This is a genomic window from Pseudomonas oryzihabitans, assembly GCF_001518815.1.
Lineage (GTDB): Bacteria > Pseudomonadota > Gammaproteobacteria > Pseudomonadales > Pseudomonadaceae > Chryseomonas > Chryseomonas oryzihabitans_E.
Genome location: NZ_CP013987.1, coordinates 114371 through 225905 on the forward strand (window position 1 = coordinate 114371; position 111535 = coordinate 225905).

Consider the following 111535-nt stretch of genomic DNA (forward strand, 5'->3'; position numbering starts at 1 on the left):
CGGCCCAGAGTCAGGAACTGGCCGACGTTGGCCACCAGGTCGATGTTGGGATAGAAGCTGGCCCGGGCCACGTCGACGCCCTTGGCCGCGGCCGCGATCTGCCAGCGACGCGCCACCACATCGGGCCGCTTGCCGACCAGTTCCAGCGGCAGGCGGCTGGGCAGCCGCGGGGCCGCGCCCAGGGTCAGCCGCGGTCGTTGCAGGCGGGCGCCAGCACCCGGGCCCTTGCCGGCCAGGGCGGCCAGTTGGTTGCGATCCAGTGCCAGGGTCTCGTCCAGGGCTTCCAGCTGGCGCTCGGTCTCGGGCAGCAGGGCGCGCGCCTGGCTGACCTCGAACTGGGTGCCGAGACCGCCGTCCAGTTGCCGCTGGGCCAGGTCGGCCAGCTGCCGCTGCTGCTCCAGGGTGGCGGCGAGGATGTCGCGCTGGTCATGGTGCAGAGCGAAGCCGATATAGCTGCGGACGATGTTGCCGGTCAGCTCCAGCTCGGCGGCGCGCACCTCGGCGGCGGCCTGGTGGGCCTGGTCCAGGGCCTGGGCGCTGGCGTCGCGCTCGCGACCCCAGAAGTCCAGCGCATAGCTCAGGCCCAGCTCGGTATTGTTGTTCCAGGTGGTGCGATCGGACAGCTCGCCCGGGCCATAGAAGCCGTCGGTGGGCCAGCTGTAGCGCTTGAAGGCACCCTTGGCCTCCACCTGCAGTGCTTCGCGGGATTCGGCCAGGCCCGCCAGGGATTCGGCGCGGCGCACCCGGGCGGCGGCCGTGGCCAGGCGCGGGTTGTCCGCCAGGGCGCCGGTGATCCAGGCATTCAGCTGGGGATCGCCATAGGCGCGCCACCACTGGCGCTCGGGCCAGGCGGCCTGCCCGGCGGCGGCGCGGATGGCGGCGTCGGTGGCCAGTGCCTGGTCGTCGAGACGCTGCGCCTGGGGGGCATTGTGACCGGTACCGATACAGCCGGCCAGCAGGGTCGCGAGGGCGACCACCGTGAGCGCAGGCCAGACTCTGCAAGAGGAAGGCGACACGTGGGGATCCATTTGCAACAGGGCCATACCCGCGCGGGGCGTCGAGAAGCGCAGCGAGGGTGGCGAGATGAGCTGGAACTGAAGAGGACGCCAGCGAACGGGACGGTCGATGGACGTTACCATTAGGCTGCTAACGATTCTATAAAATTCCAGGGGAGCCGATTAGCGCGCCAACTGGCGAATCTTTGTTTCACATACTGAAATAATATGGAGAATGGCGCTTTTCCAGACTGTCGAGGCGGCATGGACACCCTGCACAACATGCGCGTTTTCGTCGCCGTGGTGGAAAGCGGCAGCTTCACCGGTGCGGCCCAGACGTTGCAGACCACCACCGCCCATGTCTCCCGGGCGGTGGCCCATCTCGAAACCCATCTGCGCACCCGGCTGCTGCACCGCACCACCCGGCGCATCGCCCTGACCGAGGCCGGTCAGCGCTACCTGGCGCGCTGTGAGCAGATCCTCGCCTATGTCGAGGAAGCCGAAGCCGAGGCCGGGCATGCCCAGGCACGCCCGGAAGGGCGGTTGCGGGTGCACAGCATGACCGGCATCGGTCAGCACTACGTGATCCGCGCCATCGCCGGCTATCGCGCCCTGCACCCCGAGGTACGCTTCGACCTGACCATGGCCAACCGTATCCCCGATCTGCTGGAGGAGGGCTTCGACCTGGCCATCGTGGTAGCCGTGGAGCTGCCCGACTCCGGTTTCGTCTCCCAGCAGATCGGCCAGACCTACAGCATCCTCTGCGCCTCGCCTGCCTATCTGCAGGAGCACGGCCAGCCGCAGACCCCGGCGGAGCTGGCCGATCACGCCTGCCTGAGATTCATCAGTCCCGTGGTCTCCTTCGACCGCTGGCACTTCGAGGGTCCCAACGGTCCGGAAACCTTTCGCATCGGCGAGACGCCCTTCCAGGTCAATGTCGGCGACGCCATGACCGAGGCTCTGCGCCAGGGCCTGGGCATCGGCGTGCTGCCGCTCTACTCGGCGGTGGACGGCCTGCGCGACGGCAGCCTGGTACGGGTGCTGCCGGCCTATCGCCTGCAGCGGCTCAACGCCTATGCCCTCTATGCTTCGCGGCAGTACCTGGACGCCAAGATCAGAACCTGGGTCGCCTATCTGCGCGAGGAGATCCCCGGGGCGCTGGAAGCGGACGAAGCCTTCGTACGCGCCGCCAGTAAAGTCGTCGGCCCAGCGCATTGAGATCGGCAGGGTGCTTGGACTAAGCTCGGGAAGACCGCGCCCCATGCGCGGTCATAGTTAGTAGGCTATTGAAATATCGCCCGGTATCGCGGTCCTGAGGGCGACAGGACGGCTTCCTCCCGGCACGCTTGCGTGTCGCCGAGGTCCATGTCCCGAGTCGGTGGCGACGCCGACGGACCGCCGTGCAGGACGGCCGGATCATGCAGGCGGTCAGGGACCGCCGTCAGCGCCACGGGAGTCCAATGAGCGCCACAGCAGGACCCACTTTGAGATTCGCCGACCAGCCGCTCAAGGGCATCGCCCTGATCTGCCTTGCCGTCTGGCTGTTCGCCTCCCACGACGCCCTCTCCAAATACCTCTCCGGCTTCTATCCGGTGGTCATGGTGGTCTGGGCCCGCTATCTGTCCCACACCCTGCTGATGATGGGGATCTTCATCCCGCGCTCGGGCCTGGCGGTGATTCGCACCAAACGCCCGGGATTGCAGGTGCTCAGAGCCCTGTGCCTGATCGGCTGCAGCCTGTTCTTCACCACCGGGCTGCGCTACCTGCCGATGGCCGAAGCCACGGCGGTCAACTTTCTCGCCCCGCTGATGGTGACGGCGCTGTCGGTACCGCTGCTCAAGGAGAGTGTCACCCGCAGCCAGTGGGCGGCGGTGCTGGCGGGCTTCGTCGGGGTGCTGATCATCGTGCGGCCGGGCGGCCAGCTGTTCACCCCGGCGGTGCTGCTGCCGGTCTGCTCGGCGGTGTGCTTCGGCCTCTACCAGCTGCTGACGCGGCTGCTCAGCGGCATCGACAGCCCCACCACCAGCAACTTCCTCACCGGCATCATCAACACTCTGGTGCTGAGCAGCGTGGTGCCCTTCTTCTGGGAGATCCCCACCCTGACCCACGGCTTCATGCTGGCCTTGCTCGGCCTCTTCGGCATGTCGGGCCATCTGCTGCTGACCCAGGCCTTCCGCTATGCGCCGCCAGCGCTGCTGGCACCCTTCAGCTATGGCCAGATCGTCACCGCCGGCATTATCGGCTACCTCGTCTTCGGCCATGTGCCGGACAGCGGCGCGCTGATCGGCATCCTGATCATCTGCGCCAGCGGCCTGGCGGTGGCCTGGCAGCAGAGCCGCAAGGCGTCCAAAGCCAAGAAGGCTCGGGCGGTGCCGGCAGCGCAACCCGAGGCGCTGCCAGAGGTGGTGGCCGATGCCGCCGCGGGCACCCCGGCTCAGCGCAGCCCGTAGTCGGCGATGATCCCGACGAGGATCGCCAGCCCGGCCCAGTGGTTGTGCAGGAAGGCCTTGAAGCACACCAGGGGGTCGCGGTCGCGGGTGACGTGGAATTCCCAGGCGAAGCAGCCGGCCGCCACCACCAGGCCCAGGTAGAAGGGCAGGCCCAGGCCGAAGCGGCCACCGGCCAACGCCAGGCAGAGCAGGGTCAGGCCCTGCAGGGTGGCGATGATCACCCGGTCGGCGTCGCCGAACAGGATGGCGGTGGACTTCACCCCGATCTTGAGATCGTCCTCGCGGTCGGCCATGGCGTAGTAGGTGTCGTAGCCCACCGTCCAGATCACGTTGGCGACGAACAGCAGCCAGGCCGCGGCCGGCAGCTCGCCGGTCTCGGCGGTGAAGGCCATGAGCATGCCCCAGGAAAAGGCCGCACCCAGCACCGCCTGCGGGTAGTAGGTGTATCTCTTCATGAAGGGATAGAGCGCGGCCACGCCGAGGGCGCCGAAAGATAGCCAGACGGTGGTGGCGTTGGTGCAGAGCACCAGGCCGAAGCTGATCAGCACCAGCACGGCAAAGAACAGCAGGGCCTCCTTGGGCGAGATGCGTCCGGTGGCCAGGGGGCGATTCTTGGTGCGGGCGACGTGGCCGTCGAAGTTGCGGTCGGCGAAGTCGTTGATCACGCAGCCGGCCGATCTCATCAGCACCACGCCGAGCACGAAGATCACCAGGTTCTTCAGGCTCGGCACGCCCTCGGCGGCGATCCACAGCGCCCAGAGGGTGGGCCAGAGCAACAGATAGATGCCGATGGGTCGGTCCAGCCGGGTGAGCTGGACGAAGTCGCGGATGCGCTCGCTACGAGGGCGCGTGGCGATGACCCGGGCACTGGGCTCGGGGCCGCGGGGCGCGGCAGGACGGCGATCGAGGGGGCGGGAAGCGTTCTTTTTCATCGGGCGGCTGCTTGGCAAAGGGCCCGGCGATTATAAGGGCCCTGTCGTGTCGCCGCTGCCGTCCTGACGGATCAGCGCCTGTTCGTGTTCGGCATGGGGCCAGAAGGCCGGCAGGAAGACTTCGCCCACCAGGATGGCCAGCAACCCGCGGCTGAACACCGAACGACGCGCCCAGCAGGCCGTGGACGCCGCGCCGTCGGGCAGCCAGGCCAGCGGATAACGGCAGGCTTCCAGGGGGCCGCGGACAAAGGCCGGTGCCTGGAACAGCCAGTGGCCGAGCGGTCGATCACCGAGCGCCGCCAGGTCGAAATCGGCGGCTTCCAGGGCCTTGCGCGCCGCCACGCTGCGGGCAAAGACCCAGGCTTCGCCATCGCCGCGCAGCCAGACCTCACGCACCCAGCCAGGGCTGCTGGGCGGGACGTCCAGCGCCTGGCACTCGTCCGGACGCAATGGTTGCCAGCCCTGGGTGATCACCTCGACGGCGAAGCGTCCGCCCGCGAGGGCGGTGAGTCGCTCGGTGAGGGAGCCGCGGTCGGCGTAAAGCCAGCCGAGAGGCGCCTCCCGGTAATCCGGCGCCTGGCTGGCCGCCGTCTGGGTCAGCCAGCGCGGTGAGCCGTCACAGTCCCCAGACATTGCCCAGGGTGCTCAGCAGGGAGGGCTGGGTGCCTTGCTTGCCGAGATAACCCAGGATCACCTGGGCGAACTGGCTGGTCATGCCGCTGTTCATGCCCAGGGCATTGAAGGTCTTGTCGACGTCCTGGCGGCTGTCGACATTGCCCAGCAGGCTGCCCAGCGGACTCTCCTTGGCATCCTTTCCACCACCGCCGAGCAGACTGCCCAGGCCACCGAGTTGCGCCAGGCCACCGGTGGCATTGGCGCCGGCCAGCTGGTCCAGCCCTGGCACGGCCTTGGCCAACTGGCGGTAGTCGGTGCCGACCAGCTGGTTCTTGGCCAGGCCCAGCAGGGCACCGGTGCCGCCCACCGCCTGTTGCGGGGTGACGTTGAGCTGGCTGGTCAGCGCCTGCAGCAGGCCCTGCGCCTGGGGCGTGGCGGCCGCCGCGGCGGTGGCCTTGGCGTTGCTGTTGCCGTTGGCGCCGTTGTAGGCGTTGACGGCGTCGTTGAGGTTGAAGGCGAACACCGGGCTGGCGGCGAGCACCAGCGGCAGGGCGAGAACGGACAGACGCATGGGCAGACTCCAGCGATTTGCGTGAAAGGTCAGAGGATAACCCGCTGGCGATGACCACAGACTGAACGGCGTCCCTGCGCGGACCCGACGCTGCGGTTATCATCGCCGTTTTGCCGGGAGAACACCGATGCTCAACGGGTTGTGGCTGGGCTTCTTCATCGTCGCCGGGATCAGTGCCTTCGGCCAGTGGCTGGTGGCCGGCAACGCCGGGGTCTTCGCCGCCATGGTGGAGAGCCTGTTCGCCATGGCCAAGCTGTCGGTGGAGGTCATGGTGCTGCTGTTCGGCACCCTGACCCTCTGGCTCGGCATTCTGCGCATCGCCGAAAAGGCCGGGCTGGTGGATGCCCTGTCACGGCTGCTCGGTCCGCTGTTCGCCCGGCTGATGCCCGAGGTGCCGCGCGGCCATCCGGCACTGGGACTGATCACCCTCAACTTCGCCGCCAACGGCCTGGGCCTGGACAACGCCGCCACCCCCATCGGCCTCAAGGCCATGCGGGCCCTGCAGGAGCTCAACCCCAGCAGCACCACGGCGAGCAATGCACAGATCCTCTTCCTGGTACTCAACGCCTCTTCGCTGACGTTGTTGCCGGTAACGGTGTTCATGTACCGCGCCCAGCAGGGCGCCACCGATCCGACCCTGGTGTTCCTGCCGATCCTGCTGGCCCACACCTGCGCCAATCTGGTCGGGCTGTTCTCGGTGGCCTTCATGCAGCGGCTGAAACTCTGGGACCCGGTGGTGCTGGCCTGGATCGGCGGGGGCGCCCTGGCCTTTGGGGCCTTCGTCGCCTTTCTCTTCACCCTGACCGCCACGGCGCTGTCCGGGCTGTCGTCGCTGCTCGGCAACCTGACCCTGTTCGGCATCATCCTGGCATTCATGATCCTTGGCGCCCTGCGCAAGGTGCCGGTCTACGAAGCCTTCGTCGAAGGTGCCAAGGAGGGTTTCGACGTCGCCAAGTCGCTGTTGCCCTACCTGGTGGCCATGCTCTGCGCGGTGGGCGTGCTGCGTGCCTCCGGCGCCCTGGAATTCATCCTCGAAGGCGTTCGCCATGCGGTGACCTTCTTTGGCTGGGATACCCGATTCGTCGAGGCCCTGCCCACCGCCCTGGTCAAGCCCTTCTCCGGCAGCGCCGCCCGCGCCCTGCTGATCGAGACCATGCAGACCCACGGTGTGGACAGCTTTCCGGCCCTGGTGGCGGCCACCATCCAGGGCAGTACCGAGACCACCTTCTATGTGCTGGCGGTGTACTTTGGCGCGGTGGGCATCCAGCGCGCGCGCCATGCGGTGGGCTGCGCCTTGCTGGCGGAATTCACCGGGGTCACGGCGTCGATCCTGATCTGCTACTGGTTCTTCGGCTGAACCTTGGGTTCCAGGTCGAGCATCCAGTCGTTCTGCACCATGCGTCTTTGACGACGGGAGGTGAGCTGCTGGGTCTGCCAGTCCTCGGCGATCAGGGCGCAGTAGTTGCCGTCGTGCTGCCCGAGGCGAAAGCGCCGGCGCACCCCGATCGGATCGTGATCCGAGCCATAGAAGGCCACCGCACGAATCTCCAGGCCCTCGAACACCCAGCCCTCGGGTGGTCGGTGGCTGTCCATGGTCAGGCCGTTGTGCTCGGCGGCGCGGCGGATCAGGCCCTGGAAGGTGCCGATGTGGGTAAAGTCACCGGTATTGAGCGGCCCCTGGTGGGTCGCCTCGCCCAGCACCAGTTCGGGATCGAAGTCATCCTGACCACTCTCGCGGATGTCGGTGACATCGGTGTAGAGCGTCTCGCGATTGGTCTTGAGGATCACCGTGAGCTGGTTGATGAACACCGGCTCGGCGCTCATGTTCGACAGCAGGCACAGGGCGCCCACGCCCTTGCCGGCGCCCCGGTTGATGATCAGCCGCGGCTGGCGCTGGCGCTTGTAGTTGTTGAGCAGCAATTGGGCATAGAGCACCCAGACGCCCAGGGTGCAGCACTGGGCGAAGAGCGTGAGGACTTGGGAGTTGTCTTTCAACCACTGGAACATAGGGGCACTTCGCTGGAAAGAATGACTATCGGAAAGACCGTTCGGGTTCCAGGTTCCACCGCTTCGCTGACCAATGGGTCGCGCTGAGAACATCGCCACAGCTCGGGCGTCCAAGCCTGAGAGGTCATCATGCCAAGGAAAATCGCCATGCTGCGTCTATCGCTACTCTGCTGTACCGCCCTGTTGAGCACGGCTGCGCTGGCCGAACCCCTCTCCTGCGACCAGCTCAAGGCCGAGATCGAGGTCAAGATCCAGTCCGCCGGGGTGACCGCCTATACCCTCGAAGCGGTACCCAATGCCGAGGTGACCGATCCCAATATGGTGGTGGGCAGCTGCGCCAACGGCACCCACAAGATCCTCTACCAGCGCAACGACTGAACCTCGGGCAGGGCGACAGACCGTTCATCCGCTGGATGCTTGTACAGTTCTCTCTGGCTTAGTACTGTTTGCGCATACAGTATTTAGCCAAGAGGGTAATGCCATGTCGCCGTTCGCTCGGATTCGCCAAGCTCTATCCCTTGTCCAGCCTGCACCGCGCTGGATGGAACGCGAGGATTTCCTGCGCCTGAGTCGCCAGCTGCGCGAGCAGAAAGGGCGCCCTGCACCGGTCCGTGCCCCGAGCCGGGATCAGGACGACTGGCTCAGCGTGCCTGCCTAGGGACTTGCAGCCTGGTCGAGCACGCGTCTTTGCTGGTAGCGGTCGGTTAGAAGGGCGAGCAGATGCCTCGCTCCGAGGTCACCAGCTCACGCTGAGCTTCGTAGAGCGTGATCTCGCCCCGGCCGAAGGTGTGCTCGGCCTCCAGTCGATAGCGCCGGCCAGCCTGGAAGTCGCCGTAGTCCAGTTCCAGATAGCACTGGATCTGCAAGGGCTCGTTCCAGCCAAAGCGCGGACCGAAGCCGCCCCCGCCATAGAGTTCGTAGCGATAGCTCACCTTGAGGCTGTGGCTGCCGGGGGTGAGCTGGAAGTAGCGGCCGTCGTCGAGACGTCGACCGTCCTGGGATTCGGCCAGCAGCGAGGCGCCTACCGCGGGTTCGCGCAGCACCAGATCGACCCACGCCTGGTTGGGGTCGACGGGAGGCAGCGGTGTGGTGCAGCCACCGAGCAGCAGCAGAAGAGCCAGCAGGCGCAGACGCATGGACGGCGACTCGCGACAGGGAGATCAGCCGAGTCTACACGTCGCCGCAACGACTGGCATTGCTGCGCGCCACTTCCTGGTTGCGCTCGTCATAGAGGCGCGCCCAGGGCCGCCAGCCGGTCTGGCCGGCCTCCAGGCGATAGCGCTCGCCCGCGCTGAAGGCCTTGTAGTTGAGGGTCACCAGGCAGGTGCGTGCCAGCGGATCGGCCACCTGCGCGCCGATGTTGGTGGGCTGCACCTCGAACTGGTAGCGTACCTGCAGATCGTGGCTCCCTGGCCAGACCTGGAAGTAGCGTTTGTCTTCGAGTTCCTTGCGGTCGGCACGCAGGGCTTCCAGCTTGGCCTTGCCGTCGCTGTCCAGATCGATCCAGGCCTGTGCCGGATCCGGTTTGGGCAGCGGCCATAGGGAACAGCCACTCAGGAACAGCACAGGCAACAGCAGGCACAGTCTACGCATGACGGCTACAACTCCGGGCAGGGAAGGGCGCGCCACCCAGTCAGGCACCCTGCCTGCGCAACGCGCGGGCCGCTGGCTGGCGCTGCTGTCCCTGGCGATCGGACTGGGCGGTTGTACCTCGGTCGGGTACTACGGTCAGATGGTACAGGGCCAGTGGGTGCTGATCCGTGATCGCGAGCCCATTGCGACGGTCGTCGTCGATCCCGCGCGCCCCGCCGCCCTGCGCGAACGCCTTGCCGCTGCCGCGGCCGCGCGGCGCTTCGCCAGTGCCGAACTGGCCTTGCCGGACAACGCCAGCTATCGCAGTTTCGTCGAACTCAAGCGCCCCTTCGTGCTGTGGAACGTCTTCGCCACCGCCGAGTTTTCCACCCGGCCCACCACCCACTGCTTTCCCATCGCCGGTTGCGTGGCCTATCGCGGCTACTACCAGGAGGCCGCAGCCCGGGCAGCGGCGCAGGCGTTGCAACGGCAGGGCCAGGACACCTACGTCGGCGGCGTACCGGCCTATTCGACGCTGGGCTGGTTCAGTGATCCGCTGCTGAGCAGCATGCTGCGCTGGGACGATGACCAGGTGGCCGCGACCATCTTCCACGAGCTGGCCCACCAGCGCTTTTACCTGCCGGGCGATACTGCCTTCAATGAATCCTACGCCACCTTCGTCGAAGGGGAAGGGCTGCGGCAATGGCGCGCCAGTCGTGGCCTGCCGCCGCCGGACGCTGGGCGCGAGGCCCGCTACCAGCAATTTCGCGCCCTGCTGCTGACCACCCGCGAAGACCTGGCGCGGCTCTATACCCAGCCGCTGACGCCCACGGCCAAGCGCACCGCCAAGGCCCGGCGTTTCGCCCAGTTGCGCGCTGACTATCAGCGCCTGCGCGCCACCCCGGCCTGGCGTGACGAGCGTCGCTTCGATGGCTGGATGAGCCAGCCGCTCAACAATGCGCGGCTGGTGCCCTATGGGCTGTACGAACAATGGGTGCCGGCCTTCGCGGCGCTCTATGCACAGCACCCGGGCAATTGGCCGGCCTTCTTCCACCGGGTACGGCTATTGGGCGAGCGCCCGGCGGCCGAACGCGAGCAGGCGCTCAAGGCGCTGCTCGGCCAGGCGGCAACACCGCAGCCCTAGCGCGGCGCTCGCCAGTTGGACCAGGCAGCGACCAGGCCCAGCCCGGCCGCCAGGGCCAGTCCCAGGCGCGGGGCCAGCCCGGCATCCAGATGCAGCAGCAGCGCCAGGGCCGCGGCGCCCAGTGCCATGCCGGTCTGGCGCGCGGTCGCCTGGACGCCGCCGGTGGCGCCGTTGCGACCGAGCGGGGCAGCGGTCAGCATGATCCTGTTGTTGGGCACCTGGAAAAAGCCGAAGCCGATGCCACCGACGATCAGGCAGGGAACCAGCAGCGTGGTGGACTGCTCCAGCGGCATCACCGCGGCAGCCGCCAAGCCCAGGGCGATCCCCAGGCCGCCGAGCATGCACAGTCGCTGGGGGGGATAGCGATCGGCCAGGCGCCCGGCCACCTGTGCCGACACGGCCACGGTGAGCGGCCAGGCCAGCATCAGCAGGGCAATCTGCAGGGGTACCAGGCCCAGCTGGTGCTGCAGGTAGAAGGGCAGGGCGAGAAAGCAGAGCATCTGCGCGGCGAAGGAGCAGACCGAGGCCAGCACCGAGTGACGCATGGCGGGCAGCCCCAGCAGATCGACGGGCAGCAATGGCGCCGCCAGCCCGCGTTCGCGACGCACCAGCAGCACCAGACTGGCCGCGGCCAGCAGCAGCAGGACCACCCCCTGCAGGGGCGCGCCGCCAAGACGCTCCAGGCCGCCGATGCCGGCGCAGAACAGCAGGGCGTTGAGCAGCACGCTGACGGGATCGAGACGGCGTTGCGCGCGGGGGCTGTCGGGCAGGTTGCGCACCAGCAGGCCGACCAGGATAGCCAGGGGTACGTTGATCGCGAACAGCCAGGGCCAGCCGCCCAGCGCCAGGATGGCCGCGCCCAGGCTGGGCGCGGCTGCCGAACCCAGGGCCACGCAGAGGGCGTTGATGGCGATGCCGCGACCCAGGCGCGCGCGCGGATAGGACAGCCGCACGATGCCGGCACTGACGCACATGATGGCGGCGGCGCCCACGCCCTGCAGCGCTCGGGCGGCGACCAGGCTGGCAAGATCCGGGGCCAGGGCGCAGCCCAGGGAGGCCAGGCCGAAGATGCCGACGCCGGTGGCGAACACCGGACGCAAGCCTAGCCGCTCGGCCACCGCGGACAACGGAAACAGCAGGGCGACCAGGCTCAGCTGGTAGGCGCTGACGATCCACACCGCCGCAGCGGCGGACACATCCAGGGCCTCGGCGATGCTGGGCAGGGCCAGGTTGGCGATGCCACTGTCCAGCACCGTCATGCTGATGGCCAGGAGCAGGGCGGCAACAGCACGGTAGCGGCGCGGGCGCGGCAGTCCGTCGGCGACGGAGGCGGTGGCGCTCAATCGTCGACCTTCACGTGTTGGTCACTCTCGCCAAGCTTCCAATAGCCGGCCGCCTTCACCCAGTCCCGTGGCAGACCCTTGGCCAGCAGCACCTGGCGTGCGGCGCGTGCCTGCGCAGCCTCACCGGCGATCCAGGCATAGCCTTCGCCCGCGGGCAGCTTCAGGGCTTCCAGCGCCTGCACCAGGGCGTCTGCCTGGGCCTCTCGGTAGACCCAGCGGACCTCGGCAGCGGCGGCGGTGGGCAGGGCGATTTCCAGGCCGGGGCGGGCCACTTCGGCGATGACCTGCACCTTCACCCCTGCGGCCAGTTGTTCGAGGCGCCGGGCGATGGCGGGGAGGGCGGTCTCGTCACCGGCCAGCAGGTACCAGTCGAAATCTTCCGGTGGCACCAGGGCACCCTTGGGCCCGCCGATGATCAGCTCGGCACCGGGCTGCGCCTGGCGCGCCCAGGTGGTCAGTACACCCGCTTCGTGCAGGAAGAAATCGATGGCCAGTTCGCCGCGGGTGGCATCGTAGTAGCGAGGGGTGTAGTGCCGCCCAGCGAGTTGCTCGGGGCTGGCAGCGCGAATGGGGGTGGCATCGATTGGCACGAAGAGCTTCACGTGTTCGTCGAAGGCGGCGCTCTGGAAGTCGGCCAGGTCGCTACCACCGAAGGTCAGGCGCAACAGATCGCCGCCGAGCGCTTCGCGACGGACGACGGTCGCCCAGCGGCGTTTGAGCTCGAAACGCACGCGCTGGAAAAGGTGGCGGGCACTGGCATCGCCCTCTTGGCTGTGAAAAGATGTCGCCATTGCGGAGGTACCATTAATTGAGGTTCCTCACTATATTCGAGGTAAGAATCGTTCATGTCAACTGCCGCCGCCATCGCCGAAGCCTTGCTGGATCTGAAACGGCAGATGCGCCAACAACTGGATGAGACGCTCAAGGCGTCCGGTCTTTCCTTCGCCCGCTACAAGGTGCTGATGGTGCTGGAGCGACTGGGCCCCTGTCGTCCGGGCGAGGTCGCCGAACAGCTGCGCCATGCGCCGCGCACCCTGACCGATGCCTTCGACGCTCTGGAGCGCGACGGCCTGGTGCGCCGCGAACCCCATCCCCAGGATAGGCGCGCCTTGCTGGTCCACTTGACCGAGCAGGGTCGTCAGGCGCTGGCTCATGCCCAGGTGCCCCGTACCCAGGCGCTGGAAGCGGTCTTTGCACCGTTGGACGCGGAGGAGCAGGCGCAACTGCTGGCCTATCTGGAGCGAGTCCGCAGCCGTAGTTGAGCAGCGGGAGAACTCCGTGCGGGTTGGTACGCTCGAAAGAGTGAGCCTACCGAGGAGAGCCTTTCATGAGCGACCAGCGTTCCGATGCCCATCTGGGCAAGACCCCGCCAAACGAACCCGCGCTCGATGAGGCGGGACGTCCGGTGGATGTGGTGAAAAAGGATATGGAGCAGTCGGAAGCGACGCCGACCGATGGCATCGACAAGGTCATCACGCCGACCGATATCAAGACCAAGGAGCAGGAAGCCGAAGAGCTCAAGCGCAAGACCGCCGAGGTCGAACGCAAGCTGGACCGTTGATGCTCCACGTGAAACCTCGGGTTCCCGAGGTTTCACCTTCCTTTCGTTACCTTGGTGGCCATAGCCGGAGTGATGCCGCGCTCTAGCAGCGTTGTACTAACTGCTTGGCGGGCGCGTCGCTAGTCTTGGCGCCGTCTATTTCCCTGCCGCAAAGGAGCTTCCATGGACCAGGCCGCTTTCACCATCCAACTTGCCAAGGAAGGGTTTCAGCCGCCGGTACTGGTCATGCGCGAAGCCCATGGCACTCTGGACGCCCATGCTCATCCTTTCGACGCCAAGGCGCTGGTCATCGAAGGCGAATTGCGTATTCGGACGGCGGCCGGCGAACGTCATTATGGCGTGGGCGAGATCTTCCAGCTGGCCGCCCATAAGCCGCACTCGGAAGTCTTCGGTGCCCAGGGTGTACGCTATCTGGCGGGGCGACGACCGGTCTAGCGGCCTGGGTTAGCCTTCGCTGTCGTTCTTCTCGATGTCCTTGCGCTGGCGATTGAGGATCACGCAGCCGTAGACCCCACCACCCAGCAGCAACAGGGCGAGGATGGAAAAGATGGCCATGAAAATGGAGTCGTTCATCGAAATCTCCGAAAGCAGGGTCGGAGCAGTCTAGCGACTAGCGGAAATTCTTGCGAATCGCCTCTAGGACGCGATGTTGCCGATGCCGGAGCGGCACCGGCAGGCATCTGAACCCTTAGCCTTCGAGCGTGGCGTTCAGGTTGATCTTGGCACCCTTGAGCACCTTGGACACCGGGCAGCCTTCCTTCGCCTGGTTGGCGATGGTGGTGAACTGCTCCTGGGTGGCACCGGGGATCTTGGCCTTCATGGTCAGATCGATGGTGGTGATCTCGAAGCCATCACCGACCTTGTCCAGGGTGACATCGGCCTTGGTCTCGATCCGCTCGGGAGTCAGACCGTTCTGGCCCAGCAGCATGGAGAAGGCCATGGAGAAGCAGCCGGCATGGGCCGCGCCGATCAATTCTTCGGGGTTGGTGCCTGGCGTGCCTTCGAAACGGGTGTTGAAGCCGTAGGCATTGTCCTTGAGCGCGCCGCTCTCGGTGGAGATATGGCCCTTGCCATCCTTCAAACCGCCTTGCCAGACCGCGGAAGCATATTTCTTCATGGAGCGTCTCCGGTTGTTGGTACGAATCCATCTAGAACAACTCGGCAGCCGGTAAGTTCGTTGCAGTCGTTGCAGTCGATGCGGGCGTTTCGCGGTCAACCTCTTTCGACCATCCCTGGAGGCCCCCCATGAACTATCGCACTCTCGGCCGTACCGGTCTGAAAATCTCGCCCCTTTGCCTGGGCTGCATGACCTATGGCGTGCCCGAGCGGGGCAATCATCCCTGGACCCTGCCGGAAGACCAGAGCCAGCCGCTGCTGAAGAAGGCGCTGGATCTGGGCATCAACTTCTTCGATACCGCCAACAGTTACTCGGACGGCACCAGCGAAGAGATCGTCGGCCGCTTCCTCAAAGCCAACGCCGTGCGCGAGGAGATCGTGCTGGCGACCAAGGTGTACTTCCCGCTGCGGGATAGGCCCAACGTCGGCGGCCTGTCGCGCAAGGCCATCTTCGCCGCCATCGACGCCAGTCTGCAGCGCCTGGGCACCGACTACGTCGATCTCTACCAGATCCATCGCTGGGACTATCACACGCCCATCGAGGAGACCCTGGAAGCCCTGCACGACGTGGTCAAGGCCGGCAAAGCGCTGCACATCGGCGCCAGCAGCATGTACGCCTGGCAATTCGCCAAGGCACTGCACACCGCCGAACGCCATGGCTGGACGCGCTTCGCCACCATGCAGAATCACCTCAACCTGCTCAATCGCGAGGAGGAGCGGGAGATGCTGCCGCTGTGCCGCGATGCCGGCATTGGCGTGATCCCCTGGAGTCCGCTGGCCCGTGGCCGCCTGACCCGTGACTGGGACGCCAGCACGGCGCGCACCGAAAGCGATGCCTTCGGCAAGACGCTCTATACCGCCAGCGAGGAATCCGACCGGCAGATCGTGGCTACCGTGGCCCGCATCGCCGAGGCCCGCGGCGTACCGCGCGCCCAGGTGGCGCTGGCCTGGCTGCTGCAGAAGCCGGGCATCGACGCGCCCATCGTCGGCGCGTCCAAGCCGCAGCATCTGGAGGATGCGGTGGCGGCGCTGGAATTGCGCCTGAGCGAAGAAGAGATCGCCGCCCTGGAAGCGCCCTACGTCCCGCATCCGGTGGTGGGTTTCAGCTGAGGAGCCGTGTTGCCCTCACCCCGGCCCTCTCCCGAGGGGAGAGGGGGAAGAGCGGGATGGAGTGCTGGCTGAGGTCCAATCCCCCGGACCCTGCGCATCCCCTTTCGCCCCTCACTCCTGGGGCTAGGACCAAGTGCGAAGACTGTTCTGCTCCCCTCTCCCTCAGGGAGAGGGGCCGGGGATGAGGGCGTCCGGACTCAGGCGTACTGATCGGCGATCTGCCGTTCGGCACTGGCCAGGGCAGCACTCTTGGCTTCGTCGCCATAGGCCAGGCCTTCGGCGCGAACGATCTGGACGTCAGTGATGCCCAGGAAGCCCAGCAGCAATTTCAGATAGTCCTCATGGGCGATGCCAGTGGGCTTGCCGGCATGGATGCCGCCCGCCGTAGCGACGATGATCGCCTTCTTGTCGCCACACAGGCCTTCCGGACCGGCTTCGCTGTAGCGGAAGGTGGTGCCGGCCACGGTGATGCGGTCGATCCAGGCCTTGAGCTGGGTCGGAATGGTGAAGTTGTACATGGGGGCACCCAACACCAGCACGTCGGCAGCGAGGAATTCCTGCAGGGCGCGAGCATTGCGCTCGGCTTCGTCACGCTGTTCGGCGGTGCGCTGCTCGGCCGGGGTGGTGCCAGCGGCCAGACTGGCACCGGAGAAGTGCCCCAGGGAGTCGTGGGCGAGGTCATGGTAGGTGACCTCCAGACCCGGCGTGGCGGCCTTGAGGGCGACGACGACCTTGGCGCTCAGGGCGCGGGAAGCGGAGTGATCGCCGAGGATGCTGGAGTCGATGTGCAGGAGTTTCATGGCGGTGGTCCTGTAGGGTCTTGGAAGATGGGCCCAGACTACCGATAAGACGATCTCCTGATTAGACGGCTAAAATGCGATGCATCGTCCCATGGATAGGACAATCGCCCATGCAAGACCTCAATGACCTCGCCTACTTTGCCAAGGTGGTGGAGGCCGGTAGCTTCGCCGCGGCCGGCCGCCTGCTGGGCATTCCCAAATCGCGGCTGTCGCGGCGCATCGCCGAGCTGGAGACGCGCCTGGGCGCACGCCTGCTGCAGCGCACCACCCGCACCCTGACGCTCACCACCCTGGGTGAGCGCTATCTGGTGCACTGCCAGGCGCTGCTGCGCGAGGCGGAAAGCGCCGCCGAGACCGCCGCCAGCCTGTCCAGCGAACCGCGGGGGCCGCTGCGGGTATCCTGCCCGGTGGCCCTGGCCCAGCAGTATCTTCCCGAGGTGGTGACGCGGTTTCTTACCCGCTATCCCCAGGTGCAGCTGGACATGTTGCTGGTCAACCGGCGGGTGGACATCATCAACGAAGGGGTGGACGTCGCCATGCGCGTGCGGGACGTGGACGACGAAGAACCAGGCCTGGTGGTGCGGCGGCTGCGCCAGGCCTCGGTGGTGCTGGTGGCGACCCCCGAGTTGCTCGCCGGGCGTCGGCTGGATACACCGGAGGCCTTGCTGGGCCTGCCCTTGCTGGGCGCCCTGGAGGTGGATCGCAAGGTACATCTGCGTCTCGCAGGACCTCAGGGCGAACGTCGCGAACTGATTTTGGAAGCGCGCCTGGGCATCGATGACTTCGGCGTGCGCAAGGCCGCCGCCCTGGCGGGTCTCGGCTATACCCTCCTGCCACTGATCTATTGTCAGGCCGAGCTGGCCGAGGGCCGCCTGCAACGCCTGCTGCCGGACTGGTCGATCCCCGGTGGCCATCTCCAGGCCGCCTATGCGCACCGCCGTGGCCAACTGCCGGCGGTGCGCGCCTGGCTGGAGCACCTGGAAGAGAACTTCCGCGATCAGGGCAGTGCGCCGGTCTAGACCACCGTCGCCCAGGCCGAGACGAGCAACAGCGCCGCCATCCCCAGGTTGAAACCACGCCAGGCGCGCTGCGATCTCAGGCTGCGCGCCGCGACCCGGCCGAGCAGCGCCCAGAGGCCCAGGCAGGGCACGGACACCAGCAGGAACACCAAGGCCAGGACCAGCACCTGCCGCCAGAGGTCGGCGCCGGGCTCGGCATAGACCGTGACCACCGCCAGCGCCATGCTCCAGCTCTTGGGGTTGAGCACCTGCAGGCCGGCGGTGCCGCCGAAGCCCAGGCGGGCGCTGTCATCCGTGACCGCGGGCGCGCCGGCACGGGCCAGTTGCCAGGCCAGCCAGCTCAGCCAGAGCACGCCGGCCCAGGCCAGGCCGCGCTGCCAGTCGGGATGCCGGGCCAGGGTCTGGCCGAGACCGAAACCCACCACCAGGACCAGGGCCACCGCGCCCAGACTGCCGCCCAGCACCAGCGGCAGACTGGCCCGGGCGCCGTGGCGGGCGCTGTGGCCGAGGATGAGCACATTGGTCGGCCCGGGGGTGATGGAGGCGACCAGGGCGAACAGCAGGAAGGGCAGCAGGGACATGGGAGACTCCCGGTTTGGAGGGAGCCCCAGGGTCGCAAGCCTGCCGCTAGCGGTCTGGAAGATTCGAGCAGCGCGCGCGATAGGCCGCCGGGGTCAGGCCATAGGCGCGGCGAAACCAGCGGCCCAGATGACTCTGGTCGGCGAAGCCCAGGGCGGCGGCGGTCTCTGCCGGCGACAGGCCGTCGGCCAGCAGGCGGCGTGCCCGCGACAACCGCAGCTGCACCAGATAGGCGTGCGGTGCCAGGCCAAAGGCCGCCTTGAAGGCGCGGCTCAGGCGGAATCTGTCCACGCCACAGGCCTGGGCCAGTTCTTCCAGGCCAATGTCCTCGTGGTGATGGGCATGCAGGAAGTCCCGGGCGCGCAGAGCGACCTGGGGCAGGCGCGGATCGCCCGCCTGGGGCGCTCGCCATTGCAGTTGCGGCAAGAGGCGCAGCAGCAGGGCGTCCAGGGCGCTCTGGCGAACGATGCGCAGCTCTGGCCGACTCAAGACGTCATGGGCCCAGGCCACCGCGCGGTGCAGTTCGGCCTGGTCCACCAGGGTCCGGGCGAAGCCCGGTTCGCCCAGCGGCCGGGCCTCACCGTGCAGGCCCTGCAGCTCGCGCGCCAGCCACTGGGGATCGAGGTAGAGCATGGAATAGGTGAAGCCCTCGGCTTCCGGCGCCTGGCCGTCGTGCAACTCGCCAGGCTCCAGCAGAAAGACCTGCCCCGGGGTGCTCAGGTGGCGCTGGCCACGGCAGTGGAATTGCTGCAGGCCCTGCTCGGTGTAGCCCACCAGATAGGCGTCGTGCCAGTGCGGGTCATAGGCATGGCCCTCGAAATGGGCGCGCAGGGTCTCGATGCCGGTGTCGGCGTCCTGTTGCAGCTGGATCCAGTGATCGTCGGCCATGGCGAGAAAAGGGGATCTGCGGGCTTTCCAGTCTAGCTACGGACCCGGCGCCGGTCTGGAAGATTCGTGCAACTTCAGCGACCCAGACGCGCGGGCAGCTCCCGTGCCAGATGGCGGATCAGCTCGGAGAGGCGGCGCGGCACATGGCGCTGTTGGCGGTGGACCGCATAGATGGCCGCCGCTAGCGCCTCGTGATCGGTCAGCAGCGGCACCAGGGCGCCGCTGGCGAGCAGCTCGGCCACGTCCCATTCCGATCTCAGGATCAGTCCATGGCCCTCCAGCGCCAGGCGCACCACCACCTCGCCATCGTTGCTGCTGAGGCTGCCGCGCACCTTCTGGGCGAAGTGCTGGCCGGCCTTGGTGAAGCGCCAGACGGCATAGTCGCCCGCGTCCTGGCGCAAGACCAGGCAATTGTGCCGCGCCAGGTCCGCCACGCTCTCCGGCACGCCGGCACGTGCCAGGTAGGCGGGGGCGGCGCAGAGCAGGCGGCGGTTGTCCAGCAGGCGGTGGGCGATGACCCGGGCGTCCGGTGGCTCGCCGACACGGATATCCAGGTCGAAGGGACCCTCCAGCAGGTTCACCGGATGGCTGGAAAGATGCAGATTGAGCTCCAGCCCGGGATGGCGGCGGGCGAAGTCCGACAGCAGCGGTGCCAGGTGGCGGCGGCCGAAGCCGAAGGTGGCATTGAGATTGAGCACCCCGCTCAGGGGCGCGTCGGGCCGGCCGACGGCGGCCTCCAGGTCTTCCAGCTGGGTCAGCAGCGGACGGGCGCCTTCCAGGTAGCGCAGGCCCTCCGGCGTCAGGTCCAGCCGCCGGGTAGTCCGGCGGATCAGTTGCACGCCCAGGCGGCGCTCCAGCGCAGTGAGTCGTTTGCTGACCGCCGCCAGGGATAGCCCCAGCTCCCGGGCAGCGGCGGTCAGGCTGGGGTGGCCGGCCAGGCGGACAAAGAAGGCGAGGTCATCAGCGGACAAGATTCTTGATCCCAGGTTAAGAATGGCTTTCCCTGAGACGGGATTGTACGCCTCCGGCGCGAGACTACACTGGGTCCATCCCACCCAGACTGCCGGAGAAAAGCCATGCAAGCGTCCAAGCCCTACAAGATCGCGGTCATCGCCGGTGACGGCATCGGCAAGGAAGTCATGCCCGAAGGCATCCGCGTGCTGGACGCCGCTGCCCAGCGCTTTGGCATCGCCTTGCAGTGGGATCACTTCGACTTCGCCAGCGCCGAGTACTACCAGGCCCACGGCAAGATGCTGCCGGACGACTGGTTCGAGACGCTCAAGGACTACGATGCCCTCTATTTCGGCGCCGTCGGCTGGCCGGACGTGGTGCCCGACCACATCTCCCTCTGGGGCTCGCTGCTGCAGTTCCGTCGCCGCTTCGACCAGTACGTCAACCTGCGCCCCTGCCGCCTGATGCCCGGCGTCAAGGCGCCCCTGGCCAATCGCCAGCCGGGCGACATCGACTTCTATGTGGTGCGCGAGAACACCGAGGGCGAGTACTCCAGCGTCGGCGGCATCATGTTCGAAGGCACCGAGCGCGAGGTGGTGATCCAGGAAACGGTCATGACCCGCCACGGCACCGACCGCATCCTCAAGTTCGCCTTCGACCTGGCCCAGCAGCGGCCACGCAAGAAACTGACCTCGGCCACCAAGTCCAATGGCATCGCCATCACCATGCCCTGGTGGGACAAGCGCGTGGAGGAGATGGGCAAGGCCTATCCGGACGTGGCGGTGGACAAGTTCCACATCGACATCCTCACCGCCAACTTCGTCCTGCACCCGGACTGGTTCGACGTGGTGGTCGCCAGCAACCTGTTCGGCGACATCCTTTCCGACCTGGGCCCGGCCTGCACCGGCACCATTGGCATCGCCCCCTCGGCCAACATCAATCCGGAACGTAATTTCCCCAGCCTGTTCGAGCCGGTGCACGGCTCGGCGCCGGACATCGCCGGCCGGGGCATCGCCAATCCCATCGGCCAGATCTGGTGTGGCGCCATGATGCTCGAACACCTGGGCCATGCCGACGCCGGCGCTGCGGTGGTCGCGGCCATCGAAGCGGTACTGCGCCAGGGGCCTGAGCAGGCGCCCCTGACCCGCGATCTTGGCGGCCAGGGCACCACCGAGAGCCTGGGGCAGGCCATCGCCGCGGCCCTGGCCTGAGATGGACGGCCTCTTTCCGGGATTCGAGCCGCGGCGGCTGGACGTCGATGGCGTCGAGCTCAATTGCCGCGTCGGCGGCCAGGGCCCGGCGCTGCTCCTGCTCCACGGCCATCCCCAGACCCATGTGATGTGGCATAAGGTGGCGCCGCGGCTAGCCGAGCGTTTCACCCTGGTGGTCGCCGATCTGCGCGGCTATGGCGACAGCGCCAAGCCCGACGCGGGCACGGAGGCCTACAGCAAGCGCACCCTGGCGAGGGACAACGTCGAGCTGATGCGCCTGCTGGGCCACCAGCGTTTCGCGGTGCTGGCCCACGACCGTGGCGCCCGCGTCGCCCATCGCCTGGCGCTGGATCACCCAGAGGCGGTGGAGCGGCTCATGCTGCTGGACATCGCCCCGACCCTGGCCATGTATCGGCAAACCGACGAGGCCTTCGCCCGCGCCTATTGGCACTGGTTCTTCCTGATTCGTCCGGCGCCGTTGCCAGAGCGGCTGATCGAAGCCGATCCGGAAGGCTATCTCAAGGGCGTGATGGGCACGCGCAGCGCGGGCCTGGCGCCCTTTCCACCCGAGGTGCTGGCCGAATACCTGCGCTGCCTGAGCCTGCCTGGCACAGCTCGCGGCATTTGCGAGGATTACCGCGCCAGCGCCGGTATCAACCTGGCGCACGACCAGGCCGATCTGGACGCCGGTCGTCGACTGGAGCTGCCGCTGCGGGTGCTCTGGGGCGCCGAAGGCACTGTCGGGCGCTGCTTCGATCCGTTGGCCGAATGGCGTCAGGTGGCCACTCAGGTCAGTGGTCGCGCCCTGCCAGGCGGTCATTACCTGGCGGAAGAAGTGCCGGACCTGGTGCTGGAAGAGGCCCTGTCCTTTCTGGGTTGAATCGGCTGCCGCAAAGGAGTGTTGCGTCTTCTGTTGGTAACAAAGTGTGACGCCATCGAAGTGGAATCGGTCTATTCGTGAAATTTTCGTGAAAAGAGACCTCGATGAACGCTTCACTCTTCACCGCCACCTGGCAGTGGCACCGACTGGCGCTCTGCCAGGGACTCGCCCTGGGCCTGCTGGTGCTCTGGCTCATTCCCGCCGTTCGGACCCAGTTGCTGGCGTTCGATGCCGGGCTGTTCCATGCCCTCAACGCGCCCCTGGCGCATTCCACTGCCTGGCTCTATCTCTGGACCTTCTTCAGCCTGCGACCGGTGGATGCCTTGGTCGGGCTGGTGCTGCTGGCCTTGCTGGTTCGCGGCGGCTGGGCCTATCCGGCCCATCAGGTACGACCGGCGCTGGCGACCTTCATCGGCCTGCTGGTGATCCTGCTGATCGTGCGAACCCTGCTGACCAAGGGCATCGAAGCCTGGGGCTTGCAGCATTCCAGCCCGTCCGACGTGCTCTCGGGCGCCTATCTGCTCAGCGATCGCTTTCCCGGGCTGGAGCATGGTTGGGAATTGAAGGACAGGTCCGGCGCCAGCTTTCCTGGCGACCATGCCTCGGTGCTGCTGCTCTGGGCGCTGTTCATGGCGCACTTCACCCGCGGCGGACGCCGCCTGGTGGTGGCCGCGCTGGCGGTGCTGTTCATGCTGCCGCGCCTTGTGGCCGGCGCCCACTGGGGTTCGGATGACTACATCGGCGGCCTGGCGCTGGCCCTGGGCGTCATCAGCCTGGGCCTGCATACCCCGCTTGCGGCGGGGCTCGCCCATAGGGGTGAACGTCTGCTGACGCCACCCCTGCGTGGACTGGGGCGGCTACCGGTGCTGGGCCGCCTGAGTCTGCTGCGACCCTAGCATCCGCTAGGCGCGCGTCGGGGCCAGGGCCGGCAGCAATTGCTGGTCGATGGCCTGGCGCACCGCCGGCAGCAGCGCCGCGCTGCCGGACAGCAATTCCTGGATCAGCTGGCGCAGGGCCTGGGCACGCTCCTGGTTGAGCCCGGTCACGGCCTGGCGACAGGCTTCGTCCGCCGATGCCGCGGGCGTCACGTTGAAACCCAGCGCACGCAGGCGGTCGCGGAAGTCGTCCTGGTCGATCAAGTCGGCGATCATCATGGCACTGCCCTCTCAGGTGGAATGCCTGGATTCTCCCATTGGCGTCGCAGACGGCAAGCCGGTCTGGCGTCGCCGCATAGCTCGATGTCGTTTTTGGAAAGCGCTTCGCCGGCCAGCCAGGCAATGTAGGTTTATTACGACGCCCTGCCTGGACAATCTGCCGCAGGGTCAAAACCGACGTTCGCCGTTAGAATGCGCCCTATCCACGATATTTTGCGGTTGTTCGCTTCCAGAGCGAGCAATCCACGGTTACACACTGAGGCCCATCAGGGCGTTTGAACCTCTTCCGTCTCCAGCGGTTGAGGTTTTTTTTTGTCTTTTGACAGGTTGGCCGCGGGTACCAAGCCCAGTTCGCCGCCGAGAAAGCGCTCCAGGGCACAGCGCAGGGCTTCGGCGCGCCGGCCGTGGGCGCGCAGTGCACCGTGCAGCAGGCCGGCGCCCTCCCACAGCCGACAGGAGTTACCCGCCGCGCGCAGGGCGGCAGCATAGGCGCGGCCGTGGTCAGCCAGAGGATCGCGCCGCGCCACGGCGACCAGGGCGGGTGCCAGCCCGCTGAAAGCGTCAGCCTGCAGCGGCAAGGCGAGGGGATCCCGGCGATCTTCCGGGCGGGGCAGATAGGCATCCAGACAAGCCCGCCAGTCGGTCGCGCTCAGCAGCGGTGCCTGGGCCTGATGGCGCTCGCTGGGCAGCACCCTATCCGTCAGCGCGGGATAGATCAGTGCCTGGGTCCGAGGCTGGGCACGACCTTGTTGGCGCAGCGCCAGGCACAGGGCCGCGGCGAGATTGCCGCCGGCACTGTCACCGGCCACCGCCAGCCGGCGCTCGTCCAACCCCAGTGCCGGGGCCTCACGTTGCAGCCAGTCCCAGGCCTGCTGGGCATCGTCCAGGGCCGCAGGGTAGGGATGCTCCGGTGCTAGCCGATAGTCCACCAACAGCACGGTGAGGCCCAGCCGCCGCGCTAGCCGTGCCGCGAGAAAGCCGTGGGAATCCAGGTCGCCGAGCATCCAGCCGCCGCCGTGCAGATAGAGCAGGGCGGGGTGGTGGGCGCGGGCGTTCAGTGGCGCCACCAGCCGCAGCGGTAACCCATAGGCACGGTGATCGCTGATCGCCAGCCCCTGGTAGTCCGCTGGCGCCAGGGCCGCGCAGAGCCGGGCATAGGCCTGGCGCTGGGCAGTGATGTCCGGATCCTGGGTGGCGAAGGCCTGGCTGGCCGCGACGAAGGCGGCCATGTCCGTGGACATCGGCGGTGTTCTCATCGCCGGGACGGGGGCAGGCCGATGACCCGCCCGACGTGCTCCGGCCAGGGCTCCTCCCGCTGCGCCGCCAGCCGGGTCGCCAGCCAGTCGTGCACCCGTGGCGCGAAGGGCGCGGAGCGGGGACCGTCCAGGTGGACGTGCAGGAGCAGCTGCTCGGAGGCGGCCAGCAGCTCGGCCTGCCCCTGGTGATGGAGGCCGAAGTGCAGGTGCAGGCGCTTGGCGTCCAGGGCCAGGAACCTCACCCGTACCTCCAATTGGGCGTCCGCCTTCACCTCGTGGAGGAAGTTCAGGTGGCATTCCAGCGTGAACAGCGAGTGTCCGCTGGCCGCGCGACCGGCGGTGTCCAGGCCCATGGCGTCCATCAGGGCGTCGCTGGCATGGCTGAAGATCAGCAGGTAGTAGGCGTCGCGCAGGTGGCCGTTGTAGTCGACCCACTCGGAGGCGACCGAAGTACGGTGGATGATCATGACAGCTCCTAATCCAAGATGCCGTGGCGCGCCTTGCACCCGGCGATGGCCGCCTGCACCGCCAGCAGGCAGTCGTCGCGATAGCGCTCCAGCGCCGCCAGTTCCAGGTCGCCCTGCTGGGCCTGGGTGCCCTCGACCACGGCGTCGATCAGGTCGTCGGTCAGCTCCGGGGCTTCCAGGTAGGTCCAGGGCAGCTTCAGCGCCGGGCCGAATTGCTGCATGAAGTGGCGCATGCCCGCCGGCCCGCCGGCCAGGGTGTAGGTAAGGAAGGTGCCCATGAACGACCAGCGCAGGCCGGCGCCGTAGCGGATGGCGTCGTCGATCTCGCCGGTGGTGGCGACCCCGTCGTTGACCAGGTGCAGGGCCTCGCGCCACAGGGCTTCGAGCAGGCGGTCGGCAATGAAGCCAGGCACCTCCTTGCGCACCCGCAGCGGCCGCATACCCAGCTCGCGATAGAAGGCCTCGGCGCGCGCCAGGTTGGCCGTTGAGGTCTGGCTGCCGCCCACCACCTCCACCAGCGGCAGCAGATAGACCGGATTGAACGGGTGGCCCACCAGGCAGCGCTCGGGGTGCAGGGCTTCGGCATAGAAATCGCTGGGCAGCAGCCCCGAGGTGCTGGAGCAGATCAGGGCGTCGGGTCGCGCCCCACGGCTGACCCGGGCATGCAGTTCGCGCTTGAGCTCCAGGCGTTCGGGGGCGCTTTCCTGGATGACGTCGGCGCTGGCGACCGCGGCGTCCAGATCGGTATGGAACGTCAGGCGGTCCAGGCTGGCACCGGGCGCCAGGCCCTGGGCCTCCAGCGCCGGCCAGGCATTGGCCAGGCGGGTGCGCAGGGCGGCTTCGGCGCCGGGCGCCGGATCCCAGGCGCGCACGTCCAGGCCGTGGGCCAGGGCCCGGGCGATCCAGCCGGCGCCGATCACGCCGGTCCCAAGGGCGGCGAAGACGGCGCTCATCGGGCACCTCCCAGCTGCATCTTCGTCCGGCCCTCGGCGGGGCTCAGGGCGCGCCCGCCCAGGCGTTCGATGATCTGGATGACCCGCTCCACCAGGCTGCCGTTGGTGGCGTGGACGCCCCGGTCCAGCCAGAGATTGTCTTCCAGGCCGACGCGCACGTTGCCGCCCAGCAGCATGGCCTGGGCGGCCATGGGCATCTGCATCCGGCCGATGCCGAAACCTGCCCAGCAGGCGCCCGGCGGCAGGTTGTCGACCATGGCCTTCATGGTGGTGGTGTCGGCCGGGGCGCCCCAGGGAATGCCCAGACACAGCTGGAACAGCGGATCCTGCAGCAGGCCTTCCTTGAGCAGCTGCTTGGCGAACCAGAGGTGGCCGGTGTCGAAGATCTCCAGTTCCGCCTTCACTCCCAGTTCGGTGATGCGCCTGGCCCCCGCGCGCAGCTGCGCGGGGGTGGAGACATAGATGAAGTCGCCGTCGCCGAAGTTGAGGGTGCCGCAATCCAGGGTGCAGATGTCCGGGCGCAACTCTTCAATGTGCAGCAGGCGGGTGAGGGGGCCGACCAGATCCGAGCCGGGGCCGAAGTCGGTGGGCGTCTCGCCTGGCCCTATCTCCAGGTCACCGCCCATGCCGGCGGTGAGGTTGATGACGATCTCGGCGTCCGCCTCGCGGATGCGCTCGACCACCTCGCGATAGAGGGCCACGTCGCGGCTCGGCTTGCCGGTGGCCGGATCGCGCACATGGGCATGCACCACGGTGGCGCCAGCGCGGGCCGCTTCCAGGGCGGCTGCGGCGATCTCTGCCGGGGTGACGGGAACATGGGGATTGCGGCCTACGGTATCACCGGCGCCGGTCAGGGCGCAGGTGACGATGACATCGGTGTTCATGGGGTCTGTCCTTGGGCGATCAGAGCTTGATGGCGGCGGGCTGGCCAGCCCGGGTGGTCACGCCCTGGAGGAAGGCGTCGAGGCGTTGCGGGTTGTTCTTGAGCCAGGCACGCGCAGCGTCCTTGGGTGCGGTGCGCTCCAGGATGGGGGCCATCACGGCGCTGACCTCGGCGCTGTCCATATGCAGGTTGGCGAGCAGGCGCTGGACATTGGGGCAGCGCTGCGGATAGTCGGCGGTGGTCACCACCGAGACCGTGGCCTGGCCTTCGTTGGGGCCGAAGACATCCTCGCTGCCGGTCAGGTAGCGCATCTTGATCTGCAGATTCATGGGGTGCGGCTTCCAGCCGAAGAACACGATCCATTCCTTGCGCTTCTCGGCCCGGCGCACGGCGGTGAGCATGCCCGCCTCGCTGGACTCCACCAGCTGGAAGTCCTTGAGGCCGAAGCGGTCGGTCTTGATCATCTCGGCGGTGCCGCGATTGGCGCCGCTACCCGGCTCGATGCCGTAGATCTTGCCGCCGAGCTTGTCCTTGAAGCGGGCGATGTCGGCAAAGGTCTTCAGGCCGGCCTGGTAGACGTACTCGGGCACCGCGAAGGTGGACTGGGCATCGGCCAGCAGCGGCGGGGCCAACACCTTGACCTGGCCCTTGTCGACGAAGGGCTGCACCACCGGCTGCATGGTGGGCTGCCAGTAGCCGAGGAAGACATCCAGGTTCTTGTCGCCCATGGCCGCCATGATGATCTGTTGCGAGGCGGTGGTCGGCTTGACCCCGTAGCCGAGGCCTTCGAGCATGACCTCGGCCAGGGCGCTGGTAGCGACCACGTCGGTCCAGCCGACGACGCCCAGGCGCACGGTCTGGCAGCTGTCGGGATCGGCGGCGCGAGCGCTGCCTAGGGTGGCGGCGAGGAGGCCGCAGGCGAGGAGGGTGGCACGAAAGGTCTTGTTAGGCATGGCGAACTCCCTGGGTCGGCGGGCCGAGGATGACTGCCGGTGCCTTCTACCCTAGGCGCCTTGCCGGAGCGGCATGCGCAGCCCGACGACCGGAATTTGCACCCTGGCGACCTTCTTGCTTGCCAAAGCGGATCGTTACCGAGGACGCCCCACCCATGCCGCAGTCCTTTGCCTTTCTCCTGCTGCCCGGCTTTTCCGCCCTGGGCTTCATCGCCACCCTGGAACCCCTGCGAGTGGCCAATCGATTCCGTCCGGGCAGCTATGACTGGCGCATCCTCGGACGTGACGGGGCAGCGGTGACTGCCAGCAACGGCATGTCGGTCAATGTCGACGGCGGCCTGGACGCGCTGGCGCCGGGTACCACCCTGTTCGTGGTGGCCGGTTTCGAGCCCCTGGCCCATTACGACGATGGCCTCGCCGTCTGGCTACGCCAGGTCGCCCGCCACGGCCATCCCCTGGGCGGCATCGACACCGGCGCCCTGGTGCTGGCCCGCGCCGGCCTGCTCGATGGCCATAGGGTCACCCTGCACTGGGAGGCGGTGGCGGCCTTTCGCGAAGCCTGGCCGCAACTGGCGGTGACCGGCGAGCTGTTCGAGATCGACCGCGGCCGCATCACCTGCGCCGGCGGCACGGCCAGTCTCGATCTGCTGCTGGAGCTGATCGGCCGCAGCCACGGCAGCGAGCTGGCGGTGCAGGTCTCCGAGCAATTCGTGCTGGGCCGCATCCGCCCGCCGCGGGAGCACCAGCGGCTCCAGGTGGCCCAGCGTTATGGCATCGCCAACTCCAAGCTGATCCGCGTGGTGGAGCGCATGGAGCGCCACACCGAGACGCCCCTGGGTACCCTGGAGCTGGCCGCCGGCATCCAGGTGACCCGCCGCCAGCTGGAGCGGCTGTTCCGGCTCTATCTGCAGACGACGCCCTCCACCTTCTATCTGCAGCTGCGCCTGGACCGGGCGCGCCAGCTCCTGCAGCAGGGCGAGGCCAGCGTGCTGGACGTGGCTCTGGCCTGCGGCTTCGAGTCCGCCTCCTATTTCTCCCGCTGCTACCGGCAGCGCTTCGGCCTGAGTCCGCGGGAGGATCGGCCCCGCCGCGAGGGCCGGCTGTCGGCGGACGAGCTCGCCATGGTCGCTGACCGCTAGCGCGCGCCCAGGCCTGACGCTTCTGGTGATACCCCTGTCGTTTTTGCATCCGGTCGGCCGGAACCCCGGGGCTATGCTGGCCTCGAATCGCCGGCACCCGTTCCGGCGCGAGACCTACGCCGGAGCCCGTCATGAATGCCACCGAACTCCACGCCGACAGCATCGTCATCGACGGGCTGATCATCGCCAAGTGGAACCGCGAACTCTTCGAAGACATGCGCAAGGGTGGCCTGACCGCCGCCAACTGCACCGTCTCGGTATGGGAGGGCTTCCAGGCGACGGTCAACAACATCGCCGCCAGCCAGAAGCTGATCCGTGAGTGCAGCGACCTGGTGGTCCAGGTGCGCACCACCGCCGAGATCCGCCAGGCCAAGGCCCAGGGCAAGACCGGCATCCTGTTCGGCTTCCAGAATGCCCATGCCTTCGAAGACCAGATCGGCTACGTCGAGATCTTCAAGCAGCTCGGCGTGGGCATCGTGCAGATGTGCTACAACACCCAGAACCTGGTGGGCACCGGCTGCTACGAGCGTGACGGCGGCCTGTCCGGCTTCGGCCGCGAGATCGTCGCCGAGATGAACCGCGTCGGCATCATGTGCGACCTCTCCCACGTCGGCTCCAAGACCAGCGAGGAAGTCATCCTCGAATCCAAGAAGCCGGTCTGCTACTCCCACTGCCTGCCCTCCGGCCTCAAGGAGCATCCGCGCAACAAGTCGGACGAAGAACTGAAGTTCATCGCCGATCACGGCGGCTTCGTCGGCGTGACCATGTTCGCTCCCTTCCTGGCCAAGGGCATCGACTCGACCATCGACGACTACGCCGAAGCCATCGAGTACGTGATGAACCTGGTCGGCGAAGACTCCATCGGCATCGGCACCGACTTCACCCAGGGCCACGGCCATGACTTCTTCGAGTGGCTGACCCACGACAAGGGTTACGCCCGCCGCCTGACCAACTTCGGCAAGATCGTGAACCCGCTGGGCATCCGCACCGTGGGCGAATTCCCCAACCTGACCGAGACCCTGCTCAAGCGCGGCATGCCCGAGCGCACCGTGCGCAAGGTCATGGGCGAGAACTGGATGCGCATCCTCGGCGACGTCTGGGGCGAGTGATCCCGACGAACCCTTTCCACCCCTTTGTGATCGTCGGGCTTCGCTAGCGCTTAACCCGACCTACGACCCTCTGTTCTGGAGTATCCGCATGGCCAGCCACGCCCCCGAAATGCCCATCCAGGTCGACGACGAAACCGGCGTCTGGACCACCGACGCCCTGCCGATGCTGTACGTACCTCGGCACTTCTTCGTCAACAACCACATGGGCATCGAAGAAGTCCTGGGCGCCGACAAGTATGCCGAGATCCTCTACAAGGCCGGCTACAAGTCGGCCTGGCACTGGTGCGAAAAGGAAGCCGAATGCCATGGCATCAACGGCGCCGCGGTATTCGAGCACTACATGAAGCGCCTGTCGCAGCGCGGCTGGGGCCTGTTCGAGACCCAGAAGCTCGACCTGGAAACCGGCTACGCCGAGGTCAAGCTCAAGCATTCCGCCTTCGTCTACGTCTACGGCAAGGTCAATCGCAAGGTGGACTACATGTTCACCGGCTGGTTCTCCGGTGCCATCGACCAGATCCTGGCCGCCAAGGGCAGTGCCATCCGCACCGTCACCGTGCAGGAATACAGCGGCTCCGAAGAAGGCCACGACGACGGCCTGTTCGTCACCCGTCCGAAGTAACGTCACTCCAGCGGGTGGGGGGCGGCCCGGTCGCCACCACCCCCGCGACACCCAAGAGCAAGAGCGCGGCTCAAGACCGCGCACCAGCCGATCGAGGAGAAGGTCATGGCCTTCGAAGCAATGTTCCAGCCGATCCAGATCGGCAAGCTCACCATCCGTAACCGCGTGCTCTCCACGGCTCACGCCGAGGTCTACGCCACCGACGGCGGCATGACCACCGACAGATACGTCAAGTATTACGAAGAAAAGGCCAAGGGCGGCATCGGCCTGGCCATCTGCGGGGGCTCCTCGGTGGTCGCCATCGACAGCCCGCAGCACTGGTGGAGTTCGGTCAACCTGGCCACCGACCGCATCATTCCGCATTTCCAGAATCTGGCCGATGCCATGCACAAGCATGGCGCCAAGATCATGATCCAGATTACTCACATGGGGCGCCGCTCGCGCTGGGATGGCGGCCACTGGCCGACCCTGATGTCGCCGTCGGGCATCCGCGAGCCCGTGCACCGCGCCACCTGCAAGACCATCGAGCCGGAAGAGATCTGGCGGGTGATCGGCAACTTCGCCCAGGCCGCGCGCCGGGCCAAGGCCGGTGGCCTGGACGGCGTCGAGCTGTCCGCCGTGCACCAGCACATGATCGACCAGTTCTGGTCGCCGCGCGTCAACAAGCGTACCGACGAGTGGGGCGGCAGCTTCGAGAACCGCATGAGATTCGGCCTGGAGGTGCTCAAGGCCGTACGCGCCGAGGTCGGTGACGACTTCTGCGTCGGCATGCGCATCACCGGGGACGAATTCCACCCGGACGGCCTGTCCCACGACGACATGAAGCAGATCGCCAAGTACTACAGCGACACCGGCATGCTCGACTTCATCGGCGTGGTCGGCTCGGGTTGCGACACCCACAACACCCTGGCCAACGTCATCCCCAACATGACCTATCCGCCGGAGCCCTTCCTGCACCTGGCCGCGGGCATCAAGGAAGTGGTCGACGTCCCGGTGCTGCACGCCCAGAACATCAAGGACCCCAACCAGGCCACCCGCATCCTGGAAGGTGGCTATGTCGACATGGTCGGCATGACCCGTGCGCACATGGCCGACCCGCACCTGATCACCAAGATCAAGATGGGCCAGATCGACCAGATCCGTCAGTGCGTCGGCGCCAACTACTGCATCGACCGCCAGTACAACGGCCTGGACGTGCTGTGCATCCAGAACGCCGCCACCAGCCGCGAATACATGGGCCTGCCGCACATCATCGAGAAGTCCACCGGACCCAAGCGCAAGGTGGTCGTCGTCGGCGGCGGTCCCGCCGGCATGGAGGCCGCCCGCGTCTCGGCCGAGCGCGGCCATGACGTCACCCTGTTCGAGAAGCAGGAGCAACTCGGTGGCCAGATCACCCTGGCCTCCCGCGCCCCGCAGCGCGACCAGATCGCCGGCATCACCCGCTGGTACCAGCTGGAGCTGACGCGCCTGGGCATCGACCTGCGCCTGGGCACCGCTGCCGATCCGGCGACCATCCTCGACCTGCGGCCGGACATCGTCATCCTGGCCAACGGCGGCCACCCCTTCCTGGAGCAGGTCGATCACTGGCATGCCGCCGAGGGCCTGGTCGTCAGCAGCTGGGACATCCTCTCGGGCAAGGTCGAGCCGGGCAAGAACGTGCTGGTGTACGACACCATCTGCGAATTCACCGGGATGTCCGTGGCCGACTACCTGGCCGACAAGGGCGCCCAGGTGGAAATCGTCACCGACGACATCAAGCCGGGCGTGGCCATCGGCGGGACCACCTTCCCGACCTACTACCGCAGCCTCTATCCCAAGGAAGTGATCATGACCGGCGACCTGATGCTGGAAAAGGTCTACGCCGAGGGCGACAAGAAGATCGCGGTACTGGAGAACGAATACACCGGCGCCCGCGAGGAGCGCGTGGTCGACCAAGTCGTCATCGAGAACGGCGTACGGCCGGACGAGGGGCTCTACTACGCCCTCAAGGAAGACTCGCGCAACAAGGGCCAGATGGACATCGAGGCGCTGTTCGCCATCGAGCCGCAGCCTGCGCTCGGCGAGACCGGCAACGGCTACCTGCTCTACCGGATCGGTGACTGCGTGGCCCAGCGCAACACCCACGCCGCCATCTACGACGCCCTGCGCCTGTGCAAGGACTTCTAAGACGGCCTAATCGCTGCTCGGAAATTCGCGGCCATGGGCCGCTCCTACAGGCTCCGAACGTCCCTCGTAGGAGCGGCCCATGGCCGCGATAGCTCACCTTCTGCGGCCTCCGGCGCTTCGCTACCCCGGCCGCGCCTGCGGGGCCCGCCCTGTGAGGATAGATCGATGTTGAACACCATCCTCCCCATCCTGCTCTTCGCCGCCCTGGCCCTTACCGTGATCGGCGCCGTGCGGCGTTTCAGTCTCTGGCGACAAGGGCGTCCGGCCGAGGTCGACTGGCTCGGCGGGCTACTGAAAATGCCGCGGCGCTACCTGGTGGATCTGCACCACGTGGTCGACCGCGACAAGTACATCTCCAAGACCCACGTGGCCACTGCTGGCGGTTTCGTCCTGGCGGCCCTGCTGGCCATCCTGGTGCACGGCTTCGGCCTGCACAGCCGCATCCTCGGCTGGGCGCTGCTGGCGGCCACCGCCTGCATGTTCACCGGCGCCCTGTTCGTCGCCAAGCGCCGTCGCGATCCGCCGGCGCGGCTGTCCAAGGGCCCCTGGATGCGTTTGCCCAAGAGCCTGCTGGCCTTTGCCGCAAGCTTCTTCATCGCCACCCTGCCGGTCGCCGGTATCCTGCCGGAAGGCTTTGGTGGCTGGATTCTGGCCGCGGTCCTGGCGGTCGGCGTGGCCTGGGGCGTATCCGAGATGTTCCTCGGCATGACCTGGGGCGGCCCCATCAAGCACGCCTTCGCCGGTGCCCTGCACCTGGCCTGGCACCGTCGCGCCGAGCGCTTCAGCACGCCGCACAACGCCAGCGCCGCGCGCTCCAGTGGCCTCAAGGCCCTGAACCTGCACGATCCCAAGGCGCCGCTGGGCGTGGAAAAGCCCGCTGACTTCACCTGGAACCAGCTGCTCGGCTTCGACGCCTGCGTCCAGTGCGGTCGCTGCGAGGCCATGTGCCCGGCCTTCGCCGCCGGCCAGCCGCTCAACCCCAAGAAGCTGATCCAGGACATGGTGGTCGGCCTCAAGGGCGGCAGCGATGCCCATTACTTTGGCTCGCCGTATCCGGGCAAGCCGGTCGGCGAGCACGCGGGTGGTCCGCACCTGCCCATCGTCGCGCGTCAGGGCAAGGCCCTGGTGGACGCCGAGACCCTCTGGTCGTGCACCACCTGCCGTGCCTGTGTCGAGGAATGCCCGATGATGATCGAGCACGTCGATGCCATCGTCGACATGCGTCGTCACCTGACCCTGGAGCGCGGCGAGACGCCGAACAAGGGCGCCGAGGTGCTGGAGAATCTCATCGCCACCGACAACCCCGGCGGCTTCGCCCCCGGTGGTCGCCTGAACTGGGCCGCCGACCTGGACCTGCCGCTGATGAAGGACAAGGGCCAGGCCGAGGTGCTGTTCTGGGTCGGCGACGGCGCCTTCGACATGCGCAACCAACGCACCCTGCGCGCCTTCGTCAAGGTGCTCAAGGCGGCCAAGGTGGACTTCGCCGTGCTCGGCCTGGAAGAACGCGACAGCGGCGACGTGGCCCGCCGTCTGGGTGACGAGGCCACCTTCCAGCAACTGGCCAAGCGCAACATCGAGACCCTGAGCCAGTATCGCTTCCAGACCATCGTCTCCTGCGATCCCCACAGCTTCCACATGCTCAAGAACGAATACGGCGATCTGGGTGGCCACTACCAGATGCAGCACCACAGCACCTTCATCGAGACCCTGCTCAGCCGTGGCTCCCTGCATCTCGGGCAGCATGCCCTGGCCGAGCAGGGCGCCACCATCACCTATCACGATCCCTGCTACCTGGGCCGTTACAACGGCGAGTACGAGGCGCCGCGCGCGGTACTCAAGGCGCTGGGCATCGCGGTCAAGGAGATGGAGCGTTCCGGCTTCCGTTCGCGCTGCTGCGGCGGTGGCGGCGGAGCGCCCATCACCGATATCCCCGGCAAGCAGCGGATTCCCGACATGCGCATGGCCGACATCAAGGAAACCGGCGCCGAGCTGGTGGCCGTGGGCTGCCCTCAGTGCACCCTGATGCTGGAAGGCGTGGTCGCCCCGCGTCCTGAGATCAAGGACATCGCCGAGCTGGTGGCCGAAGCCATCGTCGAGGCGCCGGTGGACAGCAAGCCGGCCGCCGCGCGGCGGCCAGTGGCGGAGGCCTTGTCGTGAGTGCGGTGTGTGGCCCCCTCACCCTGACCCTCTCCCCGAGAGGAGAGGGGATGGCTACCTGCGTCCGGGCAGTCCAGTCGCTTTTCACCCCCTCACCCCTCAGGGGAGAGGGTTGCGGTGAGGGGGCCACCACGCCCATCGCCCAACATTCCCACACGGAGCGCACAGCATGAGCATCATTCGTCGCGACCCGCGCCGCGAGTGGATCGCGCGCAACCGTCTGCATCCGCTGCACGCAAGTATCGCCAGCAGCGCCGATGCCGAAAGCCGCTGGATGGGCCCCAATGGCCTGGTCCGCAAGAATCCCCACGCCGCTGCCGCCGGCTTCGTCGGTCCCCAGGGCGTCAAGCGTATCGACCGTAGTGGCGCCCAGCAGGGCGGCGGCCGTCGTGGCGCTGCCCAGGCCGTGGAAGAACAGCTGCCCCTGCACCGGATCGCCGAGCCGGCCTTCTACATCGCCGTGGTGCCGGACCTGGTCAGCGGTCGCCTGACCGCCCACGACCGCGACCTGCTGGGCCTGGCCCGGCAGCTGGCCGGCGCCGAGGGCGCGGTGCTGGCGGTGGTCTTTGGTGAGGTCAAGGAAACCGCCTTCGACACCGCCGGGGTGGATCGCCTGCTGCATCTGGAAGGCGAGCAATTCCAGGGCTATGCCCCGAACAGCGGGTACTCGCGCTGCGCGCGGTCAACAACGAACTGCAGCCGCGCCACTGGCTGCTGCCCGACAGCCGCAGTGGTGGCGGTGAACTGGGTCGGCGCCTCGGCGCGGCCCTGCACGAGCGTCCTGCTACCCGTGTCTGGCAGGTCAAGGACGGCCTGGTCACCGGCCGCGCCGGTGCCGGTCGCCAGGATCTGCAGCAGCCGCTGCCGCGCCTGGTCCTGGCCCTGCCGGAGTGCGCGGAGCCGGTCGGCGAGACCCGTCACGAAGTCCTGCCCGTGCAGCTGGAAGGCAACATCGCCCGGCACCTGTCGCGCATCGAGGATCTCGGCCCGGTGGCGGTGGATCCCATGCAGATCCCCCTGGGCGAAGCCGAATTCATTCTTTCCGGTGGCAATGGCATCCGCGACTGGGAGCTGTTCCACAGCACCGCCGCGCTGCTGGGTGCCACCGAGGGCGCCTCGCGGGTAGCGGTAGACGACGGCCATATGCCGCGCAACCGCCAGGTCGGCGCCACCGGTACCTGGGTCACCGCCAGGGTCTATCTGGCCGTGGGCATCTCCGGCGCCGTGCAGCACCTGCAGGGCATCGCCAGCTGCGACAAGGTCATCGCCATCAACACCAATCCGGGCTGTGACATGGTCAAGCGTGCCGATCTGTCGGTGATCGGCAACGGTGACGCCATCCTGGCCGCCCTGGCGCGGCTGGTCGAACAACAGCGGGCAGGGGAGTTGCAGGATGTCGCTTGAGCAGAAGCTGCCGTCGCTGGACGGCGTCAATGTCGTGGCCCTGGTCTCCGTTGGTGCTCACCCGACCTCCGGGCGGGCACGGCGGGCGGAACAGGATGCCCGCGCGGTGGAACTCGGCCTGCGCCTAGTCGGCGAACGTCTGCGCGTGCTGCATGCCGGTAACCCCGCCGAAGAGGCCCTGCGCGGCTATCTGGGCATGGGCGTGCCGGCTCTGCACGTGCTGGAACAGCCGGCGGGCGCCGATGCCCTGCCGGCGCTCGGCGATACCCTGCGTGACGTCGGTGCCGGCCTGGTGCTGACGGGCAGCCAGGCGGAAACCGGTGAGGGCTCCGGCCTGTTGCCCTATCTGCTGGCCGAAACCCTCGGCTGGCCCCTGGTGGTCGGCCTCGCCGCGGTGGAAGCCGTGGAAGGCGGCCAGGCGACCGTGCTCCAGGCCCTGCCGCGTGGTCAGCGGCGGCGGCTGCGGGTGCGTCTGCCCTTTGTCGCCAGCGTCGACAGCGCCGCGCCCTCGCCCCGCCAGAGCGCCTTCGGCCCCGCCCGCCGTGGCGAGCTGCAGGTGGAGACCACCGAGGTGGTACAGGACAGCCTGTTCGCAAGCGGCGAACTGCAGCCTGCCAAGGCCCGCCCCAAGCGTCTCAAGGTGATCAAGGCCAAGACCGCCGCCGACCGCTTCAAGGCCGCCACGGCCAAGGCCTCGGGCGATGGCGGCCAGGTCCTCAAGGACCTGACCCCGGAAGCGGCAGCAGCCGCCATCTTCAAGGTGTTGCGCGAGGAAGGGGTAGTACGCTGAAGCTTTACCTCGCTCTCCCTCGGGGAGAGGGCGCCCTTCGCACCTGAGTTTCAGGTGGAAAAGGCTGCGCCGTTTTCCACGCTATGTGGCTACGGTGCCAAGGTCGCGCTCCGAACTACCCCCTCTCCCTCTGGGAGAGGGCTGGGGTGAGGGAAACCCCGGCACCTAAGCCTAAGGTGGAAAAGGCTGCGCCGTTTTCCACACTACGGTGCCTATATCGCGGCCATGGGCATCCGCCGATGCGGTCGCTCCCACAGGTACTTCGAACCGCTGTAGGAGCGGCCCGTGGCCGCGATCAAGCTCAGCCAGGCGACCGTCAGTGCGCCTCATCCCAATTGCCACCCACCCCTGACTCCACCAGCAGCGGCACGTCCAGCTCGCCGGCACCGCTCATCAGCGGTAGCAGGCCTTCGCGCAGGCGCTCCACCTGGTCTTCGCGGACTTCCAGCACCAGTTCATCGTGTACCTGCAGGATCACCCGGGCGTCCAGCTCAGGGGTCGACTGCAGCCAGGCGTCCACCGCGATCATGGCGCGTTTGATGATGTCCGCCGCGGTGCCCTGCATGGGCGCGTTGATCGCCGCCCGCTCGGCCGCGCGACGCAGGCCCTGGTTCTTGGAGTGGATGTCCGGCAGGTACAGCCGGCGACCGTAGAGGGTTTCCACGTAGCCCTGGTCCACCACCTGGGCGCGGGTGCGTTCCATGTAGGCCAGCACGCCGGGATAGCGCTGGAAATAACGATCGATATAGGCCTGGGCCTCGGCCCGGCCGACGCCGATCTGCTTGGCCAGGCCGAAGGCACTCATGCCATAGATCAGGCCGAAGTTGATGGCCTTGGCGCGGCGGCGATCCTCGTTGCTGACCTCTTCCAGGGGCACGCCCATCACCTCGGCGGCAGTGGCGCGGTGCACGTCCAGGTCGTTCTGGAAGGCGTGCAGCAGGCCTTCGTCCTGGGCCAGGTGGGCCATGATGCGCAGTTCGATCTGCGAATAGTCCGCCGCCAGCAGGCGATAGCCTTTTGGCGCGACAAAGGCCTGGCGGATGCGCCGGCCCTCGGCGGTACGGATCGGAATGTTCTGCAGATTCGGGTCGCTGGAAGACAGCCGGCCGGTGGCCGTGACCGCCTGGTGGTAGCTGGTGTGGATACGGCCGGTACGCGGATTGATCTGCTGCGGCAGCTTGTCGGTGTAGGTGCTCTTGAGCTTGCTCATCTGCCGGTACTGCATCAGCACCTTGGGCAGCGGGAAATCCTGGTCGGCCAGTTCCTGCAACACCGCCTCGGCGGTGGAGGGCTGGCCGGAGGCGGTCTTGCTGACCACCGGCAGGCCCAGCTTGACGAAGAGGATCTCGCCCAGCTGCTTGGGCGAACCCAGGTTGAATTCCTGGCCGGCAAGCCCATAGGCCTCCTTTTCCAGGGCGATCATCTTCTCGCCCAGTTCGCGGCTCTGCACCCCGAGCAGCGCCGAATCCACCAGGGCGCCGTTGCGCTCGATGCGCGCCAGTGCCGGCACCAGCGGCATCTCGATGTCGCGCAGCACCCCAGCCAGGCCGGGGATGGCTTCCAGCTTGGGCCAGAGGGTCTCGTGCAGGCGTAGGGTGACGTCGGCATCCTCGGCGGCATAGGGCCCGGCCTGCTCGATGGCGATCTGGTCGAAGGTCAGCTGCTTGGCGCCCTTGCCGGCGATGTCCTCGAAACGGATGGTGCTGTGGCCCAGATACTTGAGCGCCAGGCTGTCCATGTCGTGACGGGTGGCGGTGGCATCCAGCACATAGGATTCGAGCATGGTGTCGAAGGCGATGCCCTGGATCGTGATGCCGTAGCGGGTCAGCACATTGAGGTCGTACTTGCCGTGCTGCATGACCTTGAGCTTGGCCGGGTCCTCCAGCAGCGGCTTGAGCGCTGCCAGCACCGGCTCCAGCGCGAGCTGGGTCGGCGCGCCCATGTAGCTGTGGGCCAGGGGCACATAGGCGGCCTGGCCCGGCGCCACGGCAAAGGATAGCCCTACCAGCTCGGCGCGCTGGGCGTCGATGCTGGTGGTCTCGGTGTCGAAGGCGAAGCAGTCGGCGGCCTGCAGCCGCGCCAGCCAGGCGTCGAAGTCGGCCTGTTCCAGCACGGTGTCATAGTGGGTTTCCACCTGGGTGGTGGCGGCATCCTCGGCCAGCGGCAGGGGGGCGCCCTGCCGCTTGGTGTCGCGGATCAGGTCGTCCAGCCAGGACTTGAATTCCAGCTCCTGGTAGAGCGCCATCAGGGCTTCCACATGGGGCTCGCCGACTTTGAGCTCGTCGAAGGTCAGCTCCAGCGGCACGTCCAGCTTGATGGTGGCCAGCTGGTAGGACAGGTAGGCCTGCTCGCGATGCTGGTCCAGCTTGGCGGCCAGCGACTTGGCGCCGCGCAGGGGCAGGGCGGCCACGGCGTCGAGGTTGGCATAGAGGGTATCCAGGCCACCACCGATGCCATTGAGCAGGCCGGCGGCGGTCTTCTCGCCCACCCCCGGCACCCCGGGGATGTTGTCGATCTTGTCGCCCATCAGCGCCAGGTAGTCGATGATCAGCTCGGGGCCCACGCCGAACTTGGTCTTGACCCCTTCCACGTCCAGCACGCTGCCACTCATGGTGTTGACCAGGGTGACATAGGGGCAGACCAGCTGGGCCATGTCCTTGTCGCCGGTGGAGATCACCACCGGGCGCTCGGCGCTGGCGCAATGACGGGCGAGGGTGCCGATGACGTCGTCGGCCTCCACCCCTTCGATGGCTAGCAGCGGCAAGCCCAGGGCGCGGATGCAGGCGTGCAGCGGCTCGACCTGGCCGCGCAGGTCATCGGGCATGGCCGGGCGCTGGGCCTTGTAGTCGGCGAAGAGGGCGTCGCGGAAGGTCGGCCCTTTGGCGTCGAAGACCACCGCGAAGAGGCTGTCCGGATACTGGCGGCGCAGCGAGAGCAGCATGTTGAGCACGCCCTTCACCGCGCCGGTCGGCTTGCCGGTGGAAGTCATCAGCGGCGGCAGGGCATGGAAGGCGCGATACAGATAGGAGGAACCGTCCACCAGGACGAGAGGGGCGTGGCTCATGGTCTAGACCTTTGTCGTGGCGTGTGCGGCGTCTGTCCGGCTAGTCTCGACGACTGCAAAACCGGGTTCTAGGCTCTGTACGAAAGGTGTCTGCGCTCGGTGATGCTTCGTTGAAAAAGCCTTCGGAATGCTCATTTACCACTCGTAAACTCCGCTTCCTCAGTCTTTTTCGCCTCGCCTGACCTTCGCTCGACGACTTTTCGTACAGAGCCTAGAATCGACCACTCGCTCCGTTCAAAAGGTCAAAGGTTACCATGGGTGCTCGTCGCTTCCTCTTCGCCGCGTTGCTGCTGGCCCCGCTGGTGCAGGCTGCGGAACCGCTGCCGCCGGGGGAAAAGCCCCTGCCTGACGAGATCAAGGTGATCCGCTACCAGGCCGGCGACCAGACCATCGAGGAGACGCGGATCCGCGGCGTGCTGCAGTCCACCCGGGTCATCCCCAAGCACGGCGCACCCTACGAGCTGGTACCCGCCGATGGCAGCAGCACCGCCGCCAACGACAAGCCGACCCTGCACGTCCCCAGCTGGCGACTGTTCAGCTGGTAGGCGCAGGGCGCCTGGACCGGTAAACTGCGCGCCGCTCGCACACTCTCCCGCCAGGCCCCGTCATGTCCGTCTTCACGCCCCTCGATCGTCCCACCCTCGAAGCCTTTCTCGCGCCCTATGGCCTGGGTCGGCTGCGGGATTTCCGGGGCATCGCCGAGGGCTCGGAAAACACCAACTACTTCATCAGCCTGGAAGGCGGCGAATTCGTCCTGACCCTGGTGGAGCGCGGCCCGGTGGCAGAAATGCCGTTCTTCATCGAGCTGCTCGACGTCCTCCACGACGCCGACCTGCCGGTGCCCTATGCGGTGCGTACCCAGGATGGTCAGGCCCTGCGCCAGCTGGCGGGCAAGCCGGCGCTGCTGCAGCCGCGCCTGGCCGGTCGTCACGAGCGTGCGCCCAATCCCCATCACTGCAGCGAAGTCGGCCACCTGCTGGGGCATCTGCACCGGGCCACCGCAGGCGAGCGGCGCATCGAGCGCGCCAGTGACCGTGGCCTGGCCTGGATGCTGGCCGAAGGCGAGCGCCTGGCGCCGAGCCTGGACGCCACGGCCCAGCCGCTGCTTGAGCGCACCCTGGGGGAAATCCGCAGCCTGCTGGCCGAGCAGCCGCCGTTGCCCGAGGCCAACCTGCACGGCGATCTGTTCCGCGACAATGTGATGTTCGATGGTCCGCAGCTGTCGGGCGTCATCGACTTCTACAACGCCAGTTCCGGCTGGATGCTCTATGACCTCGCCATCACGGTGAACGACTGGTGCTCCACCGACGATGGCGCGCTGGACCTGCCACGCGCCCGGGCGCTGCTGGCAGCCTATGCCGCCGACCGCCATTTCACGCCCCGTGAAGCCGAACTGTGGCCGGTGCTCCTGCGGGTCGCCTGCGTGCGTTTCTGGCTGTCCCGGTTGATCGCCGCCCAGGCCTTCGCCGGTCAGGACGTGCTGATTCACGACCCGGCCGAATTCCAGCAGCGCCTGGCGGCGCGCCAGCAGACCCTGCTGGAATTGCCGCTGACCCTGTAAGCCGGGTTCCACGTGGAACCTGTCGGCTGGCCGCTCGCTACAGCTGCAGCCGCCGCTCGATGACCGGCTGCGCCTGCCCTTGGCGTTGCCAGGTCAGGGTCGCGCGGATCAGGCTGCCTGGCGCCGCGCCCAGGCGATTGGCCAGCGGACAGCTGTCGCCCTCGGCTTCACCCGCTTGCCGGGTACGGGCGACGCCAGCGGGTCCATGCAGCTCGACGACCAGCTCATAGCGGAGCGGCGTGCCCTCGTGGGCGAAGCACAGCTGGACCCGAGCGCCATCTCCCTGGGCTTGCAGCTCCAACTTGGCGCTGGCAGCGGCGCCTCCCGCCAGCGGCAGGAGGACCGGCAGCAGCCAGGTAGCGCGGTTCACCGCTGGTTGATGGTGGCGTTGTTGCCGAAGCCGTTCTGCGAGATCCGCGCGCTGTCGTTGTAGCTGTTGAAGTTGGCCGAGGTCTGCAGAATGCTCGCGTGGTTGCTGTTGCCGACCTGGTCGATGGTGGCCGTGCTGTAGGCGCTGGTAGTGTCGAGGCGTGCCTCGTTGCCATTGCCGTTCTGCACGATGCTGGTGGTGTTGCTGTCGCCCTGGACGTTGAAGGTGGCCAGGTTGTCGTCGCCCGTGGAGCTGCCGGTGGTGTGGTTGCCACGGCCCGACTGGTCGACCTTCAGTTCGTTGCGATTGCCATCCTGGGTAAAGGCCAGCTCGTTGAACTTGCCGGACGACGAGGCCGTGATGCTATTGCCCTGACCCCGCTGGGTCAGCTCGGCAGTGCCGCCGGGATAGCCGATCTGGGTCAGCTCCATGCGGTTGTCGCTGCCGAGCTGGGTGAGGGTGGCCACGGCGCCGTCGCCGCTCTGGTCGACCCGCACCTGGTTGTTGTCGCCATTCTGGTCCAGGGTCAGTTGGGCGCTGGAGGCCGACTGGACCAGGGTACCGCTGTTGCTGCCCACCGAGGTGACCGTGGCCTGGTTGCCGAAGCCGTCCTGGGTCAGGGTATGGACGCTGCTGCCGCCTTCCTGGCGCAGGGTCGCCACGTTGCCCTGGGCATAGCCGTAGATATCGCCGCCCTGGGTGATGGTCGCACTGCTGGCGCCGGTCTGGACCACATTGATCTCGTTGCTTTCACCCTGCAGCTGATAGAGGGCGGCGCTGTTGCCGGCGCCGCTCTGGTCCAGGGTGATGGTGCCGCTGTTGCCATTCTGCTGGACGGTGGCGGTGCTGTTCTCGGCGAGGGCGTTACCGGCGACGAGGGCCAGCGTCAGGGCGGCCAGGGGCCTGAGTAGAAACATCTGTCTGATCTCCATGAGGGTCATCAGCGGTACTGCCGTACCACCGTGTTCTGGTTGCTTCCGTACTGGACGATGCGGCTGGACAGGCCCGAGCCGTGTTGTTCGATGCGGGCGTTGCCCTGGACGCCGAGCTGGAGGATGTCCGCCTGATTGCCACTGCCGACCTGCTCGATACGCGCGACGTTGCCGTAGCCGCCTTGCAGGATGACCGCGCTCAGCTCGGAGCCGTCCTGCAGGATCGTGGCCTCCTGGGCCGCGCCGCTCTGGACGATCTGGCCCCGTAGCGCAGTGCCACGCTGGTCGATGAGCGCCCGGTTGTTCACGCCGAGTTGGCGGATGGCGGCGTCGTGCTGGGCCGCCGGCGCCTGACCCAGATCGCCGGTTTCCATGAGATCGGCGGCCGAGGCCGTAGCCGTCAGGCCGAGTGCCAGGGTGAGGATCACGGCCAGGCCGCGGGGTAGGCTGCGCATCTCTATCACCGTCATTGCCTGAATTCTCCGTCCGGCATTGTCCGGAGCCGCCTGGCCCATCGCTATCGCTCCAGGGAGCGAAACCCCGGGGGGCGGCGGCTTAATCCCTAGCGCCGGGTCGGCTCCAGGTATTTGGTCAGGGCCGGGTCACGGGGATCGCGTCCGTCCGCCACCAGCCATAGCCGCCGCTCGACGCCCTGGGCGACCAGATGGGCGACGGCCGCCTCGATGGCCGAGAGCACGCACAGCTGCGCCGGCTCGTTGGTGGTGTAGCCGGACTCGGCTTCCAGCAGCTTCTTGAATTCGATGAACTTGAAGACGCCGGCCTGGCGACCGATGGAATAGATGGTCTTGGAGGTCATGACATTGGCCAGCACCCGGCCGCTGCGGGTATCGATGGCGCGCAGATTGACCGTGACCTGATCCACCCGGTACTCCTCGGACAGGCCGATGCCCAGGTAGCGGGCTCCCTCGCCGCCGCTGCGCACATTGGTGTCATAGGCCACCACGCCGCCTTCCAGCAGCAGGTTGGCCGCCTGCAGCGACGGCAGCGCCTGCTGCAGGTTTTCCGGCAGATCCGGCTTGTTCTGGGTGGCGCGGATGATCTTGCGCTCGGTCAGCAGGTTCTGCAGCCCCTCGCGTTCGAGCACCACGAACCAGCCGCTGGCCTGCAGGGCGTCCACCAGCATGCTGCCGGCGCCCTGGGTCACGGCGGTGGAAAAGGAGCTGGCCGGGTTGGGCTTGTACTGTCCGGTCTGATCGCGGAAGCCGTAGACGGCGGCCACCAGCGGTCCCTTGGGCGGCGGCAGCGCCAGCAGGTCGTAGTAGGTGGAGGCGCGCGGCGTCAGGGTCGGGGCGGCATTCTGCTCGGCGGGCATGGGGTCGCGTACGCAGCCGGTCAGGACGAGAGCAGCGGTCAGGGCCGCCGCCAGGGAAAAGGCGTTCATGGGTGGCGTCCGTGCTCAGGGTTGGTTGAAGCCGTTGACAGAGATTTCCGAAATCTCCCCGGTACCGCGGTCGGTGATCTGCACGGTGAGGTTGCCGGAGTCGTCGACGATGTTGACGATGAACTGGTCGGTGGACAGCGTGCCCGAGTTGCCATCCTTGATGTCGGTCAGCACCTGGGACAGCAGCCGCGATTCCAGCTGGCTGGTGAAGCGCTCCAGCGCCGACTGGCTGTTGGCGCTGCTGCGCAGGTCCGGATCCTTGTGGCGATCCTGGGCGGTGGCGTTGTTCAGCAGGTAGGTGCCATTGAGCGGATTGCCGCCAAAGGACGGATTCACCGGCGAGTAGACCAGCTCGGTCGCCGCGGCCGAGGCGATTCCCAGGGTCCAGAACAGGGGCAGGACCTTCCAGGCGTGCGCGTTCATAATTCGTCCTTATCCATGTCGAAAGTGTCCTGCAGCAGGTTTTCCAGGCGGCGCCGGGTGATGCCCTCGTGAACCTGATCCGCGGCGGCGTAGGCCGCATCCTTGAGTTCGCTGTTGTTCGGCGGAATGAACTGGCGATAGAGCAGCCGCTGCTCGTACTCGACCCAGACCAGGCTGCCCCAGCGCGCCGAAGGCCGTTCGCGCACCACCAGGTTGAAGTCCAGGTCGGTGGTATCGGTCAGGCGATCGGAAAAGTGGCGATAGAAGTCGTGGCCGAAGCGGGAGATGGTGTTGTCCACCAGCAGTCCCTGGATCAGATCGCCTTCGGCTCGCAGCGGTCCGGCCAGCAGCAGGCCGAACAGCAGCCAGACCGCCTTCATCCCGGCAGGTCCTGCCCGGTATGGAAGCGCAGCGCCGCCTCGGCGCGATTGGCGGCGCCGGTCTTGCGGAGCAGGTTGTGCATGTGGCTCTTGACCGTGTGGGTGCTCAGGCACAGCGCCTGGCCGATGGCGGCGTTGGAGAGTCCCCGGCCGACCAGCCGCAGGATCTCGCGCTCGCGGCGGGTCAGGCCGTCGGCGGCAAGACTGGGTCGCTCGCGGGAACGGCGCAGCAGGTGGGCCAGGACGGCGCGGGGCAGCCAGTCCTCGCCGGCCAGCAGCGCGCCCAGTCCTTGCAGCAGTTGCTCCCGGCTAGCCTGGGGCGCGAACACGCCCTGGATGGCGGGAAAGCGCTCGACCCAGGGCAGCGCCTGTTCGACGCTGGCGTTGAGAAAGGCCACGGTGACCGCCGCGGGCAGGCTGGCCAGCCAGCGTTCGAGCGGCGCCTCGGGCACGCTGCCGAGATCGACCAGCACCAGGCTTGCGTCCCCCGCCTCATCCAGCTCGCGGGCACAGCCCAGCTCGATGCCGTGGCGTTCTTCCAGAAAGGGTTTGAGCAGTTCCGCCAGGAGGACGTTTCCCGTCGTCAGGCGGACCTTGTTCGCAGGTATCGTGCTCATGTCCATATGTGCTGCCTCATCATCCGTTGCGCGAACGCTGAGACAAATCGCCGGGAGCGACAAGAAAAAAGTGACCGATTTCCAGCGACTTACCGGCTCTGTGGACCGCTTGGCAGATTGTTGCCCGACGGGCACCCATCGACTAGATCGAAAGAGCTAGCTCCAAGGGTGGGGTAGGGTCGGGAGGGCGTGGGCGTCCCGTCCTGGGACGCCTGGGTGAAGGGGTGCGGCTTAGCGGGTGAGGGTGACCTTGCGCAGATGGCGGGGCTGGTCCGGGTCCTGGCCACGCGCCTCGGCCAGCAGCGCGGCCATGCGGTAGAAACTCTGGATCGCCAGCAGGCCGTCCAGGTCCGGGTGGCCAGCGACGGCGAGCGGCAGATCGCGCTCGGCAACGTCGTCCGGGGCCGCCAGCAGCACCCGGGCACCGCGTCCGCGCAGATCTCGCGCCAGCTGCAACAGACCGGGCTGCTCGGGCCCGCGCAGGGCGAAGATCAACAGCGGATAGCCGCGCTCCACGAGCGCCAGAGGCCCATGCTGCAATTCCGCGCCGCTGAAGGCCTCGCCCTGCAGCGCCGAGGTTTCCTTGAGCTTGAGTGCGGCTTCCTGGGCAATGGCGAAGCCGGGACCACGGCCGACCACCATGCAGCGCTCGGCGTCGCGCAGTACCGGCAGCGCGGGCGCCCAGCTCAGTTCGGCTGCCCGGTCCAGGGCTTCCGGCAGGGCCACGCCGGCGGCGAGCAGTGTCTCGTCCTGCTGCCAATGGGCGATCAGGCGAGCGGCGGCGGCCAGGGTAGCGATGAAGCTCTTGGTAGCCGCGACGCTGCGTTCAGGACCGGCCTGCACTCCGATGGCGTGGCGACAGGCCAGCGCCAGGGGGGAATCGATCTCGTTGACCAGGGCGGCGGTGCGGGCGCCATAGCGATCCAGCGCGCTGAGGGTCTCGATCAGATCGGGACTGCGCTCGGACTGGGAAAAGCCCAGGGCGAGTTGGCCTTCGACGCGCAGCGGTGCCTGGCGCAGGGTCACCAGCGAGGGCGGCAGGGACAGCACCGGCAGGCCGAGGTGGGCCATGGCCAGGTAGGCGAAATAGCTGGCGGCGTGGTCCGAGCTGCCGCGGGCCACGGTCAGGGCGAGCTGCGGCGGCTGGGCTCTGAGGTCGTCGGCCAGAGCCGCCAGGGCCTGGTCGATGGTCGCCAGTTGGCGAGTGACCGCCGCACCGCTGGCGGCGGCTTCTTCGAGCATGAGCGAGGTCAAGAGGATCTCCTTGCGCGAACGCCTGTTACACGACGCCTGTTGCACGACGCCTGATTCCCGCACTCTGCCACTCCTGACTACGCGCGACCAGCCGACCTTGGCCTAGTCGCCTTCGTCCGCCGCGCCGCCGGTGAATTGCAGGTCGTGCTTGCGCAGCTTGTCGGACAGCGTCTTGCGTGGCAGGCCCAGGGCCTCGGCGAGACTGCGCAGGGAGGCATGGGGTCGGGCCAGTTCACGCTGGATGAGGTCGCGCTCGAAGGCCTCGACCTGCTCGCCCAGCCCGGCGGCCAGGCCGGCCGAGGACGGCGCCGCGACGACCGCTGCCGAGGCGGCCACGGGGGCGGCGCTCATCGGTGCCAGGGGCGCGAAGGCACTGCTGTCCAGCGCCAGGTCCAGGCCCAAGGCGAAGCGCTCGGCGGCGTTCTGCAATTCCCGCACGTTGCCGGGCCAGCTGTGGGCGATCAGGGCCGCGCGCTGCTCGGCATCGGGCTCGCGCCCCGGGGTGCCATGGCGCTCGGCGGCGGCCCGGGCGAAGTGGTGGAACAGCGGCAGGATGTCTTCGCTGCGCTCGCGCAGGGCGGGGATGCGCAAGGTGGCGACATTGAGCCGGTAATAGAGGTCGGCGCGGAAACGGCCCTGGTCGGCGGCCTGGCGCAGGTCTTCCTTGGTGGCGGCGACCACCCGGATATCCAGCGGGATCTGCTGGTTGGAGCCAAGGCGTTCGACCTTGCGTTCCTGCAGCAGGCGCAGCAGCTTGACCTGGACGTCCAGGCTCATGCTCTCGATCTCGTCGAGAAAGAGGGTGCCACCGCTGGCGTATTCGAACTTGCCGATGCGGCGCTTCTGGGCGCCGGTGAAGGCGCCCTGTTCGTGACCGAAGAGTTCGCTTTCCACTACGGATTCGGCCAGGGCGCCGGCGTTGATGGCGACGAAGGGGCCGTCGCGGCGATTCGACAGGTCGTGCAGGGCGCGGGCGACCACTTCCTTGCCGGCACCGGTTTCGCCATGGATCAGCACATCGGCCTGGGTGGCCGCCAGGGCGCCGATCTGATCGCGCAGCCGGGCCATGCCCGGGGTCTGGCCGATCAGCCGGGTCTGCAGTTCATGGCGCTCGGCCAGGGCCAGGCGCAGGCTGCGGTTTTCCAGGACCAGATGGCGAGCCCCCAGCGCACGCCGCACGCTGTCGATCAGGGCGTCGTTGGCGAAGGGCTTTTCCAGGAAGTCATAGGCGCCGGCGCGCATGGCCTGCACCGCCAGGGGCACGTCGCCATGGCCGGTGATCAGCACCACCGGCAACTCGGCGTCGCGCTGATGCAACTGGGCCAGCAGCTCCAGGCCGTCGATGCCGGGCATGCGGATGTCACTGACCACCACGCCGGGCCAATCGCGCACCGCGGCCATCTCCAGCTCGCGGGCGTCAGCCAGGGCCGTCACCTTGAAGCCGGCCAGGTCCAGGGTCTGGCTCAGCGCCAGGCGCAGGTGGGCGTCGTCGTCGATCAGCAGGATCTGGCTGGCGGGATCGAAGGGGGGCAGGGCACTCATGACAAAGACCTAAGGTAGAGGGGCTTGGCGGTCATCCGCGGACTTCTTCCTGGGGCACCGAGGCGACTCCCGGCTTGCCGTGCTGCAGGTAGAGGCGTACCTCGGCCCCGCCGTCGGCGTGGTTGGACAGGTGCAGGTGGCCACCCAGGGTCCGCAACAGGTTATCGCAGATCGCCAGGCCCAGGCCGAGCCCCTGGGCGGTGGCCTTGGTGGTGAAGAAGGGTTCGTGGGCACGGGCCAGGGCTTCGCTGGAAAACCCCGGTCCATTGTCTCTCAGGATCAGGGTCACGCCGCGCTCATCGAGGCTGGTGGTCAGCCATAGCCTGCGGGTGCTGGTCTTTTCCGCCAGGGCGTCGAGAGCATTGCTCAGCAGGTTGCTGATGATCTGTCGCAGCCGGGTCTCACCGGCCTGCACCCACAGGGGCGCATCGGGCAGGTCGCGGATCAGCTCCACCTGCATGGCGCGGCGGCGCGCGGCGACCATGGCCAGGGCGTCCTCCAGGGCGCCCTGCAAGACCACGCTTTCCGGCGCGCGGCGGGCGCCGCGGGCATAGGCCTTGAGGTGGGCGATGATGTTGGCCATCCGCGTGGTCAGCTCGCCGATCAGCTTGAGGTTGCCACGGGCATCGTCCAGCCGATCGTGATCGAGCAGCACGACGGCGTTTTCCGTGTAGCTGCGGATGGCCGCCAGGGGCTGGTTGAGTTCGTGACTGATGCTGGCGGACATGGTCCCCAGGGCCGACAGCTTGCCGGCCTGCACGGCTTCGTCCTGGGCGCGCATGAGTTCGCGCTGGGCCTGTTCGCGGTCGTGCACCTCCTGCTGCAGGCGCGCGTTGAGCGTCTGCAGGTCACGGGTGCGTTCCTCCACGTTCAGCTCTAGGTCGCGCTTGGCCCGGGCATCCAGCGCCAGGCGCTCGATGAAGTGCCGCCGCCGCAGGGTCATGACCACCAGCAGCAGGAGCAACGCCAGCAGGGTCGCGGCCCCCACGTAAAGGGCACTGCGTACCTGGCGCTCGACCATCTCCCGCGGTGCCAGGATCTGCGCGGTCCAGCCCACCTCGTCGAGATTGCGGGTCTGGGTCAGCCAGTCGCTGGGTACCAGCGTCAGGGGCGCGGGATTGGTGGTGGGGTAGGGGCGATTGGCATTTACCTGCTCGCGCTGGCGCTCGTCCAGCGGATGGGTCGCGCGAAAGCGCCAGGCGTCGTGGGAGGTGAGGATGACCACGCCGAGGTCGTCGGTGACCAGCAACTGCTCGGGGGCGTTGCCCCAGAGCCTTTCCGCGCTGTCCAGATCGACCTTGACCACCACCACGCCGGTGGCGCGCTCGCCGTCGCGCACTGCGGCGGCGAAATAGTAGCCGCGCTTGCTCGACGTGGTACCGAGGCCGAAGAACCGACCCGGTTGCCCCTGCATGGCCGCCTTGTAATAGGGCCGGAAGGAGAAGTCGCGACCGACGAAGCTGTCTGGCTGGCGATAGTTGGAGCTGGCCAGGCAGGTGCCGTCACCCTGCATCAGGTAGATGACGTCCGCCCCGGTACGCTGCCGGATGTCTTCCAGCATCTGGCTGGCAGCGTCCTGGGCGCTGCCGTCACCCTGGCGCGCCAGGGCGTTGCGCAGCACCGGCAGGTCGCCCAGCAGGTCGGGCAGCACCTCGTAGCGCCTCAGGGTGCCGAGCAGGTTGGCGACATAGAGGTCCAGGGTCTGGCCGTTCTGCTCGGCCAATTGCGCCTCGTAGAAATGCTGGGCCGCATAGCGTAGCGGAATCAGCAGCAGCGTCAGGCCGAGGGCCAGCAGCAGCAGGCTGCTCCAGCGAGGGCGCTTGGGAAGGTGAGGGCTCTTGGGCATGCGCGGCAACGGTAGGGGGCGTCCCGGCATTATGCCCAAGCTGGGACCCTGGCGAAGGGGTCGGCAGACTGTTAACGCCTTGGCAGTCGGCTGAAATATCTTGTTACCAATGGCCCTAGCTGTGGAAGAGGACACGGTTTTGCCCGGCGAAAGCCGGCTAACTGACACTGCAATCAGCCACCGAAGGAGTGACTTCCATGAAAAGCACCACCCTCGGCCTGACCCTCGCCGGCCTCCTGGCCACCTCTGCCGCCTTCGCCCAGACGGCGCCGACCGATCCTGCTACGCCGCCCGCGGCTACCACCAGCAGCCCTGCCAAGACCGGCAAGCAGGCTACCACCCACCACAAGAAGGTGGCGCACAAGAAAGCCCACAAGGCCAGCACCAGCGGCAGCTGACCCGCGGCGCGGCACCTCCTCGCGCGGGAGGTGCCTAAACGGGAGTGAATCCGTCCAGAGGAGTCCTCCCATGCGCAAGTCCCTGCTGCTTCCCACCTTGATCCTGGGCCTCGGCCTGTCCAGCGCGGTCCTGGCCCAGACCAGCCCGACCAATCCTCCCGCTACCCCCGCGCGTCCCGATCCCACCAGCACCCATGGCATGGAAAAGGCGCCCAGCACCGGTGTGGGCGCGGCCGACAACGGCTCCAGCGGCGGTTCGGGTAGCGATACCGGCGCCGATCACGTCAAGAAGCCAAAGACCCAGCACAAGGATCACTAGGGCTTCCACCCATTCCCCCGGGGAATGATCCGATGAGCAAAGATCGCTTGAGCAGCGCGCGGGGGCGTGTCGAAATCGACGCCTAGCCTGAGCCAGGAGCCGCTCCCATGACCGCCGCGTCGCTGCTTTCCCCGGACCTGATCCGTACCCGCTTTTCCCAGGCCATGTCGGTGATGTACCGCCAGGAGGTACCGCAATACGGCACCCTGCTGGAGCTGGTCGCCGAGGTGAATGCCGGGCAGCCGGGTTTCTCCCAGGATTCCGCGGAGCGCCTGGATCTGGAGCGCCATGGCGCCATCCGTGTCGGCACGGCCGACGAGTTGGCCACCCTGCGCCGCCTGTTCGCCGTGATGGGCATGCAGCCGGTCGGCTACTACGACCTCAGCGTGGCGGGTGTCCCGGTGCATTCCACCGCCTTCCGCCCGGTCGAGCCGGCGGCCCTGCAGGCCAATCCCTTTCGCGTCTTCACCTCGCTGCTGCGCCTGGAGCTGATCGAGGACGCCGAGCTGCGCCAGCTGGCTGAAAAGGTCTTGAACGAGCGCCGCATCTTCACCCCGGGCGCGCTGGAGCTGATCGAGCGCGCCGAGGCCCAGGGCGGTCTCACCGACGCGGAGGCCGATGCCTTCGTGCAAGAGGCGCTGGAGACCTTTCGCTGGCACCGCGAGGCCAACGTTGATGCTGGCCTCTACGGGCGCCTGCACGATGCCCACCGGCTGATCGCCGACGTGGTCTGCTTCAAGGGCCCGCACATCAATCACCTGACGCCGCGCACCCTCGACATCGATGCCGTCCAGGCTCGCATGCCCGCCCGCGGCATCGCGCCCAAGGAAACCATCGAGGGCCCGCCCCGCCGCCAGTGCCCCATCCTGCTGCGCCAGACCAGCTTCAAGGCCCTGGAGGAACCCATCCTGTTCCAGGGCGAGGTCCAGGGCTCGCACACGGCGCGCTTCGGCGAGATCGAGCAGCGCGGCATCGCCCTCACGCCGGCCGGTCGCCAACGCTACGACGAGCTGCTGCAAGAGGTCCGCCAGCGCAGCAAAACGGCAGGCAGCGACTATGCGACCGTACTGGCCGAGGTGTTCCAGGCACTGCCCGACAACTGGGACGAACTGCGCCGTCAGGGCCTGGCCTGGTTCCGCTATCGTGCCGCCCAGGGCACTGGCTCAGGCGTCGAGACCACGGATACCGAAACCCTGATCGCCGCCGGCCAGCTCATCGCCGATCCCATCACCTACGAAGACTTCCTGCCGGTCAGCGCCGCGGGCATCTTCCAGTCCAACCTAGGCGCCGGTGGGCAGCAGGAATACCAGAGCGGCGGCAATCGTGCGGCCTTCGAAGCGGCCCTGGGTGCGCCGGTGCTCGACGAGATGGCGCTGTACGAACGCCAGCAGCGCGAATCCCTGACAGCTGCCCTGGCTGCCCTCGGTCGCCCCGCCTAGAATGTCGGCTTCCGCGTCGGTGGCCTCTGCCCCCGACGTCCGCCCCTGGCAGGCAGCCTGATGTTCACCAAACTCGATCCGACCGACTGGCAGCTCATCCACCTGCTGCAACAGAACGCCCGCGCCTCCAACGCCACCCTGGCCCGCCAGCTGGGCCTGGCGCGCACCACCGTGGTTACCCGCCTGGCGCGCCTGGAGCGCGACGGCATCATCCAGGGCTACGGCCTGCGCCTGGGCTCCGAACTGGAACAGGCTGCCGTACGCGCCTATTGCGCCATCAGCGTCCTGCCGCGCAGCACCGCCGGCGTCATCCGCGCCCTGGAAAAGATGGTTGAGGTCGAGGAAGTCTCCTCGGTCAGCGGTCAGTTCGACTATCTGGCCTTCCTGCGCTGCACCACCCATGAAAAGCTCGACGAGCTGCTCGACCGCATCGGCAACCTCGACGGGGTCAAGCAGACCCAGACGTCGATCATCCTGAATCGGAAAGTAGACCGGCGAGGCACTTCATGTAAAAGCTAGACGGCACTTTAGTGTCCTTGAGGATCAGAGCATTAGCGCAAAAAATTGACAGTTGCAGCGTATCTCTTTTAGTGGCACTTTCAGCGCTAAAAAGCGTAGCGCTACATAGATCCAAGGTCTTCAATATCGACAGGATCGGTCTGTGCTAAAAGATGTTATTACTTAAAGTGCAAGCGTCAACCTGGAAAGCACTGGGCTTAACGCATTATTTTTATATTATTGTTCCAGGTAAGGGGCAGCTTTAAATATAAAATTTCTTTTCGAATAATCGCTGGAACAAGCAGCCTCGTGAATAGATAGGTATAGGGTTTGAGGGTATATGCAATAATAGTGACCTATAAACCCAGTGTGAATTTGCTTCATGATTCTATCTTAGAACTAAGCAGCTGCTGCGAAAAGATAGTTGTAGTGGACAATGCTAGCTTGGGTTATGAGGAAAAAGCAAAAATTAGTCGTGAATCAACGCTGCTATCTTTAAATGAAAATTTAGGCTTGGCAGCGGCTCAAAATGCAGGGATAGAAATTGCACTTGAGGAAGGGGCAGATGCAATTATTTTTTTCGATCAGGATAGCGTAGTTACTCGGGGCGTGGTAGCTGGGTTGATTGAGGCACAGGAAGAGTTTTTTAGAAAAGGCCAGTCTGTTGTAGTGGCCCCGATGTGTTTCGATTCCAGGACAAGAAAGAAATATCCTGTAATCCAGATGCACTGTTCCGGTAAGGTAACCCATCTTTTCCCGTGCCGGGATGATAAACCGGTAGAGGTGAGTTTTTTAATCTCAACGGGTTCACTGATACCCAGGTCGATTATCGAAGATATTGGCGGAATGCGCTCCGATTTTTTTATAGACTATGTGGATACGGAATGGTGTCTGCGGGCAAGGCATAAAGGATATCAGCTTAAAGTCTTGCCAACTTTATATCTAGAGCACTCTATAGGTGATAGAAATTTTTCTTGGTGCGGCCTCAGTTTTCCTATACATTCCCCCGAGCGCCGATACTTCAGAATAAGAAATTCGATAGCTATGCTTGGCTTGCCACATGTACCATTTCTTTTGGCTATAAGGGAAGTAGCCAAGAATATTGCAAGTCAGCTATTTCTGGGAGTAACAATAAGAGGGAAATTTTTTAGCTATATGGGCTATGGGGTAAAGGGAATAATAGATGGTGTCAAGCTTGCATTTCGAATCTCATAGAAATATACCTGAGCAACCAGATTATCCTCGGTTTGCCATATTAATGGCTGCTTGGAATGGCAGTGCATGGATTGAGGAGCAGGTTAAGTCCATACTGGATCAAGTTGAAGTAAGAGTTACATTATTCATCAGTATAGACGAATCTTCGGATAATACTGTTTTATTAGTTAATGGGCTTGCCAAGCTCCATCCTTGTATTCGAATACTCCCATTGAAATCCTTGCCCGGGGGTGCAGCAAAAAATTTCTTTAGATTAGTCCGGGATGTCGAAGCGGATAGATTTGATTATTTTGCGCTCGCTGACCAGGACGATATCTGGCTGCCGAACAAGCTTAGCCGCGCAAGCCAAATACTGGATAAAACCGAGAACCTTTTATATTCGAGCAATGTTATTGCGTTTTGGCAAGATGGAAGCCAAAAGCGGATTGTGAAATCTCAGCCTCTGAAGAAGTGGGACCATTTATTTGAGGCGGCTGGGCCTGGATGTACCTATGTCATGACTCATAGATACTTTTTAGAGCTAAGAGGATTTGTGACGGATGGTTGGGAAGCTGTAAAGTTAGTTTCTCTACATGACTGGTTCATTTATGCACATGCTAGATCGATAGGCTGGCACTGGCATATCGATGAAGAAGCAAACGTATTGTATAGGCAGCATCAAGAAAATGTTGTGGGGGCAAATGTTTCGTGGCGATCAGGTTTGGCTAGATTCGCTAAAGTCCAGTCTGGTTGGTATAGGGAGGAAATAATAAAAATAGCAACGCTTTTGAAGCAAGATAAGAAATTTCCTATAACTGCAGTTATAACAAGCAATAAATTTTTAAAAATTAAATTAATTCTAAGCGTGTTCAGTATCAGGCGTTCTTGTCGCGACTGTTTCATTATGATTATTTTTATTTTTCTAGGATATATCTAGTTTGATGTATGTGAACATGTCCGCCATGGATAATAATTGAATAACTGGATGTTTAGCAGCTTGCGCAAAACGACTAAAATGGGCTGCGATTATAAAGGGGCATTTATGACTGAATTGAAATCTCAAGCTATGAGGGTTGCTTGGAAGGTATCAAAAAAATCTATTGATATTGCTAGCGTCCGGTATCGCGCATTGATTCCAATTCGGTCATTGGGTTTTTCTGAATATCAATGCTCAGTACATGCAACGATTCAGGAAATAAATTTAGATAAGATAGATCTGTTGGTCATAGTAAAAAGTTTGTCTGCAGACGATTGTCTGTTAGCTCAAGAAGCAGCTAAGAAAGGAATACCTGTTGTATTCGACTTGTGTGACAACATTTTCACAGATACGTACAGTCAAAATAAAGGCTTAAACTATCACGCAGGAATTTTTGGTTCTATTATTGCCAATTGTTCTGCAGTGGTTGTGACAACAGAGCCTCTGGCGCAAATAGTAAAAAGCTTATCCCCTAAGCAATTATCTGTATATATAGTGCCCGACGGGATCGATGACGGTAACAAGAATGCTTATAATGATGTGATCAAAGCTAAGCATGATGATTTGCTACCAGAAGAGTCAAGCTTTCATCAATTGAGAATTCAAATTCTAAAGCAAAAAAGATTTTTAATATTGCTGAAGACATACAGTCTAAAAGTCCTGCTGAAACTAACATATAAAAAGATAACATCGTCCTTGCGTCGACGAGTTTTTAAAAGTAATTCAGATAGAGCTTTTGTTTCGAGGCTATTGGGAAGCCAAAAAAAGGATGCCTTTAAGGGAAAAGCGCCCGCTGCTAACCCAGAGATATTAAAGGAGCAGGATGATTCACCAAATAATGGCATGCCTCCAAAAAAACCTAGGAATGTAAGAAGACTACTATGGTTTGGCAATCATGGCGCGCCTCATGCAAATTATGGAATGCTAGATCTTTTAAAACTCAGAGAGTTGTTAGAAAAGATTGGTCAGGAATTTAATATTGAGTTAGTAGTAGTTAGCAATAATCAAGAAAAATATGAAAGCTATATAAAGCCGTTTAGGCTAAAAACATACTATGTCGAATGGAGTGCCTCGCGAGTTGAGTCTTTATTACAAGACGCTACTGCCGTTTTGGTACCTAACTCGCTCGACGCCTTCAGCATCTGTAAATCTGCCAATCGTACGGTGCACGCATTGTGCAGAGGCGTACCAGTAATAGCAACCATGACTCCTGCCCTAGAGCCCTTGCGCGAGTGTATAGTTACTGATGACGACATAGAAGGTATAAAGAGCTATCTACATTCAGATGCTAGAAGAAAAGCCGATGTCAAGCGTGCGCAGTCCCTCATTGACAAGCTTTATGGGCGCGAATCTATCTATAATTTATGGTCAGAAGTAATAAAAAATGTTGTCACGTCTACAAGAGATATTCCCAAAAGTTCTCCCGAATTTATAATAGTGTTGCACCTGATTCAAGACTTGGACTTGGCATTAGGTATAATTGCCGAGGCTGGTAGGCAAAAAATTGAGCTTGAAGTGTGGTGTAGCGCTTCGTTGTTAAAAAAGTCACCTAGAGTAGTGGGCACATTAAGAAAAAATCTAGTCAACATGAAAGTTTTGCCTGACAAGCTCGAACTACAAGGCATACCAGAATTTCCAGAAGGTGTGAAAGCAGTACTTGCCGTTACAGAAACTAATTTAGGCCCACACCGTTTTCCTAGGCAGATAATACTGGCTGCCCGCCAGAAAGGGTTAAAGACCGGTACCTTGCAACATGGTTTTGAAAACGTCGGGCTGACTTACGGTGACGAGCAGCACCCAATCAATAAAGTCGATTTTGTTTCTGATCAAATTTTCATTTGGTCAGAAATAGACAAGCTAGATGCTAAAGTAGACAACTCAACACGGAGTCGATGCGTGACTGTAGGATGGACTAAGACACCTGTAGTAACTCCTATCATCTTACCCGGGGATTGGGTTGAGGGAGAAACAATAGTTGGAGTCTTTGAAAATCTTCACTGGCACCGTTACTCGGATAGTTATCGAAATTTCTTTTTGGAGGCGCTAGATTTTTTAGCTTTAGCAAATCCAGCAATAAAATTTTTGGTAAAGCCTCATCATGCTGGAATGTGGTTGACCAATCGCTACGAAGGTAGCTTGCCCAGTGCTAAAAATCTAGTTATCGCAGATCCTAAAGCTCCCGAATGGGAAGCCTTTACAGCGGAGTCGATACTTAACGTTTTGTCAGCAGTAATAACCACACCTTCTACCGTAGCTCTTGACGCTGCAGCGAGGCGTTTGCCAGTAGCAATCGTTTCTTTCGACTTGGAAATTGAAAAATATAGGCCTCTTAGTTTGCTTAATAGCTGCCATGAAGCGCAGGATTTTATAAATAAATGTTTGGATCAAAAAGAAAGAGCTCTGCTCAGTGAGATAAGTGAGCGCTTCTACCTAGAAAATGTAGCTGTTGGAAACGCTTCAGAAAAGATTTTAAAAGCATTGGTATAGTGACGGGGTTTGACATGAGTGACATAAAAAAAGAAGTTGTATTTATCACCGGTGGCGCTGGGTTTATTGGAAGTAGGCTGGTGCGGGCACTACTAGCCAAAGACCCAAGTAAAGAAATTTGGGTTTTTGATAACTTACATTCTCAAGTTCATGGGGTGGGTGCGAAGGAACCCATATTTCCAGAGAGTGTACGCTTCGTTAAGGGCGATGTAACAGACGCTGATGCTTTGCAACAAGCTGTCCTCCTGGCACAGCCTCATCTCGTCTATCATCTTGCAGCTGAGACGGGTACCGGGCAGTCTTATGATGAACCCGTTCGCTACAGTGCCGTAAATGTTATGGGTACCGCAAATTTAATAAGTGCTATTAGATTAGTTGGTACAGTAAAGCAAGTAATACTCGCTGCTTCGCGGGCAGTGTATGGAGAGGGCGGATACCAAGATGCTAAAGGAATCGAGTATACGGGATTACCCCGACAGCCAGAGGCAATGTCCTGTGGAGACTTTTCAGTTCCTCTACCTAACGGTGCGCCTTTACCGGCCAAAGCTATCGCAAGTCATGCTGGATTAGCTGTCGCGCCAGCTTCTATCTATGCATCGACTAAGCTCATGCAAGAGTATTTGCTGATACAGGCTGGCGATGGTGCTCCATGGAACACTCTGATTCTGCGCTTCCAAAACGTATATGGGCCAGGTCAATCGCTGAACAATCCCTACACTGGAGTTCTGTCAATTTTCTCTAAACGCCTGCTTAGCGGGAAGGGGCTCGCTATTTTTGAAGATGGAGAGATTGCGCGCGATTTTGTATATGTTGATGACGTGGTTGAGTCGTTGGTGCTTGGCGGGGAGGCCTCAGTTGCGCACGGTAAGATTATTGATATCGGTAGCGGTGTAGCGACTAAGATACTGGATGTTGCAAAGGAGCTCCGAAAGAACTTACAACGCGACGAGCTGGAAATTTCGATTTCTGGAGAGTACCGAGTAGGAGATATTCGTTATTCCTGTGCAAATATAGAAGGTGCGCGGGTATTACTAAACTGGACACCCCAAGTGTCTATTAGCGACGGTGTTTCTAACTTAGCTGCTTGGGCTAAGGAAGAATTTTCTAAAGGGACACTTTGAGGTGGGCGGAATGCATAAAGACATTGATGATACCATTCGTGTTTACGTGGGCGTAGATCGGTCACAGCTGCTCGCTGTTCCTGTATTGGAGTACTCAATAAAACGCCATACGCGAGCAAAGGTAGAAGTTATACCCATGCTTGATCTTCCTGTGCCAGTGCCTAAAGATCCTCGAAACAGCCAGCGTACTGGATTTTCATTTAGTCGGTTCTGCATACCGAAATTGGCGGGGTATAAGGGAAAGGCTATATACATGGATGCCGACATGCTGGTGTTCAAGGATATCGAAGAGCTTTGGTCACTTCCTTTTGACGGTGCAAAAGTGATCGTTCAAAAGGAAGTTAAGTTTGCAGAGCATACTACTCAAAAGGCAGGTGCTCCTAAAAAGCGTAAAAAACAATGCGCTGTAATGTTGCTAGACTGTTCTCGTTTAAATTGGGATGTAGAAGCTATTGTCCAAGGACTAGACGATGAAAGCTATAATTACGACCAATTGATGTCAGAGCTCTGTATTTTAGATGAAAGCGAAGTTAATTATGGAGTGCCTTTTGAGTGGAATAGCTTAGAACATTACGACAAAGATACTCGGCTAATCCACTTTACTGATGTTACTACTCAGCCGTGGACATCATGCTTTAATCCAAATGGAGAGCTTTGGTTTTCAGAAGTTCGTAGGATGCTGAAGGATAAAGTTTTATCTAAAGAAGACATTAAGAAGGATATCGAATTAGGTTATTTGAGACCGTCATTAATGTTTGATATATGCAACAGAAATAAATTACCGAAAAAATTTCTACCGGTCGTAGATAAGTTTAATAGCGCTCGTGATAAAGCAAAAGGCTATGTTGCTCATCGGGAGGTACAAGAGGCGAAGCGAATTCGCAACAAAGCAATAAAGGCTTATGAAAAAAAACTGCAGGAAAGTCAACAGCGCCAAGTAAAAAGTAGTTAAAGTGTGAATACAAAACTAGCTTTTAGGATAATTATGAAAAGGTTGCTAGGAAGGCTTTTGCAGCGAGCAGATCTTAAAAAGTCGGGTGCATCTGCAGATGTACGTATCTTGTATGTGGCTAACGCCTATATTCCAACATTGCAACTGAGTTTCGTGAAGCCTCTTTGCGTCGAGGTTGAATCTGGAAACGTTTGCACTGAACTTCTGAGCGACGAGCAGATAAAAGATTTATTTAGCCAGCGTCAGAAATCTGAAGTGACGGAATGGATAGTTAGCCGATTTGACACCTTCCGTCCTACACATGTCGTTTTTTGTAGATATAGCGGTCCTTACTACCGCGAGATTTACGAAAAAGCCACCAATATAGGTGCAGCTAAGATCTATCATATTGATGACGATTTGCTGAATGTGCCAAAAGAAATAGGAATAAAAAAGTACGAATTTCACAATAATCCTAAAAGAATTGAGTCTGTTAAATTCTTGTTAAAAAACTCGGACTTGGTTTATTGTTCAACTGATCCCTTGGCCCAAAGGCTTTCAGACTTAGTCGAGCGCGATAATACACACTTCATTTCAGGGAAGATTTACTGCTCTGCCAACGACTTCGTTTTACCTACTGAAACAAGTAACCTAACTAAAATAGGATACATGGGCTTCGATCACGCAGCTGATCTAGAATCCGTCTTGCCAGCTATAGAGAAATTGTTGATAGCTTATCCTAAACTACATTTTGAGCTGTTTGGTGGAGTTCCGATTCCAGAGAGCCTAAGGCCTTTCGAAGACCGTATTCGGCATATCCCTCCTGTAGGTGACTACAAGGCATTCAGTGCACAGATGGAGAAGCTAGGCTGGTCAGTTGGAATATGCCCGCTAACAGATTCTCCTTTTAATAAGCTTAAAGCAAATACCAAGTGGGTAGAATACAGCTGCTCGGGTATCGCTGTCGTGGCGTCTAGGAACACTATTTACGACGACTGCTGTAGCAACGGCTGCGGAATTTTGGCTGAGACTTCTGATGAGTGGTTTGAAGCCATAAAACGTCTATTGGATGAACCCGAAGCACGTCAGAAAATGATTATGAATGCCCAGTCTAAGGTAAAGAACGAGTATTCAATAACGCAGCTACGTGACCAGGTTATGGAAATCCTTAGCCTAGCATCCGTCCGTGCCAAGCAAAGTAACTAATTATGCTTTTTAATTCACTAGAATATATATACCTGTTGACAGCTTCATTGGCGTTGTATTGGGTGTCACCGTCGTTGCGTCTGAGGCAAACGATCGTATTTTGCTCAAGCATATATTTTTATATGAGCTGGAGTAAAATCTTCGTTCTCCTGCTTCTCGGAATGATTCTATTGAACTGGCTAATAGCTGGTTTTATGACGAAAAGTCGCAGCAAGAATTGGATTTTGTTTAGCACTATAATAAACTTATCTGTTCTAGCTTATTTCAAGTACGCTAACTTTTTTTTAGACAACGTAAATGTTCTAGCGCACGCACAAGGTTTGGATTTTAATTTTCACCTTTCAGTAATTCTACCATTAGGAATTTCTTTTTACATATTTGAGCTGATATCTTATCAAATAGATATTTACCGCAAAAAAATTGAACATGACAAAGATATTCTAAGCTTTTCTATATTTGTTCTTTTCTTTCCTCACTTGATTGCAGGTCCTATTTGCCGAGCAGGCCAGCTAGTTCCTCAGATAAAAACCATGCAAGTCTTCAGTCCTGAGAAGATTTACAAGGGGTTCTATTTTTTCTTGTCTGGCTTCGCTCTCAAGTGTGGGGTGGCTGATGGATTATCACCCTATGTGAATGTCATATTTCATTCGCCTGATGCATACTCTGGATTCGACAACCTAATGGCTATAGTGGGTTTCGGCATACAGATATTATGTGATTTCTGGGGTTATTCTTTAATGGCATTAGGAGCGGCATTTGGCTTTGGGTATATCTTGCCCGCTAACTTCGACGCTCCTTACATTGCGACGTCTATCCGGGATTTTTGGAGAAGATGGCATATTACTTTGAGCAATTGGCTTCGTGACTATCTATATATATCTATGGGAGGGGCTAGAGTAAGTCCTCAATGGAAAATCCAACGTAACTTGATAGTGACTATGCTGCTCGGAGGGCTTTGGCACGGAGCCAGCTGGAATTTTATAATCTGGGGTGGCATCCATGGTGTGGCGCTTGCCGTGAATCGGTACTTCGGACAGTTAGATTCAAACATTTATATGGTTGCCATTTTTAAAAACAAGCTAATAGCTTGGGCTTTAACAATGGTTGTAGTCTTTGTTGCTTGGGTATTCTTTCGGGCAGTTGATTTCAACACTGCAATGTTGATGTTCAGATCAATCTTTCAGTATTCCCCTGGTTGGCTGGAAACAAAGCTTTCACCAAGTTTTTTTGAGCTTCTCTTGTTTTACGTGTTGTTGCAGTATTTGGTTCATACAACCACTGTGGGATTCGAGAACTATATCAAGCGACCTTTCACATTATCTTTGATAGTCGCCTCTTTGGTGCTTTACTCATTAGTTTATTACGTTGATGGTAACGACTTTATCTATTTCCATTTCTAACGGTTATCAAGCTGACACATGAAAAAAATAGTTTCGCTCACACTGGCTTTTTCTATTTCAGCAGTATTTTTTGCTGAGTGGGCTGTAAGAAATCATGTGGCCCGAAGTGAAAAACAGGATATTCAACTCGAAGAGCTATTCAATCACGCCGGAGACAGAGTTCTAACGGGCAGAGAGTCTGGAAATCAGATGCTGATCCATAACATGGCTATCTTCGAAAAATCTAATCATGTAGATAGCATTAATGAAGCGTATGTAGGTACTTCAAGAACCAAGGTCATTCGTCCTAAATGGTATGGGATATCAAACGCTGTCAATGGGTCAGGTAATTCCTACAATGAGATATCCTACGGACTCCTCCTACAAGCTGAATTACTTAGAATCCGATTTCCTCATTTAAAAAAGGTGTTTATAGAAGCATCTTTTTTGTTAAGAAGACCTGATCGCTTTATAGTAGAAGATGATCATAGAAAATATATGCCACTTTTTTTGGGAATTCTTCCATTTAGATCAGGCTTGGACGATAAAGGAGAATTTTTAAAAACGTTCGAAGCAGCTAAGAAAAGCTCAGATGGTGAGCTGTCTTTTAATAAGTCATATCTTTGGTCTCATCGAGATCAATTACGACTACACAACCTCTTTCTGAAAGAAAACTCTGGCTCTGAACTGCTAGTAAAAAACGATCCTCTACTAAGCCAGTTGGACGCTGATGGTGAGCGGCTAAGCCCTCCTTCCCAAGAGATATCAAAGAAAGGGGACCGTCAAGGCATAGCCTCCGATAATGTAAAAGTCCAGCGTTTGAGGGATATATCAGGTTGGTACCCTTGGGATGGGCTATTCGATGTCATTGCGAAGTGGGGAAAGCTGCATGGTATAGAGGTTGTCTTTTTCCAACCTCCTGTACGATCCGATTTGTATAGTTACCAAATTGAAAACGGTATCCAAAAGCACACGGATGACCTCAAACGCGTTTCTGAAAAGTACAAAATTCCATTTATTGATCTCAATCGACCGGAGCTTGGCTACATGGCAGACTGGTCTATTTTCTCTGACGAGGACCATCTGGATACCTGTTTTGGTGTTGCTTATCTTCAAGCGGCTATAGAAGACGGATACAGGAAGTATTCGCATAGCGGAGATCTGTTCCCGATGGTGAAAATGAGTGAGGTTTACCAGAACCACGCCCAGAGATTTGCTAAACTATGCGGAGTAGTTGACTCTAAATAGTTATTATGTATCGAAGGATGAAATTGTGCATTCTACTTTAAATAGAAAGGTTGCAAATTACTTAACCAGCGAGCTTTCTATTCAGCCGAATGATCTTGTCATCTTTTCGGCATGTGATTCAGCGTATGTTCAATACGCCGTTCCGTTGATTAAGAGTTTGGATATTTTCTCTCCAGGGTTTCACTTCATTTTGCACGTCGTAAATCCGACCGAGCAGGTTTTGACTAAGCTTTCTAAGCTTTCTTGTGAGTTGAACCGTACTGCATTGAGTGTTACCTATGAGAAAGTGGATCTAGAGGGTAGATCAGAGGAAAGTCAAAAAACATATTATGCATGTGCAAGATTTATTCGATTGTCTGAGCTCTTGGAATCGTCTTCTAATGAATATTTGGTGCTAGACGCAGATTCATTGTTTATAAATTCCATTGACAGAGATTTCACAGACAAGCAAGTGGCCGAGATTTGTATTAGGCGCCGTGATCAAACCGATACTGATGTCCCTATGCATTTAGCCGTAGCAACTGGAACACTATGGTGCCAATCCACGCTGCAAGTTAGATCACTAATAAATGAAATTGCAAGCTCAATAGAGGATGCTTTCAATAGTCATGAGGAAAAGTGGTTTCTCGATCAAGTATCGTTTTCTACTGCTATGTATAAAAATAAGAAAAAGCTATCTGTTTATAATATAAAGTCCAAGTACGCGGACTGGTCCTTTAATGAGGAGTCTATAATTTGGGCTGCGAAAGGCGAAATTAAAAATAATGACCTGAGATTCAAGGCGCTTCAGAATATTCTATTAGACACGCCTGCCGATCAGCTGATTGGTCGAAAGCTGCTTAGTCAGCTAAACTTTAAAAAGAATAAAAACCTAAGTTTCGAATCTATTCGGGTATCCGCTCGTCTTCCATTGGTTGCTTCAGTGATTTTGCCTCGTCTGGACTTACCTTGGAAGCAACCTTCTGGCGATGTCAGAACAGCAAACAATATAAGCGCTGATACGGTAAATCTTCGTCTTAACTGGAAAGAATTTACTGTTTATCTTGGCTATTTTCTGGAGAAGGTTGGCATCCTTGTCGAAACTATTGAGATTCCGGCATGGGAAATAAATTCTTCGTATGTAGATAGCTTGGCAGTTGATTTGGTGTTCGTACCGCACCGCTGCGCAGACGAGTTCGAAAATTGTAGAACACCTGTATTCTTTTATATGCAGGAGTTCTTTAGATGGGTCTTTACGGTAGATAGAAGTGGTTGGAGCGCGGCATCAAGTCGCTATCCGTTCCATGCAGCTACAACATCATCCGTTCATGATCAATCCAAGGTATATGATAGCTATAAAGCGCGATTGCAAGACAATAATTTAGCTTCTAAATTTTCACAACATGCGCGATTAACAGCGGATTCAATACTGCAAAATAATCTGCTTTCCAGACAAGACTTTATCTTTTTTCCACTGCAAATTCCTCACGATCAGTCCATTACTAAATTCTCTGACTACAGTGAGTTGGAAGTTTTAGAAGCCGTGGTTGCCTGGTGCAGAAAAGTTGGCAAATCGCTGATCATCAAAGAGCATCCTGCTAATCGTAAAAGTGCTGATGCCTTCAAAGCTCTTTATCAGGGCGATGGTGTGTACTGGAGTGATCTGCATGTTTACGATCTCATAGAATACTGTGAAGCTGTCTTTACTATAAATAGCGGTGTCGGACTTGAAGCGTTATTTTTTAATAAGCCTGTTATAACGTTCGGACGAGTAGAGTACGACTGTGTTACTCATCATGCTACGCCTGGCTCCATTCAGCTCGCGTGGGAGGCTGCAAAAAGCGAACCCTCAATACAACGTCTTAAAAGAATTAAAGCCTTTATGAATGAGTTTTTCGATGATTATGCGGTTGACCTTTCACGTCTGGACCAGGCCTTTCCGCGGTTGGAAACTTTGGCACATGAAGCAAAGTGTGTTGCGCAAAATTACGTAAGTTCTGAATCTTTTAAAAGTCAGGTGTATTAAATGGCTTTTCCTAAAAGTATTGACGCGTGTTTTGAAATATTACGCCAAGCATGGATGTTAGCAATTCATGACAAAAAAGCGGAGCTGAGAACGTCTAAACTAGCCTTGGTCTGGCCACTGCTTTATCCCGTTTGTTATACGGTGCTTTTTGTTCTAGTAAAGCCCATATTTGGCTCAGGCGCTGCTACTAATGGGTGGGAATTCGCTCTTTTTATTTTTACCGGATTTAGCCTCTGGCAAGGTTGGTTTGAGGGGTTCAAGTGGCAACTGGATGCCGTTCGAAAAAACAAAGGACTGCTTTCGCGCACGGATTTGCGTATAGAGTCCTTATTTTTGTGGGGGGTTATAGTCGGTTTATTCGATCTGTTCCCTAGACTTTTAATAATTTTATTGGCGGCTTCACTTCTAGATACTTCAAGTATTTTTGCTGTCATCTGCTTTCTTATGATCTCGTTAGTTTTGTTAGTCAATGGCGCGTTGATCGGCTTTGTAATACAGCCATTTTCTACCTTGATGCAAGATATAGGAAAATCAATTCAAGCTATCTCCTTGGCATTAATAATGACTGGGGGGGTCTTTTTCCATTTTTCTAGCGCCGCTTTGAGCAGTCAAGAATGGGTACCGTATTTGCTATGTTTAAATCCCGTAGCGCCACTACTCAATTATGCACGTACTATCATTGGCTTGGATCAATATCATTTTTCCTATGCCGTGGATGTTTGGGTGATTATTACCATTCTCCTACTTGTTCTTCAGTTCTATCTCGCTAGAAAAATTTTGCCGATATTGTTGGAGCGTACGGGAGCCTGATGCATGAACGATGTTTTGCTAAATGTGGATCAGGTAGGAAAAAAATACTCGCGCTCCTTGCAGAGCTCTATTAAATACGGTGTCCGTGACGTTCTGAGTGAGATGACCCATACACGAGATGGCTCTGTCTTGCGGGAGAATGAGTTCTGGGCACTGAAAAATATAAACTTCAGCTTAAAAAGAGGCGAATGCTTAGCGCTTCTCGGTACGAATGGAGCTGGTAAGTCAACGCTATTGAAGGTTTTAGCTGGCAGTTTATTGCCGGACACCGGGAAAGTCGAAAAGCGCGGGCGAATGGAAAGGCTAATCGAGCTATCTGCAGGCTTTAAACCTACATTGACTGGGCGTGAGAATGTCCAACTTAAAGGGAGGCTGATTGGTTTTTCGAAAAGCGAGCTTAAAAGGAGAATGGACGAAATTGTAGACTTTGCAGAGCTTGAAGATAGCTTTGACATGCCGGTGCAGTTCTATAGCTCCGGTATGAAGTCACGTCTGGGCTTCGCGCTGTCTGTCGCTATGGAGCCAGATATACTGTTGATCGATGAGGTTCTGGCTGTTGGTGATTTAGGCTTTCGTATGAAGTGCTACTCTAGAGTAGATGAGATGCGAAAGAATTCTGCGGTAATCTTGGTATCGCATAGTATCAACCATGTTTCTAGAATGGCCACCTCTGGATTGGTGCTCCATAAAGGTAATGTGGTACAACAAGGCGATCCGCAAGAAGCCATTAAAAAGTATCAAGAGCTTTCTGGCGTTAGCCGTCCCCAAAAAGAGATAAGTTACAATCCTCAGTTTGTTGAATTCACTATATTTAATGAAGTTGGACCGCTGTTGGATGATGGTGAAATACATCATGAATCCTCTATTTTTATAAGAGGAAAAAATTACAGCGATGAGTCCGTCTTTATTCATGCTATTGTCCACCAATCAGCGGGGGCGGCTATCGCTGATTGGACGTCCAGACGCTCAGGTTTCAAAGTGCCGAGCGGCGCAAGTTTCAAAGTGGCTCTGGGCAGACTAGGTCTTTGTCCAGGTTACTATCACCTCGTGCTAGTCGGTATGAATGAGCAGGGGGAGCAAAAGTTTTTAAGTAAACCCTATCGATTTAGGGCCATGGGTGATTACTTTAGCAGTATTCCATTCCAACCTAGCGCTGAATGGAGCTTCGAATAACCTTGGAGGTGAAATTATGGACAGAGATTCTATACAGGCGGAATACTATCAAGTATTGCATGATACAAATACCGCATTTCAAAATAATAATTGGCTGCTTGAAGAGCTGGATGCTATAAATTCGTTGGGCTCAGAGTCGCTCGTCGAGCTGGCTTGTGGAAATGGATTATTTTTAGCAGAGGCTGCTAGCCACTGGAAAGTTGTTTCAGGCGTCGACTGGGCCAGATCTCCGAATATAACAAAGGTTTTGGATAGCCATTCAAATGTGCGCTTTTTCCAAGCTGATATTCGTGAGTGGACACCTGATCAAACATACGACTTAGTCGTATCTGCTGACTTTCTCGAGCATCTAAACTTAAAGGATGTGAAAGAGCTTATTCCTCGGCTTGATTCTCTGGGGAAAATAAATTACCACAAGATCGCTTGTTACGATGATGGTCATTCGCATCTTTCTATATTGGCTGCCGATGTATGGTTGAATCTGTTCAGAGATCTCACCGGCAAGGACTATAATATAGTCTACCAAGTAGCTCGAAAAGGAAGGGAAGAGAATCAAGTTGTGGTCATAAGCAATAGATAATCCGTCCAAATTTCCTCGGCGTTGGAGTCTCAAGTGTGAACATTTTCACTCGAATCGAGTCCGTAAGAATCTTTGTTGCAAGCACACCATCAGAATGGTTGCCATTAAAGGTCTTAGAGTACTCTATTCGTTTGCATTCCTCACTCGACGTCGAGGTGTATCCAATCTATGAGTACAAAAAAGCCGTACCTATCCCTAAAAACTCTCGTAACAAAGCGCGCACTCCTTTTTCCTATCAACGATTCCTAATTCCCGAAATATGTGATTATCAAGGTAAGGCTATTTACCTTGATTCTGACATGTTGGTGTTCTCGGATATATCCAGAATTTGGAATGCTAATTTCGAAGGGCATCAACTGCTGACGGTGGGTGATACGTTAAATGGTAGAAAAAGTCAGTTCAGTGTAATGCTTTTAAATTGCGATGCGCTAGGATGGAATATTGAGAATATAATTGATTCCATGGATAGTGGATTACTCAGCTATCAAGAGCTTATGTATGAAATGAGCATCGTAGAATCGATTGGGTACGGCTTACCTCCAGAGTGGAACTGCCTAGAGAGGTTTGACCAGTCTACTTGTCTTCTTCATTATACAGATATGCATACCCAGCCTTGGATATCGGCGGAAAATAAGCTAGGGCACTTATGGATGCAGGCTCTCAAGTCAGCTATCAATGCTGACTTTATTTCGCATGTTGATTTAGAAAGAGAAATAAGTTTAGGGCATGTACGCCCATCCTTAGTCGCCCAGCTAGATGCGGGTATTGATCTATCGGCAGACTTGCCGCCTGCTATATGCAAGCTGGACAAGGGATTTTTAGCTCCCTATAAACGCCTGGGTCCGTCTAAGTGGAAGAAATTGGTTGATAAGATAGAAAGTGTGAAGAAGACTCTTAATATCTCAAGCTAATTAGAAATACCTGCATCAATTCTTATCTTGATCGGTGGGCTTAGTCAGATCGAATTTGTTAAAAAATCCATAACTTTAAATGATCGATGCAGATAGTTAATTTACCTGTAGTTTTGCGATATAAGCTGCTTGCATAATAAGGAGTTATAGCGCAATGGGGCATGCCGTTGTTTCCGAATTAGGGCTTATCAAGTAGAGCTGAAACCCTACCTCCGCCTAATAGATGGCGTCGCTAAAACGAATTTGATTCTGTTGAATTACTGGAGGATTGGCGAGTGACGGCCTAAATCCCTTTGGAGCTAGGCACGGCGATGAGCTTACTAGGGCTGCTGTAGGTAGCAGGTCCGCTAGGCTTTGAGGGGCGTGATTTAAGATGGTGCCGGCACCAGGAGTCGAACCCGGGACCTACTGATTACAAGTCAGTTGCTCTACCAGCTGAGCTATACCGGCAAGGGGGAGGCCATTATAGCCATGGAAAAGCTCTTGTAAACCGAGGATGTGCACAGGTTAAGGCTAGCGTAAGCCAGCCGAGGCTAAAATAGGGCAAAAAGCTTGCAAGGAGCCACTGATGAGAACGAAGACCCTGGCCGTGCTGGCCGCTGCGCTGGCTGGCTGCACCAGTCAGGCGAACCTTGAGCGCAATCCACCGATGGAGCTGCGTACCGGCAAGAGCGCCGACGACTATCGAGCCTGTCTGGTCGCCAAGCTGGAAAAGGGTGGCCGCCATGTGGAGGTGCAATCCCAAGGCAGCGGGCAGCGCGTGCTGGTAGACAGCAAGGTGCCGCCGGCCACGGCAGCTGTTATCGATATCGGTTCCGCATCGCGTGGCACGCGCATCGCGTTGCGTGAGCAGATGGCCAACAACCCTCTGCGACCGCGGGATGTGCTCGTGGCCGTCAAAGACTGCCTCTAAAACCGGATCAATGAAAAAGGGCGCCTAGGCGCCCTTTTTCATGACCGGCTGCGGACTATTAGGCAGCCGGTTGGTCACGACGCTGCGGAACCGGCTCGGCGGCGCGCTGGCCGTTGACGTCACGCAGCGGGGTACCCCGTACCGGCGCGCCGTTGGCGACGTAGTAGGCGGCGTTGCTGCGCGGCAGCGGAGCGCGACCACGGATTTTGTCGGCGATCTTCTCGGCGATCATGATGGTCGGGGCGTTGAGATTGCCCGTCGCGATGATCGGCATGATGGAGGCGTCTACCACGCGCAGGCCTTCCAGCCCGTGCACGCGACCGGCGCCATCGACCACCGCCATGTCGTCGGTACCCATCTTGTTGGAGCAGGACGGGTGGTAGGCGGTCTCGGCGTGGGAGCGCACGAAGGCGTCCAGCTGGGCATCAGTCACGCAGTCGCGGCCTGGGTTGATCTCTTCGCCACGATAGGGGTCCAGCGCCGGTTGCTGCATGATCTCGCGGGTCAGGCGGATGCCGTCGCGGAATTCTCGCCAGTCCTGCTCGGTGCTCATGTAGTTGAACAGGATGCTCGGATGCTGGCGCGGATCGCGCGAGGTCAGTTCGATGCGACCGCGGCTGGGCGAGCGCATGGAGCCGACGTGGGCCTGGAAGCCATGGGCCTCGATGGCGTTGGTGCCGTTGTAATTGATGGCGATCGGCAGGAAGTGGTACTGGATGTTGGGCCAGTCGAACTCTTCGCTGGAGCGGATGAAACCGCCCGCCTCGAAGTGGTTGCTGGCGCCCAGGCCGGTGCCCTTGAGCATCCACTCCAGGCCGATCTGCGGCTGGTTGTACCACTTCAGCGCCGGGTACAGCGAGACCGGCTGCTTGCACTCGTACTGCAGGTACATTTCCAGGTGGTCCTGCAGATTCTGGCCGACGCCGGGCAGGTCATGGACGACCGGGATGTCGAAGCGACGCAGCAGCGGCGCGGGGCCAACGCCGGAGCGCTGCAGGATCTGCGGCGAGGCGATGGCGCCAGCACAGAGCAGGACTTCACGACGGGCGCGCACGGTGATGGCTTCCAGGGAATCGCCCTTCATGTAGGCGACGCCATTGGCGCGCTTGCCCTCGAAGAGGATGCGATCGGTGGTGGCGTGGGTGACGATGGTCAGGTTCGGGCGACCCTTGGCCTGGTCCAGGTAGCCACGGGCGGTGCTGGAGCGCCTGCCGTTCGGGGTGACGAAGCGGTCCATCGGACCGAAGCCTTCCTGCTGGTAGCCGTTGAGGTCTTCGGTGCGCGGATAACCCGCCTGGACACCGGCTTCGACCATGGCTTCGAACAAGGGATTGGTGTCTGGCTTGGCGGTAGTCACCGACACCGGGCCCTCGCCGCCGTGCCAGTCGTTGGCTCCGGCATCGCGCTTCTCGGCCTTGCGGAAGTAGGGCAGGCAGTCGAGGTAGGTCCAGTCGTCCAGGCCATCGAGTTGCGCCCAGTTGTCGTAGTCCAGGGCGTTGCCGCGGATGTAGCACATGCCGTTGATCAGCGAAGAGCCGCCCAGGCCCTTGCCGCGGCCGCATTCCATCCGGCGATTGTCCATGTGCGGCTCAGGCTCGGTCTGGTAGGCCCAGTTGTACTGCTTGCCCTGCAGCGGATAGGCCAGGGCGGCTGGCATCTGGGTGCGGAAGTCCAGGCGGTAGTCGGGGCCGCCGGCTTCCAGCAGCAGGACGCTGACGTCCTTGTCCTCGGTCAGCCGGGTGGCCAGGACGTTGCCGGCCGAGCCGGCGCCTATGACGATGTAATCGAATTCGTGTGCCATGAAAAAGTCTCCTCCTGACGGCGGGTGGGGTCTGGCCCCAGCCCCGGGCCCCCTCCAGCGGAGAGGGGAGAAAAGCGCTGCCTGAGCGGCTTAGAAGATCGAGGCGTAGTCGCCCAACTCGACCTGCACCGACTTGATGCGGGTGTAGTGGCCGAGGGTGGTGAGGCCGTTTTCGCGACCGACGCCGGAGTGCTTATAGCCACCCACCGGCATCTCGGCGGGGGACTCGCCCCAGGTGTTGATCCAGCAGATGCCGGCTTCCAGGCGATGGATCATGCGGTGGGCGCGGGCCAGGTCACGGGTGACCACGCCGGCGGCCAGGCCGTACTCGGTGTCGTTGGCGCGGCGTACCACTTCGTCCTCGTCGGCATAGGCGAGGATGCTCATGACCGGGCCGAAGATCTCTTCGCGGGCGATGGCCATGTCGTCACGGCAATCGGTGAAGACGGTGGGGGTGACGAAGTTGCCCTTGGCCAGTTCGCCCTGGGTGACGCGCTCGCCACCAATGAGCAGGCGGGCGCCTTCGGCCTGGCCTTGGGCGATGTAGCCCAGCACCTTTTCCATGTGCGGGGTGCTGACCAGCGGACCAAAGTTGGTCTCGGCGGCCAGGGGATCGCCCAGCTTGATGCGCTTGACCCGCTCCACCACCTTGGCCTCGAAGTCGGCCTTGAGCGCCTGGGGCACGAAGACTCGGGTGCCATTGGTGCAGACCTGGCCGGAGCTGAAGAAGTTGGCCATGACGGCGATGTCGGCGGCGCGATCCAGGTCAGCGTCATCGCAGACGATCAGCGGCGACTTGCCACCCAGTTCCATGGTGACTTCCTTGAGCGTCGAGCCGGCGGCGCTGGCCATGACCTTCTTGCCGGTGGCGACACCGCCGGTAAAGGAGATCTTCTCGATGCCGGGATGCTCGGTCAGGGCCACGCCCACCTCGGGACCGACGCCATTGACCACGTTGAAGACGCCATCGGGCAGGCCGGCTTCGGTGTAGATCTCGGCCAGCTTCAGCGCGGTCAGTGGGGTGACTTCGCTGGGCTTGAAGATCATGGCGTTGCCCGCGGCCAGGGCCGGGGCGGACTTCCACAGGGCGATCTGGATCGGGTAGTTCCAGGCACCGATGCCGGCGACCACGCCCAGGGGTTCGCGGCGGGTATAGACGAAGGAAGTCTCGCGCAGCGGGATTTGCTCGCCTTCCAGGGCGGGGACGAGCCCGGCGTAGTACTCGAGCACGTCGGCGCCGGTGACGATGTCCACGGCCTGGGTTTCGGACAGGGCCTTGCCGGTGTCCAGGGTTTCCAGCAGGGCCAGCTCGTCGTTGCGTGCGCGGAGGATGTCCACGGCCTTGCGCAGGATGCGCGAGCGCTGCATGGCGGTCATCGCGGCCCAGACCTTCTGGCCTTCGGCAGCGGCTGCCACCGCCTTGTCCACGTCGGCGCGGCTGGCGCTCTGCACCACGGCAAGCACCTCGCCGGTAGCGGGATTCAGGGTTTCGAAGGTGGCGCCACCGGTGGCGGCGACGTAGCGGCCACCAATGTACAGCTGCTGTTCGGCGAAACGGGCCATGGACGATCTCCCAAGACGGGGCGGGCGCCGTGGCACCCGCAAGGAACACAGGGGGAGCGAAAGAAGGGCTCTTTGCTCCAGCGATGAATCCAGTCTACTTAATTTTTATTGAACGTTCAATCAATGAAAAATTCATGGTCGAGGCGAGACGAGCCAAGGGGCCGCCTAGAGCGGATCGGTCCGGGGCGGGTGATTAGCCAGGGGGAGAGGAGGGAGGTTGGGGAGGGAGCAGCTGAAGACGCCCCGTCGGTGCTGACCGGCAGGGCGGGGGCGATCAGGTGAGCGTCAGGCCTTGGCCAGTTGCAGGTCCAGGTAGTCGTAGGCGATCTGTAGGGCCTGCTGGGTGTTGAAGGCGTCACCGGAGAGGGCGCCGCGCAGCCAGAGTCCGTCGATGATGGCGGCCAGGCCGCGAGCGGCGGCGCGAGCCTGATCGCGCGGCAGCAGGCGCCGGAATTGCCAGCAGAGGTTGGAATACAGGCGCAGGTCGTTGATGCGCTGCAGGCGGCGCAGGTTGGGCTGATGCATGCTGGTGGCCCAGAAGGCCAGCCAGGTCTTCATGGCTGGTCCGCTGACCTGGGTGTCATCGAAGTTGCCCTGGATGATGGCGCGCAGGTTGGCGGCGGGATCGTCCCCGGGCAGCGCCGCGCGGCGCTCGCGCACGGCCTGGCGCAGGGCATTCATCAGATGCCGCATGGTGGCTTCGAGCAGGCCGTTCTTGTCTTGGAAGTAGTGGCTGATGATGCCGTTGGAGACACCGGCCTTGCGGGCGATGAAGGCGATACTGGCGTCGCCCATGCCAACTTCGTCGACGGCTTCGAGGGTCGCGGCGATGAGCTGCGAACGGCGGATGGGCTGCATCCCGACCTTGGGCACGGAGCATCTCCTGAACAGAGGAAAGAGTCTCCGAGGGTAACTATTTTTTATTGAACGTTCAATCAATAAAAACGGTCACGACCTCCTGGATTGTGCCTTGGCCGGAGCAGCAGTACCAGCCCTGACAGGTGGTTACTTTTAATAACCGCCCAGAAGGCGTAGGCTGGAGTCAGTTCTGCTTCGAGGATCGCCATGGACGCCGTGGTCAGTCGTATCTCCAGTCGTCGCCGCCTGCATGCCCATGCCTGTCCGATCAGGGACGTGCTGGATCGGATCGGTGATGCCTGGTCCTTGCTCACGCTCTTCACTTTGGAAGCCGGCCCGTTGCGCTTCAATGAATTGCGTCGTCGGGTCGACGGCATTTCCCAGCGCATGCTCAGCGTGACCTTGCGTCAGCTGGAGCGCGACGGCCTGGTGTCCCGCACGGTGACCCCGACCAAGCCGCCCCAGGTGGAATACGCGCTCACCGCCCTGGGCCAAAGCCTGATGGTGCCGGTGGGTGCCCTGGCCGCCTGGGCCGCCGCGAAGCAGCCTCTCATTCAGCGCCACAGGGCGGCCTACGATCAGGCCGCCGAGGAGATCCCTGATGACCCGTCTCTCTAAGACCGCCCTATCGGTCCTTGACCTCGCTCCCATCCGCGACGATGGCGACGCCGCCCAGGCGCTGCACAACGCGCTGGACCTGGCGCGCCATGTCGAACAGCTCGGGTTCTCCCGCTACTGGGTCGCCGAACACCACAACATGGACGGTATCGCCAGCTCGGCGACCGCCGTGCTGCTGGGCTATCTAGCCGGTGGCACCAGCACCCTGCGCCTGGGTTCGGGTGGGATCATGCTGCCCAACCACGCGCCGCTGGTGGTGGCCGAGCAGTTCGGCACCCTGGCCTCGTTGTATCCGGGCCGTATCGAACTCGGTCTGGGTCGCGCACCGGGTTCGGATCAGCGCACCGCCTATGCCCTGCGCCGTGATCGCCTGGGCAGTTCCGACGACTTCCCGCGGGACGTGGAGGAGCTGCAGCACTACTTCGGGCCACAGCAACCGGGGCAGGGCGTGATCGCCATGCCGGGCGCGGGCACCGAGGTGCCGATCTGGCTGCTGGGGTCGAGCCTGTTCAGTGCCCAGCTGGCCGCGGCCAAGGGCTTGCCCTATGCCTTCGCTTCGCACTTCGCACCACGTTATGTGCACGAGGCGATCCGCCTGTACCGCGAAAACTTCAAGCCATCCGAGGTCCTCGACCGGCCCTATGTGATGCTCGGCGTGCCCCTGGTGGCCGCCGACAGCGACGATGAGGCCAACTACCTGGCTACCACCGTCTACCAGCGCATCCTGGCCCTGTTCCGCGGTGACAGCCTGCGCCTGCAACCACCGGTACGCAGCATGGAGGGCGTCTGGTTGCCGCACGAGAAGGAGTCGGTATCGAGCTTCCTCGGCATGGCGGTGATCGGTGGCCCGGACAAGGTCCGTGAGCGTCTGGAGCTGCTGCTGGAGAAGACCGACGCCGACGAGCTGATCTTTACCTGCGACGTCTACGAGCAAGCGGATCGCTTGCAGGCGTTCTCGATCCTGGCGGATCTGAAGGGTTAAGGCGCTCGAGGTCTTTTCAACGTCGCGGTTGGTACGGCGGTGCGCGCTCTCGCACCGCCGCCGCCGAGGCGGTTCCTGACGGACCACTCTCCAGTTTCATCCGCTCCCCGGTCCCACGCAGCAGGCGCTTTATCGCAAAAGCCTGACTTTGCTGGAACCCCATCATAAGAAACCGTGCCTGTAGCTTTATACATAAAGCCTGGCGGTTGGTACGTCGTTATTCGATCGACGCCCTTGTCAGGCAAGGATCGGTTACTGATGTCTTCTGTGCACGTACTCCTTCGTCAACGAACGGCACTGGCAAAGTTTGGGGAGCTTGCACTCAAGGGAAACGACCTTGATGAAATCCTCCATCAAGCCTGTCACCTCGTCAGTGAGGCGCTGGATACACCGCTGGCGAAGGTCATGGAGCTCCAGGCCGATGGTAGGAATCTCCTTGTCCGCAGTGGCGTCGGTTGGAAACCCGGCGTAGTCGGGCACGAGCTCGTGCCCGCTAAAGAGCGTTCGTCCGAAGGTTTCGCGCTACAAACGGGTGAGCCGGTGGTATCGACGGATATCACCGCCGAGGATCGTTTCGATTACCCGCAGTTCTTGAAGGATCACGGCGTGCGGGCGCTGGTGAACGTCATCATCCTGGGGCCGGAAGGCCAGCCGCCCTTTGGCTTGCTGGAGGTGGATAGCCCTGTCGAGCGTGAATTCTCACCAGACGACATCGACTTCCTGCGAACCTACGCCAACCTGCTGGGGGCGACCGTGGATCGCCTCAATAAAGTCCAGGCGCTCGAGCATTCCGAAGCCGAGTTGCGTGAGCGCGAGGCCCAGTATTGCGCCGCGACCGTCCTCAATCCGCAGATTCCCTGGACAGCCGATGCGCAAGGATTCATCGATTCCTTCGATGACCGCTGGCTGACGCTTACCGGCCGTTCTCGTGAGGAGCTGTTGGGCGAAGGTTGGTTGCAGGTGCCTCATCCTGACTACCGGGAGCGTATGCAACAGGCCTGGCGACACTCCCTGGCAACTGGCGCCGCCTACGATATTCGAACCTGTCTCCAGACGGCCAGCGGCGGCTACGGCTGGTACCGCGTCAGGGCCTTCGCTCAAACGGACGAACAGGGCCGGCGTCAGCGCTGGTACGGCACCATCGAAGATATTCAGGAGCGAATGGATCTCGAGTCGGCGCTGGTCCATTGGAACGAGACGCTGGAAGAGCGGGTACGTGACCGCACCGCAGCCTTGGAGCAGGAGCAAGCAGAGCGGGCGGTCACGGAGGAGAAGCTGCGCCAGAGCCAGAAGATGGAAGCGGTCGGCCAGCTCACGGGCGGGATCGCGCATGACTTCAACAACATGTTGGCCGGGGTGATTTCCAGTCTGGAATTACTGCAGCTACGTATCGCCAGAGGCCGTTTGGATGATCTGGACCGCTACATCATCCTGGCCTTGACCTCTGCGAATCGCGCCGCAGGCCTTACGCACCGGCTTCTGGCCTTTTCTCGTCAGCAGCGCCTCGAGCCAAAGAACCTGCAAGCCAGTCTGCTGGTCAGCGAACTGGAGGATCTGATCCGGCGCACGGTCGGGCCCGGGATCCGTTTTGAAATCCTGATCGGAGACACGGGCGTCATCCATTGCGATCCCAATCAACTCGAAAATGCGCTGCTGAATCTCGCCATCAATGCACGCGATGCGATGCCGGACGGCGGGGTACTGACCCTTGAAACGAAACGGGTGTCAGTCGAGCCCCACTACGGCGAGCTGAGGGATCTGCCAATAGGCGACTATCTCAAGATCAGCCTGACCGATACCGGTATCGGCATGTCGCCGGACACCGTGGCGCGGGTCTTCGAACCCTTCTTCACGACCAAGCCACTGGGGGAAGGCACCGGGCTGGGTCTGTCCATGGTCTTTGGCTTCATGGAGCAGTCCGGCGGGCAGATCCGGGTGCATAGTCAGCTGGGCGCAGGCACCTCTGTCAGCCTGTTTTTCCCCAGGGGCAGCAAGGGCATCGAACAGATCGATGAGTTGGCCAATGCCGAGCCCGATGCCTGCCCTACTGGTAATGGCGAACGGGTCCTGGTGGTCGATGACGAGCCGGTGGTTCGCAAGACCATGGCGGCCGCCCTGAAAGAGCTTGGTTACCAGGTGATGGAGGCGGCAGATGGCGCCTCGGCGCTTGCCAGGTTCAAGGCGTCGCCGGATATTCAGGTGTTGGTGACCGACATCGGCTTGGCGGGTGGAATGACCGGCAAGGTCCTGTACAGCCAATTGATCGCCTTGGATCCCCAGCTCCGGGTGCTGTTCGTCAGCGGCTTTGCCGGCCCGCTGTTCGAAGAGGGCCTGCCAAGCCAGGCGCTGTTGCTGTCCAAGCCGTTCACGATGAATGAGTTCAGTCGCTGCGTAAGCCAGCTGGTTCGCTCGCCATGAATACAGCCGCGGTTGAGATCATTGCCTTGGCGGGTAGTGCGCCAGGTGAAGGACGCCTGTGCTGCGCCCTTTCCTGACAGTTACCAGACTGCCTCGGCTTCAATCGAGGAAGGTGAAGACCTGCTCGCGGGTCAGGCGCGACTTGGGCAGGGCGGCGTTGAAATCACTTTCGCCACGATAGCCCAGGCCCACTACCACCAGCGCGGTGTAACCCTGTTCGCGCAGGTCCAGTTCCTGGTCCAGGCTGTTGGCGTCGAAGCCTTCCATGGGGGTGGCATCGATGCCCAGCGCGGCAGCGCCGAGCAGTAGGGTGCCTAGCGCCAGGTAGGTCTGCTTCTCCATCCAGTGCTGCACATCCTGGCGCTCATGACGATGCAGGTCGACGAAGTGACGGCGGGTACCGTCCTGGGTGGCGCGCGCTTCGGGCTTGGCGAAGCGGCCGTCCTGGGCTTCCTGCTCCAGCACCTGGGCCAGATGGCCTTCGGTCATCTCCAGGCGGGTGCAGAGCACGATGACGTGGGAGGCCGGCAGCACCTTGGGTTCGTTGTAGGGGCTCTGCATGCCACGGGCGACGCGCGCCTTGGCCTCGGCGCTGGCGGCGACCACGAAGTGCCAGGGCTGGGAGTTGACCGAGGAAGGCGCCTGTCGCAGCAGCTCCAGCAGTTCCTCGACCTGTTCGGCCGGGATGCTGCGGGAGCCGTCGAAGGCCTTGGTGGTGTAACGGGTACGGGCGATCTGGGACAGCTGCATGGATAACTCCTGATCGGATCAGTGGGTGGGGGCAGGCTGGGCGTCGATCTTGACGCGGAACAGGCTGTAGGGCTTCTCGCGCAGGTCCTGGCCACCGTGGAACTTGGCCTGGCGATGGAGCTGGTTGGCGGTGAAATAGAGATAGCCGTCCGGGCCGATGCTGAAGGTATCGGGCCAGAGCACACGCGGATCGTGGACCAGGGTCTTCCAGCTGCCATCGGCCTGGCGCTGGCGCACGGCATTGTGCTCGTAGTCACCGGCATAGACGTGGCCCTGGGCATCGGCTTCGAGGCCGTCGGAAGCGCCTTTCTCGCCGAGATCCTGCACCCCGGCGCGCACCTGGGCCTCGCTGGCGCTGGGGTCGCGCAGCAGGGCGGTGGGCACGGCATAGAGGTGCCGACTGGACAGGGGGCTGAAGTAGAGGGTGCCGCCGTCCGGCGACAGGGCGATGCCATCGCTGGCGATGGCCGGGCGGACCTTGCTGCCATCGGGACGCTGCATCAGCAACGGCTCGCCTTCCACCACCGGCACGAAGCTGGGATCGACATTGGCCTGGGGCGCACCGGTCAGGCGGCGCTGCGCCTGCCCGGTGGCGAGGTCGAGGATGATCAGCCCGCCTGGAGGTGCCGAATCGGTGACATAGGCCACCCCGGCGCGACCGACGCGAAAGTCGATGCGCACATCGTTGACGTAGCTGTTGGGTTCGAGCACCGAGGCGGGGAAGACCAGGGTCCTGGCGACCTTGTTGGTCTTGAGGTCGATGGCCACCAGCTTGACGCCACCGGCCTTGGGCGGAGCGAAGCCGGGGGCGGCGGTGTCCAGCACCCAGAGGTGCCCGCGCCCATCGGCGACCACGCTCTGCACGCTGATGAAGCCCTTGCCCGGCTGGCCAGGGGTTTCCACGTTGAGCGCGGCGTCCGGGTAGGGGATGGCCTTGCCGTCCTTGAGTTCGGCGACGGTGAAGGGCACCTCGTCGCCCCAGCGCGGATAGTTGACGAAGATCCGGCCGGTCTCACTGACGGTGACCCCGGTGGGCATGGCGTCGCGGAAGGCGAAGACCTGCTCCAGCTGGCCGAGCGTGCGCTCCTGTGGCAGCGGCGCCGCCTGGGTGGTCAGGCTACCCATCGCCAGGGCGACGGCGAGGGTCAGGGCGGAGAGCCTGGCCATCAGAAGCCCTCCAGTACGAGCTTGCCGCGGGCCTGGTGGCTTTCCAGCTGGGCATGGGCACGGCGCAGGTTGGCGGCATCGATACGGCCCAGGTGTTCACCCAGGGTGGTCTTGAGCGTGCCCTGGTCGATCAGCTCGGCCACGCGTTCGAGGATCTCGTGCTGGCGCACCTTGTCCGGAGTCTGGAACAGCGAGCGGGTGAACATCAGCTCCCAGTGCAGCGACAGCGACTTGGCCTTCATCGGCACCACGTCCAGCTGCGCCGGATCGTCGATCACGCCGAGACGGCCCTGGGGCCGCAGGACATCCACCAGCTGGGTGAAGTGCTCATCGGTATGGGTGAGGCTGGCCACCAGGGTCACGCCGTCCAGGCCCAGGGCTTCGAGCTGGGGGCGCAGCGGCTGGTGGTGATCGATGACATGGTGGGCGCCGAGGGTACGTACCCAGTCCTGGGTTTCCTGTCGCGAGGCGGTGCCGATCACGGTCAGCTCGGTGAGCTGACGGGCCAGCTGGACCAGCACCGAGCCGACGCCACCCGCGGCGCCCATCACCAGCAGCTGTTGACCCGCACCACCGCCCTCGGTCGCGCCCAGGCGATCGAACAGCAGCTCCCAGGCAGTGATGGCGGTCAGCGGCAGCGCCGCGGCCTGGGCGTGATCCAGGCTTTTGGGCTTGTGGCCGGCCAGGTGTTCATCCACCAGGTGCAGTTCGCTGTTGCAGCCGGGGCGGAACAGCTCGCCGGCATAGTAGACCTCGTCACCCACGGCGAAGCGGCTGACGGCGCTGCCTACGGCGCGAACCACGCCGGAGACGTCCCAGCCAAGCACCTTGGAGTCGCGCTGCACCAGGCCCTGGCGCACCTTGGTATCCACCGGATTGACCGACACGGCGCGGACCTCTACCAGCAGGTCATGGGCCTCGGGTGTGGGATCGGGCAGCACGGCGTCCTGCAGGGCGCGGGGATCGCTGGCGGGCAGGGTGGCGTCACCGTGGATGATGGCTTTCATGGGCGGATTCCTTTGTACGATGAGAAACGTGAGGCCATGGTCGTCTTCATTGTCGGTCGGAAAAAGCGGCAGAATCGGATAGCACCTTCACTGCAGGAAAGAAAATGATCCGCTTCGACGACCTCGGCCTCTTCGTGCGCTCCGCCGCCCTGGGCAGCTTTTCCCGCGCTGCCCGCGAGGCAGACCTCTTGCCAGGTCAGGTGAGTGCCGCCATCGGGCGGCTGGAGCGGGAGCTGGGCATTCGCCTGTTCGCTCGCTCGACGCGCAGCCTGAGGCTCACCGCCGAGGGCGAGGCCTATCTGCCCTATGCCCGGGAGGTGCTGGAGACCTTGCGCGAGGGACGCGAGCGGCTGCAGGGGGAAAGCCCCGAGCTGCGCGGGGTGCTGCAGGTGGCGGCGCCTTCGGATCTGGGGCGCAATCTCTTGCTGCCCTGGCTGGCGGAATTTCGCCAGCGGCATCCCGGCCTGACCCTCAGGCTCTACGTCTCGGATCAGCAGGCCGATGTCTATCGCGATCCGGTGGACATCGCCATCCGCTATGGCCGCAGCCAGGATGACAGCCTGGTCGCCCTGCCACTGGCGCCCGACAATCATCGCCTGCTGGCCGCGGCGCCGGCCTACCTGGCGCGCCATGGCGCGCCAGGTAGGCTGGATGACCTGGTCGAGCATGCCTGCCTGCTCTACCAGCTGCATGGTCGCACCTATGACAAATGGAGCTTTCCGCTGGCCGAAGGTGGCCAGCGGCAAGTCGGTGTCAGCGGGCCGCTGCAGAGCGATGATGCCGAGGTGGTGCGGCGCTGGGCGGTGGCCGGGGAGGGCATCGTCTACAAGTCCTGGCTGGACATGCGCGACGATCTCGAGACCGGGCGGCTGGTGCGGGTGCTGCCCGACCAGCTTGGCGAACCCCTGCCGTTGCAGCTGTTCTGTCCACACCGGCGCCAGTTCTCGCCGGCAGTCCGGCAACTGCATGGCTGGCTGGCGGAACGCTTCGCGGGCCTGACGGGCCAGCCATAGAAAAGGGCGCGTCCCCGAGGAGGCGCGCCCTTGGACGTTCCCCGGTGTCAGGCCAGGGTCAGACGCACGTCCACGTTGCTGCGGGTGGCGTTGGAGTAGGGGCACACCTGGTGGGCTTTCTCGACCAGGTCCTCGGCCACCGCGCGCTCCAGGCCCGGCAGGCTGATGGTCAGCTCGACGTCTAGAGCGAAGCCGGTGGGGATCGGGCCGATGCCGACTTGGGCGGTCACGCTGACGTCAGCCGGTACGGCGATCTTTTCCTTGGCACCCACGAACTTGAGCGCGCCGATGAAGCAGGCCGAGTAGCCGGCGGCGAAGAGTTGCTCGGGGTTGGTGCCGGCACCACCGGCGCCGCCCAGCTCCTTGGGCGTGGACAGCTGCACGTCCAGGGCCTTGTCGCTGCTGATGGAACGGCCGTCACGGCCACCGGTGCTGGTTGCAGACGCGGTATAGAGGATGTTCATGGCGTGCTCCTGTTTAGGTATTGCGATAACTGTTTGGCCGGACGTTGACCGTGAGAACCGACAAGGTATGGACTTAAGTTATCGCGATACCTGTTATCGCGCAAATATATTTTCAGGAGCAGGCGACCAGTGGCAGTGAGCCGGTTAGCGCGTCAGCTTGGCGCGTAGTGCCATCAGGTGTTCGCGCAGCTCGCACATCTGGGCATCTCCCAGCGCACAGTAGCCGCTAATGGTCCCGTTGATCTCCCGTGCCCGCTCTCGCAGGGCACGGCCGCCCTCGGTGAGTTCGATGGACAAGTTGCGTTCGTCTTCGGCATTGCGTTGCCGGGTTACGTAGCCCTCGGCCTCCAGGCGCTTGAGCACCGGGGTCAGGGCGCCCGAGTCCTGGTGCAGACGGCGCGCCAGCTCCTTGAGCGGCAGGTGATCGTTTTCCCAGAGCACCAGCATCATCAGGTACTGCGGGTAGGTCAGGCCCACCTCTTCGAGCAGCGGCTTGTACACCTTGGTCATGGCCAGGGAGGTCGAGTACAGCGCGAAGCACAGCTGCTGATCGAGAAGAAGGGGGTCTTTGGTGGTCATGGCGGTCCCGCCTCGGTAAATGAGAAGTGATTCTACCCCGAGCATTTGGGTAGCATTAGCCTTTCGCTTTCAGACCCTGCGGTTTCCATGCGTATCCATGTCTCCTTCATCGATCGGGTCGGCATCACCCAGGAAGTCCTGGCGTTGCTCGGTGCCCGCAATCTCAACCTCGATGCCGTGGAGATGGTGCCGCCCAACGTCTACATCGACGCGCCGACCCTGAGCGCGGCGGTGTTAGAGGAATTGCGCGCCGCCCTGCTGACCGTGGTGGGGGTCGAGGCGGTCCGGGTGGTGGACATCCTGCCCGGCCAGCGTCGCAGCCTGCAGCTCGATGCCCTGCTTGCCGCCATGGCCGATCCGGTGCTGGCGGTGGACGGCGAAGGCCGCATCCTGCTGGCCAATCCGGCCTTCGCCGCGCTGGCCGGCGAGGGTGCCGGCACGACCCTCGCCGACCTCTTCAATGACAGCGAGTTGCCAGCCGAGCTGCTGGCCCAGGGCTTTCGTCTGCCCCTGCGCGAGGTAGTACTGCGCGGCCAGGCCCTGTTGCTGGACGCCACCCCCATCGGCGAGCCGGTAGGCGGGCTGGCCGGGGGGCTCCTGACGCTCTATGCACCCAGCCGCATCGGCGGTCGGCTGTCAGCGCTACGCCATGACACCCCCGAGGGCTTCGATTCCCTGCTGGGCGATTGCGCGGCCATCCGTACGCTCAAGGCCCGGGCCCAGCGCCTGGCGGCCCTGGAAGCCCCGCTGTTGATCCTGGGTGAGACCGGCACTGGCAAGGAGCTCGTCGCGCGGGCCTGTCATGCCGCCAGTGCCCGGCGCGATGCGCCCTTTCTCGCCCTGAACTGCGCCGCCCTGCCGGAGAGCCTGGCCGAGAGCGAACTGTTCGGCTATGCCCCGGGCGCCTTCACCGGTGCGCAACGTGGCGGCAAGCCGGGTCTGCTGGAGCTGGCCGACCAGGGCACGGTGTTTCTCGACGAGGTCGGCGAGATGTCGCCCTATCTGCAGGCCAAGCTGCTGCGGTTTCTTTCCGACGGCACCTTCCGCCGCGTCGGTGGGGCCCACGAGAGCCAGGTCAACGTACGCATCCTGGCTGCGACTCACCGCGACCTGCAGGCCATGGTGGCCGCGGGAAGCTTTCGCGAAGACCTCTTCTATCGTCTCAATGTGCTCAGCCTGCAGGTCCCGGCGCTGCGCGAGCGCGGCCAGGACATCCTGCTGCTGGCACGGCACTTCCTGCAGCAGGCCTGTGCCCAGATCGGCCGGCCGCCGTGCCGCCTGGCACCGGCCACCTACGGTGTGCTGGTGGGCAATGCCTGGCCAGGCAACGTTCGCCAGTTGCAGAACATCCTCTTTCGCGCCGCCGCCATCAGCGAAAGCGGCCAAATCGATGTCGAGGACCTGGATCTGGCCGGTACTGCAATGGCCGGGCAGCTGGAAACCGAGGTCAGCACCCTGGAAGCCGCCGTCCAGGGCTACGAGGCGGCGCTGCTGGAACGGCTCTATCCGCAGTATCCGTCCAGCCGCCAGCTGGCCGCACGCCTGCAGGCCTCCCATTCGGCCATTGCCATGCGGCTGCGGCGTTACGGGATCCCGCGGCGCTGAGCGCCGCAGGCGCCTGGATCAACGCAGCACGTTGGTCTTGGCCAGATCCACGACTTCGCTGCCACGGCCACTCATCACCGCGCGCAGCATGTAGAGACTGAAACCCTTGGCCTGGGCGGCCTCGATCTTCGGTGGCAGCGACAGCTCCTGCTTGGCGATGCGCACGTCCACCAGCGCCGGGCCGGGGTGGGCGAAGGCCTCTTCCAGGGTGGCGTCGAGCAGACTGGCCGATTCCACCTTCCAGCCGCGCACGCCGCATGCCTCGGCCACCCGGGCGAAATCGACCTCACCCAGATCGGTGGTCTCGTCGATCATGCCGGCGGCCTTCATCTCCATGGCGACGAAGCCCAGGGTGGCGTTGTCGTAGACGATGACCTTGACCGGTAGCTTTTCGCTGGCGAGGGTCGCCAGTTCGCCCAGCAGCATGGACAGCCCACCGTCCCCCGCCAGGGCGACCACCTGGCGCCCGGGATAGGCCGCTTGCAGGCCCATGGCCTGGGGCAGGGCGTTGGCCATGGAGCCGTGGCTGAAGGAGCCGGCCAGCTTACGTTCGAAGTTCATCGCCAGGTAACGCGCGGCCCACACCGTGGGGGTGCCGACGTCGCAGGTAAAGAGGGCGTCCGCTGCGGCCAGTTCGCTGACCCGGGTGGTGAGGTACTGCGGATGCAGGGGTTCACCGTCGGCGGTGGCGGTGGCCAGCTCGTCCAGCTCGGCGCGGGTCTTGCGATAGTGCTGCTGGGCCTTTTCCAGGAAGCGGCTGTGGCTGTTGGGCTTGAGCCGCGGCAACAGGGCGTCCAGGGTGGCGCGGACATCACCCACCAGGCCTTTGAGCAGGGGGGTGCGCACGCCCAGATGAGCCCCGCGTATGTCGATCTGCACCACCCGGCCATGGTCCGGGAAGAAGTTGCGATAGGGGAGGTTGCTGCCCAGCATCAGCAGCAGGTCGCATTCCTTGAGCGCGTGATAGCCGGACGAAAAGCCGATCAGCCCGGTCATGCCCACGCCATAGGGATTCGAATACTCGATATGGGCCTTGCCGCGTAGCGCATGAACCACCGGTGCCTGCAGCCGCTCGGCCAGGGCGACCACCTGGGCATGGGCACCGGCGCAACCGGCGCCGCAGAGCAGGGTGATGCGCTTTTCGCCGGCCAGGAGTTCGGCCAGAGCGTCCAGCTCGGCCTCCGGCGGGACCACCACCGGACGCACCGGCTCGCTCCACTGGGCCTGCTTGATCGGTGCCTCGGCCAGGGCCACGTCGCCCGGGATCACCACCACCGACACCGAGCGATTGAGGATGGCCGAGCGCATGGCGGTTTCCAGGATGCGCGGCAGCTGCTCGGGATGGGACACCACCTCGCAGAAGTCGCTGCAATCACGGAACAGGCGCTCCGGGTGGGTCTCCTGGAAATAGCCAAGGCCGATCTCGCTGGAGGGAATCTGGGCGGCGATGGCCAGGACCGGCGCACCGCTGCGCTGGGCGTCGAACAGGCCGTTGATCAGGTGCAGATTGCCCGGACCGCAGGAGCCGGCGCAGACCGCCAGGCGTCCGCTGGTGTCGGCGGCGGCACTGGCCGCGAAGGCAGCGGCTTCCTCATGACGCACGCCACGCCAGCGGATGCGATCACGCGTGCGCAGGCTTTCGGTGAGGCCGTTGAGCGAATCGCCCGGCAAGCCCCAGATGGTATCCACACCAGCGGCTTCGAGGGTGGCGACGAGCAGATCGGCAACGGTTTTCACAGCCATGACAAAGACTCCAGGCAAGGGTGGGGGAGGGCAAAGCCGCTTGGCAGAGGTCTTGTTGTGCCTTCTTGGTCCGACGAAGCGGGGCGGAAGTTCGCGACCGTCTCGGCGTTTCACCCGGTGAGCGGTAGGTGTGCGACCTGCAGGCGCGGTGATAATTGCGCTCGGCTTATCTCGACAAGGAGCGTCTTCGTGCTGTCCGCCTATCTCAGCGGGTTTCCCGCGTTTCTGCTCTACCTGTTGCTGTCCCTGGCCCTGCTTGGGCTGTTCTGCGTGCTCTACACCTGGCTCACGCCGCACCGCGAGTGGCAGCTGATTCGCGCCGACGTGCCCGCCGCGGCCCTGGCTTTCGGTGGCAGCATGCTTGGCTTCGTGTTACCCCTGGCCGGTGCCATGCGGGTGGCGGTGAGCCTGACCGACTTCCTGCTCTGGGCGGTCATCGCCCTGGTCACCCAGTTGCTGGCGTTCCAACTGCTGCGCCTGGGCCTGCCCGGGTTGCCGCAGCGGCTGGCGGCCAACGAGATGGCCAGCGGCATTTTCACCGCCTGCTTCGCCATTGCCGTGGGCGTACTCAACGCCGCTGCCATTACGGGGTGAGGGCGGGCCATGAAACGCAGCAAGTGCCTGCATCTGGTATTACTCGGCGCCTCTCCGCTGATCATGACCGGCTGCAATGACAAGCCGGAAACTGGTTTCCTGTATCGGGACCCGCTCGATTGCCAGAGCGGCGGCCTGTTCAAAGCCGGCTTATGCGAACAGGAATATGCCCGGGTGCTGGCGTTGCACCGGCAGATCGCACCGCGCTATACCACCCAGGCCGATTGCGAGGCGGACTTCGGCAGCGCACGCTGCCAGGGGGTTGATCAGGTATCAGGTGCCTATGCGCCGCTCCTATCTGGTTACCTGCTGGGTACGGTGCCGGTCAGCGCCACGGGCTCACAAGGCCAGCGGCTAGACTGGCTGGAGCAGCGTTTCCCTAGCGAACCGCTTTATCAGGGGCTGGGTGACGACCATTTGCGGAGTAACTGCAACGAATACGTCGGCCGCCGCTCGGGGCCGCTGTTGGTCAGCAATGCCCTGACCCGGATAAGGCCTGCGCCCCATGTCCAGCGGGGTGGCTTCGGTCTCAAGGCATCGGCGCTCTGCTCCCAGGGAGGCTAAACCGTGCAACGTATCTCCTTCAGCGAACGTCCTGACTGGCGCCAGCAGGCCGAGGCCCTCGGCTTCGCCTTCCATACCTTCGACGGCGAACCCTACTGGGACGAGACCGCAGCCTATCGCTTCAGCCTGCGGCAGATCGAGGACGACATCGAGACGCCCACGACCGAATTGCACGAGCTATGCCTGGCGTTGGTGGACGTCATCGTCGAGCGTGAGGAGCTGCTGGAGCGGCTGCATATACCGCGCTTCTTCTGGGATCACCTGCGCATCAGCTGGCGGCGCCGTGAGCCTTCGCTCTATGGCCGGATGGACTTCTGCTACAGCGGCCAGGGCCCGGCCAAGCTGTTCGAACTCAACTACGACACCCCCACCTCGCTCTACGAGGCAGCCTATTTCCAGTGGCTGTGGCTAGAGCAGCAGCGTGAGCGCGAGGCACTACCGCCCGCCGCCGACCAGTACAATCTGATCCAGGAGCGGTTGATCGAGACCCTGGCTGAGCTGGGTGTACCCCAACCACTGTACCTGGCCGCGGTGCGCGACTCGCTGGAGGATCGCGGTACCGTCGATTACCTGCGCGACTGCGCCCTTCAGGCCGGGCTGGAGGCTCGCTTCCTGGCCATCGAGGACATCGGTCTGGAGCGCTCGGGCACCTTCGTCGATCTCCAGGGCCATTCCATCTTCAGCCTGTTCAAGCTCTATCCCTGGGAGCACCTGCTGGAAGACGCCTTCGGTGCGGCAATCCCTGCCAGTGGCACCCGCTTCGTCGAGCCTCCCTGGAAGGCGCTGCTCAGCAACAAGGGCATTCTGGCGTTGCTCTGGGAGCAGCATCCAGGGCATCCCAATCTTCTGCCCGCCTATTTCGATGCCCGACCCAGCACGCACCTGCCACCCGGCTGGGTGCGCAAGCCACTGTTCTCCCGGGAAGGCGCCAACGTCACCCTCCATGCCCGCGACGGTCGTCAGGCGGCGGTGACTGGCCCCTATGGCGGGGCGACCATCCGCCAGGCGTGCCAGCCGCTGCCCTGTTTCGATGGCCACTATCCGGTGCTGGGCAGCTGGGTGGTGGGCGATCGAGCCTGCGGCCTGGGCATCCGCGAAGATCGTTCGCTGATCACTCAGGACAGCTCGCGTTTCCTGCCGCACTTCATCCTCGACTAAGAGGCGACTTCAACGTGTAGCTTGGCTGTCGGACCCAGGAGCCCAGCTAATTTCGTATCGATTACGATACGGCGTACTTGAATCGATACGGACATGGCAGGCTCCTGCTCGGATCGTAACGATTTCGCTACAGACGGAATCTGCTGATCTATCTAAGCCGCTGAAATCATTGAATTTTATTCCTGGCACTAGCCTTGCAACAGCAGATTCCATCTATCCATCAGGACCAAGGTCCGCAGGAGTCTGGCAATGAGTCTGCGCTATACCGATGAACACGAATGGCTGCGTCAGGAAGCCGATGGCAGCATCACCGTCGGCATCACCGACTATGCTCAGGACTCGCTGGGCGACCTGGTCTTCGTGCAACTGCCGGAGCTGCGTAGCTATGCCCAGGGCGATGAGGTCGCGGTGCTGGAGTCGGTCAAGGCCGCCAGCAACATCACCATGCCGCTGGAAGGCGAGGTCCTGGCGGTCAACGAGGCGCTGAACGATGCGCCCGAGACCATCAACAGTGATCCGCTGAACGCCGGCTGGTTCTTTCGCTTCCAGCCCACCGATGCCGCGGCCTTCGCCGCGCTGCTCGATGAAGCCGCCTATCAGCAACTGATCAAGGGGTAAGACCGCCATGTCGCTGCACGATACCCTCAGCACCGCCGACGAATTCGTCCCGCGCCACATCGGCCCGCGCGAGCTGGACGAGATCGCCATGCTCGACCTGCTCGGCTACGAATCCCTGGACGCCATGACCGCCCAGGTGATCCCCGAGAGCATCAAGGGCACCAGCGTGCTGGACCTGCCCGCCGGGCTGTCCGAAGCCGATGCCCTCGCTGAATTGCGCGCCATCGCCGGCAAGAATCGCCTGCTCAAGAGCCTGATCGGCCAGGGCTACTACAACACCCATACCCCGGCGCCGATCCTGCGCAACCTGCTGGAAAATCCGGCCTGGTACACCGCCTACACCCCCTACCAGCCGGAGATTTCCCAGGGTCGCCTGGAAGCCCTGCTCAACTTCCAGACGCTGATCGGCGACCTCACCGGCATGCCGGTGGCCAATGCCTCGCTGCTGGACGAAGGCACTGCCGCCGCCGAGGCCATGACCTTCTGCAAGCGCCTGGCGAAAAACAAGGCCAGCGCCTTCTTCGCCTCCGTGCACTGCCATCCGCAGACCCTTGACGTCCTGCGCACCCGCGCCGAGCCGTTGGGTATCGAGGTAGTGGTGGGGGTGGAAACCGAGATCGAGGACCACGGCCGCTTCTTCGGCGCCCTGTTCCAGTACCCGATGACCACCGGTGAGATCCGTGATTACCGGGAGAGCATCCAGGCCTTCCAGGCGGCCGGTGCTCTGGTGGCCATGGCCGCCGACCTGCTGGCCCTGACCCTGCTCACCCCGCCCGGCGAACTGGGTGCGGACGTGGCCATCGGCACCGCCCAGCGTTTCGGCGTGCCGCTCGGTTTCGGCGGCCCGCACGCGGCGTATTTCGCCACCCAGGACAAGTACAAGCGCGACATGCCCGGGCGGGTCGTCGGTGTCTCCATCGACCGCCACGGCCACCCCGCCTATCGCCTGGCCCTGCAGACCCGCGAGCAGCACATTCGCCGCGAGAAGGCCACCAGCAACATCTGCACCGCCCAGGTACTGCTGGCCAACATCGCCAGCATGTACGCGGTCTACCACGGTCCCGAAGGCCTGGTCCGTATCGCCACCCGGGTGCAGCGTCTCACCAGCCTGCTGGCCGCCGGCCTGCAGCGCCTGGGCCACCAGACCCAGCACACCGCCTTCGACACCCTGACCCTGGTGTTCGGCGAGCGCACCGCCGCCCTGCACGAGGCCGCGCGTGCCCGCGGCTACAACCTGCGCGACGTCAGCGCCGAGGCCCTGGGTGTCGCCCTGGACGAGACCAGTACCCTGGCCGATGTCCAGGCGCTGCTGGAGATCCTGGCCGACGGCAAGGCCGCGCCCCAGGTCGCCGAGCTGGGTGAAGCGGAGGGCGTCGAGCTGCCCGAGGCGCTACGGCGCCAGTCGGCCTTCCTGACCCATCCGGTGTTCGCCAGCCATAGATCCGAGACCGAGCTGATGCGCTACCTGCGCAAGCTGGCGGACAAGGACCTAGCCCTGGATCGCACCATGATCCCGCTGGGCTCCTGCACCATGAAGCTCAACGCCGCCAGCGAGATGATCCCGGTCACCTGGGCCGAATTCGGCAGCATCCATCCCTTCGCGCCGGCCGACCAGGCCGAGGGCTATGCCCAGCTCACCACCGAACTGGAGGCCATGCTCTGCGCCGCCACCGGCTACGACGCCGTCTCCCTGCAGCCCAACGCCGGCTCCCAGGGCGAGTACGCGGGCCTGCTGGCCATTCGTGCCTATCACCAGAGCCGCGGCCAGGGCGAGCGCGACGTCTGCCTGATCCCGGCGTCGGCCCACGGCACCAACCCCGCTACCGCCAGCATGGTCGACATGCGCGTGGTGGTGGTGGCCTGCGACAAGCGCGGCAACGTCGACCTCGACGACCTGCGTGCCAAGGCCGAGCAGCACAGCGAGCGCCTGGCCGCGCTGATGATCACCTACCCGTCCACCCACGGGGTGTTCGAGGAAGCCATCCGCGAGATCTGCCAGGTGGTCCACGACCATGGCGGCCAGGTCTACATCGACGGCGCCAACATGAACGCCATGGTCGGCCTCTGCGCCCCGGGTCAGTTCGGCGGTGACGTCTCCCACCTCAACCTGCACAAGACCTTCTGCATCCCCCATGGCGGCGGTGGTCCGGGCGTCGGCCCCATCGGCGTCAAGGCGCACCTGGCGCCCTTCCTGCCTGGCCATGCCCGGCTGGAACGCAAGGAAGGTGCGGTCTGCGCGGCGCCCTACGGCAGCGCCAGCATCCTGCCGATCTCCTGGATGTACCTGAAGATGATGGGCAGCGCTGGTCTGACCCGCGCCTCCCAGATCGCCATCCTGAGCGCCAACTACATCGCCCGCCGGCTGGAAGAGCACTATCCGGTGCTCTACAGCGGCACTGGCGGCCTGGTGGCCCACGAGTGCATCCTCGACCTGCGTCCGCTCAAGGACAGCAGCGGCGTGACCGTGGACGACGTGGCCAAGCGCCTGATCGACTTCGGCTTCCATGCTCCGACCATGTCCTTCCCGGTAGCCGGCACCCTGATGATCGAGCCCACCGAGAGCGAGTCCAAGCAGGAGCTGGATCGCTTCTGCGACGCCATGATCGCTATCCGTGAAGAGATCCGTGCCCTGGAGGCCGGCACCCTGGATCCCCAGGACAATCCGCTGAAGAACGCGCCCCATACCGCGCGTGAGCTGGCAGGCGAGTGGACTCATCCCTACAGCCGCGAGCAGGCGGTATTCCCGCTGCCGACCCTGGTGGACGGCAAGTACTGGCCGCCGGTGGCGCGCATCGACAACGTCTATGGCGATCGCAACCTGGTCTGTTCCTGCCCGCCGATCGAGGCGTACGGCGAGGCCTGACCCTCACCCCCGGCCCCTCTCCCGGGGGAGAGGGGAGCAAAGCCGCGGCACTCCGATAGCTCTGCAGCCGTTGTGCAGGGTGTCCGAGTGAAGCACCGCTCTTTCCCCCTCTCCCTCAGGGAGAGGGCCGGGGTGAGGGAAATCCGAAGCACCGAGGTCGCGTCTCGCTCGTCAGCGGCAGGCACGACCCACTCAGATAACAGCTTCCTGCTCTGGAGGACCGGAGTGCGGAAGCCGCCACCCGACACGGAGCCCCACCATGTCCCTGCTCAAGACTTCGCTGCACGCCCTGCACCTGGAACTCGGCGCCCGCATGGTGCCCTTCGCCGGCTACGAGATGCCGGTGCAATACCCGCTCGGCGTGCTCAAGGAGCACCAGCACACCCGTGCCCAGGCCGGGTTGTTCGATGTCTCCCACATGGGCCAGGTCATGCTCGAAGGCGAGGAAGCCGCCGAGGCCCTGGAGACCCTGGTCCCGGTCGACATCATCGACCTGCCCAGCGGCATGCAGCGCTATGCCCTGCTGACCGACGACAACGGCGGCATCCTCGACGACCTCATGGTCGCCAACCTGGGCGACTGCCTCTATCTGGTGGTCAACGCCGCCTGCAAGGAAGCCGACCTCGCCCACCTGGAAAAGCACCTGGGCGATCGCTGCCAGGTGCTGCCGCAATTCGATCGCGCCCTGCTGGCCCTGCAGGGGCCTGCAGCCGCTACGGTCCTGTCGCGCCTGGCGCCGGAAGTGGCCGAGATGACCTTCATGCAGGTGCGTCGCGTGAAGCTGCTGGACCAGCCCTGCATCGTCAGCCGCAGCGGCTACACGGGGGAGGACGGTTACGAGATCTCGGTGCCGAGCGCCGCCGCCGAAGCCCTGGCGCGCCATCTGCTGGCCGAGCCGGAAGTCGAGGCCATCGGCCTGGGTGCCCGGGATTCCCTGCGCCTGGAAGCGGGCCTCTGCCTCTATGGTCACGACATGGATGCCGGTACCACGCCGGTCATGGCCAACCTCGGCTGGGCCCTGTCCAAGGTGCGCCGTGAGGGCAATGGCCGCGCCGGTGGTTTCCCCGGCGCCGAGCGCATCTTCACCGAGCAGCGTGAGGGCGTGAGTCGCAAGCGCGTCGGCCTGCTGGTGCAGGAGCGGGTGCCGGTGCGCGAAGGCGCGGAACTGGTGGATGCCAATGGCGCCAGCATCGGTCGCGTGACCAGTGGCGGCTTTGGCCCGACCCTGGGCGCCCCGGTGGCCATGGGGTATGTCGACAGTGCTTTCGCCGCCGTCGATACCCCGCTGTTCGCCGTGGTGCGTGGCAAGCAGGTCCCGGTCAAGGTCGCCAAGACCCCCTTCGTGCCGCAGCGGTATTACCGTGGGTAAGTAGTCGCCACGAGCATGGCGGCCATGGCGGTCCGCCGTTGCGGCTAATCCTGCGGGACTCTGGTGCTTTGTTGATCGCGGCCATGGACCGCTCCTACAGGTACGGACGTTACCGTAGGAGCGGTCCATGGCCGCGATGCTTTCTAGGCCACCGGATAATCTCGAAACACCGACAGCGCCTCCGCCTCGGCGGTCAGGGCCTCCAGTGTCGGGTAATTGCGCCGCTCGATCAGCTCCGGCAGGGCGAAGTGCAGGAAGGTCCAGGCCACGGCGGTGTCGATGGCGTCCTGGCCGATGCTGTCCTCGCCCAGCGGCGGCCGCGGGCCTAGCCAGGCCTTGTCCAGGGCGCCACAGGCCGCGCGCAACTGCCCCTCTACCCGCTGCTGCCAGGGCGCATGACGCTTCTCTGCCGGCCGCAGGTCGCGCTCGTATAGCAACTGTACGGCTTTCTCGGACAAGGCCAGCGCCAGACCGCTTCGGCTGAGCGCGGTCGCCCGCGCGGCATGGCCACTGGGCAGCAATTGCCGGCTGCCGCAGGCGAGGTGCTGGGCGTAGTCCAGAATCAGTGACGAATCCATCAGCCGCTGGCCATCCTGGCAGATCAGCGTGGGTGCCTTGAGTACCGGATTGAACCTGCGAAAGCGCTCGACCTCACGGAAGAGCGATATCTGGCGCAGTTCGAAGGGCAGAACCAGCAGGCGAAGGGAGATCGCGACCCGCCGCACGTAGGGGGAGTCGAGCATGCCGATGAGTTGCATGGGAAGCGTCCTGTCAGAAAGGGTGAATCCTGTTTCACGTGGAACGTCATCCGCATAACGTGTTTAACGCTGGATGCCGCTCTGGACAAGACATTAGGGCTTGGGCGAAGCTGCTTCCAGCGAGAAAATCTGACTGAATCGTTAAGGAAAGCTTACATGTCACGGGTGCCACCGCTGAATGCCCTGCGTTGTTTCGAAGCGGTAGCGCGGCTGGGAAGCGTGACGCGGGCGGCGGCCGAATTGCACCTGACCCATGCCGCGGTCAGCCAGCAGGTGAAGGGGCTGGAACATCAACTGGGCATGGTGCTGTTCGAGCGTCAGGGGCGCGGGATAGAGGTCACCGGTGATGGCCGCGTCTATGCCGAGCAGGTCCGCCAGTTGCTCGAGGATCTGGGCGAAGCCACACGGCGGCTGCAGGCCCGACCGCGCCGTAACGAACTGGTGTTCGCCACCTTTCCGTCCTTCGCCGCGCACTGGCTGCTGCCGAGGCTGCCCCGCTTCAGCGCCCTGCACCCGGAGTACCGTATCCGCCTCCAGACCAGCCTGGATTTCCAGGATCTGCGCCAGGGCATGGTGGATATCGGCGTACGCATGGGCGAGGGGCAATGGGATGGTCTGACGGCGCTACGACTGTTCCAGGACGATGTGCTGCTGGTGGCTGCGCCTGGCTACAACGGTGGGCAGCTGCCGCGCAATCTGGACGAAGCCCTCGCACAGCCGCTGATGCATACGGAGGAAACCTGGCTGCACTGGGGCGAGACGGCCGGTCTGGGCGAGGCGGCGCCCAATCGCGGTATCACCGTGAACGATTCCAACGTGGTGCTGGAGGCGCTGCGCCTCGGTCAGGCGCTGGCGCTGGAACGGCGTAGCCTGGTGCAGGCGGCGCTGAACGAGGGGCGCCTGGTCCAGCTCAGTCCGGTGGTGGCGCCCTATCCCTACGCCTACTGGCTGGTCTGGCCGGAGCGTGCCGAATCGGCGGAAAAGCAGGAGCGCTTCACCGCCTGGATCCAGGCCGAGGTCGCGACCTATGTGGCCGCGATCGAGACTCGGGCGCCCGGCTAGGGCGCCAGGGACGTCTTAGCGCAGCAGCAGCTTGCGACGGCCGTCCGGCCAGACTTCCCAGAGTTGATCGTTGATACGCTGCACCTGGCTGGTGGTGCGGCGCATGGTGGTGATCGCGGCCCGCAGCGCCTGGCTGCTGGCGGTATCCACGTGATTACCCGCGCCGGTGCTCTCGGCCTTGGCGCGATCCATAGCTACAGTGTTCATTGACGCCTCCCAGAGCTCGGCTAAAGACGGCGAAAATGCCGTAGCCCAAGGACCGGCCGTCACGGGCAAGATTCCGCTCCCCCTGTAGCAGCCGTTCAAGCTGTGATCCACGTCCTACGGGCGCTGTGGCCTGTTGGGCGAATTTGCGCAAAGACCGCTTTCTGTACGGATATACAGATTAGTCCTTGCGCTGCCCGGCGCCGCTTTGCATCCTGTGGCGATTCCCTCCGGTACGACGCCCGCCATGCAGCTGTATCTCTGCGAAAAACCCTCTCAGGCCAAGGACATCGCCCGTGTCCTCGGTGCCAATCGCCGTGGCGAGGGCTGCCTGCAGGGGCAGGGCGTGACCGTCACCTGGTGCATCGGCCACCTGCTCGAGACGGCACCACCGGACGCCTACGACGCCCGCTACAAACGCTGGTCGCTGGACGACCTGCCCATCGTGCCCGAGCAATGGAAACTACAGGTCAAGAAGACCACCGGCAGCCAGTTCAAGGCGGTCAAGCGCCTGCTGGGCGAGGCCAGTGAGCTGGTGATCGCCACCGACGCGGATCGCGAGGGCGAGATGATCGCCCGCGAGCTGGTGGAGCATTGCCGTTATCGTGGGCCGATTCGCCGGCTGTGGCTGTCGGCGCTGGATGATGTCTCCATTCGCCGCGCTCTGGCCGCGCTCAAGCCCGGTGCCGAAACCTATGGGCTGTATCAGTCTGCGCTAGGTCGCTCGCGGGCCGATTGGCTGATCGGCATGAACATGAGCCGGCTGTTCACCCTGCTGGGGCGCCGTTCGGGTTACCAGGGCGTGCTCTCGGTAGGGCGGGTGCAGACTCCGACCCTGCGCCTGGTGGTGGACCGCGACCGCGCCATCGCCGCCTTCGTGCCGGTGCCTTTCTGGACCGTGGAGGCGACCCTGGAGGCCTCTGGCGGACGCTTTCAGGCGCAGTGGCAGCCCCCGGAAGCCGTCTGCGACGACCAGGGTCGCTGCCTCAAGCCCGAGGTGGCCCAGGCGGCGGCCCGGGCTATCGAGGCGGCCGGGCAGGCCCGACTGGTCAAGCTCAAGACCGAGCGTATCCGCGAGGCGGCGCCCTTGCCCTTCGACCTGGGCACCCTACAGGAGGTGTGCTCCAAGCGACTGAACCTCGGCGCCCAGCAGACCCTGGACGTCGCCCAGGCGCTCTACGAGACCCACAAGCTGATCACCTACCCGCGCAGCGATTGCGGCTACCTGCCGCTCTCCCAGCACGCCGAGGCCCCGGCGCTGCTCGCCGCCTTGCTGGGCGCCGATGCGAGCCTGGCACCGCTGCGCGAGCATCTGGACGCCAGTCGTCGCTCGCGGGCCTGGAACGACGCCAAGGTCAGCGCCCACCACGGCATCATCCCAACCCTGGTCACCCGCGACCTGGGCCGCCTGAGTCCTCAGGAGCGCAATGTCTACGGTCTGATTCGCGCCCGCTATCTGGCGCAGTTCCTGCCGCAGCATGAGTTCGATCGTACCCAGGCCGACTTCGAGGCCGGTGGCGAACGCCTGCGCGCCACGGGCAAACGCCTGGTGGAGCCGGGCTGGCGTCGCGCCTTGCCCGAGTCGCTCACGCCGCCCAAGGGCCGTGAGGCACCGCCGCCCCAGGCGCTGCCCGAGTTGCGCGAGGGGGAGCACTACCCCGTGGTCGAGGTGCGCTGCCGGGATCAGCTGACCCAGCCACCCAAGCCCTTCACCGAGGGCGACCTGATCAAGGCGATGAAGAATGTCGCCAAGCTGGTGGAGGACCCGGCCCTCAAGCAGAAGCTCAAGGACACCACCGGCATCGGCACCGAGGCGACCCGCGCCGGCATCATCCAGGGCCTGCTGGATCGCGGTTACCTGGTGAAACAGGGCAAGGCCCTGGCGGCGACGCCAGCGGCCTTTGGCCTGATCGACGCCGTACCCCGGGCCATCGCCGATCCAGGCACCACGGCGCTCTGGGAACAGGCGCTGGATCGGGTGCAGGAGGGCGAACTGAGCCTTGCGGAATTCGTCACCAAGCAGTCGGCCTGGATGGGCAAGCAGGTGGAGCGCTGCCTTGGCCTGACCCTGACCATCAGCGGCCCGCCGCCGGCGGGCAAGGGCGCGCCTTGGAAGAAGAAGCGGCGTACCGGCGGGATCAAGGCCAAAGCCAAGCCGGGTGGCGCACCGACGCGCGCGCGCAAGCCTAAGGTCAAGCCTGGCTGAGGACGGCGTACAGGCGTTCGAGCACGGCGTCGGGCTGGGTCAGGACGTCATGGTTCCAGAAACGCAGGGTCTGGAAGCCCTGGGTCTCCAACCAGGCATCGCGCTCACGGTCGTTGGCGCTGCCTTGATGCTGGCCGCCATCCAGCTCGATCACCAGCCGTGCTTCCAGGCAGACGAAGTCGAGGATGTAGCGGCCATAGGGGTGCTGGCGGCGGAATTTATGGCCTTGCAGACGCTTGCCGCGCAGGTGGTACCAGAGCAGGCGCTCGGCATCGGTCTGGCCTCGGCGCAGGGCGCGGGCATGGGTGATGAGGGGCATGGGAATCCTTTCCCTTGGCGTATGGGGCGGCCCTCACCCCAACCCTCTCCCAGAGGGAGAGGGAGCGGTACGGAGTGAGGGGTGATCTGGGGAGTATCGCCTGGAACAGTGGAGTTCGCGAGGCGCTGAGACGGCGCTTTGCGCGATGTTCGAGATGGCGCAGCTGAGGCGCCTGAGACCGTGGCGATAGCGTGGCCCTTACCCCAGCCCTCTCCCGGAGGGAGAGGGAGCGGTACGGAGTGAGAGGTGATCTGGGGAGTATCGCCTGGAACAGTGGAGTTCGCGAGGCGCTGAGACGGCGCTTTGCGCGATGTTCGAGATGGCGCAGCTGAGGCGCCTGGGACCGTGGCGATAGCGTGGCCCTTACCCAGCCCTCTCCCAAAGGGAGATGGGGTGATACCGATCGAAGAGGGCTATGGAGTGACCGAGGAGATCAAAAGGTAGGCAACACGGCCAGGATCGCTATCGCAGTAACACCGAAACGACACTGAGGCTCTTGTCTGGAGGGGAAGCCCTTCACCGCTCCAGGCCGCCCCCTCTCCCTGGGGGAGAGGGTTGGGGTGAGGGCGCCAGAATCAGGTATCGTGAATCGCTATCGCAGTAACACCGAAACGAAATCGAGGCTCTTGTCTGGAGGGGAAGCCCTTCACCGCTCCAGACCGCTCCCTCTCCCGGCGGGAGAGGGTTGGGGTGAGGGCGCAAAGCCCCGTGCCCGCGTCTTATTTCTTCTCGAACGCCGCTGCGGCGGTGGCGTAGGCCGCTTCGTGGTAATCGAATTCGGCGGACTGGACCAGCAGGGTTTCCTCGTCCTCGGTGAAGGCGATCACCGGGCGATAGGAGAGGCCGTCGGCCTTGATCTCGGCTTCGTCGATGAGCTTGGAGAGATCGAAGGCGAAGTCACCGCAGATGGCCTTGGCCTGGGCGTCGGTGATGCCGTGTTTCTTCAGGGCATCGCGCAGCAGGGTGCTCCACTGGTATTGAAACTGGATACCCAGTTTGGCGTAGCTGGGACCGTAGTCGATTTCCATGAGTGTGTAACCGGGGCTTGGGAGGAGGGGGCGAACTCGCCACAGCGGCCTGCGAAATGACCGTTGTGAACGCTGCCGGTGGCACTACGATGGCGTGCCCCAAAGCCCAGGCAAAGGGGGGCGGGCCGGACGGCCAAATCTAATGACCGAGAGGCCCGCACCACGGACGAGCGGTTATTCGTGCACGATACGCGAGTGGTCGCGGGTGTCCTTCATGAAGACGTAGACCAGCAGCGAGCAGGCGATGCAGCCGGTCACGTACCAGTAGTAGCCGCTCTCCATGCCGATGCTCTTGAACCACAGCGCCAGGTATTCAGCGGTGCCGCCGAAGATGGATACGGTCAGGGCATAGGGTAGGCCGACGCCCAGGGCGCGGATCTCGGTAGGGAACAGCTCGGCCTTCACCACGGCGTTGATCGAGGTGTAGAAGCTGACGATCACCAGCGCCACCATGATCAGGCCGAAGGCGCCCCACCAGGAGGTGACGCTGCCCAGGGCCGTGAGGATCGGATAGGTGAACAGGGTGCCCAGCACACCGAAGGCGATCAGCACCGGACGCCGGCCGATGCGGTCGGAGAGGGCGCCGACGACGGGCTGCAGCAGCATGAACAGGAACAGGGTCGCCGCCGAGATGGAGGTGGCGTCGGTCTTGCTCATGCCCACCGAGTTGACCAGGTACTTCTGCATGTAGGTGGTGTAGGTGTAGAAGGCCAGGGTGCCGCCCATGGTCAGGCCGACCACGGTGAGGAACTCCTTGGGATGCCGCGCCAGGGTGCGCATCAGCGATTCCTTGGGCTTCTCGGCCTTCTTGAAGGAGCTGGTCTCCTCCATGCCACGCCGCAGATAGAGCGCGGTCACTGCACAGCCGGCGCCGATCAGGAAGGGAATCCGCCAGCCCCAGCTTTCCAGCTGTTCGACGCTCAGGGTCTGCTGCAGCACGATCAGGGTGGCCAGGGCCAGGAGCTGGCCGGAGATCAGGGTGACGTACTGGAAGCTGGAATAGAAGCCGCGACTTTCCTTGGTCGCCATCTCGCTCAGGTAGGTGGCGGAGGTGCCGTATTCACCGCCTACCGAGAGGCCCTGCAGCAGGCGCGCCAGGACCAGCATGATGGGCGCGGCGACGCCGATGGTGGTGTAGCTGGGGGTGAGGGCGATGATCAGGGAGCCGGCGCACATCATGATCACCGAGACCATCAGCGCGGACTTGCGTCCGGCCTTGTCGGCGTAGAGACCCATCAGCCAGCCGCCGATGGGACGCATGAGAAAGCCCACGGCAAAGATGGCGGCGACGTTGAGCAACTGGGCGGTCTGGTCGCCCTTGGGGAAGAAGGCCTTGGCGAAGTACAGCGAGAAGGCGGCGTAGACGTACCAGTCGTACCATTCGACCAGGTTGCCGACGGAGCCGCTGAAGATGGACTTGATGCGCTGCGAGGTGGTCTTGGGCGCGGTCTGGCCGGCCGCGAGGGTAGCGGTGCTATCCACAGGGTGTTCCTCTTGTCATTGTTATTAGGGCGCTCGGGGCGTCGACAAGAGTGATTGCAGGGGGCGTGCCAGACCGCGAAACCGCGCCCTGTCTACCTTTGCGGGTAGTGGATCGGCGAAAGGCCGCCGAATGCCCGGTGGCGATGAGCGGATTTCCGCCTATGGCGGATCAGTCGCCCTCACGGAAATCGGCGCGGAGCAGGCCGTGGCGCTGCATCTTCTCGTTGAGGGTGCGTCGTGGCAGTTGCAGCTCGTCCATCACCGCCTTGATCTCGCCCCCGTGGCGAGCCAGCGCGGCGCGCAGGCACTGGGCCTCGAAGGCTTCCAGCTGATCGGCGAGGGAGTGGCTGGCGGCCTGGGTCGGGGTGCCGAGGCCCAGGACTTCGCGCTCGGCCGCATTGGCCAGCTCGCGCACGTTGCCCGGCCAGCCATGGCCGAGCAGCTGGGCCAGCCGCGTCGCGCTGGGCGGAGTGACCGGGCGCCCCAGGCGGGCACTGGCCTCGGCGAGGAAGTGGTCGAACAGCAGCGGGATGTCCTCGCGCCGGGCCCGCAGCGGCGGCAGGTGCAGTTCGGCGACGTTGAGGCGATAGGCCAGGTCTTCGCGAAAACGCCCGGCGCGTGCCTCTTCCAGGAGATCCGGCTTGGTCGCGGCGACGATGCGCAGGTCCAGGGCGATGCTCTGGTTGGAGCCCAGGCGCTCCAGCCGCAGCTCCTGCAGCACGCGCAGCAGCTTGACCTGCTGCGCCAGGGGCATGCTTTCGATCTCGTCGAGAAACAGGGTGCCGCCGTTGGCGTATTCCAGCTTGCCGATGCGCTTGCCCTGGGCGCCGGTGAAGGCGCCGCTCTCGTGACCGAACAATTCGCTTTCGAACAGTTGCTCGGGGATGGCCGCGCAGTTGAGGGCGACGAAGGCCTTGCCGGCGCGCGGCCCGACGTCGTGCAGGCAGCGGGCGACCAGCTCCTTGCCGCTGCCGGTCTCGCCGCGCAGGAGGACGTTCACGGGCGTTGGCGCCAGGTCGAGGATCTGCTGGCGCAGGCGGACGATACCCGGCGAGACCCCCAGCAGCCGGCGGGCGAGGACGCTCTGGTCGTCCACCCGGCGGTGCAGCTGGCGGTTCTCCAGGACCAGCCGACGCTTTTCCAGGGCGCGGCCGAGATCGCCCAGCAGCGCCTCGGGGCTGAAGGGTTTTTCCAGGAAATCGTAGGCGCCCTGGCGCATGGCGGTCACCGCCAGGGCGACGTCGCCGTGGGCGGTGAGCAGGATCACCGGCAGATCGCGATCCAGGGCCTGCAGTCGTTCCAGCAGGGCCAGGCCGTCCATGCCGGGCATGCGCACATCGCTGACCACTACCCCGGCGAAATCCGGCGTCACCGCCGCCAGGCACTCCTCGGCGCGGGCGAACAGCCGCACCTGATGCCCCGACAGCTCCAGCCACTGGCGTACCGCCTCGCGGATGCTGGCTTCGTCATCGACCAGATAGACCTGGGCTTGCATGGGGGCGTCCTCTCGCGGCCGGTGCGTCGCTACCTTGCCCGAAGGCCGGCGACGGGTCGAGCCCCTAGCCGGGTCCTGGTAGCACCGGCAGGCCGAGGCGGGCGCAGGCGCCGCCCTCGGGACGGTTACTCAGTTCGATGCGGCCATCCAGGTGCTGGGCCACGGTCTGGACGATGGACAGGCCCAGCCCGGCGCCATTCGCCGCGCCGCTGCTGTAGAAGCGTTCGAACAGCCGCGGCAGGATCTCGACCGGAATGCCGGGGCCCTGATCGAGGATCTGGATCTCGGCCCAGTGGGCGGTGACCTCCAGCCGTACCCGGACCTCGCCGCCGGGGGGCGAGACGTTGACCGCGTTGGTCAGCAGATTCTGCAGGGCGATACCCAGCATGGCGCTGTCGCCATGGACCTGTACCTGGGTGGCCTCGGCGTCGAGGCTGAGGTCCAGGCCCTTGTCGAGAATCCAGGGGCCCAATTCCTCCAGGGTGGCGCTCAACGCGGTACTCAGGTCGAAGCGCTGCTCGGCGCTCCAGCTCGGCCGGGGTTCCAGCCGGGCCAGGATCAGCAGCTGGTTGACCACCCGGGTGAGTCGATCGGTGCCGCTGACCACGAACTTCAGGGCTTCATCGCGGGCCGGCATGGTCTGGGCGGACAGGGCGTTTTGCGCATGCAGGCGCAAGACCGCCAGGGGCGTACGCAGCTCATGGGCGGCGTCGGCGATGAAGCGGCGTTCACGCTGCAGCAGCTGTTCGATCTGCAGGAGCAGGCGATTGAGCGCGGCCTGCATGGGTTCCAGTTCGCGGGGTAGCGGATCCAGCTGCAGGGGCTGCAGGGATTCCGGATCGCGGTGGCGGATTAAGCCGGCCATGCGCCGCAGCGGCCGCAGTCCCCAGCCAATGGCCAGCCAGGCCAGCAGCGAGAGCACCACCAGGCCCACCAGGTGCGGGGTGAGGGTATGGCGCAGGATGCGGCGTACCAGGTCGGCGCGGACCTCGTCGCGCTCGCCGACCCAGAGCATCAGGTCATGCTTGGGGTCGGGCAGCAGGAAGCCGTACCAGGCTTCGCCCTCCAGGTTCAATTCGGTGAAGCCCGGTGTGGTCGGCATGGCGAAGGCCGGGGCGCTGGGTGAGCGCATCAGGGGTTCGCCATGGGCGTTCCAGGCCTGGAAGGCCATCTTGGCCTCGTAACGGTGGCCATAGGGGCTTTCCGCGGCTTCGGCCAGGGCCTGGGTGACGCTGGCGTGCAGCGCCAGCCGTCCCTCGCCCCGTGGCGCGGCGCGCAGCATGCCTTGCAGGATGCGGGCGCTCTGGGCCAGCTGGGCGTCGTAGATCTCGCCGATCTCGCGCTGACTGTCGTGGACATTGATCAGGGCGATCAGCAGGGTGCCGATCAGCAGCAGTGAGAGCACCAGGCCGACCGTGCGGCGGCGAATGGAGGTCATGGGCATTCGAGACGGTAACCGATGCCCCTGACCGTACGGATCAGCTCGGCGCGCAATTTCTTGCGCAGGTTGTAGATATGGACTTCCAGGGTGTTGCTCTCCACGCCCTCGTCCCAGCCATAGAGCAATCCCATGAGGCGATCGCGGCTGAAGATCTTGCCCGGGTTGGCCAGCAGTTCGTGCAGCAGCTGGTATTCGCGCGGCGTGAGGTTGACCGGCTGGCCCTCGAAGGTGACCCGGCGGGTGGCCGGGTCCAGGGCGATGCCGCCGCCCTCGAGCTGGATCTGCGACGGTCCGTTGCGGCGGCGCAGCAGGGCGCGCAGGCGGGCCTTGAGTTCCTTGATGTCGAAGGGCTTGACCAGGTAGTCGTCGGCACCGGCGTCGAGGCCGGCGACCCGGTCCTCGGTGTCGTCGCGCGCGGTGAGGATCAGCACCGGGGTGGTCAGGCCATTGGCACGGCTCTGGCGCAGCACCTGGATGCCGTCCAGGCGTGGCAGGCCGAGATCCAGCACCACCAGATCGAAGCTTTCCTCGCGCAGGGCGTGGACGGCGCTCTCGCCGTCCCTGAGCCAGTCCAGGGTATAGCCCTCTTCCCGCAGACTGGTACGGATACCCTCGCCGAGGTCGGGATCGTCTTCGATCAGCAGCACACGCATGGAGACCTCGTCACTTCAACTTCTGGTCGACGTCCTTGAGCAGCGCGGCGATCTCGCCCCGCCGCCCTTGATCGGCCAATTCTCGTCCAGGTCGTGGCGCGGCTTGCTGCGCCTTGAGCAGGGCGGCGCGTGCCTCGGCATAGTGCTGCTGGCGATACAGGTGGTCGCCCCAGAAGTATAGGGTATCGATACCGTTGGGGTTGAGGGCCAGGGCCTGCTGTAGCAGACGATCGGCTTCGCTGGCGTCGCCAAAGGCGATCGGCCAGCCAGGCACCCGGTCGTAGAGCGCGGCGAGGCTGGTGTAGGCCGAGCCCTGCAGGGCGGTGGGATCGAGTTTGAGCGCCTGTTCCAGGTCGGTGCGCGCCTCCTTGACCTTGCCCAGGGCGCCCAGTCCACCCTGGGCACCGGCCCAGCTGCTGAGCACGATGCCCTGCCAGATCAGTGCCGGGGCCGACCGGGGGGCGGCCTGGGTGAAGGCGTGGGCCTCGCCGGCCAGCTGTTCGAAGGCCGCGGTCTTTTCGGTGCTGGGCAGGCGGTACTGGATCTCCGCCCAGCGCTGCTGGATCTGCGCCAGGCGTTGGGCGTCGTCGGCCAGGGCGAAGGGGCTGGCGAGGAGGGCGGCGAGCATCAGGCCAAGGGCTTTGCGCGGGGACGTCATAGGTGTTTCTCCGGGGCGAAGGCGGGATCGATGAGGCGACGGATCACCGGCAGCTGACGGCGCAGGGCGCGGTCCACCAGGCCGGGCAGCAGGCCGTTGAGACGAACGAAGAGCTTTTCCGGCCAGCCGAGGTAGAGCTCCTGACGTTCCTCGACCAGGGCCCGGATCACCGCGCCGGCTACCGCGACTGGTTCGTCCACCGGGCTCTTGAGCGCCTGGTTCACCGCCATGGCCGCCGGGCTGTTCATGGCCGTGCGGGTGGCGCGGGGCGCTACGTAGAGCACCTGGATACGGGTATCGGCCAGTTCCCGGCGCAGGGCCTGGGTAAAGCCGCGCAGGGCGAACTTGCTGGCGCAGTAGGGGGCATAGCCGGGATAGCCGATGGAGCCCAGGGTGGAACCGATATGGGCGATCATCGCCTGTGGCTGCCGCCGCAACAGTGGCAGCAGCAGGCGCGTCAGCTGGATGGCCGCGCCGATGTTGACCGCCAGCATGTTGTCGATGGCGTCTTCATCGAGGGCTTCGAGCAGGGCGAAGCTGTTGCTGCCAGCGGCATTGAGCAGCACGTTGACGCCCTGGCCGCGACTGGCCTCGGCCGCCACCGCCTGGCGATCCACTCGGCGGGTGAGGTCGGCGTCGAGCAGACGCAGTTGTCCATTGAGGCGTTCGGCCAGGGGCTGCAGCGTGCGAGTGTCACGCGCCACTGCCACCACCTGGGCACCGCCGGCGCAGAGCTGCTCCACCAGCGGCAGGCCGATGCCGCCGCTGGCCCCGGTGAGCAGGATGCGGCAATCAGGCAGCTGCATGGTGCTGCTCCGGCCGCTGGTCGGCGCCGGGCAGGGCGCGGAACATGTCGGCATAGAGGCGATAGACCACCTTGGAGACACGGATCACCGCGGCCTGATCGGCCGGGTCGTCCAGACGATCCATCAGCTGGCGATAGGTCGCCATGTGTTCCTGGTCGAGGCTGCCGTGGGAATCCAGGTAACTGAAGGCCGTGGTCGGCAGGCCCAGGTGACCACGGATAGCGCCAGCGGCCTGGGTGGCCAGGGCGATGCTGGTGCCTTCGAGCACATTGACCATGCCGAACAGGCCGACCGGATTGTCGCGGGCGATGAAGTCGTAGAGGTAGGCCACCATCAGTTCGATGGGCAGCCCGGGCCGGCCGTCGCGCACGGCGGCGCTGTCACCGCCGCAGGCGTCGATGTCGTTGAGGATCCACTGGTCGTGGCCGTATTCCTCTTCGATGTACTCGCAGACCGCGCCGCGCAGCCATTCCAGCCGTGCCGGCAGGCGAGCGCCGCAGGCCATCATCAACGGGGCGGTGTGGCGGACGTGGTGATAGGCCTGGCCGAGAAAGGCGAGGTAACTCTCCAGGCTGACGTCGCCAGCGAGGGCGGCGCGGATGATGGGCACCTCGAACAAGGCCTGGCGTTCCGTGGCGGTTTCGGCTTGCAGGGTGGCGAAGAAGCTCATGGGTATACCTCCAGAAGGTCCGAGAGCAGGGCCGCGTGGTGCGCCTGGATGGCGTCGCGGCGAAGGCGTCCGGTCGCGGTGAGCAGGCCGTTGGCAGGGGTGAAGGGTTCGGTGAGCCGGCGCCAGGCGCCAATACGGGCGTAGTCGGGCAGTTCGCTGTTGAGGCGGGCGATCTGCTCGGCCAGGACGGCGTCGGGCAACTCCGGTTGCCGTGGCCAGAGCAGTGTCACCAGGTGCCTGGCCCCATCGCCCTGGACGTAGGCCTGGGCGATGGGGCCGCCCTGGGTGAGTTCGGCCTCGATCCAGCCGGGGTCGACGTTGCGTCCCGAGGCCAGGCTGAACTGATGCTTCTTGCGTCCGCGCAGATAGAGATAGCCGTCGGCGTCGAATTCGCCGAGATCACCGGTGGCGACCTCGTCGGTGGCGCTATCCGGCTCGCCCAGGTAGCCGGCGAACTCGACGCCGCCGACCAGGACCTCGCCATCGGCGGCCAGGCGCAGGCGGACGTGGGGCAGGGGTTGGCCGACGCTGCCCGGGCGATTGGCGTCGGGCCGGTTGAGGGCAACCACCGAGGCGCATTCCGACAGGCCGTAGCCCTGGAACACCGGCAGGCCGAGGGCTGCGGCGCGCGTCAGCAGGGAAGCGCTCAGTGGCGCGCCACCGACGGCGGCAAAACGGAGGCTGTCCAGTTGCAGGAGGCCGCGCTCGCCCAGTTCCACCAGGCCCTGCAGCAGTTGCGGCATGAGGATCAGGCTGTGGGGCTGATGGTGTTGCAGGCAGGCGGCCAGCTGTGCCCAGTCGATGCCGGTGGAGCCGTTGACGCCCTGGTCGGCATCCTTGAGCACCATTACTTCGGCGCCGGCCAGCAGAGCGGCGTAGACGCCAAGGTTCTCCAGCAGGATGCCCAGCGAAAGCAGCACCTGATGGCGCTGGGGTGCCAGGGGGTGGCTGGCGGCGGCCAGGCTGGCGGCCACCCGCAGCAGTTGCGCGGCCTTGAGGCAGACGCCCTTGGGCGCGCCGGTGGTGCCGGAGGTATAGGTGAGCTTGCTGGTCTGCGGGGGCAGCGGGGTGCGTGCCGCAGCCGGACGCTGCCAGCCCTGGACCCCGGCGATGAAACCGGCGGCGGCCCATTTCGCGGTGCGCTCGGGACGTCCTAGCAGGAGGTCGGCGCCACAGTCGCGCAGGACGTGGGCGCGCTGCGCCGGGCTGAAGAAGTCCGGCAGGGTCACGCAGGGCACGCCGGCGCACAGGGCGGCCAGGTCCCAGGCCAGCAGCTCGGGACCGTTGGGCAGGTCCAGCGCCAGCCGCTGGATCTCATGCTCGCGCAGCCAGGTGGCGCGGAGGTTGAGCTCCTGCAGCAACCGGGCATAGCTCCAGGTCTCGTGACTGCCGATCAGCGCCGGCCGGGCGTTCTGCCAGGCGTGACGTTCAAGGGCGGCGAAGAAATCAGCGACGGAGCAGGATTCAGGCGACATGACAGTCTTCCTCGCCAAGGGTGGGGAGGCCCAGACGGACGAAGATGCCGGCTTGCAGCAGCTGGTGATAGCCCTGGCGGATATCGCCGGCACACACCTGGGGGGCGTTGGCATAGTAGGAACTCCAGCTCTCGCGCTCGGCGCCCAGGCAGGCCGGATCGGCTGCGCCGAGCACCTGGGGCGCGAGGCCGAGCCGATGGAAGCTGTTGATCAGGCGGGTAGCCCCGGTAAAGGTCACCCAGCGCAGGCCGCTCCGGGCCAGCAGCCAGGTGGTGACGATGATCAGCAGTCGGGCCTGGCCGGCGCAGAGGGTCGCCAGGTTGCCGACCTCCACCACCTCCGTCCGGTCGATGGGCTGGCCGAGCGCAGTGGCCAGGTGGTGTTCCACCGGCCGGGGCAGATAGCGTTCGAGAAACAGCGGCTGGTCCAGGGCGAGGCGGATCCCCGCCGCTGCCTGCAGCGCCCCTGCGGCATCGCGCAGGGAGAGCAGCAGCGGCAGGAAGTGGGCGATGTGGGCGCCGTGTTCCAGGGCGAAGCGGGTGCGGATGAAGGCCTCGGTCGCCAGGCGTCCGGGTGCCTCGGCCGGCTCCAGGCTGGCCAGCAGCGCGCCGCTGCGGTCGGCCAGGGTAAAGCAGGTAGGGGACTGCCAAGTCACGTCGAGCATCGCGACCTCTCCAGGGGAATGCGAGGTTGCAGTCTTGGCGGTCAAGCTGAAGGCAATCTGAAGTGCCGCTTCATCGCAGCTTCAGCTTGCCGGGCTAGGGTCGCGCTCCATATCCCCCGGTGGAGTTCTGCCATGTCCGAAGAAGAAGTGCTCACCGCCGAGGAGACCGCCGACGGCCACTGGCCACTGGCCAGGATCCTCGCCGGCATCCTCGCCAGTGCCTTGATCGGTGGCGTCGGGCTGCCCTTGCTGGATGCCACCCGTGGCTGTTGGGATGCGCTGAGCCTGCTGGTGACCGGGGTGCTCGGCTGGGGCTTCGCCCTGCTGGTGACGCTGTGCGTACGTTAAGTCGACGTCTCGACGGCGGCGGGCAGGCGTAAGGTAAAGACCGCCCCTTCCGCGCCGTTGGCGGCGCTCAGGCTGCCGCCCTGGGCCTGGATGATCGCCGAGGACACGGCCAGCCCCAGGCCCAGGCCTTCGCCCACCGGCTTGGTGGTGAAGAAGGGGTCGAACACCTGGCCCAGGTGCTCGCTGGCAATGCCGCCGCCGTTGTCCGCCACCTCCAGCTGCCAGCGCTCGCCGTCACGCTGCAGCCTGACCCTGACCTGGGGTGTCGGGCGTTCGGCCACGGCGTCCAGGGCGTTGCGCAGCAGATTGACCAGCACCTGCTCCAGGCGGATGGGGTCGCCCAGCAGCCAGGCCGGGCGTCGCAGGTCAAGGATCAGCTCGGCGCCCACTTCGGCGCGGCGCGCTTCCAGCAGCTCCAGCGCCTGCTCCACCACCAGCGCCAGGTCGACCCGCTCGCGCAGGCCGGCGGGCGTCTTGCGCGCATAGGTCTTGAGGTGGGCGGTGAGGCCGCTCATGCGGGTGAGCAGGCCGTCGAGGCGTTCCAGGGCGGCGCGGGCTTCATCCAGCCGACCGTGATCCAGCAGCAGCCGCAGACTCGCCAGGTGCATGCGCTGGGCGGTGAGCGGCTGGTTGAGTTCGTGGACCAGGGCCGCCGACATCTGCCCCAGGGCAGCCAGCTTGGCGGCCTGCACCAGGCCATCCTGAGCGGTGCGCAGCTCGGCGGTACGGGCCTCCACCAGTTGCTCCAGCTCCAGTCGACTGCGCTGGCGCAGGCGCTGCAGCCGCCGTCGCTGAACCAGCAGGAGGGCGGCGCAGACCAGCAGCAACCAGGCACAGCCAGCGGCCAGGGCCGCGCCCAGGCCGCCACCCTGCAGCTCCCGGGTCGGTCTGAGCAGGTGCAGGGTCCAGCCTTCGCTGGGCAGCGGCAGGCTGTCCCAGAGGTAGTCGGCGGTGCCTTCCGGTGCCTCGATACGGGCCACCTGGCGCTGATCGCCCAGGACTATCCGCTGACTGTGAGGCAGCGGTTGCAGGGTGCGTCTGTCGTACTGCCGGGTGGTGGCCAGTTCGGCGTGCTCGGCTGGGGTCAGCTCACGCAGCAGGCGATAGCGCCAGGCCGGCCGGTTGGCGGCAAAGACCACGCCGCGGGCATCGCTCACCAGCAAGACCTCAGGATGATCGCCCCAGCGCGCCTCGATGGCGGGGAATTCCAGCTTGACCACCACCGCGCCGAGAAAGCGCCTCTCGGCGTCCAGCACCGCATGGGAGAGGAAGTAGCCGGGAATGCCGGTGGTGACGCCCACGGCATAGAAGCGCCCGCTGCCGCCCGCGAGGGTCTCGCGGAAATAGGGGCGAAAGCCATAGTTGTGGCCGACGTAGCTGCTGGGCAGCCGCCAGTTGCTGGCGCCAATGGCCAGGCCGGTGCGGTCCAGCACCTCCAGAGTCGAGGACTGGGCGGCGGCATTGAGTTTTTCCAGCTTGAGATTGAGGCGCTCGGTGGCGGCGGCATCGGGTGGGGTGGTGAGGGCAGCGATCAGCTCGGGATCCTGGGCCAGCACCGCGGGCAGGGCGCGAAAGCGGTCGATCAGGGTCTGCAGGCTGCTGGCGTGCAGACGCAACTGCTCCTGGCCGAGCAGGCTGGCCTCGGCCAGGGTCGCCCGTTCGGCGCGCTGCCAGGCCAGCACGCTGACCAGCAGACCGCCGAGCAGGGCGAGCAACAGGACCGGCAACAGGCGCAGGGCAGGGGGCATGGCGGGAGACCGTGGCAGGAGTGGCCGGACGATAGCATGGCTGCGCGGGGGCAGCTCAGGCCGAGGCAGCGGTGCGCGTGGCGATCTGCTCGGGCTGGAAATGGCAGGTGAAGCAGCTGCCCTCGCCGGGCACGCTGTGGATGTCCAGGCCGCCACGGTGGCGGATCAGCACGTGCTTGACGATGGCCAGGCCCAGGCCGGTGCCACCGGTGCTGGAGGCGCGGCTGGCGTCGATGCGATAGAAGCGTTCGGTCAGGCGCGGCAGGTGGCGGGCATCGATACCGGGCCCGGTATCCTGCACGGCGACATGGGCCCCCTCGGCATCCTGCCAGGCGCGAACCCGCACCTCGCCGCCCTCGGGGCTGTACTTGACCGCGTTGAACACCAGGTTGGAAAAGCAGCTGCGCAGTTCCGTCTCGCTACCCAGCAGCGCCAGGTCAGGTGCGCAGTCCAGGCTCAGGCGGTGGCCGATGGCGCCGGACAGGGCGCGGCCGTCCTGCAGGATGGAGGCGAGCAGTGGCTCCAGGGCCACTGGACGGTTGTCAGCGGGATAGTCGGTGGCTTCCAGGCGGGCCAGCAGCAGCAGGTCGTCGATGGTGTGCTGCATCCGGCCGGCTTGCTGCTGCATCTGTCCCAGTGCCCGGCGCCAGCGCGGGGTGGCGTGCTCGGCGTTGTCCAGCAGGGTTTCCAGGTAGCCGGTGATCACCGTCAGCGGGGTGCGCAATTCGTGGGAGACGTTGGCGACGAAATCCTTGCGCATCTGTTCCAGCTGGTGGAGGCGGGTGACGTCACGCACCAGCAGCAGGCGATCGCCCTCGCCGAAGCGGGTGACCAGGATGTGCAGGTACTGGTCGTCGTTGAGCGGTGACGCCAACTCCAGCGGTTCACCGTAGTCGCCACCGAGAAAGTAGTCGGAAAAGCGCGGATGGCGCACCAGGTTGGTGATGGGTTGGCCGAGGTCCTGGGGCTGGCGCAGACCCAGCAGGGTTTCCGCGGCGCGGTTCCACCATT

110 protein-coding genes, 1 tRNA gene and 1 pseudogene (2 of these 112 cut by a window edge) are annotated in these 111535 nt (G+C 63.4%); 55 read left to right on the forward strand and 57 right to left on the reverse strand.

The features are described from left to right. On the reverse strand, nucleotides 1-1016 hold the 5' portion of the coding sequence (locus APT59_RS00525; protein WP_237140555.1) for an efflux transporter outer membrane subunit. The gene continues 487 nt to the left of window position 1, outside the view; the window shows 1016 of its 1503 coding nt (coding positions 1-1016); it begins with the start codon at nucleotides 1014-1016; the stop codon falls past the left edge of the window. A gap of 243 nt (nucleotides 1017-1259) precedes the next feature. Between APT59_RS00525 and APT59_RS00530 the strand changes: the two genes are divergently transcribed. Both APT59_RS00530 and APT59_RS00535 read left to right on the forward strand, forming a co-directional pair. After that, nucleotides 1260-2213 carry a LysR family transcriptional regulator gene (locus tag APT59_RS00530; RefSeq protein ID WP_059313070.1) on the forward strand — a complete coding sequence of 318 codons (954 nt, stop codon included), beginning with the start codon at nucleotides 1260-1262 and terminating at the stop codon, nucleotides 2211-2213. 242 nt (nucleotides 2214-2455) lie between these two features. Further along, nucleotides 2456-3445 carry a DMT family transporter gene (locus APT59_RS00535; protein ID WP_059313071.1) on the forward strand — a complete coding sequence of 330 codons (990 nt, stop codon included), beginning with the start codon at nucleotides 2456-2458 and terminating at the stop codon, nucleotides 3443-3445. Here the strand turns inward: APT59_RS00535 and ubiA are convergent. Genes ubiA through APT59_RS00550 form a run of 3 tightly spaced genes read right to left on the reverse strand, consistent with a single transcriptional unit; the run spans nucleotide 3430 to nucleotide 5563 of the window. Beyond that, entirely contained in the window at nucleotides 3430-4377 is a 948-nt protein-coding gene (gene ubiA, locus APT59_RS00540) for a 4-hydroxybenzoate octaprenyltransferase (protein ID WP_059313072.1), read from the reverse strand. The genes APT59_RS00535 and ubiA overlap by 16 nt on opposite strands. Nucleotides 4378-4407: 30 nt before the next feature. Beyond that, nucleotides 4408-5010, reverse strand: a complete 603-nt coding sequence (locus tag APT59_RS00545; protein ID WP_082696249.1) for a chorismate--pyruvate lyase family protein — start codon at nucleotides 5008-5010, stop codon at nucleotides 4408-4410. After that, entirely contained in the window at nucleotides 4994-5563 is a 570-nt protein-coding gene (locus APT59_RS00550) for a DUF2780 domain-containing protein (RefSeq protein ID WP_059313073.1), read from the reverse strand. The genes APT59_RS00545 and APT59_RS00550 overlap by 17 nt, the downstream gene beginning before the upstream one ends. Nucleotides 5564-5690: 127 nt before the next feature. On the opposite strand from APT59_RS00550, the gene APT59_RS00555 reads away from it, so the two are divergent. Next, complete coding sequence (locus APT59_RS00555) at nucleotides 5691-6920, forward strand: nucleoside recognition domain-containing protein (RefSeq protein WP_059313074.1); 1230 nt, start codon at nucleotides 5691-5693, stop codon at nucleotides 6918-6920. Here the strand turns inward: APT59_RS00555 and APT59_RS00560 are convergent. Next, nucleotides 6902-7570 carry a hypothetical protein gene (locus APT59_RS00560; protein ID WP_059313075.1) on the reverse strand — a complete coding sequence of 223 codons (669 nt, stop codon included), beginning with the start codon at nucleotides 7568-7570 and terminating at the stop codon, nucleotides 6902-6904. The two genes, APT59_RS00555 and APT59_RS00560, sit on opposite strands and share 19 nt — an antisense overlap. Nucleotides 7571-7717: 147 nt before the next feature. On the opposite strand from APT59_RS00560, the gene APT59_RS00565 reads away from it, so the two are divergent. Together APT59_RS00565 and APT59_RS22510 are read left to right on the forward strand one after the other, a co-directional pair. Next, nucleotides 7718-7948 (forward strand): DUF1161 domain-containing protein, encoded by a 231-nt coding sequence (locus tag APT59_RS00565; RefSeq protein WP_059313076.1) that lies wholly within the window; start codon nucleotides 7718-7720, stop codon nucleotides 7946-7948. Nucleotides 7949-8051: 103 nt separating this feature from the next. Beyond that, complete coding sequence (locus tag APT59_RS22510; RefSeq protein WP_167348545.1) at nucleotides 8052-8228, forward strand: hypothetical protein; 177 nt, start codon at nucleotides 8052-8054, stop codon at nucleotides 8226-8228. Between the two features lie 46 nt (nucleotides 8229-8274). Here APT59_RS22510 and APT59_RS00570 read toward each other — a convergent pair whose 3' ends face one another. Beyond that, nucleotides 8275-8706, reverse strand: coding sequence for a hypothetical protein (locus APT59_RS00570; RefSeq protein ID WP_059313077.1), 432 nt, complete (start codon nucleotides 8704-8706; stop codon nucleotides 8275-8277). Between the two features lie 34 nt (nucleotides 8707-8740). Further along, nucleotides 8741-9163, reverse strand: coding sequence for a hypothetical protein (locus APT59_RS00575; RefSeq protein ID WP_059313078.1), 423 nt, complete (start codon nucleotides 9161-9163; stop codon nucleotides 8741-8743). Between APT59_RS00575 and APT59_RS00580 the strand changes: the two genes are divergently transcribed. After that, on the forward strand, nucleotides 9162-10286 hold the full coding sequence (locus tag APT59_RS00580; protein ID WP_082696250.1) for an aminopeptidase: 1125 nt from the start codon (nucleotides 9162-9164) through the stop codon (nucleotides 10284-10286). The two genes, APT59_RS00575 and APT59_RS00580, sit on opposite strands and share 2 nt — an antisense overlap. On the opposite strand, the gene APT59_RS00585 is transcribed toward APT59_RS00580, so the two are convergent. Together APT59_RS00585 and APT59_RS00590 are read right to left on the reverse strand one after the other, a co-directional pair. Continuing rightward, complete coding sequence (locus APT59_RS00585; RefSeq protein ID WP_059313079.1) at nucleotides 10283-11629, reverse strand: MFS transporter; 1347 nt, start codon at nucleotides 11627-11629, stop codon at nucleotides 10283-10285. The two genes, APT59_RS00580 and APT59_RS00585, sit on opposite strands and share 4 nt — an antisense overlap. Further along, nucleotides 11626-12420 carry a siderophore-interacting protein gene (locus tag APT59_RS00590; RefSeq protein WP_059313080.1) on the reverse strand — a complete coding sequence of 265 codons (795 nt, stop codon included), beginning with the start codon at nucleotides 12418-12420 and terminating at the stop codon, nucleotides 11626-11628. Before APT59_RS00590 ends, APT59_RS00585 begins: the two co-directional genes overlap by 4 nt. A gap of 54 nt (nucleotides 12421-12474) precedes the next feature. On the opposite strand from APT59_RS00590, the gene APT59_RS00595 reads away from it, so the two are divergent. The 3 genes from APT59_RS00595 (at nucleotide 12475) to APT59_RS00605 (ending at nucleotide 13625) form a co-directional block, all read left to right on the forward strand. Continuing rightward, complete coding sequence (locus APT59_RS00595; protein ID WP_059313081.1) at nucleotides 12475-12891, forward strand: MarR family winged helix-turn-helix transcriptional regulator; 417 nt, start codon at nucleotides 12475-12477, stop codon at nucleotides 12889-12891. 65 nt (nucleotides 12892-12956) lie between these two features. Beyond that, entirely contained in the window at nucleotides 12957-13190 is a 234-nt protein-coding gene (locus APT59_RS00600; RefSeq protein ID WP_059313082.1) for a hypothetical protein, read from the forward strand. 162 nt (nucleotides 13191-13352) lie between these two features. After that, nucleotides 13353-13625, forward strand: coding sequence for a hypothetical protein (locus tag APT59_RS00605; RefSeq protein WP_059313083.1), 273 nt, complete (start codon nucleotides 13353-13355; stop codon nucleotides 13623-13625). Between the two features lie 9 nt (nucleotides 13626-13634). Here APT59_RS00605 and APT59_RS22760 read toward each other — a convergent pair whose 3' ends face one another. Together APT59_RS22760 and APT59_RS00610 are read right to left on the reverse strand one after the other, a co-directional pair. Beyond that, nucleotides 13635-13763, reverse strand: a complete 129-nt coding sequence (locus APT59_RS22760) for a hypothetical protein (RefSeq protein ID WP_257721105.1) — start codon at nucleotides 13761-13763, stop codon at nucleotides 13635-13637. A 115-nt stretch (nucleotides 13764-13878) separates the two neighbouring features. After that, the gene (locus APT59_RS00610) at nucleotides 13879-14307 is read right to left on the reverse strand and encodes an OsmC family protein (protein ID WP_017641568.1); all 429 of its coding nucleotides are present in this window, start codon (nucleotides 14305-14307) and stop codon (nucleotides 13879-13881) included. Nucleotides 14308-14435: 128 nt separating this feature from the next. Here APT59_RS00610 and APT59_RS00615 point away from each other — a divergent pair, with 128 nt between their 5' ends. Then, a complete protein-coding gene (locus tag APT59_RS00615; RefSeq protein ID WP_059313084.1) occupies nucleotides 14436-15416 on the forward strand; it encodes an aldo/keto reductase in 981 nt (326 codons plus the stop codon). A gap of 197 nt (nucleotides 15417-15613) precedes the next feature. On the opposite strand, the gene APT59_RS00620 is transcribed toward APT59_RS00615, so the two are convergent. Then, on the reverse strand, nucleotides 15614-16216 hold the full coding sequence (locus APT59_RS00620; protein ID WP_059313085.1) for an FMN-dependent NADH-azoreductase: 603 nt from the start codon (nucleotides 16214-16216) through the stop codon (nucleotides 15614-15616). 110 nt (nucleotides 16217-16326) lie between these two features. Between APT59_RS00620 and APT59_RS00625 the strand changes: the two genes are divergently transcribed. Next, nucleotides 16327-17235 (forward strand): LysR family transcriptional regulator, encoded by a 909-nt coding sequence (locus APT59_RS00625; RefSeq protein ID WP_059313086.1) that lies wholly within the window; start codon nucleotides 16327-16329, stop codon nucleotides 17233-17235. Here APT59_RS00625 and APT59_RS00630 read toward each other — a convergent pair. From APT59_RS00630 to APT59_RS00640, 3 genes are all read right to left on the reverse strand, one after another. After that, complete coding sequence (locus tag APT59_RS00630) at nucleotides 17232-17816, reverse strand: LysE family translocator (RefSeq protein ID WP_059313087.1); 585 nt, start codon at nucleotides 17814-17816, stop codon at nucleotides 17232-17234. The genes APT59_RS00625 and APT59_RS00630 overlap by 4 nt on opposite strands. Nucleotides 17817-17862: 46 nt before the next feature. Further along, nucleotides 17863-18702 carry an AraC family transcriptional regulator gene (locus tag APT59_RS00635; RefSeq protein ID WP_059313088.1) on the reverse strand — a complete coding sequence of 280 codons (840 nt, stop codon included), beginning with the start codon at nucleotides 18700-18702 and terminating at the stop codon, nucleotides 17863-17865. 74 nt (nucleotides 18703-18776) lie between these two features. Continuing rightward, entirely contained in the window at nucleotides 18777-19673 is an 897-nt protein-coding gene (locus APT59_RS00640) for a LysR family transcriptional regulator (RefSeq protein ID WP_059313089.1), read from the reverse strand. Between the two features lie 105 nt (nucleotides 19674-19778). On the opposite strand from APT59_RS00640, the gene APT59_RS00645 reads away from it, so the two are divergent. The 3 genes from APT59_RS00645 (at nucleotide 19779) to APT59_RS00655 (ending at nucleotide 22640) form a co-directional block, all read left to right on the forward strand. Next, nucleotides 19779-20864, forward strand: coding sequence for a tartrate dehydrogenase (locus APT59_RS00645; protein ID WP_059313090.1), 1086 nt, complete (start codon nucleotides 19779-19781; stop codon nucleotides 20862-20864). 1 nt (nucleotide 20865) lies between these two features. Further along, complete coding sequence (locus APT59_RS00650; protein ID WP_059313091.1) at nucleotides 20866-21744, forward strand: alpha/beta fold hydrolase; 879 nt, start codon at nucleotides 20866-20868, stop codon at nucleotides 21742-21744. Between the two features lie 104 nt (nucleotides 21745-21848). Beyond that, complete coding sequence (locus APT59_RS00655) at nucleotides 21849-22640, forward strand: phosphatase PAP2 family protein (protein WP_059313092.1); 792 nt, start codon at nucleotides 21849-21851, stop codon at nucleotides 22638-22640. A 6-nt stretch (nucleotides 22641-22646) separates the two neighbouring features. Here the strand turns inward: APT59_RS00655 and APT59_RS00660 are convergent, their stop codons facing one another. The 6 genes from APT59_RS00660 to choX form a co-directional block, all read right to left on the reverse strand. After that, nucleotides 22647-22898: a hypothetical protein gene (locus tag APT59_RS00660; RefSeq protein ID WP_059313093.1), complete on the reverse strand. Its 252-nt coding sequence runs from the start codon at nucleotides 22896-22898 to the stop codon at nucleotides 22647-22649. Between the two features lie 266 nt (nucleotides 22899-23164). Further along, the gene (locus tag APT59_RS00665; protein WP_237140556.1) at nucleotides 23165-24139 is read right to left on the reverse strand and encodes an alpha/beta hydrolase; all 975 of its coding nucleotides are present in this window, start codon (nucleotides 24137-24139) and stop codon (nucleotides 23165-23167) included. An 11-nt stretch (nucleotides 24140-24150) separates the two neighbouring features. Beyond that, nucleotides 24151-24621, reverse strand: coding sequence for a thioesterase family protein (locus tag APT59_RS00670; protein ID WP_059313094.1), 471 nt, complete (start codon nucleotides 24619-24621; stop codon nucleotides 24151-24153). A gap of 8 nt (nucleotides 24622-24629) precedes the next feature. After that, the gene (locus APT59_RS00675; protein ID WP_059313095.1) at nucleotides 24630-25574 is read right to left on the reverse strand and encodes an L-carnitine dehydrogenase; all 945 of its coding nucleotides are present in this window, start codon (nucleotides 25572-25574) and stop codon (nucleotides 24630-24632) included. Further along, nucleotides 25571-26458 carry a 3-keto-5-aminohexanoate cleavage protein gene (locus APT59_RS00680; protein WP_059313096.1) on the reverse strand — a complete coding sequence of 296 codons (888 nt, stop codon included), beginning with the start codon at nucleotides 26456-26458 and terminating at the stop codon, nucleotides 25571-25573. The genes APT59_RS00675 and APT59_RS00680 overlap by 4 nt, the downstream gene beginning before the upstream one ends. A gap of 19 nt (nucleotides 26459-26477) precedes the next feature. After that, complete coding sequence (gene choX / locus APT59_RS00685; RefSeq protein ID WP_059313097.1) at nucleotides 26478-27410, reverse strand: choline ABC transporter substrate-binding protein; 933 nt, start codon at nucleotides 27408-27410, stop codon at nucleotides 26478-26480. A 155-nt stretch (nucleotides 27411-27565) separates the two neighbouring features. Here choX and APT59_RS00690 point away from each other — a divergent pair, with 155 nt between their 5' ends. The 7 genes and pseudogenes from APT59_RS00690 (at nucleotide 27566) to APT59_RS00720 (ending at nucleotide 36794) form a co-directional block, all read left to right on the forward strand. Then, nucleotides 27566-28549: a GlxA family transcriptional regulator gene (locus APT59_RS00690; protein ID WP_059313098.1), complete on the forward strand. Its 984-nt coding sequence runs from the start codon at nucleotides 27566-27568 to the stop codon at nucleotides 28547-28549. Nucleotides 28550-28680: 131 nt separating this feature from the next. Further along, the gene (locus APT59_RS00695; RefSeq protein ID WP_059313099.1) at nucleotides 28681-29658 is read left to right on the forward strand and encodes a dipeptidase; all 978 of its coding nucleotides are present in this window, start codon (nucleotides 28681-28683) and stop codon (nucleotides 29656-29658) included. An 88-nt stretch (nucleotides 29659-29746) separates the two neighbouring features. Continuing rightward, a complete protein-coding gene (locus APT59_RS00700; protein WP_059313100.1) occupies nucleotides 29747-30277 on the forward strand; it encodes a DUF5943 domain-containing protein in 531 nt (176 codons plus the stop codon). 105 nt (nucleotides 30278-30382) lie between these two features. Then, entirely contained in the window at nucleotides 30383-32443 is a 2061-nt protein-coding gene (gene dgcA / locus APT59_RS00705; protein ID WP_059313101.1) for a dimethylglycine demethylation protein DgcA, read from the forward strand. 165 nt (nucleotides 32444-32608) lie between these two features. Continuing rightward, a complete protein-coding gene (gene dgcB / locus APT59_RS00710; RefSeq protein ID WP_059313102.1) occupies nucleotides 32609-34600 on the forward strand; it encodes a dimethylglycine demethylation protein DgcB in 1992 nt (663 codons plus the stop codon). Between the two features lie 169 nt (nucleotides 34601-34769). After that, a pseudogene (locus tag APT59_RS00715) lies at nucleotides 34770-36004 on the forward strand (electron transfer flavoprotein subunit alpha/FixB family protein). After that, a complete protein-coding gene (locus tag APT59_RS00720) occupies nucleotides 35994-36794 on the forward strand; it encodes an electron transfer flavoprotein subunit beta (RefSeq protein ID WP_059313103.1) in 801 nt (266 codons plus the stop codon). Before APT59_RS00715 ends, APT59_RS00720 begins: the two are co-directional and overlap by 11 nt. Before the next feature lie 316 nt (nucleotides 36795-37110). Here the strand turns inward: APT59_RS00720 and polA are convergent, their stop codons facing one another. Then, nucleotides 37111-39858, reverse strand: coding sequence for a DNA polymerase I (polA, locus tag APT59_RS00725; protein ID WP_059313104.1), 2748 nt, complete (start codon nucleotides 39856-39858; stop codon nucleotides 37111-37113). A gap of 254 nt (nucleotides 39859-40112) precedes the next feature. On the opposite strand from polA, the gene APT59_RS00730 reads away from it, so the two are divergent. Beyond that, nucleotides 40113-40403, forward strand: a complete 291-nt coding sequence (locus APT59_RS00730) for a DUF2782 domain-containing protein (protein WP_027597317.1) — start codon at nucleotides 40113-40115, stop codon at nucleotides 40401-40403. 62 nt (nucleotides 40404-40465) lie between these two features. Further along, nucleotides 40466-41419: a homoserine kinase gene (locus tag APT59_RS00735; RefSeq protein WP_059313105.1), complete on the forward strand. Its 954-nt coding sequence runs from the start codon at nucleotides 40466-40468 to the stop codon at nucleotides 41417-41419. A gap of 37 nt (nucleotides 41420-41456) precedes the next feature. Here the strand turns inward: APT59_RS00735 and APT59_RS00740 are convergent, their stop codons facing one another. From APT59_RS00740 to APT59_RS00785, 10 genes are all read right to left on the reverse strand, one after another. Continuing rightward, the gene (locus APT59_RS00740; protein WP_059313106.1) at nucleotides 41457-41789 is read right to left on the reverse strand and encodes a hypothetical protein; all 333 of its coding nucleotides are present in this window, start codon (nucleotides 41787-41789) and stop codon (nucleotides 41457-41459) included. Next, nucleotides 41786-42706, reverse strand: a complete 921-nt coding sequence (locus tag APT59_RS00745; protein ID WP_237140557.1) for a hypothetical protein — start codon at nucleotides 42704-42706, stop codon at nucleotides 41786-41788. Before APT59_RS00745 ends, APT59_RS00740 begins: the two co-directional genes overlap by 4 nt. Before the next feature lie 23 nt (nucleotides 42707-42729). After that, the gene (locus APT59_RS00750) at nucleotides 42730-43176 is read right to left on the reverse strand and encodes a curli fiber surface-exposed nucleator CsgB (protein ID WP_156428915.1); all 447 of its coding nucleotides are present in this window, start codon (nucleotides 43174-43176) and stop codon (nucleotides 42730-42732) included. A gap of 107 nt (nucleotides 43177-43283) precedes the next feature. After that, nucleotides 43284-44123 carry a CsgG/HfaB family protein gene (locus tag APT59_RS00755; RefSeq protein ID WP_017641598.1) on the reverse strand — a complete coding sequence of 280 codons (840 nt, stop codon included), beginning with the start codon at nucleotides 44121-44123 and terminating at the stop codon, nucleotides 43284-43286. A 15-nt stretch (nucleotides 44124-44138) separates the two neighbouring features. Continuing rightward, nucleotides 44139-44546 (reverse strand): curli assembly protein CsgF, encoded by a 408-nt coding sequence (locus APT59_RS00760; protein WP_059313109.1) that lies wholly within the window; start codon nucleotides 44544-44546, stop codon nucleotides 44139-44141. Then, nucleotides 44543-44926, reverse strand: a complete 384-nt coding sequence (csgE, locus tag APT59_RS00765; RefSeq protein ID WP_059313110.1) for a curli production assembly/transport protein CsgE — start codon at nucleotides 44924-44926, stop codon at nucleotides 44543-44545. Before csgE ends, APT59_RS00760 begins: the two co-directional genes overlap by 4 nt. Continuing rightward, nucleotides 44923-45543, reverse strand: coding sequence for a helix-turn-helix transcriptional regulator (locus APT59_RS00770; RefSeq protein WP_237140558.1), 621 nt, complete (start codon nucleotides 45541-45543; stop codon nucleotides 44923-44925). Before APT59_RS00770 ends, csgE begins: the two co-directional genes overlap by 4 nt. Nucleotides 45544-45774: 231 nt before the next feature. Next, complete coding sequence (locus APT59_RS00775) at nucleotides 45775-46785, reverse strand: SIS domain-containing protein (protein WP_059316797.1); 1011 nt, start codon at nucleotides 46783-46785, stop codon at nucleotides 45775-45777. Between the two features lie 114 nt (nucleotides 46786-46899). Next, entirely contained in the window at nucleotides 46900-48339 is a 1440-nt protein-coding gene (locus tag APT59_RS00780; RefSeq protein WP_059313112.1) for a sigma-54-dependent transcriptional regulator, read from the reverse strand. Between the two features lie 31 nt (nucleotides 48340-48370). Beyond that, nucleotides 48371-50185 (reverse strand): sensor histidine kinase, encoded by a 1815-nt coding sequence (locus APT59_RS00785; RefSeq protein ID WP_059313113.1) that lies wholly within the window; start codon nucleotides 50183-50185, stop codon nucleotides 48371-48373. Between the two features lie 197 nt (nucleotides 50186-50382). On the opposite strand from APT59_RS00785, the gene APT59_RS00790 reads away from it, so the two are divergent. The 17 genes from APT59_RS00790 to APT59_RS22025 all read left to right on the forward strand — a co-directional run bounded on the left by APT59_RS00790 (nucleotide 50383) and on the right by APT59_RS22025 (nucleotide 68860). Next, on the forward strand, nucleotides 50383-50583 hold the full coding sequence (locus APT59_RS00790; RefSeq protein ID WP_059313114.1) for a hypothetical protein: 201 nt from the start codon (nucleotides 50383-50385) through the stop codon (nucleotides 50581-50583). A gap of 70 nt (nucleotides 50584-50653) precedes the next feature. Continuing rightward, nucleotides 50654-50902 carry a hypothetical protein gene (locus tag APT59_RS00795; RefSeq protein ID WP_059313115.1) on the forward strand — a complete coding sequence of 83 codons (249 nt, stop codon included), beginning with the start codon at nucleotides 50654-50656 and terminating at the stop codon, nucleotides 50900-50902. A 107-nt stretch (nucleotides 50903-51009) separates the two neighbouring features. Further along, complete coding sequence (locus APT59_RS00800) at nucleotides 51010-52341, forward strand: VOC family protein (RefSeq protein ID WP_059313116.1); 1332 nt, start codon at nucleotides 51010-51012, stop codon at nucleotides 52339-52341. A gap of 60 nt (nucleotides 52342-52401) precedes the next feature. After that, nucleotides 52402-52860 (forward strand): Lrp/AsnC family transcriptional regulator, encoded by a 459-nt coding sequence (locus APT59_RS00805; RefSeq protein WP_059313117.1) that lies wholly within the window; start codon nucleotides 52402-52404, stop codon nucleotides 52858-52860. Between the two features lie 348 nt (nucleotides 52861-53208). After that, a complete protein-coding gene (locus tag APT59_RS21990; RefSeq protein WP_237140633.1) occupies nucleotides 53209-54054 on the forward strand; it encodes a glycosyltransferase family 2 protein in 846 nt (281 codons plus the stop codon). Further along, nucleotides 54035-54970 carry a glycosyltransferase gene (locus APT59_RS21995; protein WP_167348547.1) on the forward strand — a complete coding sequence of 312 codons (936 nt, stop codon included), beginning with the start codon at nucleotides 54035-54037 and terminating at the stop codon, nucleotides 54968-54970. The genes APT59_RS21990 and APT59_RS21995 overlap by 20 nt, the downstream gene beginning before the upstream one ends. A gap of 36 nt (nucleotides 54971-55006) precedes the next feature. Continuing rightward, nucleotides 55007-57496, forward strand: a complete 2490-nt coding sequence (locus tag APT59_RS22320) for a glycosyltransferase (protein WP_156428916.1) — start codon at nucleotides 55007-55009, stop codon at nucleotides 57494-57496. Nucleotides 57497-57510: 14 nt separating this feature from the next. Beyond that, nucleotides 57511-58617, forward strand: a complete 1107-nt coding sequence (locus tag APT59_RS00810) for an NAD-dependent epimerase/dehydratase family protein (protein ID WP_059313118.1) — start codon at nucleotides 57511-57513, stop codon at nucleotides 58615-58617. 10 nt (nucleotides 58618-58627) lie between these two features. Continuing rightward, complete coding sequence (locus APT59_RS00815; RefSeq protein ID WP_059313119.1) at nucleotides 58628-59569, forward strand: glycosyltransferase; 942 nt, start codon at nucleotides 58628-58630, stop codon at nucleotides 59567-59569. A 33-nt stretch (nucleotides 59570-59602) separates the two neighbouring features. Beyond that, on the forward strand, nucleotides 59603-60754 hold the full coding sequence (locus tag APT59_RS22000) for a glycosyltransferase family protein (RefSeq protein ID WP_082696254.1): 1152 nt from the start codon (nucleotides 59603-59605) through the stop codon (nucleotides 60752-60754). Between the two features lie 122 nt (nucleotides 60755-60876). Continuing rightward, nucleotides 60877-62154, forward strand: a complete 1278-nt coding sequence (locus APT59_RS22005) for an MBOAT family O-acyltransferase (RefSeq protein WP_167348548.1) — start codon at nucleotides 60877-60879, stop codon at nucleotides 62152-62154. Nucleotides 62155-62172: 18 nt separating this feature from the next. Then, a complete protein-coding gene (locus tag APT59_RS22325) occupies nucleotides 62173-63381 on the forward strand; it encodes a hypothetical protein (RefSeq protein WP_156428917.1) in 1209 nt (402 codons plus the stop codon). Between the two features lie 25 nt (nucleotides 63382-63406). After that, nucleotides 63407-65386 (forward strand): hypothetical protein, encoded by a 1980-nt coding sequence (locus APT59_RS22010; protein ID WP_156428918.1) that lies wholly within the window; start codon nucleotides 63407-63409, stop codon nucleotides 65384-65386. Then, nucleotides 65387-66196: a hypothetical protein gene (locus APT59_RS22330; RefSeq protein ID WP_156428919.1), complete on the forward strand. Its 810-nt coding sequence runs from the start codon at nucleotides 65387-65389 to the stop codon at nucleotides 66194-66196. 3 nt (nucleotides 66197-66199) lie between these two features. Then, complete coding sequence (locus tag APT59_RS22015) at nucleotides 66200-67369, forward strand: ABC transporter ATP-binding protein (RefSeq protein ID WP_082696257.1); 1170 nt, start codon at nucleotides 66200-66202, stop codon at nucleotides 67367-67369. Between the two features lie 16 nt (nucleotides 67370-67385). Further along, nucleotides 67386-67949 carry a class I SAM-dependent methyltransferase gene (locus APT59_RS22020; protein WP_082696258.1) on the forward strand — a complete coding sequence of 188 codons (564 nt, stop codon included), beginning with the start codon at nucleotides 67386-67388 and terminating at the stop codon, nucleotides 67947-67949. Between the two features lie 35 nt (nucleotides 67950-67984). Further along, nucleotides 67985-68860 (forward strand): glycosyltransferase, encoded by an 876-nt coding sequence (locus tag APT59_RS22025; RefSeq protein WP_167348549.1) that lies wholly within the window; start codon nucleotides 67985-67987, stop codon nucleotides 68858-68860. A gap of 374 nt (nucleotides 68861-69234) precedes the next feature. On the opposite strand, the gene APT59_RS00840 is transcribed toward APT59_RS22025, so the two are convergent. Then, nucleotides 69235-69310: transfer RNA gene (locus APT59_RS00840), tRNA-Thr, on the reverse strand. 118 nt (nucleotides 69311-69428) lie between these two features. On the opposite strand from APT59_RS00840, the gene APT59_RS00845 reads away from it, so the two are divergent. Beyond that, nucleotides 69429-69773: a hypothetical protein gene (locus APT59_RS00845; protein ID WP_059313124.1), complete on the forward strand. Its 345-nt coding sequence runs from the start codon at nucleotides 69429-69431 to the stop codon at nucleotides 69771-69773. 58 nt (nucleotides 69774-69831) lie between these two features. Here the strand turns inward: APT59_RS00845 and betA are convergent, their stop codons facing one another. From betA to betI, 3 genes are all read right to left on the reverse strand, one after another. Next, the gene (gene betA / locus APT59_RS00850; protein WP_059313125.1) at nucleotides 69832-71574 is read right to left on the reverse strand and encodes a choline dehydrogenase; all 1743 of its coding nucleotides are present in this window, start codon (nucleotides 71572-71574) and stop codon (nucleotides 69832-69834) included. A gap of 90 nt (nucleotides 71575-71664) precedes the next feature. Beyond that, nucleotides 71665-73137 (reverse strand): betaine-aldehyde dehydrogenase, encoded by a 1473-nt coding sequence (gene betB, locus APT59_RS00855; protein ID WP_059313126.1) that lies wholly within the window; start codon nucleotides 73135-73137, stop codon nucleotides 71665-71667. Nucleotides 73138-73422: 285 nt separating this feature from the next. Further along, on the reverse strand, nucleotides 73423-74010 hold the full coding sequence (gene betI / locus APT59_RS00860) for a transcriptional regulator BetI (protein ID WP_059313127.1): 588 nt from the start codon (nucleotides 74008-74010) through the stop codon (nucleotides 73423-73425). 192 nt (nucleotides 74011-74202) lie between these two features. Here betI and APT59_RS00865 point away from each other — a divergent pair, with 192 nt between their 5' ends. From APT59_RS00865 to APT59_RS00875, 3 genes are all read left to right on the forward strand, one after another. Next, complete coding sequence (locus APT59_RS00865; RefSeq protein ID WP_059313128.1) at nucleotides 74203-74613, forward strand: winged helix-turn-helix transcriptional regulator; 411 nt, start codon at nucleotides 74203-74205, stop codon at nucleotides 74611-74613. After that, a complete protein-coding gene (locus APT59_RS00870) occupies nucleotides 74597-75595 on the forward strand; it encodes an LLM class flavin-dependent oxidoreductase (protein ID WP_059313129.1) in 999 nt (332 codons plus the stop codon). Before APT59_RS00865 ends, APT59_RS00870 begins: the two co-directional genes overlap by 17 nt. 258 nt (nucleotides 75596-75853) lie before the next feature. Beyond that, complete coding sequence (locus APT59_RS00875; RefSeq protein WP_059313130.1) at nucleotides 75854-78013, forward strand: ATP-binding protein; 2160 nt, start codon at nucleotides 75854-75856, stop codon at nucleotides 78011-78013. Between the two features lie 99 nt (nucleotides 78014-78112). On the opposite strand, the gene nfsB is transcribed toward APT59_RS00875, so the two are convergent. Genes nfsB through APT59_RS00890 form a run of 3 tightly spaced genes read right to left on the reverse strand, consistent with a single transcriptional unit; the run spans nucleotide 78113 to nucleotide 80937 of the window. Next, the gene (gene nfsB, locus APT59_RS00880; protein WP_059313131.1) at nucleotides 78113-78763 is read right to left on the reverse strand and encodes an oxygen-insensitive NAD(P)H nitroreductase; all 651 of its coding nucleotides are present in this window, start codon (nucleotides 78761-78763) and stop codon (nucleotides 78113-78115) included. Nucleotides 78764-78781: 18 nt separating this feature from the next. Next, nucleotides 78782-79930: an L-dopachrome tautomerase-related protein gene (locus APT59_RS00885; protein ID WP_059313132.1), complete on the reverse strand. Its 1149-nt coding sequence runs from the start codon at nucleotides 79928-79930 to the stop codon at nucleotides 78782-78784. Continuing rightward, nucleotides 79930-80937, reverse strand: a complete 1008-nt coding sequence (locus APT59_RS00890; RefSeq protein WP_059313133.1) for a zinc-binding alcohol dehydrogenase family protein — start codon at nucleotides 80935-80937, stop codon at nucleotides 79930-79932. The genes APT59_RS00885 and APT59_RS00890 overlap by 1 nt, the downstream gene beginning before the upstream one ends. A 104-nt stretch (nucleotides 80938-81041) precedes the next feature. Between APT59_RS00890 and APT59_RS00895 the strand changes: the two genes are divergently transcribed. Then, nucleotides 81042-81950: a LysR family transcriptional regulator gene (locus APT59_RS00895; protein WP_059313134.1), complete on the forward strand. Its 909-nt coding sequence runs from the start codon at nucleotides 81042-81044 to the stop codon at nucleotides 81948-81950. Between the two features lie 47 nt (nucleotides 81951-81997). Here the strand turns inward: APT59_RS00895 and APT59_RS00900 are convergent, their stop codons facing one another. Further along, the gene (locus APT59_RS00900; protein ID WP_059313135.1) at nucleotides 81998-82414 is read right to left on the reverse strand and encodes an organic hydroperoxide resistance protein; all 417 of its coding nucleotides are present in this window, start codon (nucleotides 82412-82414) and stop codon (nucleotides 81998-82000) included. A gap of 144 nt (nucleotides 82415-82558) precedes the next feature. Further along, a complete protein-coding gene (locus tag APT59_RS00905) occupies nucleotides 82559-82993 on the reverse strand; it encodes a MarR family winged helix-turn-helix transcriptional regulator (RefSeq protein WP_059313136.1) in 435 nt (144 codons plus the stop codon). Between the two features lie 87 nt (nucleotides 82994-83080). Here APT59_RS00905 and APT59_RS00910 point away from each other — a divergent pair, with 87 nt between their 5' ends. Then, entirely contained in the window at nucleotides 83081-84598 is a 1518-nt protein-coding gene (locus APT59_RS00910; RefSeq protein ID WP_059313137.1) for a sigma-54-dependent transcriptional regulator, read from the forward strand. 18 nt (nucleotides 84599-84616) lie between these two features. Here the strand turns inward: APT59_RS00910 and poxB are convergent, their stop codons facing one another. Further along, entirely contained in the window at nucleotides 84617-86341 is a 1725-nt protein-coding gene (poxB, locus tag APT59_RS00915) for a ubiquinone-dependent pyruvate dehydrogenase (RefSeq protein WP_059313138.1), read from the reverse strand. Nucleotides 86342-86530: 189 nt separating this feature from the next. Here poxB and APT59_RS00920 point away from each other — a divergent pair, with 189 nt between their 5' ends. The 6 genes from APT59_RS00920 to gcvT all read left to right on the forward strand — a co-directional run bounded on the left by APT59_RS00920 (nucleotide 86531) and on the right by gcvT (nucleotide 93507). Continuing rightward, nucleotides 86531-86935: a DUF350 domain-containing protein gene (locus APT59_RS00920; protein WP_059313139.1), complete on the forward strand. Its 405-nt coding sequence runs from the start codon at nucleotides 86531-86533 to the stop codon at nucleotides 86933-86935. A 9-nt stretch (nucleotides 86936-86944) separates the two neighbouring features. Next, nucleotides 86945-87499, forward strand: coding sequence for a DUF1190 domain-containing protein (locus APT59_RS00925; RefSeq protein ID WP_059313140.1), 555 nt, complete (start codon nucleotides 86945-86947; stop codon nucleotides 87497-87499). A gap of 3 nt (nucleotides 87500-87502) precedes the next feature. Next, complete coding sequence (locus tag APT59_RS00930) at nucleotides 87503-88657, forward strand: glutathionylspermidine synthase family protein (RefSeq protein WP_059313141.1); 1155 nt, start codon at nucleotides 87503-87505, stop codon at nucleotides 88655-88657. A 249-nt stretch (nucleotides 88658-88906) separates the two neighbouring features. Then, nucleotides 88907-89275 (forward strand): glycine cleavage system protein GcvH, encoded by a 369-nt coding sequence (gene gcvH / locus APT59_RS00935; RefSeq protein WP_059313142.1) that lies wholly within the window; start codon nucleotides 88907-88909, stop codon nucleotides 89273-89275. 7 nt (nucleotides 89276-89282) lie between these two features. Then, nucleotides 89283-92138: an aminomethyl-transferring glycine dehydrogenase gene (gcvP, locus tag APT59_RS00940; RefSeq protein WP_059313143.1), complete on the forward strand. Its 2856-nt coding sequence runs from the start codon at nucleotides 89283-89285 to the stop codon at nucleotides 92136-92138. Nucleotides 92139-92397: 259 nt separating this feature from the next. After that, on the forward strand, nucleotides 92398-93507 hold the full coding sequence (gene gcvT / locus APT59_RS00945) for a glycine cleavage system aminomethyltransferase GcvT (protein WP_059313144.1): 1110 nt from the start codon (nucleotides 92398-92400) through the stop codon (nucleotides 93505-93507). A gap of 143 nt (nucleotides 93508-93650) precedes the next feature. Here the strand turns inward: gcvT and APT59_RS00950 are convergent, their stop codons facing one another. Continuing rightward, nucleotides 93651-94265, reverse strand: a complete 615-nt coding sequence (locus APT59_RS00950; protein WP_059313145.1) for a glutathione S-transferase — start codon at nucleotides 94263-94265, stop codon at nucleotides 93651-93653. Nucleotides 94266-94421: 156 nt separating this feature from the next. Between APT59_RS00950 and APT59_RS00955 the strand changes: the two genes are divergently transcribed. Beyond that, on the forward strand, nucleotides 94422-95327 hold the full coding sequence (locus tag APT59_RS00955; protein WP_059313146.1) for a LysR substrate-binding domain-containing protein: 906 nt from the start codon (nucleotides 94422-94424) through the stop codon (nucleotides 95325-95327). A gap of 15 nt (nucleotides 95328-95342) precedes the next feature. On the opposite strand, the gene APT59_RS22335 is transcribed toward APT59_RS00955, so the two are convergent. After that, nucleotides 95343-95534 (reverse strand): hypothetical protein, encoded by a 192-nt coding sequence (locus APT59_RS22335; protein ID WP_156428920.1) that lies wholly within the window; start codon nucleotides 95532-95534, stop codon nucleotides 95343-95345. 244 nt (nucleotides 95535-95778) lie between these two features. On the opposite strand from APT59_RS22335, the gene APT59_RS00960 reads away from it, so the two are divergent. Beyond that, the gene (locus APT59_RS00960) at nucleotides 95779-97737 is read left to right on the forward strand and encodes a DNA topoisomerase III (RefSeq protein ID WP_059313147.1); all 1959 of its coding nucleotides are present in this window, start codon (nucleotides 95779-95781) and stop codon (nucleotides 97735-97737) included. On the opposite strand, the gene APT59_RS00965 is transcribed toward APT59_RS00960, so the two are convergent. The 11 genes from APT59_RS00965 to APT59_RS01015 all read right to left on the reverse strand — a co-directional run bounded on the left by APT59_RS00965 (nucleotide 97724) and on the right by APT59_RS01015 (nucleotide 108428). Beyond that, the gene (locus APT59_RS00965) at nucleotides 97724-98056 is read right to left on the reverse strand and encodes an endonuclease domain-containing protein (protein ID WP_059313148.1); all 333 of its coding nucleotides are present in this window, start codon (nucleotides 98054-98056) and stop codon (nucleotides 97724-97726) included. The two genes, APT59_RS00960 and APT59_RS00965, sit on opposite strands and share 14 nt — an antisense overlap. Before the next feature lie 719 nt (nucleotides 98057-98775). Next, nucleotides 98776-99084, reverse strand: a complete 309-nt coding sequence (locus APT59_RS00970; RefSeq protein ID WP_017642364.1) for a hypothetical protein — start codon at nucleotides 99082-99084, stop codon at nucleotides 98776-98778. Between the two features lie 174 nt (nucleotides 99085-99258). Beyond that, nucleotides 99259-100566: an MFS transporter gene (locus tag APT59_RS00975; protein ID WP_059313149.1), complete on the reverse strand. Its 1308-nt coding sequence runs from the start codon at nucleotides 100564-100566 to the stop codon at nucleotides 99259-99261. Between the two features lie 169 nt (nucleotides 100567-100735). Further along, nucleotides 100736-102061, reverse strand: a complete 1326-nt coding sequence (locus tag APT59_RS00980) for a sigma-54-dependent transcriptional regulator (protein ID WP_059313150.1) — start codon at nucleotides 102059-102061, stop codon at nucleotides 100736-100738. A gap of 64 nt (nucleotides 102062-102125) precedes the next feature. Beyond that, nucleotides 102126-103499 carry a sensor histidine kinase gene (locus APT59_RS00985; RefSeq protein ID WP_059313151.1) on the reverse strand — a complete coding sequence of 458 codons (1374 nt, stop codon included), beginning with the start codon at nucleotides 103497-103499 and terminating at the stop codon, nucleotides 102126-102128. Next, nucleotides 103496-104155, reverse strand: coding sequence for a response regulator transcription factor (locus APT59_RS00990; RefSeq protein WP_059313152.1), 660 nt, complete (start codon nucleotides 104153-104155; stop codon nucleotides 103496-103498). The genes APT59_RS00985 and APT59_RS00990 overlap by 4 nt, the downstream gene beginning before the upstream one ends. A gap of 10 nt (nucleotides 104156-104165) precedes the next feature. Further along, the gene (locus APT59_RS00995) at nucleotides 104166-104813 is read right to left on the reverse strand and encodes a hypothetical protein (protein ID WP_059313153.1); all 648 of its coding nucleotides are present in this window, start codon (nucleotides 104811-104813) and stop codon (nucleotides 104166-104168) included. After that, nucleotides 104810-105619, reverse strand: coding sequence for an SDR family oxidoreductase (locus tag APT59_RS01000; RefSeq protein WP_059313154.1), 810 nt, complete (start codon nucleotides 105617-105619; stop codon nucleotides 104810-104812). Before APT59_RS01000 ends, APT59_RS00995 begins: the two co-directional genes overlap by 4 nt. Then, a complete protein-coding gene (locus APT59_RS01005; protein WP_059313155.1) occupies nucleotides 105606-106289 on the reverse strand; it encodes a TenA family transcriptional regulator in 684 nt (227 codons plus the stop codon). Before APT59_RS01005 ends, APT59_RS01000 begins: the two co-directional genes overlap by 14 nt. Beyond that, nucleotides 106286-107764: an AMP-binding protein gene (locus APT59_RS01010; protein WP_059313156.1), complete on the reverse strand. Its 1479-nt coding sequence runs from the start codon at nucleotides 107762-107764 to the stop codon at nucleotides 106286-106288. Before APT59_RS01010 ends, APT59_RS01005 begins: the two co-directional genes overlap by 4 nt. Continuing rightward, on the reverse strand, nucleotides 107754-108428 hold the full coding sequence (locus APT59_RS01015; RefSeq protein WP_059313157.1) for a thermostable hemolysin: 675 nt from the start codon (nucleotides 108426-108428) through the stop codon (nucleotides 107754-107756). Before APT59_RS01015 ends, APT59_RS01010 begins: the two co-directional genes overlap by 11 nt. Before the next feature lie 132 nt (nucleotides 108429-108560). Between APT59_RS01015 and APT59_RS01020 the strand changes: the two genes are divergently transcribed. Continuing rightward, nucleotides 108561-108776 (forward strand): hypothetical protein, encoded by a 216-nt coding sequence (locus APT59_RS01020; RefSeq protein ID WP_059313158.1) that lies wholly within the window; start codon nucleotides 108561-108563, stop codon nucleotides 108774-108776. Here APT59_RS01020 and APT59_RS01025 read toward each other — a convergent pair. Beyond that, nucleotides 108773-110524 (reverse strand): sensor histidine kinase, encoded by a 1752-nt coding sequence (locus APT59_RS01025; RefSeq protein ID WP_059313159.1) that lies wholly within the window; start codon nucleotides 110522-110524, stop codon nucleotides 108773-108775. The genes APT59_RS01020 and APT59_RS01025 overlap by 4 nt on opposite strands. 55 nt (nucleotides 110525-110579) lie before the next feature. Then, nucleotides 110580-111535: the 3' portion of a phosphate regulon sensor histidine kinase PhoR gene (gene phoR / locus APT59_RS01030; RefSeq protein WP_059313160.1), read on the reverse strand. 358 nt of this gene lie beyond the right edge of the window; only the last 956 of its 1314 coding nucleotides appear in the window; its start codon lies beyond the right edge, outside the window — the gene reads right to left on this strand; the stop codon is at nucleotides 110580-110582.

Bases quoted from the DNA above. Each gene is read 5' to 3' on its own strand.
- APT59_RS01000 (WP_059313154.1), bottom strand. From the start codon at position 105,619: ATGCAGCTGCCTGATTGCCGCATCCTGCTCACCGGGGCCAGCGGCGGC.
- APT59_RS00805 (WP_059313117.1), top strand. From the start codon at position 52,402: ATGTTCACCAAACTCGATCCGACCGACTGGCAGCTCATCCACCTGCTG.
- APT59_RS00555 (WP_059313074.1), top strand. From the start codon at position 5,691: ATGCTCAACGGGTTGTGGCTGGGCTTCTTCATCGTCGCCGGGATCAGT.
- poxB (WP_059313138.1), bottom strand. From the start codon at position 86,341: ATGGCTGTGAAAACCGTTGCCGATCTGCTCGTCGCCACCCTCGAAGCC.
- ubiA (WP_059313072.1), bottom strand. From the start codon at position 4,377: ATGAAAAAGAACGCTTCCCGCCCCCTCGATCGCCGTCCTGCCGCGCCC.
- APT59_RS00610 (WP_017641568.1), bottom strand. From the start codon at position 14,307: ATGAAGAAATATGCTTCCGCGGTCTGGCAAGGCGGTTTGAAGGATGGC.
- APT59_RS00630 (WP_059313087.1), bottom strand. From the start codon at position 17,816: ATGTCCCTGCTGCCCTTCCTGCTGTTCGCCCTGGTCGCCTCCATCACC.
- APT59_RS00865 (WP_059313128.1), top strand. From the start codon at position 74,203: ATGGACGCCGTGGTCAGTCGTATCTCCAGTCGTCGCCGCCTGCATGCC.
- APT59_RS22015 (WP_082696257.1), top strand. From the start codon at position 66,200: ATGAACGATGTTTTGCTAAATGTGGATCAGGTAGGAAAAAAATACTCG.
- APT59_RS00985 (WP_059313151.1), bottom strand. From the start codon at position 103,499: ATGACCTCCATTCGCCGCCGCACGGTCGGCCTGGTGCTCTCACTGCTG.
- APT59_RS01015 (WP_059313157.1), bottom strand. From the start codon at position 108,428: ATGCTCGACGTGACTTGGCAGTCCCCTACCTGCTTTACCCTGGCCGAC.
- APT59_RS00535 (WP_059313071.1), top strand. From the start codon at position 2,456: ATGAGCGCCACAGCAGGACCCACTTTGAGATTCGCCGACCAGCCGCTC.
- APT59_RS00635 (WP_059313088.1), bottom strand. From the start codon at position 18,702: ATGGCCGACGATCACTGGATCCAGCTGCAACAGGACGCCGACACCGGC.
- APT59_RS01025 (WP_059313159.1), bottom strand. From the start codon at position 110,524: ATGCCCCCTGCCCTGCGCCTGTTGCCGGTCCTGTTGCTCGCCCTGCTC.
- APT59_RS00790 (WP_059313114.1), top strand. From the start codon at position 50,383: ATGAAAAGCACCACCCTCGGCCTGACCCTCGCCGGCCTCCTGGCCACC.
- APT59_RS01020 (WP_059313158.1), top strand. From the start codon at position 108,561: ATGTCCGAAGAAGAAGTGCTCACCGCCGAGGAGACCGCCGACGGCCAC.
- csgE (WP_059313110.1), bottom strand. From the start codon at position 44,926: ATGAAGGCGGTCTGGCTGCTGTTCGGCCTGCTGCTGGCCGGACCGCTG.
- APT59_RS00735 (WP_059313105.1), top strand. From the start codon at position 40,466: ATGTCCGTCTTCACGCCCCTCGATCGTCCCACCCTCGAAGCCTTTCTC.
- APT59_RS00970 (WP_017642364.1), bottom strand. From the start codon at position 99,084: ATGGAAATCGACTACGGTCCCAGCTACGCCAAACTGGGTATCCAGTTT.
- APT59_RS00625 (WP_059313086.1), top strand. From the start codon at position 16,327: ATGCAAGACCTCAATGACCTCGCCTACTTTGCCAAGGTGGTGGAGGCC.
- APT59_RS00905 (WP_059313136.1), bottom strand. From the start codon at position 82,993: ATGACCACCAAAGACCCCCTTCTTCTCGATCAGCAGCTGTGCTTCGCG.
- APT59_RS00780 (WP_059313112.1), bottom strand. From the start codon at position 48,339: ATGAGTGCCCTGCCCCCCTTCGATCCCGCCAGCCAGATCCTGCTGATC.
- APT59_RS00605 (WP_059313083.1), top strand. From the start codon at position 13,353: ATGGACCAGGCCGCTTTCACCATCCAACTTGCCAAGGAAGGGTTTCAG.
- APT59_RS00730 (WP_027597317.1), top strand. From the start codon at position 40,113: ATGGGTGCTCGTCGCTTCCTCTTCGCCGCGTTGCTGCTGGCCCCGCTG.
- gcvT (WP_059313144.1), top strand. From the start codon at position 92,398: ATGTCCCTGCTCAAGACTTCGCTGCACGCCCTGCACCTGGAACTCGGC.
- APT59_RS00755 (WP_017641598.1), bottom strand. From the start codon at position 44,123: ATGAACGCCTTTTCCCTGGCGGCGGCCCTGACCGCTGCTCTCGTCCTG.
- APT59_RS00750 (WP_156428915.1), bottom strand. From the start codon at position 43,176: ATGCGCAGCCTACCCCGCGGCCTGGCCGTGATCCTCACCCTGGCACTC.
- APT59_RS00660 (WP_059313093.1), bottom strand. From the start codon at position 22,898: ATGATGATCGCCGACTTGATCGACCAGGACGACTTCCGCGACCGCCTG.
- APT59_RS00845 (WP_059313124.1), top strand. From the start codon at position 69,429: ATGAGAACGAAGACCCTGGCCGTGCTGGCCGCTGCGCTGGCTGGCTGC.
- APT59_RS00885 (WP_059313132.1), bottom strand. From the start codon at position 79,930: ATGGCCAGGCTCTCCGCCCTGACCCTCGCCGTCGCCCTGGCGATGGGT.
- APT59_RS00870 (WP_059313129.1), top strand. From the start codon at position 74,597: ATGACCCGTCTCTCTAAGACCGCCCTATCGGTCCTTGACCTCGCTCCC.
- APT59_RS00690 (WP_059313098.1), top strand. From the start codon at position 27,566: ATGCCGCAGTCCTTTGCCTTTCTCCTGCTGCCCGGCTTTTCCGCCCTG.
- APT59_RS00950 (WP_059313145.1), bottom strand. From the start codon at position 94,265: ATGCAACTCATCGGCATGCTCGACTCCCCCTACGTGCGGCGGGTCGCG.
- APT59_RS00890 (WP_059313133.1), bottom strand. From the start codon at position 80,937: ATGAAAGCCATCATCCACGGTGACGCCACCCTGCCCGCCAGCGATCCC.
- APT59_RS00655 (WP_059313092.1), top strand. From the start codon at position 21,849: ATGAACGCTTCACTCTTCACCGCCACCTGGCAGTGGCACCGACTGGCG.
- APT59_RS22760 (WP_257721105.1), bottom strand. From the start codon at position 13,763: ATGAACGACTCCATTTTCATGGCCATCTTTTCCATCCTCGCCCTGTTG.
- APT59_RS00810 (WP_059313118.1), top strand. From the start codon at position 57,511: ATGAGTGACATAAAAAAAGAAGTTGTATTTATCACCGGTGGCGCTGGG.
- APT59_RS00760 (WP_059313109.1), bottom strand. From the start codon at position 44,546: ATGAACGCGCACGCCTGGAAGGTCCTGCCCCTGTTCTGGACCCTGGGA.
- APT59_RS00680 (WP_059313096.1), bottom strand. From the start codon at position 26,458: ATGAACACCGATGTCATCGTCACCTGCGCCCTGACCGGCGCCGGTGAT.
- APT59_RS00980 (WP_059313150.1), bottom strand. From the start codon at position 102,061: ATGCAAGCCCAGGTCTATCTGGTCGATGACGAAGCCAGCATCCGCGAG.
- APT59_RS00910 (WP_059313137.1), top strand. From the start codon at position 83,081: ATGCGTATCCATGTCTCCTTCATCGATCGGGTCGGCATCACCCAGGAA.
- APT59_RS00785 (WP_059313113.1), bottom strand. From the start codon at position 50,185: ATGCCCAAGAGCCCTCACCTTCCCAAGCGCCCTCGCTGGAGCAGCCTG.
- APT59_RS22000 (WP_082696254.1), top strand. From the start codon at position 59,603: ATGAAAAGGTTGCTAGGAAGGCTTTTGCAGCGAGCAGATCTTAAAAAG.
- nfsB (WP_059313131.1), bottom strand. From the start codon at position 78,763: ATGCAGCTGTCCCAGATCGCCCGTACCCGTTACACCACCAAGGCCTTC.
- APT59_RS00675 (WP_059313095.1), bottom strand. From the start codon at position 25,574: ATGAGCGCCGTCTTCGCCGCCCTTGGGACCGGCGTGATCGGCGCCGGC.
- APT59_RS00960 (WP_059313147.1), top strand. From the start codon at position 95,779: ATGCAGCTGTATCTCTGCGAAAAACCCTCTCAGGCCAAGGACATCGCC.
- APT59_RS00590 (WP_059313080.1), bottom strand. From the start codon at position 12,420: ATGGCGACATCTTTTCACAGCCAAGAGGGCGATGCCAGTGCCCGCCAC.
- dgcB (WP_059313102.1), top strand. From the start codon at position 32,609: ATGTTGAACACCATCCTCCCCATCCTGCTCTTCGCCGCCCTGGCCCTT.
- APT59_RS00720 (WP_059313103.1), top strand. From the start codon at position 35,994: ATGTCGCTTGAGCAGAAGCTGCCGTCGCTGGACGGCGTCAATGTCGTG.
- APT59_RS00530 (WP_059313070.1), top strand. From the start codon at position 1,260: ATGGACACCCTGCACAACATGCGCGTTTTCGTCGCCGTGGTGGAAAGC.
- betB (WP_059313126.1), bottom strand. From the start codon at position 73,137: ATGGCCCGTTTCGCCGAACAGCAGCTGTACATTGGTGGCCGCTACGTC.
- APT59_RS00565 (WP_059313076.1), top strand. From the start codon at position 7,718: ATGCTGCGTCTATCGCTACTCTGCTGTACCGCCCTGTTGAGCACGGCT.
- APT59_RS00795 (WP_059313115.1), top strand. From the start codon at position 50,654: ATGCGCAAGTCCCTGCTGCTTCCCACCTTGATCCTGGGCCTCGGCCTG.
- APT59_RS00545 (WP_082696249.1), bottom strand. From the start codon at position 5,010: ATGTCTGGGGACTGTGACGGCTCACCGCGCTGGCTGACCCAGACGGCG.
- APT59_RS00600 (WP_059313082.1), top strand. From the start codon at position 12,957: ATGAGCGACCAGCGTTCCGATGCCCATCTGGGCAAGACCCCGCCAAAC.
- APT59_RS22335 (WP_156428920.1), bottom strand. From the start codon at position 95,534: ATGAACACTGTAGCTATGGATCGCGCCAAGGCCGAGAGCACCGGCGCG.
- gcvP (WP_059313143.1), top strand. From the start codon at position 89,283: ATGTCGCTGCACGATACCCTCAGCACCGCCGACGAATTCGTCCCGCGC.
- APT59_RS22330 (WP_156428919.1), top strand. From the start codon at position 65,387: ATGGCTTTTCCTAAAAGTATTGACGCGTGTTTTGAAATATTACGCCAA.
- APT59_RS00695 (WP_059313099.1), top strand. From the start codon at position 28,681: ATGAATGCCACCGAACTCCACGCCGACAGCATCGTCATCGACGGGCTG.
- APT59_RS00990 (WP_059313152.1), bottom strand. From the start codon at position 104,155: ATGCGTGTGCTGCTGATCGAAGACGATCCCGACCTCGGCGAGGGTATC.
- APT59_RS22005 (WP_167348548.1), top strand. From the start codon at position 60,877: ATGAGCTGGAGTAAAATCTTCGTTCTCCTGCTTCTCGGAATGATTCTA.
- APT59_RS00580 (WP_082696250.1), top strand. From the start codon at position 9,162: ATGACGGCTACAACTCCGGGCAGGGAAGGGCGCGCCACCCAGTCAGGC.
- APT59_RS00570 (WP_059313077.1), bottom strand. From the start codon at position 8,706: ATGCGTCTGCGCCTGCTGGCTCTTCTGCTGCTGCTCGGTGGCTGCACC.
- choX (WP_059313097.1), bottom strand. From the start codon at position 27,410: ATGCCTAACAAGACCTTTCGTGCCACCCTCCTCGCCTGCGGCCTCCTC.
- APT59_RS00995 (WP_059313153.1), bottom strand. From the start codon at position 104,813: ATGACGTCCCCGCGCAAAGCCCTTGGCCTGATGCTCGCCGCCCTCCTC.
- APT59_RS22325 (WP_156428917.1), top strand. From the start codon at position 62,173: ATGAAAAAAATAGTTTCGCTCACACTGGCTTTTTCTATTTCAGCAGTA.
- APT59_RS00575 (WP_059313078.1), bottom strand. From the start codon at position 9,163: ATGCGTAGACTGTGCCTGCTGTTGCCTGTGCTGTTCCTGAGTGGCTGT.
- APT59_RS00775 (WP_059316797.1), bottom strand. From the start codon at position 46,785: ATGCTCGAAGAAGCCGCCGCCAGCGGTGCGGCGGTCACTCGCCAACTG.
- APT59_RS00700 (WP_059313100.1), top strand. From the start codon at position 29,747: ATGGCCAGCCACGCCCCCGAAATGCCCATCCAGGTCGACGACGAAACC.
- APT59_RS00900 (WP_059313135.1), bottom strand. From the start codon at position 82,414: ATGAACATCCTCTATACCGCGTCTGCAACCAGCACCGGTGGCCGTGAC.
- APT59_RS00595 (WP_059313081.1), top strand. From the start codon at position 12,475: ATGTCAACTGCCGCCGCCATCGCCGAAGCCTTGCTGGATCTGAAACGG.
- APT59_RS00645 (WP_059313090.1), top strand. From the start codon at position 19,779: ATGCAAGCGTCCAAGCCCTACAAGATCGCGGTCATCGCCGGTGACGGC.
- betA (WP_059313125.1), bottom strand. From the start codon at position 71,574: ATGGCACACGAATTCGATTACATCGTCATAGGCGCCGGCTCGGCCGGC.
- APT59_RS00620 (WP_059313085.1), bottom strand. From the start codon at position 16,216: ATGAAACTCCTGCACATCGACTCCAGCATCCTCGGCGATCACTCCGCT.
- APT59_RS22020 (WP_082696258.1), top strand. From the start codon at position 67,386: ATGGACAGAGATTCTATACAGGCGGAATACTATCAAGTATTGCATGAT.
- APT59_RS00895 (WP_059313134.1), top strand. From the start codon at position 81,042: ATGATCCGCTTCGACGACCTCGGCCTCTTCGTGCGCTCCGCCGCCCTG.
- APT59_RS01010 (WP_059313156.1), bottom strand. From the start codon at position 107,764: ATGTCGCCTGAATCCTGCTCCGTCGCTGATTTCTTCGCCGCCCTTGAA.
- APT59_RS01005 (WP_059313155.1), bottom strand. From the start codon at position 106,289: ATGAGCTTCTTCGCCACCCTGCAAGCCGAAACCGCCACGGAACGCCAG.
- APT59_RS00615 (WP_059313084.1), top strand. From the start codon at position 14,436: ATGAACTATCGCACTCTCGGCCGTACCGGTCTGAAAATCTCGCCCCTT.
- APT59_RS00800 (WP_059313116.1), top strand. From the start codon at position 51,010: ATGACCGCCGCGTCGCTGCTTTCCCCGGACCTGATCCGTACCCGCTTT.
- APT59_RS00745 (WP_237140557.1), bottom strand. From the start codon at position 42,706: ATGTTTCTACTCAGGCCCCTGGCCGCCCTGACGCTGGCCCTCGTCGCC.
- APT59_RS00815 (WP_059313119.1), top strand. From the start codon at position 58,628: ATGCATAAAGACATTGATGATACCATTCGTGTTTACGTGGGCGTAGAT.
- APT59_RS00955 (WP_059313146.1), top strand. From the start codon at position 94,422: ATGTCACGGGTGCCACCGCTGAATGCCCTGCGTTGTTTCGAAGCGGTA.
- APT59_RS00670 (WP_059313094.1), bottom strand. From the start codon at position 24,621: ATGATCATCCACCGTACTTCGGTCGCCTCCGAGTGGGTCGACTACAAC.
- APT59_RS00560 (WP_059313075.1), bottom strand. From the start codon at position 7,570: ATGTTCCAGTGGTTGAAAGACAACTCCCAAGTCCTCACGCTCTTCGCC.
- APT59_RS00550 (WP_059313073.1), bottom strand. From the start codon at position 5,563: ATGCGTCTGTCCGTTCTCGCCCTGCCGCTGGTGCTCGCCGCCAGCCCG.
- dgcA (WP_059313101.1), top strand. From the start codon at position 30,383: ATGGCCTTCGAAGCAATGTTCCAGCCGATCCAGATCGGCAAGCTCACC.
- APT59_RS00875 (WP_059313130.1), top strand. From the start codon at position 75,854: ATGTCTTCTGTGCACGTACTCCTTCGTCAACGAACGGCACTGGCAAAG.
- APT59_RS00665 (WP_237140556.1), bottom strand. From the start codon at position 24,139: ATGTCCACGGACATGGCCGCCTTCGTCGCGGCCAGCCAGGCCTTCGCC.
- gcvH (WP_059313142.1), top strand. From the start codon at position 88,907: ATGAGTCTGCGCTATACCGATGAACACGAATGGCTGCGTCAGGAAGCC.
- polA (WP_059313104.1), bottom strand. From the start codon at position 39,858: ATGAGCCACGCCCCTCTCGTCCTGGTGGACGGTTCCTCCTATCTGTAT.
- APT59_RS22510 (WP_167348545.1), top strand. From the start codon at position 8,052: ATGTCGCCGTTCGCTCGGATTCGCCAAGCTCTATCCCTTGTCCAGCCT.
- APT59_RS00925 (WP_059313140.1), top strand. From the start codon at position 86,945: ATGAAACGCAGCAAGTGCCTGCATCTGGTATTACTCGGCGCCTCTCCG.
- APT59_RS00650 (WP_059313091.1), top strand. From the start codon at position 20,866: ATGGACGGCCTCTTTCCGGGATTCGAGCCGCGGCGGCTGGACGTCGAT.
- APT59_RS00770 (WP_237140558.1), bottom strand. From the start codon at position 45,543: ATGAGCACGATACCTGCGAACAAGGTCCGCCTGACGACGGGAAACGTC.
- APT59_RS00965 (WP_059313148.1), bottom strand. From the start codon at position 98,056: ATGCCCCTCATCACCCATGCCCGCGCCCTGCGCCGAGGCCAGACCGAT.